The organism is Enterococcus sp. AZ011 (assembly GCF_050548355.1).
Classification (GTDB): domain Bacteria; phylum Bacillota; class Bacilli; order Lactobacillales; family Enterococcaceae; genus Enterococcus; species Enterococcus faecalis.
Genome location: NZ_CP172959.1, coordinates 1,562,056 through 1,677,398, shown reverse-complemented (window position 1 = coordinate 1,677,398; position 115,343 = coordinate 1,562,056). Strand labels below are relative to the sequence as shown.

The following is a 115,343-nucleotide window of genomic DNA, read 5'->3' as shown; positions in this document are numbered from 1 at the left end:
AATAACTACCTAAAGGGTCTTGCATGGAAATGTTTGTCACTCCTTAGTTTAATTGTTTTAAGTGTGCAATTGCTTCTTCAATTGTGTGACCAGTTGCTGTTTTACTTTCATTTTTTGCATCAAAAACAATGAAAATATTTTTGTCTGTGTCTAATTGAATACGGTATTGAATGTTTTTTACTTTGTAAGTCATAGTTATTCTCCTTTCATAAAGTACTCTAAAAAGGCGACGATAACTGATAACGAAATTCCATTGTTACTATAACACTGGAAAATTATTTTTGCAACAAATAACATTTTTTCTTTACCATTCCTTAGACTTCTTTGCTAGCTACTTCTTTACATTCTTTTTCAAGAAGCATAAAATAAATACATTACTAGTTTTTGAATAGGAGATCGATGTGAAAAAGAGAGTTGAGAAATTTAAACGATGGCCCTACCGCTATCTTCTGTATGGAATCGGGTTCATCTTATTAATTATTTTTAGTAATTTATATTTGCAATGGTGTCAGAATAACTTGTCTGCTGATTTAGCCTTCAAGTTTGCTTTTTCGTGGCATACGGAAAAGTTTTTCTTAGGTTGTTTTGTGCTAAGCGTTTTTTTACTTTTTTTATGTAGTTTGGCAGGTTCATTAGGAGTTGGCGCTCTTTTATATAGTGTCATAATAGGTGTTTTAGGATTTGCGGACTATCAAAAGATGTTTTATCGTGTCGAACCTATTTATCCAGACGACTTAAAAATGATCACAGAAGTTAGTTTATTAAAAGAAATGGTTGGTTTATGGCCGTTTATTTTTGTGGTTGCGTTAGGTTGTGTAGCACTTTTTTTCTTAGGAAAAGCCTTTTATAAAAGTTTCTTTTTATCGAAGAAAAAACAAACGATTCGTGTGTTAAGTCTTGTTCTTTCGATTGGTCTATTTTCATATATTGGTGATTTTAACAATCCGCAAAATTTGTTACGTAAAGCCTATAATAAAACCGCGTTATGGATTCCTTACAGCCAAAAAATGAATTACTACAATACAGGATTTATTGGTGGTTTTCTATATAATTTAAAAGTAGAGGCTATGGACCAACCAAAGGGTTATTCAAAAGAAGCTATTTCAGAAATTACTCAGAAATATCAAAAGTTGGCCGAGGCGAAAACAGTGCCGAGCAATGAGCAACCAAATATTGTGTTTGTCATGAGTGAAAGTTTTTCAAATCCAGATCATCTGAAAGGCTTGTCCATTATTGGTAATCCTTTAGCTGATTATCAGCAAATCGCTGATAAAACTTACAGCGGCCAGATGCTTTCACAAAACTACGGGGGCGGAACTGCGAATATTGAATTTGAAGCCTTAACAAGTTTTTCGATGGAATTAATGAATGCCCAAATGACTACACCTTATACAATGATGATTCCTAAGATGACGGAATTGCCTTCCATTGTTTCATTACTTAAGGAACAAAAGTACCAAACAACGGCTATTCATCCGTACAATACATCTATGTATAAACGAAAAGATGTGTATAAAATTTTAGGTTTTGATCAATTTATCAATGAAAAAACAATGAACTATACAGATAAACTAGAAAATAATCCTTACATTTCAGATCAAGCAGCATATCAGGAAGTGACGACACTGCTTAAAGAAAAAGAGCAACCGCAATTCATTCATTTAGTTACTATGCAAACACATATGCCCTATGAAAATAAATACACAACCTCCAATTATTTTTCTCAAGGAAACGGCAATCAAGTCGCGCTCAATAATTACTTGCAAGATATTGCCTACAGTAGCGAAGCTTTGAAAAATTTCCTACAAGAAATCGAAAAAATGCCCAAACGCACATTAGTCGTTTTTTGGGGAGATCACTTACCAAGTATTTATGATGAAAACATTCAAGCGTTGAATGAAGGGGCAGCCCTTCACCAGACCGAATTTCTAATGTATGATACGGCGAATCAGTTAACAGAAAAAAATCAGCATCAAGCAACTATTAGTCCATTTTATTTTGCTCCCTCACTGTTCCAACAAAGCGGCTTACCGCAATCGGGATTTTACGCTATGCTAAATGAGGTACAAGAACAATTGCCTGCTTTTGAAAAGGGGAATTACTATCTCGGTGGGGAATGGAAAAAAACAGTAGAAATGAATAAAAAGCAAGAACAACTATATGAGGAATACCGACTGATTCAATATGACATTGTTTCAGGGAAGCAATATAGTTTAGAAAATCAATTTTTTAGCTAAAAAAAACACACGAAATATTCGTGTGTTTTTTGATTTTTATTTTAAAGTTTTACGATAAACAATGACATAATAGCTGAAAGCTAACAGGCAAGCAAAACTTAAAAAGTAAAGCGGCAAGACCCAAATGGTACCATTGTGAAAGTAACTAATCAAATAGGTAAAGAAACTAACAAACAAGTAATAGACAAAACTAAAAATCCCACTGGCAGTACCAATCACAGATTCATAGCCTTTTAAGGCCATACTTAAGGCATTGGGCAAAGTAATATTAATCCCTAAGAAAAAGAGAAAAATAAACAAAATAAGACCAATGATTGATTCAAATTGTGTCATTATCAATAAACAGCAAGCCGCAAAGATACTTAGCAGCAAACCAGCAAAGGCAATTTTTTCCGCTGACCAATATCCTAGCAACCAATTGATAAGAACTGCAGCAAGAATACTAGACACAGCTAAAACTAAACCAAGAAAGCCATATTGGACACTGCTAAAGCCAAAGTGATTGATGAAAATAAACGGAGCTTCTGCATAGTAGCTAAACAATAAACCATTAATGCCCCCAATCAATAAGCCGTAGCACCAAACTTTCGAGTCGAAGGAAAGGCGTTTCGCCACGGACCAAAAAGGTGCTTTCGTTAAAGTATTTCCTAAGTGAAAGGTTTCTGGTAAACGATAAAAACTATAGAAAAGTAATAGAACAGCCATGACAATTAAGGTGCTAAAGACATGCTGATAGCCAAAATAGGTTTGAACAAGTCCGCCGACTAAGGGTCCGATGGCAGGAGATAGCGATAGGGCAGCGCTTGTTTGAGCAAAAATTTTCCCTCTTTGAAGATCGTTAAAGCTTTCCCGCATCATTGATTGGGTAATGACAGAACCAACGCTTGCACCAAATGCTTGAATTAAACGGAAGAATAACAGCCAAGGAAATGTCGGACTCAAAAAAAGGCCAATATTTCCAATTAAATAGCATAAAATTCCTAATAACATAGCTGGGCGACGTCCAATCGTATCGGATAAAATTCCCCAGAATAAAACGCCAACGGCAAAGGCAACAAAATAAATACTCATGGTTAATTGTGCTACGCTATCGTGAATGTTAAAAGCAGAACTAAGCGCTGGCAAAATGGGTGTGAAAATCGACTCGCTGATTTGTGGAAATCCCACAAGCAAAATAATAATTAGTAATGATGGGACGGTGTTTCGGGTGTTTTTCATGATTTTTCTCCTTAAAAGTTTAATCTAATCAAAAACACCCATTGTCTTTTACAACCGCCAAATTTAAAATAAGTAAAATAATGTCACCAACTTTCCTTGAAATTTTTTATTATACAAAGTCTAAATGAAGAAGCGCTTCTTCTTGACTAAATTCATAAGTGTAGCGACCGGATAAACCGGCAAGCTCACCTGATGCTTGAAATAGTTCACCTGGGCAGTCTAAAAGACCCTGTGTAAACGTCCCTTTTTCGCAAGCAGTAAAGGTGCCTTTTTTTCCTAAATAAGTTCCTTCGAAATGTAGGAAACCGACCACTTGAGCCACAGCTTCAAGCCCATCTGCCATTGAAGAGCCTTGATAAGTCATTAAGTATTCCACAGAAGCTGTCCCAGATAAGGCGCCTGACAATTGATAAATAGCGCTCGCTTGATTCACTGGGAAATTTTCATTAAGATTGTCAATCGGTTGTTCTTGCCAACTAGATACAGTAAATGATGCTTGCTCCATTGCTGTCCCTTCTTTCTTATTAATAAGAATAGGGTAGCGGGAAGCGCACTATTTGTCAACAATCCACCACTTTAACTCTTCATTTTTTGCACAAAAGAATGTAACGCTAAGCGGTTGATGTGATAAGCAGTTCCTTGTTTTTGAATAAAGCCGCGCTCTCGAAATTGTTTGAAGGTATAAATAAGATGGCGATAACTAACCCCTAAGTATTCGGCAATCTCAGTATGTTTTTCTTTATAAACATCTTCGTGATTAGCGGCAACCAATAGCAATTCCGCTAGCCGATAACTTAGTTCATAGGTCTGATTCGTTGTAAAGTGGTCCACCCGTTGGAGCATTTTTTTCCCTAGATAATGGCTGAGTTGCTGCATAAAAAGTACCTTGTTTTTTAAAACAGTTTCTGCGTAAGCTAAAGGTACAGCCAAACAACAGGTTTCACCTAAGGCGATAACGTCCTTGGTTATCGTTTCCGCTTGAACTAATGTTAAATCGCCAATTAAATCACCTGTCGTTAAAAACTGAACAATGGATTGGCGGCCATTGCGTTCTGTTTTTAAAATTTTCGCTTTTCCTTTGATTAAATAAAAAAGATAATTTAATGGCTCTGCTTGGTGATGAATGAATTCTTGATTTTCAAAATCGATAATAAAACTGTGTTTTAAATCAGTTTCATTAAAAAAGGGCGTATTTTTAGCTAATTCTTGTTTCGGTGATCGTTGGTAGGCTGTTTTAAGCATTTTTTCTCCTTATAATAGGAGATATCTCCTATTTGTTTCTTCTATTGTAGCACATAATAGACGTATCAAGAGTAGAGGAGTTTTTATAATGTGGAAGAAAAAAATTGTGCTATCGTTTCTTTTTTATTTAATTAGTGCATTGGGCATCAGTTTGACAATTCAAGCAGGCATCGGGGTTAGCAGTTTTAATGCGTTTAATGTGACCTTTGCAACACTTACTCATTTAAAAGTCGGGACGGTTACCACAGCTATCAATTTCGCTTTTTTAGGCACGTGTTGGTTGTTAGATCAGCAGCGTAAAATTCAGGACTATTTGATTATTTTGGTGGCGTTAATTGGCTTTGGTTTTGTCATTAATTTTTTCTTATATCAATTATTTGGTTCGCTTGTTTTTCAAAATTATTTGGTTAAAATTGTTCTATTTATTTTAGGGACAATCATAGCAGGAATCGGGACAGGACAGGTAGTTGCGCTAGGTGTTTTGCAATTTCCCATTGAAAAATTTTGTACACTTATTTCTGAAAGAACGCGCTATAGTTTTCAGTTTTATCGTTATTTAGTTGATATTTTTTGTGTCAGTTTAGCACTAGGATTGTCCATTGGTTATCATTCGCCGATTTTTGTTCGTGAAGGAACCGTGATTAGTCTTTTCTTACTTTCTTGGGTTATTAGTTGGTCGCGAAAGCGGGGGCAACAGCGTATTTTACGAATACAAATCAAGAAACTGGAATCCGAATGAAAGGATTTCAGTTTTTTTCAAATGAGCAGAACTTTTATTTGAAAAAAAGAGTGGAAAACGGTATACTAATTAAGTAATTATTCATAACATTGGTTCTCCAATCAATGTTAAATAGTTTTTTCATGAGGGAGTAACTGACAGTATTTATGCTGTGACAACATCACCAACTCCGAAAGCAATTTCTGGTGTTGTCTTAAACGGTGAGACTTATGTATGTTCGACGAAGTAGCATACACAAGTCTATTTTTTTTCATTTATTTTTGATGAAATGTAAAATAGTACTTGGAGGATGCTGCAAAAAATAGAGGAGGAAGAACATGTCAGAAGAAAAGAAAACACAATTGTCTGAAGCGTTTTACGCACAAGACGACACAGTTGTTTTGGAGAAAATGAACACAACAACTGATGGATTAAGTGCACAGGAGGCTCAAAAGCGTTTAGAAACGTACGGGGAAAATGTGCTAGATGAAGGGAAGAAAAAATCACTTGCCGTGAAATTTTTTGAGCAATTCAAAGATTTTATGATTATTGTTTTATTAGCGGCAGCGGTCATTTCAGCCGTCTTTTCCCATGATGTGGTAGACTCGATTATCATCTTAGTGGTTGTTATCTTGAACGCCATCTTTGGGGTCATCCAAGAAGCTAAAGCGGAACAAGCCATTGAAGCATTAAAAGAAATGTCTTCACCAAATGCGAATGTTCGCCGTGATGGACACGTCATTACTGTTAAAAGCGATGAATTAGTGCCAGGTGACATTGTTTTATTAGAAGCAGGGGATGTCGTTCCAGCTGATTTACGTTTATTAGAAGCGAATAGCTTAAAAATTGAAGAAGCAGCGTTAACCGGTGAATCTGTTCCAGTTGAAAAAGAAGTAACCATCTTAGAGGGAACCGATATTGGTATCGGTGACCGAATCAATATGGCTTATTCCAATAGTAATGTGACGTATGGACGTGGTCTTGGCGTTGTGGTTGGCACAGGAATGAATACAGAAGTCGGTAAAATTGCTGGCATGCTAGCAAGCGAACAAGAAACGGAAACGCCTTTAAAACAAAACTTAAACCAATTGGGTAAAATGTTAACAATTGCCATTTTAGTCATTGCAGCGGTGATGTTTGTGGTAGGAATGATGAATGGTCGTTCATGGATTGACATGTTATTAACGTCAATTTCGTTAGCTGTAGCGGCAATTCCAGAAGGATTACCAGCGATTGTCACGATTATTTTGGCTTTAGGTACCCAAAAAATGGCCAAGAAAAATGCGATTGTCCGTAAGTTACCAGCCGTTGAAACATTAGGAAGTACAGACATTATCTGTTCAGATAAAACAGGTACGTTAACCTTAAATCAAATGACCGTTGAAGCGTTGTATACAGATGGTCAAGTGTTATCTGCTTCCACAGAAATCCCTGCCGATAATATGGCTTTAAAAATCATGAACTTTACGAATGATACAAAAATCGCTCAAGATGGTTCATTAATTGGTGACCCAACAGAAACTGCCTTAGTACAATTTGGTTTAGATCATGCGTTTAACGTAACCGAAAAAGTAGCAGCTGAACCTCGTGTGGCAGAGATTCCTTTTGACTCTGATCGTAAATTAATGACTACTGTTCATGAATTAAAAACAGGTGGCTTCCTAGTTTCTGTCAAAGGTGCACCAGATGAATTATTGAAACGTTGTACGGAAATCTTATCAAATGGAGAAACAAGTCCATTAGATGAAACAAAACGTCAAGAAATTTTGAAAACAAACACCTCATTAGCGAAACAAGCCCTACGTGTTTTAGGAATGGCTTATAAATATGTTGAGACGATTCCAGCCGAAATGAGTTCTGAACTTGTGGAAAAAGATTTAACATTTGCTGGTTTAGTCGGTATGATTGACCCAGAAAGAAAAGAAGCTGCAGATGCTGTAAAAGTCGCGAAAGAAGCGGGTATTCGTCCAATTATGATTACGGGTGACCACCGTGATACAGCAGAAGCAATTGCGGCACGTTTAGGCATCATCAAAGAAGGTGACGACGATGCAGTCATTACAGGCGCTGAATTAAATGAATTGTCAGATGAAAAATTCGCACAAGTCGTGGGACACTACTCTGTCTATGCTCGTGTTTCACCAGAACACAAGGTTCGGATTGTTAAAGCGTGGCAACAAGAAGGAAAAGTGGTTGCGATGACTGGTGATGGCGTAAATGATGCCCCAGCCTTAAAAGCTGCTGACATCGGGATTGGTATGGGAATTACCGGAACAGAAGTATCAAAAGGTGCTTCAGATATGGTCCTTGCCGATGATAACTTTTCAACAATTATTGTGGCAGTAGAAGAAGGACGTAAAGTTTTCTCAAATATCCAAAAAACGATTCAATATTTACTTTCAGCTAACTTAGGGGAAGTATTAACCTTGTTTATTGCAACAATGCTCAATTGGGATACCTTGTTACCTGTTCACTTATTGTGGATTAACTTAGTAACGGATACTTTCCCAGCGATTGCGTTAGGTGTGGAACCAGCAGAACGTGATGTGATGAGCCATGAACCTCGTGGTAAAAAATCGAACTTCTTCTCTGGCGGCGTTTTAAGCAGTGTTGTTTACCAAGGGATTACGCAAGGGGCATTGACTTTGATTGTGTACAAAATGTCAATTATGTTCCCAGCACATACCGCAGCTAACACAAACTTATCGGCGCAAGCGTTGTATGATTTACAACACGGCGATGCTTTAACCATGGCCTTCGCTACTTTGGGATTAATTCAATTGTTCCATGCCTTTAATGTGAAGTCGATTTATCAATCAATTTTCAAAGTTGGCTTATTCCGCAACAAATCATTTAACTATGGGATTCTTGTTTCGTTCTTGCTATTAGCTGCAACGATTGTTATTCCAGGATTTAATGATTTATTCAGCGTCACACATTTAGATGCATATCAATGGGCAATTGTAGCAGGTACTTCTTTTGCTATCATCCCAATTGTGGAAATTGTGAAGTTCTTCCAACGTAAAGCAGGTAAAGGTGCTTAATAAATAAGAAAAGAAAATTGGCTGGTACTTAAACCAGTCAATTTTTCTTTATGTAAGGAGTGAAAGGGCTTGAAACGGAAAATTATTTTCGAAACACAACGACTTATTGTCAGAGAATGGCAGTCGGAAGATGAAGCGGAATTGAAAAAATTTTTGCAAGATGAAAATGTGATGTATGCCTATGAACACGCTTTTTCTGATGAAGAGGTTGCAAACTGGCTAAAGTGGAACTTACAGTCCTATCAAGAATACGGCTACGGCTTATGGGCGTTAGAGAAGAAACGAACAGGCGAAGTCATCGGCGAGTGTGGTCTCACCAATCAATTAGTAAAAGGTAAGAGCTATCCAGAAATTGGTTATCATTTATGTGTGAAAGAATGGCACAAAGGGTATGCGATTGAAGCTGCCGCAGCGACAAAGCAATACGCATTCGATGTATTAAATTTTCCAGAAGTTATTTCAACGATTCGTGATACGAACTTAGCCTCTATGAATGTCGCTATTCGAAACCAGATGCTTGTTAGGGATCGATACATTAAAACATACCATGGCAAAACGATGCCTCACTATGTTTTCTCTGTTAAGAATCAAAAGAATGAAGACTGAAAAAGTGCCACTTGTCAGATGGAATAGAAAAAGTGTAAAATGGAGTGAAAGAGAAAAGGGAAAAGAGGGATGGTTATGAGACCAAATTTAGGATTTTACGTTCAAACAATTAATGATATCGTTAAAACAACAGAAGACATTGGCGAAGTCATGAATCCATATTACGAAGAAGTTCGTCAAGCGATCGATAAGAATAAAGTGAATGATTTAACAGCCGAACGAATTGCAGAAATTCAAGCAAAATTTAAAGAAGGTACTGAAAAATATGAATTAATGCTCAAAAAAGTCGGAACATTAAAACCGACGCCACAAGTACTTGGCATTCACAAAAAATTTCAACATGCTTATACAGAATATGTAGCAGGATGCAATGAAATGATTTTAGCAACAGATCCAGAAACAGGTATTGATGCAGATTTATTTAATGCTTCAGAGGAAAAGCAGGATCAAGCAACGGATGAATTAACCTTTGCCATTACGCGGATGAGCAACATTCTTTTGAAAAAATAAAAAACTAATAAAAATAACTAACGAATTTAATATTTTTTTCATGTCTTTTTTATGGACAAAAGAGAAAGTGTATTGTATTATTAATTCATACCAACAACAACCTTTTTATTTTTCATTTTACTCTTATTGAGTAAATACTCCTTTTCCATCGGCAAAACTGCCGGTGGTTTTTTTTGTTATTTTTTTATTTAATAATAAAACAACCTTTGATTTTATTAAAATCAAAGGTTGTTTTAGCTTGTTAATTTTCAACATTTCGCACATAATCATCAAAGTATTGAATTAACTCTTTCTTGATTTGTTGATAATCTGCTTCAGAATAGTTCTTTTCTTCTAGCGTGCCATTAAAAAATGGCAAATTTAGTTCTTCTTTTAAACGTTCAATCACTTCTTCTTGCTTCATAAGGACCCCTTCTCAACGAATTGTTCTCTTCTATTATAGAACATTGTAGTCATCCGTCAATTGTTCAAAGGCAATTTTCATTTCCTCTAGACGTTCATTCAATTGATTGGTTTCATCTTCTTCATTGAAAAAATGTTGTTTTAATTCAAAATAAAAATTTTCGAAGGCTTGGAAAAAAGGCTCAGACTTGTTGTTTTCAAGAGCAGGAATACTTGTGTAGAGAACACGAGCGCTATGATAGTAAGTGAAAACCTCGTTAATATTTAATAAAATACGCGCTTCTTCTGGGCGTGGTCGACTTGTAACTAAGTCATGTAAAGATAAACTTTTTGTATGGGTTTCAGATAAATAAAATAAAAATAGTTCCAATTGCTCTTTTGTTGCAGACATGAAAACTCCTCCTCAAACAGTAGTAACATTTATTATAAATGAAAATGAAAGTGCTTGAAAAGCAATGCGCTCAGCAAAAATAATTATTTTAAGGGAAAACTATAGTTGTTGCTTTAGCATTCTTTTTAATCATGATAAACTGAGAGAAGTATAATAGGTCCTGACAGAGGAGGAAACAAATGAAAATTGTGATTATTGGTGCATCATTCGCAGGTATTTCCGCAGCAATTGCTTCAAGGAAAAAATATCCCCAAGCAGAAATTTCTTTAATTGACAAGCAAGCAACAGTGGGGTATTTATCTGGTGGCTTAAGTGCGTATTTTAATCATACCATCAATGAATTACACGAAGCACGTTACATAACGGAAGAGGAATTACGTCGTCAAAAGATTCAGTTGCTTTTAAATAGAGAAGTCGTGGCAATGGATGTTGAGAACCAATTGATTGCTTGGGCACAAAAGGAAGAGCAACAGTGGTATTCTTATGATAAATTGATTCTAGCGACAGGCGCAAGCCAGTTTTCCACGCAAATTCGTGGTAGTCAAACAGAAAAACTACTCAAATATAAATTTTTATCAGGTGCTTTAGCGGCTGTTCCATTACTGGAAAAAAGCCAGACAGTAGCTGTCATTGGTGCAGGACCCATTGGAATGGAAGCTATTGATTTTCTTGTGAAAATGAAGAAAACGGTCCATGTCTTTGAAAGCTTGGAAAATCTATTGCCTAAATATTTTGATAAAGAAATGGTCGCAGAAGTTCAAAAATCTTTGGAAAAACAAGCAGTAATTTTCCATTTTGAAGAAACGGTCCTAGGAATTGAAGAAACAGCAAATGGTATTGTTCTTGAAACAAGCGAGCAGGAAATTTCTTGTGACAGTGGGATTTTTGCTTTAAACTTACATCCTCAATTAGCCTATTTGGATAAAAAAATTCAACGAAATCTGGATCAGACAATCGCGGTGGATGCTTATTTACAAACTTCAGTGCCAAATGTTTTTGCCATCGGAGATTGCATTTCAGTTATGAATGAACCAGTCGCGGAAACTTTTTATGCTCCGTTAGTGAACAATGCGGTACGAACTGGCTTAGTAGTCGCCAACAATTTAGAAGAAAAAACACACCGATTCATTGGTTCTTTACGAACAATGGGAACAAAAGTGGGGGACTATTATCTTGCTAGTACAGGTCTAACTGAAACGGAAGGTTTATTTTTTCCGCAAACACTTGCTTCCGTAATTGTTAGACAGCCAGCGCCGCCTCTACAACATGGGACAGAAATTTTAGGCAAATTAATCTATGATAAAGTGACGCAACGGGTCCTTGGGGCACAGCTTTGTTCAAAAAACAATTGTTTAGAAAAAATAAATACGTTAGCATTAAGTATCCAAACAGGTCAGACACTGACAGACCTATTACAAAAAGATTATTTTTATCAACCTTCCTTAACCAATATTTATGATATTACAAATTTGATGGGTGCTTCGGCTTATTGGAGAGAGAACGATGAAAGTTGAGACGTTATTAGAAAAGAAAGCGATGCGACAATTATTAACGGTGCAACAAACCATCTTAGCAGGCGGCACCTGCTCAGTCTCTGATTTAACAGCATTCTTAGCGGTCACAAAAGCCTCCTTTGAAAAAGACTTAGAGGATTTACATTATTTTTTGAAACCTTTTGGACAGGATTGTCAGCTTACTTATGATGGCCAACAGCTATCAATCACCTTATCGGATTTTTTTTCGTTGAATCATTTAATTGAAGCATTTGTAAAAGAGTCTCTTAAATTTCAACTTTTAGATTATTTATATCGTAATAAAGAGTTTTCTATTGTTCAATTAACGACTAAATTTATGATTAGTGAGTCTTCTTTATTTCGAAAGATTAAGGAACTCAATCAATTGTTAGCCGCCTTTGATTTGCAAATAAAAAATGGACAACTACAGGGAGAAGAATTGCAGATTCGTTACTTTTACTTTCAGTTGTATTGGTATATTACTCCCTATGAAACACACCAGAAAAAAACGATGTCCCCGTTAAATAAACGGATAATTGAAGGGATTGAGACTGGCTTAGGTTTTACTTTTAATGAACATAATGCGTTAAAAGTTAGCCTTTGGTTGAGTATTACGAAAAAGCGCCTAGCGGTCACTTCAAAAAAATATCAACAATTGAGAAAGAAAATGATTGATTTTAAAGAAGATCCGTTATTTAAGCAAGTTCGACAATTGTTTTTCCGTTTTTCTAGTCGCTATTCATTAGAATTAGACGAAGGAGAAAGCATGATTCATTTTGTTTTTCTAATCACAATGTCGGTCTTACCAGAATCAGCTTTTGATGAATATTCCTTAATTCGGGGACGTCGTTCCGCTGTTTCTTTAGCTGATACGTTTATCTTGGAAAATGTGGTCTTGTATTATCGGCCCCATAAATTTGAACCTACTCTTGAGAAAACCATGGCTTACTATTTTTCACAAATTCATGGAAAACTGTATTTTTTTAAAGGAGAATTGGAAGTTTTTGATCGGGCCCATATCTGGGAAAAAGAACAGCAATTATCTAGTCGGGAATTAGCTTCTTTTTCAACAACGTTATTAGAAAAAGCTTTAGCTTGTTTTGATGAAACGTATCAACCAGGAGATAGTTTGCATGAACTTTCTCTGGTCAAATATTTAAGCGTGTTGGCATTAATTGAATTTAAAATGATTGGTGAAATAAAAATTGGAATTCATTTAGCAATGGATGCTCTTTATCAAGCGGCGTTAACACAAGTATTAATGCTTAGTCTTAAAAATATGAATGGCACACTGGTGGAGAGGTATCAGCCTGAACAAACATATGATTTAATTGTGACCAATTATCAGCAAACGAGCTATCAAGGAACACCGGAAGTCTATGTTTTGTCAGAATTAAGTTCGACCTATGATGTGCAACAATTAAAAAAGAAAATACGCACCTTGCGGGAGAAATAAACAAAAGGTTGGTGTGACGGAAATTGTCTGATCCTCGCACCAGCCTTTTTACAACTAAAAGTCGAAAATTAGGCTTTTTTAAACAAAAATGTTTCTTTTTATTGAAAAATTAGAGATAATAAAAGTATTATTGAAAGCGTTGTCTTTGTTGGTTTTAGTAGAAATCCTTTCAATTTTTTTAAAATAAAAAAAGTTTTTGACATGTTTAGTTATTCTTTTATTTGTAAGATAGGGACATAAAGAAAACGATTTCAAAAACGTTTAGGAGGAATTATCATGGCAGAAGAAAAATACATTATGGCGATTGATCAAGGAACGACTAGTTCTCGTGCAATTATTTTTGATAAAAAAGGAAACAAAATTGGTAGTTCACAAAAGGAATTTACTCAATATTTTCCTAATGCAGGCTGGGTGGAACATAATGCCAATGAAATTTGGAATTCTGTTCAATCCGTTATTGCAGGTTCTTTAATTGAGTCAGGAGTGAAACCTACAGATATTGCCGGAATTGGGATTACAAACCAACGGGAAACAACCGTTGTTTGGGACAAAGCAACTGGGTTACCCATTTATAACGCAATTGTTTGGCAATCACGCCAAACGACACCTATTGCTGATCAACTAAAAGAAGATGGCTACAGCGAAATGATTCATGAAAAAACTGGGTTAATCATTGATGCTTATTTCTCAGCAACGAAGGTTCGTTGGATCTTAGATCACGTAGAAGGTGCGCAAGAACGTGCAGAAAATGGAGAATTGATGTTTGGAACAATTGACACTTGGCTCGTTTGGAAATTAACGGGAGATACTCATGTCACTGATTATTCAAATGCAAGCCGGACGATGTTGTTTAATATCCATGATTTAGATTGGGATCAAGAAATTTTGGATCTTTTAAATATCCCACGAGTGATGTTACCGAAAGTCGTTTCGAACTCTGAAGTGTATGGATTAACAAAAAATTACCATTTTTACGGAAGTGAAGTTCCTATCGCTGGGATGGCTGGTGACCAACAAGCCGCCTTATTTGGTCAAATGGCCTTTGAACCTGGGATGGTTAAAAATACCTATGGAACAGGCTCATTTATTGTCATGAACACTGGCGAAGAACCTCAACTTTCTAAAAATAATCTGCTTACCACTATTGGCTATGGCATTAACGGCAAAGTATATTATGCCTTGGAAGGAAGTATCTTCGTGGCTGGTTCAGCGATTCAATGGTTACGAGATGGCTTAAAAATGTTGCAAACGGCTGCTGAATCTGAAGCAGTAGCCAAAGCGTCAACAGGGCACAATGAAGTTTATGTGGTTCCGGCATTCACTGGTTTGGGCGCACCATATTGGGATTCACAAGCGCGTGGGGCTGTCTTTGGATTAACACGCGGTACCACGAGAGAAGATTTTGTCAAAGCGACACTTCAAGCAGTTGCGTATCAAGTTCGTGACATTATTGACACGATGAAAGAAGATACAGGCATAGACATTCCTGTCTTAAAAGTAGACGGTGGAGCAGCAAACAATGATTTCTTGATGCAATTCCAAGCAGATATTTTAAACACTGCTGTTCAAAGAGCCCATAACTTAGAAACAACGGCCTTAGGCGCAGCTTTCTTGGCGGGCTTAGCGGTTGGCTTCTGGAAAGACTTAGAAGAAATCAAAGCATTCCAAGAAGAAGGACAACAATTTGAACCAATTATGGCGGAAGAAGAACGAGAAGATTTATATGAAGGTTGGCAACAAGCAGTAGCAGCTACCCAACAATTCAAACGTAAAAATAAGTAAATGGAAAAGGGGAATTTTCTATGACTTTCTCAATAGAAACACGCCGACAATCAATCGACGCTTTAAAAACACAACACTTAGATGTCTTAATTATTGGTGGTGGCATTACTGGCGCAGGGGTTGCCCTGCAAGCCAGTGCCGCTAAAATGAAGACAGGGTTAATTGAAATGCAGGATTTCGCAGAGGGCACCTCTTCACGATCAACCAAATTAGTTCATGGTGGTATCCGCTATTTGAAAACGTTTGACGTGGAGGTGGTAGCAGATACAGTGAAAGAACGAGCCGTCGTTCAATCCATTGCGCCACACATCCCTAAAGCGGATCCCATGTTATTGCCAATTTATGATGAGCCAAATGCAACATTTAATCTATTTTCTGTCAAAATAGCAATGGATTTATATGATCAGTTAGCTGATGTAACAGGTACCAAGTACGCCAACTATTTGTTAACAAAAGAAGAGGTTTTGGCACGTGAGCCACAACTAAAAAGTGAAGGTTTACAAGGTGGCGGTGTTTATTTAGATTACCGAAATAATGATGCTCGTTTAGTTATTGAAAATATTAAACAAGCAGTAGCTGACGGGGCGCATGCTGTGAGTCGGGTTCAAGCGGTGGGCTTTTTATACAATGATGAAGGGAAAATTACTGGTATTCAAGCTAAGGACCTACTAACTGACGAACAGTTCGAGATTCACGCAGATGTTGTGATTAATACTACTGGTCCTTGGTCAGATAAATTAAGAGGCTTAGACAAAAATGATTCATTTACACCACAAATGCGTCCAACTAAAGGGGTTCATTTAGTTGTCGACAAAAGCCGTTTAAATGTTCCTCAACCAACGTATTTTGATACAGGTAAACAAGATGGCCGCATGGTCTTCGTTGTTCCAAGAGAAGAAAAAACATATTTTGGGACGACGGATACAGATTACCATGGAGACTTTCAACATCCAACAGTAGAACAAAGTGATGTGGATTACCTATTGGAAGTAGTCAATAATCGTTATCCAGAGGTACAATTGACAATTAATGATATTGAAGCCAGCTGGGCTGGCTTACGACCTTTAATTTCTGCTAACGGTGGCTCAGATTATAATGGGGGAAACAATGGCAAACTTTCAGATAAAAGTATTGATGAAGTCATTGATGTCGTTGACAGATACCAAAAAAATCAAACAGATAAACGAGAAATTGAAGAAGTCCTAAACCATCTGGAAGACAGTTTGGTGGAAAATAAAGTCAATCCTTCAGCTGTCTCTCGAGGCAGCTCATTGGAAAGATCAGCGGATGGCTTGCTCACTTTGGCTGGTGGGAAATTAACAGATTATCGTAAAATGGCAGAAGGTGCGATGAAAATGATTCAAACCATCTTAGCAGAAGAATACCAGAAAGAATTCACCTTAATTGATTCTAAAAACTATCCAGTTTCAGGCGGAAAATTGAACCCTGCAACGGTAGACGAAGAATTAGAAGCGTTGGCAAAACATGGCGTGTCTAAAGGGTTAAGTGAAAAGGATGCACTATACTTAGCTCATTTATATGGCTCCAACGTACCAACTGTTTTTGAAATGATTGATGATGCCAAAGTAATTCCTGGTTTAACCTTAACAGAAACTGTCTCTTTAAACTATGCGATGGAAGAAGAAATGGCTTTAACACCCGTCGACTTTTTATTGCGACGGACCAACCACTTATTATTTATGCGTGATCGTTTGGACCAAGTGAAAGCGGGAGTCATTGAAGAAATGGCGCGGCATTATCAGTGGACAGCGGAAGAAAGAGCACGACACATTGAAACATTAGAAAAAGTAATTGAAGAATCAGATTTAAAAAATTTGAAAGTAGGGTGAAGAAAAAATGGGAACTTCGATGATGACACAATTATTCGGTGAATTTTTCGGAACGATGATTTTAGTTTTACTAGGGGATGGCGTCTGTGCCGCAGTTAACTTGAAGAAAAGCAAAGCCTTTGCTTCTGGTTGGGTCGTTATTGCTTTAGGTTGGGGCGCTGCTGTTACATTAGCTGTTTACATGTCTGGGTATATGAGTCCAGCGCATTTAAATCCTGCTGTAACAGTTGCGATGGCAATTACTGGAAACTTTGAATGGGGCATGGTTTTACCTTATATCGTAGCTCAAGTCCTAGGCGGTTTTATTGGTGGTTTAGTTGTCTGGTTAGCTTATTTACCCCATTGGAACATTACAGAAGACAAAGGTGCTATTTTAGGAACCTTCGCCACTGGTCCAGCTGTCCGTAACTATCCAGCCAATGTTTTAACAGAAATTATCGGCACATTTGTCTTGGTTTTTGGTTTACTAGCCTTTTCTCAAAACGACTTAGCGGCTGGCATTAACCCAATGCTTGTTGGGATTTTGGTCTTAGGACTAGGTCTATCATTAGGCGGACCTACAGGTTATGCAATTAACCCTGCACGTGATTTAGGACCTCGTTTAGCGCACCAAATTATTCCTGTGAAAACAAAAGGTGATTCTGATTGGGCTTATTCTTGGGTGCCAATTGTGGGACCTATCTTAGGGGCTTCATTAGCTGCAGTAATTTATTTATTCACTATTTAATAAAATGAAATGTAAATAGTTGTTTTAGACAATAAAAAACGCTTGTGAGAAGTAATCAATTCTTGCAAGTGTTTTTTGCTACATATTAAACAAAAAAAGATTCCCTTAGACATTTAGACAATTTGTCTAAATGCGGAACAGAACAATTTTCCTATATGATACAATAAAAGTGCACAAGTAATTGGGGGAGTAACATTTCATACTTATTTGTCAATTTTAAGCTGGACAATGTGTTCAGTAATATATACTAATTTAAAAAGGAGTGCATGATTTGAATGGGATAATGGTTTTGTTAGTGGGAACTGGGTACATTGGTTGGGTTATTTATAGAAATGGTCGTACGTATTTCCGTTATAAAAAAAATCTAAAAAAATATCAAACGACGCACCATCTAACGGATAGTGACCTAGAGATGTACCAAAGAATTATGGACGAATTAAAAAAACAAATTATTTATTTAAACGAACTAACGAATAAGTCACGAAATTTAAAAAAAATTGAACAAGTAGAACTGGGTGTTGCTTCCGCTAAGGGCATCTTTAAACACTTAGTGAAGTATCCAGAAGCAATTACTCATTTTAGTGATTTTTTATATCATAAGGTACCAGAGATTTTACGAGCATCAGAACGGTTTTTAAGCATTAAAGAAGATAAATTGTCAACAGAAGAAATAACACTTGCAACCAATGGTATCTTAAGTACCATACGAGTGTTGTCGGAAAGTATCACAGATGATTACGAAAAATTAGTCTCCGAAGCATCTGAGGAAATTGCCTTATCAAAAAAATTAGTGGAGAGAAAAAATGGCTAAACAAAAGAATTTTTATGATACATATGATGCACTTTTTCAAAAGCCAAAATGGTCGTTTTTTCCTGTCACAAGAACAGAAACAGCAAAGCAACTTCCTAACCCCAATAAAAAAGTGGTAAAACCACAGACGAAAAAAAAGAAAAAACAAAAAAAGAACAAAAAAATTATTTGGATAGGCATTGCTGTAGCGATTGGCTTTATAGTATATATTGATCTTGCGGAGAAAGATGATTATTGGGATTACTCCGCTTCATCAGAAGATGTTTATCCTTTAAAAGAAGCTGGACTTACCACAACTGGACCTGTTGATTTAGAAAAACCACTAAAAGTCACAATAGAAGAAAATAAACTTTTATTTAATCAAGGCTACCAAATAGAAATTATCGGCGATGCCGATATTGAAACCAGTGGCGGAAAGAACTTTTTAATTTTACCTTCTACAGAGGAGTATCCAGATACAAAATATCTAGGCAATATCAGTTTTTATGAAAAAAGAGACTATTATACATCGGCAGGTATGTACCTTTCTGGCAATCTTGTCAACAGTCTTTCTGATTATTTGGATACAAGTAAAGAGTTTATCAAAGCATACCCAATTGATAAAATTGCTGATGTACAAACCGGCTATATTTTAAAACGGAATCAAGGATATACAGACATCTCAAAATATTATCTCTTTAAAGATGGGACAGGATTTGAATTAGAAGTCTCTGTTGACCAATTGGAAAAGGTCAAAGATCCCAAAGACTATTCTTCTTTTGTAAAAACATACGCAAAAGAAGTCGCTTTTATAGAAAAAAGTTTTAAATTTGAGTCTACTGATGAGGAATCTCGATAGAGAAAATAGTTTTCAGCTTCAAGTAGCGCCTAGTAACATCTTTGTTGAAAAAATGTAAGAGCCTGAGACAAAAAACACTTTGGATTTTTGTCTCAGGCTTAAAAACTGATCAGCGGTGGAACCGTAGCACTTTAAGGACTGAAGTACGTTACTAGATTGTCTTTGAAGGTAACATAGAAAAGAACAGCAATATACAAGCGACCTACAAACTATTTTCTGTCAGACTAAAACTGGCAGAAGTGGTTTGTAGGTTGCTTGTTTTCATTATGGCTGGTGAGACAGGTTGGCGCTTGATGTTTGTTTTAATATTGCAAATCAAAAATGGTGATACTTATTTTACTGAAAATTAGTTCCCAATCTTCTCGGGTTAATTCTTCTTCTAAAATGTAAATTCGGTCTATTTCTTTTGGTAAATCAAATAAGGGATAGTCAGTAATCACAATATCACAACCAGAAAAATCGGTTCGTTCAAAAATAATATCCTCACTAAATGCTTGCTTGATTTTCATCATAATAAAGCTAGCAATGTAAAAATCGCGAGAATAGGCAACACCAATTTTAATTTTTTTGCGGGGACTATAGTGCTTATAAATTCGTAACAACAATTCACATGTCCAAATTGGGTTCTCCTGATCCTTAAATCTTAACTGATAAGAGGAATGCGCTGAAAAATTTTGATAAAAAGCATAAATTTCTTTCTGTAAATCTTTTTGATAAGTACTATTTTTATTGACTAAAAAATCTAGAATTGCGGTATTTGGTTGCTGTGAAATAAATAATTGGTTATAGATAATATTTTTAAATAAAATAAGTAAGAAGTAATGACGATCAAATTCACGCATTTTTGGAATTTGAAAAACTTCGCAAAAATTGGTTAATAAAGAATCAACGTAGAAATATTCTGGGCAAGAAATTTCATTTAGAGCAGCCAGTAAATCTTTGGCTCGTTTTGCTGAATCAAAATTATCAATGGCAATGGGTGCAATGATATCTACAACCCGCTGTTGATCTTCTGAAAAATTTGATTGGGAACAAAAAATAGTTTGTTTTGAGTCTGAGAAAAGCCTTAAATAAGGATGTTCTTCAAATTCTTTTTGGAGATCATCTTCACAAGTATATGGAAAGCGATATTTTGCGATGTGTAAAAGTAAATTTAATTTTAGTAGAGAAGCGTGTTCCAAGCGTTCAAGAATTTCTGGTTTAATATGTTGCGTCAGTATATCTTCAAAATAAGTAGAGGTATAACGTGGTAAGGCTAAGGTATTTAAAAAGATGGTCCAGTAGACATCAAGAAAAGCATATAGAACTTGAAATTCAGAACCTGTAATCACTTTACTCGCCGAGGGGGAAAAATGGACGGAAATTCCATACAAACCAAATAGTTTATTAATGTTATTTAACCGTTTGTAAATGTAAGATGAGCTAAAATTAGTTTCTTGACTCACTTTCCAGACAGAATTGTTTTCTTTTTTGATAATTGCTTGAAAAAGAATGAAGTCAGTAGAATGGACACAGTAATAATTAAATAATAAAAAATAGTGGGAAAGAAAATCATTGGAAGTCGTATGTAATGAAATTTTTCCGTGATGGATCTGAATCTCTAAGGTATTTTCAGGAAGGGTTGCTAAGTCTTCTTGAATTTCACGAAGATAAATTGATAAATTTTTAGTAGAAAGATCGAATTTTCGGGCAACACTAGATAAATCAAGGTTCGTTTGTTTTGCTAAGTATAAAAAGACAGCCAATTTTTTTTGTGTTTTCTTTGAAAGTAAAAATGTTTTTATGGCATCTTGTGTTTTGATGAGACTCACTCCTTAGTTATAACTTCTCTTTTATTATAATAGTTCGCCTAATAAATTGTAATAAAAAAGAACAATTCTCATTGGTTTATGAGAAAATAACAAGATATTCAGCAGGAAAACACCTGTGTCAGTCGACACAGGTGTTACGATGAGCAAAAAGAGCGGGTTCTTTTTTTATCAAATAATTTTCCAAAGTGACGTGATCAACTAAAGAATCAATCACCCCTTCTTTAGAAACTGAAAATCCTGCAGCCTGAATTGCTATTTGAATGGCTGCTTCAGTCGGATAACCTTTCGAAAGATAGGAGGCAAGCGCGCTGATAAAGCTGTCACTGGCACCAGTACTATCCACAGCTATATTTTCTGTTGCAGGGAAATAGTGGCACACTTGGGGTGTTTTTAATAACACGCCTTTTTTTCCTAAAGTAACAATGACATTTTTTACGCCCATTTCTAAGAAGTACGCCGCTTTCTCTTCTAATGTACCAGTATCTGGTTGAAGTTCCAATAATTCATCTTCATTGGGAATGAAAAAATCAACCTTTTCTAGTATATTCACTGGAATATGATGAATAGCAGCTGGTTTTAAAATAATCGGTACCCCTGAATGTTGGGCAATTTCACAAGCTTTCTCTACAGCAGACAAAGGAATTTCTGTTTGAATGAGACAAAAACTGGCATCCATAAATAGGTGTTTTTGCTGTGCGATTTTTTTAGGTGTAAGCGCTGTGTTTGCACCAGGTAAGATTGAAATCATGGAGTCGCCGCTTGTCTCAACATAAATATAAGCTTGACCAGTCTCAGTATCTTGAATACGTGTGATACCATCTGTCGTAACGTGGTATTTTTCTAATTCTTTATATAAGTAATTCGCATCTGTGTCTGAGCCTAAACAACCAATTAAGGTGGCCTGATGGCCCAGTTTGGTTAAGCCAACAGCTTGATTTAATCCTTTTCCGCCGGGGAATTTAGCATAGCTAGACAAAAAATTTGTTTTGCCGTTATGTGGTAAATTTGTTGAATACAGATAATTATCAACGTTTAAACTACCCACTACAATCATTTTGCTATGTGGATTAACACTAGACATGCCTAATGTATTTTTGTGATCTAGCACCAATTTTTCAGCCTCATTAATCAAGGCTGTTTTTTCTTTGCGTTTGTTAAGCAATAATAAGGCTAACTTGCTACCAAACGTCTCTGTATCTAATAAGACGGAAGAAATATGATCAGGTAAAAATGAACGATCAATTTTTCGCTTAATTGCGAGTAAAGAGTAATTATCGGGGGTTCGCAAACCGCTCTGCTTTAAAAGCTGTTCCAAAAAAACAGCCTGGGTATAGTCATCGGTAAGGATACCCGTAATCCCATCTGTGATAAGCTGATTACTGAAATCAGCAGGGATAGTAGTTAAAATATTTTCTTTACTAAAGGGTAAATTGACATCAAATAAGGCTTTTTTATAGCCTGCAATAATTGCTTCTTTATATTTTGGGTTAGTGACGAAATAACTAATTTTTTTATGGTTATTCTGTAATAATTCTCGGGTTAAAACATAACTAGCTTCTTCATAAAGCCTCGCTAGAGAAGGCAATTCGTTAGTTGAGTGATTGACGAAATAGTAAGGAATCGTTAATTCTTCTATAAATTTCGCGTATTGTTTACTGTTTTCATTGATTGGGTCCCAAATAATGCCACTGGCTTGTTTTAAAGTTGGCGAGGTAATATTTTTCAGTTCTTGTTCTAAACTACCGTGACTATTTAAAATCAAGCAGCTATAGCCATTTTCTTGAGCTTTATCAATAAAGCTCGTAACCCAAGCCTCAAAAGTTTCATGGCTATTTAATAATAACACGAAGGTTTTTGTAGTACTATTTGTGACGAGATTTGCTGAGTAAGGTGTGTAGTTGTAATCTCGAACGATTTTTAAGACACGCTCACGGGTTTCTTTACTAATAGTTTGATCTTTATTATTTATAATTTTGGATACAGTTGAAGCGGAAACGCCAGCTAATTTTGCAATATCTTTAATATTCATCATTTTCGTCCTTTCACTGAACTCTTTTTTATAGTAAGCATTCTAAAAGCAGAAAGTCAAGAAAAAGCCTAATTATTTATTATTTAGAAATTCTGCTTGACTTTTAATGAAAGCGCTGTTAATCTCAAACTAAGAAAACGTTTCCGGAAATGTTTTTCCTAAATGTGAATGGAGGAAGAAAAATGGATACAAAGAAAAGACCGATCATTATTGATACGGACCCAGGAATTGATGATGCTGTAGCTTTAGCGATTGCACTGAATCATCCTAACCTAGAAGTTCGCTTAATAACGACGGTTGCAGGGAATGTAGATGTAGAAAAAACAACAAATAATGCTTTGAAACTTGTCGATTTTTTTGGGAAAAAGGTTCCTGTAGCCAAGGGGTGTAATTGTCCGTTACTTATTCAATTGGAAGATTCTGCTGAGATTCATGGGGAGACTGGCATGGATGGCTTTGAGTTTCCGCAACCTATCTCTACGTGTTTAGATATTCATGCAGTGGAAGCTATGCGAAAAGAAATTCTGTCTAGTGATGTTCCTTTGACCATTGTTCCAATTGCTGCATTAACGAATATTGCTTTGTTACTGACCCTCTATCCAGAAGTCAAAGAAAATATTGCAGAAATCGTCATGATGGGTGGCTCATTAGCAAGGGGAAATACAAATACAAGTGCCGAATTTAATACGTATGTCGATCCACACGCTGCACAAATTGTTTTCCAATCAGGTGTCCCGCTAACAATGGTAGGATTAGATGTTACAAGTCAAGCTGTGTTAACGAATCATGAAGTAACAGCCATCAGAGCGCTTGGTAGAGTTGGGGAAATGTTTTATGCTCTTTTCCGTCATTATAGAGGCGGCAGTTTAACTACAGGTTTGAAAATGCATGATGTCTGTGCGATTGCCTATTTAACTTCACCAGAATTATTTGAGACAACTGAAACGTTCATTGAAGTTGCTTTGGAAGGTCCAGCTGCGGGAGCTACTGTTGCGGATTTAAAAATGAAGTATCATAAAAACACGAATGCCGTTGCCTGTATAGATGTAAATGTTGAGGCTTTTCAAAAATGGGTTGTCGAAAAAATGAAAGCGGTTAATTAACTGAAGGAGGATAAGTATGATTGAAAGTTTATTGGTGTTGGTCGTTTTAGTTGTTGTAGCCTATTTGATTGTAAAAAATTATCATCCCGCACTCAGCTTAATTATTGGTGCGCTTGTTCTACTTGCATGTGCATGGATGTTAGGACATCCCATTTATCCTGCAGGGGAAGGAACCGGTTTTGGATTATTTGATATTTTCTTGAAGTTTAAAGATACAATTATTGCACAAGTGAGTTCAGCAGGAATTGTAATTATGATTCTTTTTGGTTATTCAGGATATATGAATGCAATCGGGGCCAATCAGATGGCTGTCAACTTTTTGGTGAAACCATTAATGAAGATTAAACGTAAATCGTTATTTGTCCCTGTGGTCTTTTTAATTGGAAATTTAATGTCACTAGTAGTTCCTAGTGCATCAAGCTTAGCGATTATTTTAATGTCTATATTATATCCGATGCTAGCCAGCATGGGGATTTCATCATTAACTGCTGCAGGTGTGATTGCAATGACGGCAACTATCATGCCAACACCTTTAGGCGCGGATAACGTAATCGCCGCAAATACCCTTGGTTATGATGTGTTAAATTATGTTGTATGGAATGCCAAAATTTCGCTGCCATCGTTATTAATCATTGCGGTTGCACAGTACTTCTGGCAAAAATACTGCGATAAAAAAGAAGGTGAGGCTGCCTATGTTTCATTAAATGAAGAAGGCTTAAGCAAACAAAAAGAATTTGATGTTCCTAAATTTTATGCAATATTGCCAATATTACCGCTATTATTAATTGTTGGAGTGGGAATCGCAGGAATGTTTATTAAAGGAATAACGATGGATATTTTTGTTCTTACATTTATTTCTTTCTTCATCGCTGTATTAGTTGAGACTCTTCGCTTAAAATCTTTTAAAAAGGTTCAAGATACAGCTGTCGAGATGTTTAAAGGAATGGGGCAAGGGTTTAGTCAAGTTGTGATGCTTGTCGTAGGCGGTTCATTATTCACGTCTGCGATTCAAACATTAGGAATTATTGATAGTATTATGGCATCTGTCGAAGCATCAAGTTCAGCAGGAATTGTCACGACCTTAATTTTCAGCGGTGCAACGACCCTTTTTGGAATTTTAAGCGGTGGTGGACTGGCAATGTTTTATGCGGTTATCGAACTAATCCCTGGGATTGCCGAAAAAGCAGGGATTGATGGTATTTTAATTTCCTTGCCAATGCAGATGATCGCGAATTTAACTAGAACGATTTCTCCTGTAGCAGCAGTTGTCATGATTGTCGCATCAACAGTAGGAGTTAGTCCCATCAGAATTTTAAAACGGACGAGTGTACCGACCATCATTGGCATTATTAGTGTGATTGTCTTGTCGATTCTATTGTTACCTTATTAAGAGAATAAACAATGAAAATTAGAGTGGCTGATGAGAAAGAGTTACCGATGATTCTTCAATTTTTAACAGAAGTAAAGGCATTCATGGATGTTGTGGGCATTACACAGTGGACAAAGGACTACCCTTCTCAAGAAGATATCCAAGAAGACATTACAAAAAAACGGTTGTATTTGCTAATGCACGAAGAAATGATTTTTTCAATGGCAACGTTCTGTATGGAGCAGGAACAAGACTTTGTTTGGTTAAAGCGCTTTGCAACTTCGCCTAATTATATTGCCAAGGGTTATGGCAGTTTGTTGTTCCATGAATTGGAGAAACGAGCAGTCTGGGAAGGAAGACGTAAAATGTATGCTCAGACTAATCATACAAACCATAGAATGATTCGATTTTTCGAAAGTAAAGGGTTCACAAAAATTCATGAATCTTTACAAATGAATCGCTTAGACTTTGGCTCTTTTTATTTATACGTTAAAGAATTGGAGAACCAATCCATCGTTTAAAATAAGAAAACAGGAGTCAGATGCAAAAATTATTTAGCATCTGACTCCTGTTATTTTCCAAGGAAATAGTCAACTTAATTATACAAATAAAACACAAACACATTCGGGAACAGCAACATCTTTTTGAATCATTTCTAATAAGCCTGTTTCTTGGTTCCGACGATAAAGTGTTAAGTTATCAGAGTCTTGATTAGCGACAACGATGAAATCTTCAGAAGGATCTAAATCGAAATCTCTTGGAATATCGCCTTCTGTTGAAATTAATTGAATTCGTTCAATCGCTTCGCCGTTTTCTGAAACAGCATAGACAGCAATCGAGTTATGGCCACGGTTTGAAGCATAAAGGAAACGGCCATCAGAAGAAATACGAATTGCAGCACCACCATTAAACGCATCATAATCAGCAGGTAAAGTAGAAACTTTTTGTAATTCAGTGAAAGAACCATCTGTTTCATCATATGAAAGAACTGAAACAGTGCTATCTAATTCACCAAATAAATAAGCCAATGATTTTGTTGGGTGGAACACTAAATGACGTGGACCAGTCCCTGGCTCAGTCACGAATTGAGCGATTTCAGAAAGCTTTCCATCTAAGCTAACATTATACGTATACACACGATCGGTTCCTAGATCACAGACGACTAAGCGTTGATCAGGCGTCAAATCTGTGTAATGAACATGGGCATTGTTTTGGTTTTCATGAGGACCAGTTGGCTCTGTATGAATCACTTTGTCAGCATCTTCCAAAGAACCATCTTCTAAGATACGATACACGTGAACGATACCTTGGTGATAATTTGCTGCATAGACAAGTTGTCGGTTTTCGTCAACAGCTACATAACATGGCGGCGCACCTTCCTCAGTTACTTTATTCAATAAGTTAAAATGGTCCATTTCTGGTTGATAAGCGGCAGTGCCACCTTCACCGTCAACACTAGTGACGCTAAAAAGTTCGCCCTTTTGACTCAGAGCAAGATAGGTAGGACTCGTTTCTTCTAACAAAAGTGTCGCTTCTGTTAAACGACCTTGTGTCGTATCTAATGCAATTTTATAAATGCCTTGGCTGGCTCTTCGAGTATAGGTACCTAGTAAAATTTGTTCTAACATCACAATTCCTCCAATTTGTTTCAACACAATCACTTTTTATGAAAGTGCTTTTATATAATGTAGTATACCATAAGAAGTCTAAGAACAATAAAACTTTCTATCTGAGATGTTCGCATTTTAAAGTGGTTTGTGCTATTATGATGAGAGACTGTGATGACAGTCATTTTTTGATTTTTAGAGGGGTGACGAACATGTACGACAATACGGATAATAACGGGACCGTTCGTTGTTCATTTTGTGGGAAAACACAAGAAGAAGTAAAAAAAATTGTTGCTGGTCCGGGTGTCTATATTTGTAATGAATGTATTGATCTATGTAAAGAGATTATTGATGAAGAATTTTATGATGAAGCAGTCCGAGAATTAACGGATGTGCCAAAACCCCAAGAAATTTTAAATGTTTTAAATGAATATGTTATTGGACAAGAACGTGCAAAACGCACACTTTCTGTTGCTGTTTACAATCACTATAAACGTGTGAATCAATCAGAAACAGCTGCAACTCAAGATGACGTTGAATTGCAAAAAAGTAACATTTGTTTAATTGGACCAACAGGTTCAGGTAAAACTTTCTTGGCTCAAACGTTAGCAAAAACATTAAATGTACCTTTTGCAATCGCTGATGCGACCAGTTTAACAGAAGCAGGTTATGTAGGGGAAGATGTTGAAAACATCCTTTTAAAATTACTACAATCTGCTGACTATAATGTTGAACGTGCGGAAAAGGGCATTATCTATATTGATGAGATTGATAAAATTGCCCGTAAGAGTGAAAATGTTTCGATTACTCGAGATGTTTCAGGTGAGGGTGTTCAACAAGCCTTACTAAAAATTCTTGAAGGAACAGTTGCAAGTGTACCACCACAAGGGGGCCGCAAACATCCACATCAAGAATTTATCCAAATTGACACAACGAATGTTCTCTTCATCGTTGGTGGAGCATTTGATGGAATTGAAACCATTGTTAAAAACCGCTTAGGCGAAAAAACTATTGGTTTTGGTAAAACTAATTCTGCTTTAAATGAAGAAGAAAGCATCATGCAACATATTATTCCAGAAGATTTATTGAAATTTGGTTTAATTCCAGAATTTATTGGACGCTTACCTGTAATGGCTGCGCTTGATAAATTAACGAATGATGATTTGGTTCGAATTTTAACAGAACCGAAGAATGCCTTGGTGAAACAATATCAAAAATTATTGTCTCTTGATGACACTAAATTAGAATTTGAACCAGAAGCATTAAAAGCCATCGCAGCCAAAGCCATTGAACGTAATACAGGCGCACGCGGACTTCGTTCAATCATTGAAGAAATTATGATGGACGTAATGTTTGATGTTCCTTCAGATGAAAGCATTGAAAAAGTTATCATTACTAAAATGGCCGCTGAAGGTACCGGTAAACCAACAATTATTTATAACAAAAAAGATAAAGAAGCTGTATAAGATTGAAGCTGAAAACAGCTCTTTCGGCGGATCTCCGAAAGAGCTGTTTTTGTTAAGCTTTTGAATGAAAGACTGAATAGAAGAACGGAGGAAAACAATGAACGTACATAATGCAGAAATCGTGATTAGTGCGGTATCCCCTAAACAATATCCTGAATCTCAATTACCGGAGATTGCTTTAGCTGGACGTTCGAACGTTGGGAAATCATCTTTTATTAATACCTTGATTAATCGTAAAAATTTAGCAAGAACTTCAGGCAAACCTGGTAAAACGCAAACGCTAAATTTTTATTTAATTGAGGATGCCTTACACTTTGTGGATGTTCCTGGCTATGGTTATGCCAAAGTTTCTAAAACAGAACGTGCGAAGTGGGGAAAAATGATTGAAACGTATATCACGCAACGTGAGCAATTACGTGCAGTCGTTTCTTTAATTGATTTACGTCATCCGCCGACCCAAGATGATATCCAAATGTATGAATTTTTGAAATACTATGATTTGCCAGTTATTATTGTAGCAACTAAGGCAGACAAAATTCCGCGGGGCAAATGGAACAAACACGAGAGTGTCATCAAAAAAGCCTTGAATTTTGATAAACAAGATGACTTTATTATTTTCTCTTCTGAAACAAAAGAAGGAAAAGAAGCAGCTTGGACAGCAATTGAAAAATTTCTATAGAAAAAAACAAGCAAAATTACTCTTTTGCTTGTTTTTTTGCTTCTTCTTTTTTTACTTCTTGTCGTTGTTTTGCCAGTTCTTCAAGAGGTACTTCTTTCTTTAATGGATCAACGGCGAAAGAATCGAAGAGTTTATCTAAGTCATTGGAACGTTCAAATTTTAATCCCATTTACTAAGCCTCCATTCCTTTTTTTATAGTGTAGCACGTTTTTTTTCATTTGGATAGCAACAGAAATGTAAGAATTCGTCATAGGTGCACCTGGTGTAATTTCTCGTAACTAAGACTTGCCAAACATGAAAAAACAAGCTATTCTTTAGTAAGAATTAGTTAGAAAGAAGGCACTTTATGAAAAATCCGTTAATCGGCGGTGTTCGTTTTTATCAACGATTTATTTCTCCAGGATTGCCTGCACGTTGTCGCTATTACCCAACGTGTTCACAATATATGATTGATGCAATTCATACACATGGAAGTGTCAAAGGAACAACGATGGGGGTAGCACGGATTTTACGATGTCATCCTTTTGTTAAAGGCGGCATTGACTATGTTCCGTTGAAATTTCGCTTGACGAAAAATCCTGATGAGACCTATCATGGACCGTATACGTATCGAAGAAATAAGAAAACAGAAGTAGAAAAGGATGGATAAATATGGCAATTTTAGCATTTGATCTTGGCGGTTCTTCCGTGAAATACGGCGTTTGGACAGGCAAAGAATTAACAAATCAAGGGAGCTTTCCAACACCTGGCTCTTGGGAAGAAATGAAAGCGCATTTATATTCGGTTTATGCAGACAAAAGAAATGAGTCGATTAGTGGTGTTGCTTTTAGTTCACCTGGAGTAGTTGACGAAAAAAGTCAACAGATTTTAGGGATTTCCGCCATTCCATATATTCATCATTTTAACATTTATGAAGAATTAGAAGCGTTGTTTGGCTTACCAGTGACTATCGAAAATGATGCGAATTGTGCTGGTTTAGCTGAGATATATGAAGGCGCGGCGAAAGGGAAAAAAGAAGTGCTTTTTGTCGTTATTGGGACAGGAATTGGCGGAGCGATTTTTCGCAATGGTGAATTGTACAAAGGCGCTCATTTATATGGAGGCGAGTTTGGACTGAACTTTTTAAGTAATGGCCAAACATTCAGTGAAATTGGCACAGCTGTCAAAATGGCTCAGCGCTATTGTGAACGAATTGGAGTCGAAAAACAGGCGGTGACAGGAGAAGAAGTTTTTGAACTGGCACAACGAGGGGATGAGATTGCTCGCGAAGAAGTCAATAATTTTTATGATTATTTAACACAAGGATTATTCGGCTTACAGTTTTCTTATGATCCTGAAATGATTGTACTCGGAGGCGGTGTTTCTGCTAAAGAAGGCTTATTAGCAGAGATTAATCGCCGGATGCTAACGCATTTACAAACCTTTGAATTAAAAGATTTTGTTCCAGAAATCGTGACCTGCCATTATCAAAATGATGCCAACTTGATTGGCGCAGCCGCCAACTTTCAAGCAAAAACGAATTGGGAACTATAAAGAAACAGCCGATTGTTATTCTCTTCAATCGGCTGTTTCTTTATTTATTTGCCTTGTCATCAGTGTTTTCTTCTGCAGCAATCCGCGCTTGAACTTGTTGACGTAAAGCTTCTAGTTCTTTTTCTTTCTTTTCTAATTCAGCTAAATCTTCAGAAATTTCATGGGCTTCTTCTGCTGGCTTAGGTTGTAAAAAGACGTTTAAACCAATCGCTATAAAGGTCCCAATGAATGTATCCAACACACGTTCCATTGCATATTGAAAGGAATCGCTTTGCGGAATACTTAAAGAAATCATTAAAAGTGTCGCAGTTGCAGAAATGATCCCAGCATTGTTATTAATCCCATCAGAAACAACGATGACGATAATGACTAAAAGTGGTAGTAGCAGTAATTCTACTAAGTGTTGATTAGGAAAATAATCTTGTGCTAATACATAAAGCAAAGCTAAAAAGCCACCCAATGTGTTTCCAATAATGCGCGATTTTCCAAAAGACAAACTGGTATTTAAATCTTGTCTTAGCGAAAAAACAGCTGCTAAACAGGCAATCATAGGTGAGCCACGATGGAAAAATTGAAATAAAAGAATACACAGCATGACAGCAATTGCTGTTTTTAACGTTCGCATGCCTAAACGAAATCGACCCACTATCATAAATATTCGCTCCTAAATAACTTTTCTCTTTAATGATAACCGAAATAGAGGTAAAATTACTAGAGAAAAGTGAAGAATTATTATTTTTTAAGGGGAGTATGCATGAAAATTGGTTTACGAACAGTCAAGACAGCCATTAGCGCTGCATTAGCAATGATTATTGCGGAAAAACTGGGATTACTTTATGCCCCTTCGGCAGGGATTATTTCAGTTTTAAGTGTTACTAGCACGAAAAAAACATCTGTCATGACAGGAATTTATCGTTTGTTATCCTTAGCTTTAGCAACTATTTTAGCGTATATTTGTTTTACTTTTTTAGGTTTTACAGCGATTGCTTTTGGTATTTTTTTATTATTATTTATTCCAGCAGCCGTGTATTTTCAATTATCTGATGGGATTGTTGTGAGTTCCGTTTTGGTAACTCATTATTTAGTCGAAAAAAATCTTTCTTGGGCGATTATTGGAAATGAGTTTTTATTAATGAGTATTGGTGTGGGACTAGCGTTATTAGCTAATTCTTATATGCCTGATACAGAAAAACGTTTAAGAGAAGACCAAGAAGTCATTGAAACAATGTTTCGTAAAATTTTAAGGGAAATGGCGCTACATTTAAACAACGCTGCAGGAGAGCGAAATTTGGTCATGCATTGTGCAGATTTAAAAACCTTTATTCGTACAGGTGAGACGTGGGCCAAAAATCATGCCGAGAATCAATTGCTGTCTACCAATACGTACTATTTAGAGTACTTTGCGATGAGAAAAATGCAAAGTAATATTCTAAAAAACATGTTGGAATTATTAGAAGATATTACTGTTGATGCGCAACAAGTTCGCTATATTCAACAATTATTGGAATATACGGCAGAAACATTTGCAGAGAATAATGATGGACAAGAAATTATGAATCGAATTAAGACCGTTTATGAAACCTATCGCACAAAACCATTGCCGCAAACAAGAAGTGAATTTGAAAATCGGGCGCGACTCTTTCAGTTTTTACAATTGTTTCAGTCATTCATTCAAGTCAAAGCGGACTTTGCCAAATTACAACTAGATAAATAAACAAAAAAGAAACCTTTTTAAACGGAGGTTTCTTTTTTTGTTCTCTTAAAAATTCAGGCAAGTTCTTTAGTATTCATTGAGAATGTGTTAAACTAATGAGAAAGAAAAATAAAAGGAATGACCGCAATGGATAATGCTCAAGTGAAGAGAAAACATTTCCGTTTTCCAGCGTATGATGATGAACAGGGCGTAAAATTACCAACAGATAATGAACGTAACTTATTTCAAGATGATCTGATTGGTAAAGCAATGTCTGGTAGCAGAAGAACTGCAACATCTGCCGAAGATACTAGACAAAGCACACCATCCGTCCAACAACCAACAACGAATCAATCAACTACAAATAAACAAACACAACAATTAACGGCAGCACAACAAGAGCAATTAGCACGTCATCGTTCTAATTTGCCAGACTACACAAAACATGCTAGTAAAGCAACGAAAAATAAACAAGCAACGAAAAAAAATAATAGCCTTTTTGGGACGCCAAAAGGAAATGGCTGGACACAAACGTATAAAAAAAAAGAAGTCGTAGCGAAACCAAGTAGACCTGCCGCATCACCATTAGTGCAGAAAACGACACCTTCTTATTTTGTTCCTAAATATATCCCGGCTTCTGTGATTCCTGAGGAACAGGAACCTAGTTTTACTGAAGAAGAGTTGCTAAAAGCAATGAAAAAAGATCGGCGTTCATATGTGATTCTTGATGATGAACCAACGGCTTTTCAAGTGAAAGATACGGAAGAAGATCCAACGGTGCGGAAGTTTAATATTCCAACCTCAGAACCTGAGATTCCTTTAACTAGACGACAATATCAACAAATCAAACCAGACTTAGAACGTTTTGGCGAAGATGCGTTGGATTTACGTTCGCGTTCCCGTTTGAATGCCGCAAAGAAAAATGCTAAAAGTCAAACGGCTTATGGGAAAAAATTAGCTAAAGCGAATGCTCAAGTGGAGCCGGAAGCACCTGTGACAGAAGAAAAGAAAAAGGGTATCTTGGATAAACCATTAAGTGGGATGCTAGAAGATTCAAGTTCTGTATTAGAAAACAGTAAATATTTTAGTTAAGAGATGAAACTTGCATGTGGAATTGAAACATGTAAGTTTTTTATTCTGTTTTAATAGTTGATTATTTTTTTGTTTTATACGATAATGAATCTCGTATGATTGAAATTTTTTTTAAAAAAGGTATGTTTTATATAGTGACAGAGAAGAGGATTATAATGGGAAATCAAGAGAACAAATTATACCATTTTGTCGGAATCAAAGGTTCTGGCATGAGCTCATTAGCGTTGGTCTTACACCAAAAAGGCTACAACGTTCAAGGATCAGACGTAGAAGAGTATTTCTTTACACAACGGGATCTTGAAAAATCAGGTGTCCCTATTTTACCATTTAATGCAGATAATATTGATAAAGACATGATTGTTATTGCTGGAAATGCTTTTCCAGATACCCATGAGGAAATCGCCCGCGCCATCGAATTAGGCGCAGAAGTAATTCGTTACCACGATTTCATTGCTCGTTTTATCGAACCGTATACAAGCATTGCTGTAACAGGGTCACACGGGAAAACAAGTACGACTGGTTTGCTAGCACATGTATTAAGTGGTATCAATCCAACTAGTTATTTAATAGGGGATGGCACTGGCCACGGCGAACCAGATGCTGATTTCTTTGCATTTGAAGCGTGTGAATATCGCCGTCATTTCTTGGCTTATTCACCAGATTATGCGATTATGACGAATATCGATTTTGATCATCCAGATTACTACAAGAGCATTGAGGACGTTTTTTCAGCGTTCCAAACAATGGCTCATCAAGTCAAAAAAGGAATTTTTGCTTATGGTGATGATAAGTATCTTCGTCAGTTAGAATCAGAAGTGCCAGTTTATTATTATGGCGTCAGCGAAGAGGATGATATCCAAGCCCGAAATATTCAACGAACAACGGAAGGCTCATCTTTTGATGTTTATCACAAGGATGATTTTGTAGGTCATTTTGTCTTACCAGCATTTGGCCATCACAATATCATGAATGCGCTAGGTGTGATTGCTGTGGCTTATTTTGAAAAACTTGATATGCAAAAAGTTGCAGAAGAAATGCTAAGTTTTAAAGGTGTAAAACGTCGTTTTAGCGAGAAAAAAGTCAGTGACATGATTATTGTTGATGATTATGCGCACCATCCAGCTGAAATTAAAGCAACGATTGATGGCGCTCGTCAAAAATATCCTGACAAAGAAATTATTGCTGTCTTCCAGCCACATACATTTACACGAACAATTGCCTTAATGGATGAATTTGCTGAAGCACTGGATTTAGCAGATGAAGTATTCTTATGTAATATTTTTGGCTCTGCGCGTGAAACACAAGGCGAGGTACGCATTGAAGATTTAGGTGAAAAAATTCAAAAAGGTGGACAAGTAATTACCGAAGATAATGTGTCGCCTTTACTAGATTTTGAAAATGCAGTGGTTGTCTTTATGGGCGCTGGCGACGTTCAGAAATTTGAACAAGCCTACGAAACATTACTAAGTAACACAACTAGAAACGTTTTATAAGAGAACATAAATAAAATCGGGACAGGGGTATCTGGCTTCAAAAAATAAGAAGCTGCTCCTGTTCCGTTGTTTGTTTTTAGGATGCTAGCATGGCAGATAAGTTGGTTTTGTTTAAACATCCTTTAAAGACTACTTTTTAACTTGCCTTTTAAGTACATTTTGGTACAATTATCTTATCAATAACGGAGGTGTACTAATTTGAATATCGGAAAACCGAGAAAATTAGGCAAAACCATCGAAGATATCGAAGAGGGAGATTCGTTGTCCTTGACAGAGTCAATTGAAGACAAGGACTTATTACTTTACTTGGGCTTGACAAATGATGCGAATCCTTTATATATCCAACATGATTATGCCCAAAAAACAGAATATGAAAAACCAATCGTACCATCAATTATGCTGATGGGAATTATCACTAGTGCGATTTCAAAACATTTACCAGGACCAGGTTCACATGTTGTGAATTTCTCTGTGAACTTTGTGGAACCCGTTTTTCATTACGAAACATTGACTTTCCAATTAGAAGTAATCAAAGTCGACAAAATGAAAGATGTGATTACCATTTCAGTTGAGGCTGTTAATGAGCAAGAAAATCGCGTGTTAGATGCAGTGGTGATGGTTCAACCACCCCAAGTGACGATTGATGAACTAACAGAGAAAGAAGGGACTTTAACTTATGAATAATCAAGAGTATATCCAAACTGGCACAGGTTTGAATAAATTTTATGCCAAAATTTACGGATTTTTAGCGTTAGGAATTGGTATTAGCGCAATCATGGCTTATGCAATGACGACTGTCTTTTTACCTGTTCTAGCTACTTTATTCAAATCAAGCTTAGCTTTTTGGATGATTTGGCTTGTTGAAATTGGCTTAGTTTTATATCTAGGCGCAAAAGCACAGAAGAATCCAACCATTGCGATTGCAGGATTTGTTGCGTATGCATTATTAAATGGTGTCACTTTATCCGTGACGTTATTAATGTATACTGGTGGAACAGTGGCCGGCGCATTTTTAAGTGCAGCAGCTACCTTTGGCGCGATGTCATTAGTAGGTGTCTTTACGAAGAAAGACCTATCAGCAGTTGGTCATGCCGCTTATAGTGCCTTAATCGGAATCATCATTGCGATGTTGCTAAATATGTTCCTTTTACACAGTAGTGCTGTAGAATTCTTTATTTCCATTTTAATGGTCCTAATTTTCTCAGGGATTACTGCTTATGATAACCAACGTATACGCCAAGTCTATGCGCAAACAGGTGATCAAGTAGGTACTGGGATGGCCGTTTTCTTCGCATTACAATTATACCTTGACTTCATCAACTTATTCTTAGCTTTCTTAAGAATTTTTGGTAAAAACAACTAACATGAACGTAAAAGAGGTCGGGACAGAAGCGTTTAACTCCGAGAAATAAGAAGGAATTTCCGAAAATTGTTCTTTAATTTTTGGATAATTCCGGCTTATTTCCGAAGGAGTTGCTTCTGTTCCCGCCGTTTATCAGTTTTTGAGCGTGGAGCAAAAATCCAAAGTGATTTTTGTCCCACGCTCTTTTTTTTAACCCATTCCAATAGCGAAATTCAACAGTTTATCGGAGTATGTTGGATTTTCTAAATCGGTTTTCATTGTTTCGTTCAGTAGACTGAGTTGATCGGTAATGATGCCATCGACGCCATAAAAAATCATTCGTGTCATAACATCTTCATCATTTGCTGTCCAAGCATAAACCTTTTTCCCGTCATGATGAGCGGCATTTACAAAGTTACGATTCATTGTACTGTATTCCATAGTAAAAAAGTCAACTGGCATTTTAGGCGGTCCCACAATGTTGAAAGGAATAACGTAGCCTACATAAAAGCGTGGTTCTTCTTTCTTTAAGGCCATCGCCGTATCATAGGTCAAGGTATGAAGGATATGACCGTTTTCTAAAATATTTTCGCGGTATTGTTTGACAAAGCGCTGTACTAAATCAGGGCTATCCTGAGGCGTGGTTTTGATTTCAATTAATAAACGTTGTTTTAATTGATTGGCTTTGGCTAAATAATCATCAAAAGAAACCATTTTAGCAGTTTGACCATTTTCTGTGACATTCATGTTCGTTAATTCTTTAAGTGTTAATTGATTTGGTCGTTTATTAACACCCGTTAACGCCCGTAAATTAAAATCGTGCATGACAATAAATTGATGGTCTTTGGTTTCTTGAATATCCATTTCAACATAATCAGGTTTTGCCTTATTGGTCTCGATTAAAGAGTCCAAGGTGTTTTGAACGCCATTGTTACCATTAACACCACGATGGGAGATGGTAACCGGTTTTCGGTCAGGTGTATGACTTAAGTAATTCGTATTATAGGTGCCTACACCAATTCCGAAGATGATTGCAATCAAACAAAAAAGAACGACTCTGAAGGTGGTCCATTCTACCCGAACCTCTGATTTCGGGGTGAACCATTCTGGCGTGTCAGGCAAAATCCCTTCATCCTCCATATCATCAACAATAATGTAAAAAATAGCAACACTAGACAACACCAAGTTTAAGAGCATCATAACCTGAAGGAGTGTCATAGCGATGACAGCGCTAGGTAAAGACCACTCAGGTTTAAACGTTTCGACTGCGGTTTGACCTAAAAATATCAAGAAATAGCCAGCCGTAAAAATCCCTAAAACAGTTCCACCAATGATAATAAATTGTCCTAAGATCTGGAAAAAGCGCCGCTTTGTAATTTGCCAACTACGTTTTAAAGACTCACGAAAACCAACATCACGTAAAATCAACTCTGGAAGGGCAAAAGCAAGTCGAATCGCTAAATATAAGATAATCAGCTCTAACAGTACGAAACCAATAATAATAATGACGCGATTTGCAAAAATAAAATCTAAGATAAAGGCTGGAATCTTAATTCTTGTTAATAAATAAGAGCGGAAGGTTAACCCACTTAATGGTAAAATCAAAAAGAAATATGCTAGGAAAAACAGAAAGGTAATTCCTCGAACTTTTTTTATCTGAAGCAAGGTGCCGTGCAATAATTGCGTTAGAGTAATTGGTTGCTTTTTCTTAATAAAATAAACACTAAGCAATAAAAAGGTAAATTCAAAAAAGAGCGCCAGTAAAATTAACAGCCCAATTAGTAGAAAAGTCAAAAGGACATAGGGATGTTGCGTAGCAATTGCCCCTAAGTTATCGTAGGAAATATAATCAATCCCACCTTCTTTGAGTACCAATTTGGACAAACTTGTCAATAAAGGCAATAGAACGAATAACATAAATCCGTGCATCAAGAGCACATCGCGAAAATACGCCGTTGTCCCTTTAAGAAAATCTAGCGTATTCACAATACTATTTTTAAAATAACTAAACATCAAAAGTCCCCCAGTTTCTACCAAAATTCCATAATAAAAGGACTAAATCAAACTGACACAGGCAGAGTTTTGATTTAGTCCGTTCGCTTTTTTATTTATTTTACATTCCCAGTAAGCTAGTTAAAAATGTACCGCCATAAATTAACGCAAGACTATATAAATAGATAGAAGCAGGTTTTGCTAATAAAATAATCAGAGTAAATTTTTTCACAGACATTTTTGTTAAACCGGCCATTAAACAAAGCGCATCATCTGGTGCAATCGGGAAGAAAATTGCTAAAGCAAACAATCGTTCAAAACGTTTTTCATTGTCTAACCAACCGATATACTTGTTATATGTTTTATCACTGACAAGGCTCATAATGAATGGTTTCCCATAATTACGACCTAATAAGAAAATGATAATAGAGCCAAGTGCAATACCAACGTAATTATAGACGAAGCCCATTGTTGGCCCGAAAATCAAGACCCCTGCAGCACAGCTAACACCACCAGGAATAATCGGAATAACCACTTGAATAATCTGAATTAACATGAAAATAATCGGACCGAGAATGACAGATTGCCCTACTAGTCCTCTTAGTGCATTGATGTCCTTGAAGACACCTAATCGGATAAAATAGATGGTTGCAATTATGGTTGCAACAATGCCCAAAATGGAAATAATATTAACAATTTTTCTAGATAGGGTAACACTCACATTTCTCATCTCCTTTAGTTATACTCATCGTACTTTTAGTATATAACTTTTCATCAATAAAAAACATCGTTTGTTCTTTCTGCAAACGAACAAAGTTGTAAGATACGCATCATTTGATAAGTTTATTATACAAAAAAAGAGACAGAAAAGACATCCTACTTAAGACCCATTCTGCACTGATCTTTCGAAAGAGAGTAAAAGAAACGAAAGTGGCGCATCTTTTAGTAATATTATAGAGGGGCAAAGAGTGAAATTAAATTTGCATCCACGTCTTTAATGATTGCGTATCGTTGGCCCCAAGGTGCATTCCAAGGTTCTTTAAAAACAATGTAACCAGCTTGGCTCATTTTTTTCACGGTGTTATCAACTTCTGCGGCCGTTTCACAAAGAAAAGCAAGTTCGATTTTATCGCCTTGCTGACTAGGCGCAAACCCATAGACACCAGTAATCATTTGTAGTGAATTTAAAGAAATCCTGACGCCATTGTTTTGTAATTCTGTGTAATCGGGCGAAGCTTCTCCCAGCACGTTAAAACCTAGCGTTTGGTAAAAAGAGAGTGCTTGTGTCATATCGTTGACGATAATACCGACCATATCTAACTTCATCCTCATAACCTCCGATCTATGATAAAATAAGTGTAAGGGATTTTTTGGTAAAAACCAAACGATTTATAGCGAAAGTGCTTAAAAAATTAAAATGTAACAGTTTACAGCGAAGAATAAGAAGACTATAATTATGTTAACTAGTTTTAGGTGTACCTAAAAGTGAAATGTTTGAACAAGATAGATTGAGGGATGTTGGATGAAAGAAAAGAAAACGGAAAAAATGCTTAATTATGCAAATGGACCTAGTTTAGAAGAGATAAATAATACCGTCGAGGTACCTAAAAACGCAAGCTTTTGGCGAACTTTGTTAGCCTATAGCGGACCTGGCGCTTTAGTGGCTGTTGGTTATATGGATCCAGGAAATTGGATTACGTCAATTGCTGGCGGAGCGGAATATAAGTACACGTTACTTAGTGTGATTTTGCTTTCTAGTTTAGTTGCCATGTTACTACAAAGTATGGCTGCGCGCTTAGGAATCGTGACAGGAATGGATTTAGCCCAAGCGACTAGAGAGCATACAAGTAAACGAACGGGCGTTGCCTTGTGGGTGGTGACGGAGTTAGCCATAATGGCAACAGATATCGCTGAGGTAATTGGTGGTGCCGTTGCTTTGCAATTATTATTTGGTTTTCCATTATTAATTGGTGTGTTGATAACAACGTTTGATGTTTTATTACTTTTGCTACTGACAAAGTTAGGCTTTCGCAAAATCGAAGCAATTGTTTCTTGTTTAATTGCAGTTATCTTTTTTGTTTTTGCTTATGAAGTGGCATTAGCAGATCCAAATGTTGGTGAAGTATTACGAGGTTTTATTCCAGACACAAAAATAGCGACAGATAAATCCATGTTATTTTTAGCCTTGGGGATCGTTGGAGCGACAGTCATGCCTCATAACTTATATTTGCATTCTTCCATTGCGCAAGCACGGAAATTTGATCGTAACGATGATGCTGAGAAAGCCAAAGCAATTCGTTTCACTACTTGGGATTCAAATATTCAATTAACTGTCGCTTTTGTCGTAAATTGTTTGTTGTTAATTTTAGGAGGAGCATTATTTTATGGAACCAACAGTGAATTAGGTAAATTTGTTGATTTATTTGATGCTCTGAAAAATCCAGATATTGTTGGTAATATTGCTAGCCCAGTGTTAAGTATTCTTTTTGCAATTGCTTTACTGGCTTCGGGTCAAAATTCAACGATTACAGGTACGCTGTCAGGACAAATTGTAATGGAAGGCTTTATCCATTTAAAAATGCCGTTGTGGGCACGACGAGTGTTAACTCGTTTGTTAGCAATTGTGCCAGTCATTATCTGTGTCATTATTTATGGCGGTAGCGAAACGGCTGTTGAAGACTTGTTACTTTATACGCAAGTTTTCCTAAGTATTGCTTTGCCAGTGTCGATTATTCCTTTAACGATGTATACAAGTGATAAAAAATTAATGGGCCAATTTGCGAATCCAGCGTGGGTGAAATTTTTAGCTTGGATTATTGCTATTGCCTTGACGTTATTGAATTTATTTTTAATTTATGGCACATTAACTGGTTTAACGAATTAATAAAAACAAAGGCTGACTGGAAAAGTTGGCCTTTGTTTTTTCATAGAATTTGCGCGTAAGAAATGGTAGAATAGGAAAGATGAAATACAAGGAAGAGAGGCTTTCACGTGACAGATTATTTAAATGTAGGAAAAATTGTGAACACACAAGGAATCAAAGGGGAAGTTCGGGTCATTTCGAAAACGGATTTTCCAGAAGAACGTTATCAAAAAGGGGCAACGTTACTGCTATTTCAAGAGAAAAAAGCACCAATTGAATTGGTCGTGAAGTCCCACCGCAAGCATAAGAATTTTGACATTTTAAGCTTTGAAGGACATCCAAATATCAACGATGTTGAAAAATATCGTGACGGTATTTTAAAAGTTGAAAAAGACAATCTCGCTGAATTGGCAGAGGACGAATTTTATTATCACCAAATCATTGGTGCCACTGTTTATGATGAAACCGGTAGTGAACTGGGAAAAATTAAAGAAATTTTATCTCCTGGTGCGAATGATGTGTGGGTCGTCCAACGACCAAAGAAAAAAGATTTACTTTTACCGTATATTGAAGGCGTTGTTACAAAAGTCGATGTCGAAAATCAACGGATTGATGTGGACATTCCAGAAGGATTGATTGACGATGAGAATTGATGTATTAACTCTTTTTCCTAGAATGTTTGAAGGACCAATGGGGGAATCAATTATTGGGAAAGCTCGGGAAAAGCAGTTATTAGAATTGAATGTCTCTAATTTTCGCGATTTTTCAGATAACAAACACCAAACGGTCGATGATTATCCGTATGGCGGTGGCGCGGGGATGCTTTTAAAAGTACAACCGATCTATGATAACCTAAAAGCAATTGAAGAAGAGACAAACCAGCAACCAAAACGGGTCATCTTATTAGATCCAGCAGGAAAACCGTTTAATCAAAAAATGGCCGAGGAATTTTCACAAGAAGAACATTTAGTTTTTATTTGTGGACATTATGAAGGCTATGATGAGCGAATTCGCACGATGGTTACAGATGAAGTTTCATTGGGGGATTACGTTTTAACAGGGGGCGAATTAGGCGCAATGGTCATGATTGATGCGACAGTCCGTTTATTACCTGATGTCTTAGGTAACAATCTTTCTGCACAAACGGATTCACATTCCACTGGCCTATTAGAGCATCCACAATATACCAGACCTGCTATTTTCAACGATATGGAAGTCCCTGCCGTGCTAACGAATGGTAACCATAAATTAATTGCAGAATGGCAACTAAAAGAATCATTACGACGGACCTTTTTACGTCGACCTGACATGTTGGAATCAGTAGAAATGACGCCTGAAATGTTGAAGTTATTAGAGGAAATTAAACAAGAAGAGCAAAAATAAGGGAACTTTCAAGAAAATTCTCTTTACAGCTTATTTTGTCTGTGGTAAACTAATTTGGTGAGTGCAATGCGCTCTAACTATTACAATATTCCGCTGTGGCAGAAGTGACCATAAGAATATTTGGGAATAAGGAGAAGGATAAAATGAATCCATTAATTCAAGAATTAACACAAGAACAATTACGTACGGATATTCCTGCGTTCCGCCCTGGTGACACTGTTCGCGTTCATGCGAAAGTAGTCGAAGGTACTCGTGAACGTATCCAGTTATTCGAAGGTGTTGTAATTAAACGCCGTGGTGCTGGAATCAGCGAAACTTACACAGTACGTAAAGTTTCAAATGGTGTTGGTGTGGAACGTACATTCCCATTACACACACCACGTGTTGCTCAAATTGAAGTGGTTCGCTACGGTAAAGTACGTCGTGCAAAACTTTACTACTTACGCGCATTACACGGAAAAGCAGCTCGTATCAAAGAAATCCGTCGTTAATCTTTACTATTCGACAAACGAACACCCTCTTGCTCAGCAAGAGGGTGTTTTTGTGTGTAATTAAGTAGAAAATCAACATTGACTTTTTTTGAAGTCGCATAAGTGTGAAAAGTCCTTGTCTAACAAGGACTTTTTGCTTTTCTCAAGATCAAAATTTTGGACAATGATTCAAAAATTTCCTCAAATTGTCCTAGCTTTTCTCAATTTGATGATTAAGGTGGTCAAAAGAGTGTCAAATAGCAGAGAAAAATTGACGGCAGAAGTCATCCGAAAAATATCAAAATGTTGACCGAATTTTGCAGTTTTGAGCCAAGGCTTGCAAAAAAGAGCGGGCTTTTGAGAAAATACCAAAACAATTACCTTTTACGAAAAAGGGATTGTGTCACACTGTTCCAAATAGTTATTTAGAGGTACATTATGAAAAAGTAGATAGAAGGGGCATTCTGGAAAATATGAACGAGCTTTAATTACTTCTTAAAATTAGTCAATTTATCGAAGAAAATAGCATAAAAACATGTAGTCAATATCAAGAAAAATTAAACGAGTTTCCCAAAGAAGTTCCCAGTGTCTGGTTTATTATTCAAAGATATGGCTCTTGGAATAACTTATTAAGAAAAATTGATAGGAAAGAAAATCAACATTATCAATGGAATCACCATTCAGATGAAGAGCTTATTGACATCGCACGTTCATTTATCGAGAAAGAACAAATACGTTCACAAACTGCTTCATTAAAAGCGAAAGATTTAGTTTTGAAAAAGAATGGTTCCGTTTCACGTTTTTTTGTTCGAATTCTTGACATAGAATCGAAAAAAATCAATTAAAGAAACTGTACCATGAAAGTAAAAAAGAAAGAATCAAAAAAAGCGAAAATGGAACTTGCGTTAGAAGAAGTCTTGTGTGGCTTTCCGAGAAAAACAGCTATTGATTCAATTATAAAGAATAAGATGATTCAAGAAGATACAAGTGAATGCAAAAAAAAGGAAAGTTCCCAGATTATTAACGATATAGGGAGAAATATAGTGTATTTAAGGAATTTGAGTGACGGTAAATAGTTGATGAATATATACTTTTTTAGTAGAAGAAAACTACTAATAGGAGGTATAATATTGAAAAAGAGAATATGTATTACTACTGGGGTTGCAATGTTATTAGGATTATCACCGATATTAACAACAGGGGCTACAGTATACGCAAATGAAGAGAGTAACTATGTACAAGTAAATTCTACAACAAAAGAGTTAGAGCAACGGATGGAGGCGCTAGCCAATCAATACAAAGGAGTTTCTCTATTTGAAACCGAATTCAATAAAGAAAATATGACTCCTGTTCAATTAGAATTATATAACAAAGTTTTAGATCTACAATATGATATTGCTTTACAAAATGGAAGTACAAATGGGATGTCTAGAGAGCAATATAAACAATATCTATCAAACGCTATGCAAGGTTTTATAATACAACCTAGAAATGCTGGACATGGTTTGATTTCTGTTGACGTCTTAGGAACAGTTTTAGATACTGCGCTTAATGTTGTATTAATTATCGGAGGTTTTGGGTCAGTGTCTGCAATGGTTAAAGCATTGGGTCAAGAAGGTGCAAAGAAATTTGTAAAGAAAGAAATGATTCCAGTAATTATTAAAGAAAGCGAGAAGCTAGGAATAAAAGGCGCGAAAAACTATTTACAAGATAAAGCAGTTGGATTAATTATTAGTGCGATTCTAAGTCCTGGAAAGCAGGCTGCAAAATTATTAGATTCTATTGACAAAATACCCAATAATGGCTACATTGAATTAACTTAATAGAGTTTACGAAAGGATTGAAAAAGATGTACCTTGTAATAGGGTTAATCCTAATAATCTTTATAGTCTCAGTTTTTATCGCTACTATAGGGATTTTGAATGAAAAAATAAAGAATAAATTCTACTTATTTGTTAAATTTTCGTTTAATATTTCTATTGCTTGTATTTTTTTAGGTGGTATATCTTTTCTTTATGCTTACTTTGTTTTTGACGAGTTTAAAAATTTTAAAATTATCTTGATATCCATATTTTTATTTGCAATCTCTTACAAAGGTTATATGGATAAAAAAAATATTTTCCATGAAGATGTATGATACTAGACTTAATTAGTAAGAAGGAGACATATTGATGGTTCAACTAATTTCTATTATTCTTGCGTTTTTGATTATATACACTTTATTTAAAACAAGAGAAACAAGTAGTTCTTCAAGAAAATTAAGAATGTTAGTGTACACTTTTTTTGGGATAATTTTTCTATTAGGTTTAGTAAGTGTCGTACTAGGAACCTATGGGCTGCTGAATTCTTATAACATTAGTGGAAATTGGCGTATAAATATGTCCTCTATTTTAGTTGTGTTGGCTGGATTTTTACTAGTTGTACTTTCTTATGTTGGTATTTCAAAATTTAAAATGAATTGTTAGGTGAATTAAATGAAGAAAGTTATCTCTACCATTTTACTAGTAATCCTTTTTGTGGGATCAGGTTATGTGGTAAACGCTGCTCCTGAAATGAAGAGTTTGGCTAATTTCGAAACGAATGATCAACATTATGATTTACAAGGAATAGAGCATTCTTTTGCTAAAGTGTTGAACTTTAAAACAAATAGAAAAGATATTACAGCAAAAACGATACTAAAATTTGTATATCCAAAAAAGACAGACAAAGAATTTAATAATGCTTCTGTGTCTATTAAAGATTGCATTCGCTATGCCACTTCTATTGGGGTAAATATGGAATGGCTTGATGCAACGAAGAATGAACTTAATTTCAACCAAGTGAAGAGTGAGCTTGATAAAGATCATCCAGTATTACTATGTTATAAACCAAACAAAACCGATTGGATGGAACCTTATTTATTAGCTGTAGCGCATGGATACGTATACGTTGCTCCAGATGGTGAAAATATTAAAGAACCATTTATGAGTACAAGTATCTGGATGTCGAACTATATCTATCCTTCTAGCCTGACTACGTTGACGAATAAAAATAAGTTAACTGTTACGGATTTTTCAGTGAATAATACACCGCAAAAAGATTATACCTTTATAGGTATGATTATTCTTAAGTAAGAGAGGTTGAAAGGACCGTGAAAAAATACATTTTAGGGATAGGCTTGTTTTTAACAAGCCTTTTGTTTGGAATTAATGTTTCAGCAATGGATGGTGATAATACTCCACTGTTCATTCAAACAAAAGAAGTACCTTCAGAATTGAGGATGTATGCACAGCAAGATTGGCAATTTTATTTTGAGAACTTGTCTGTAGTGGAAAATACAGAACCTTTAAGTACAGATGATTTTTATTTGGGGCAGCCATTTACTTTAACTAATGAAACAGATACTCAAACAGCCTATTTTCCTATTATCGATAAAGAATCTGGGCTTATTCATGATTTATTAGAAGTTTCTTTAATGAACAATACGCCATCGCTAACGATTTCTAGTCAGTTTGTTGAGCTGTTAAATAGACTAACACCTACAGCAGAAGGTACCAGCTTTTCTTTGAACCTTGATAGCGAGAGCCACCAACTTCTGTCTGCAGAAGAACCAACTCGTGAACAAGCAGTTGATATTAAGCAATCGGTAGACAACTTTAATAGAAAGAAACGTTCTGTACCTGATGATACGGTTCCAGAGTATAATCGAAATATTATCCCTAATTGGATGATTACAGAAACGCAAGGATTAGAACCATGGTGTGCATTTTATACGTTATCTACAATGATTAATTCGATTGAAGGGAAAGCCATAACCAATGCAAAAACGCTCATCAAAAAAGCTTTTCGTACTGCCTCAGAAGCAGAATTAGTAGATGGGAAGTATATTACAAGTAAACCTTTTGCACATACCGTTCAAACTATGCAAAAGGAATATGGTTATACTTTGGATATAAAAAATAGTCGATTGACACCAGCGGAAGTTCAAACACAAATTGATAAAAAGGCTCCAGTGTATGTTCATTTAGACAACGTTACTCAGAATTATAATCCTGCAAAATCACATGGAGTTACTGTCATCGGTTATATTATAGCCAAAAATAATACGTTAGATTCTTATTACTACTTTTGGAATCCTTGGTGGCAAAAAGTGATGTTAACTAATCAAAAAGATATGAGTAACTGGAAATTAAATGATAATGTTTATTCATGGAAGTATTCTGGTATTAATTTTAGAAAAGAACCAATAAATTATGCAATGAAAGGTAAAATTGCTACTTTATTATCAAGAGCTACTTACTATCAAACTGGAGAAAAAATTCCTACTGATTTAAGAAATAAAGAGTACATTATCAAGGATGTAAAAAGCATTTCACAATCGAGTTCTAAGGTAGCTTATTATTTAGAGGGGATAAATAAGTGGGTATTAGAGCAGGATGTAAAAGAGTTTCCTACGCCACTGCTTAATAAAAAAGTAACTTTATTATCAAAAGCTAGTCAATATCAAACTGGAGAAGCAATTCCAACTAATGTAAGAAATAAACAATATACCGCTCTAAAAGTAAAACCTTTTAGACGCTCTAATTCAAAATTAGCCTATTTTCTTTCAGGAATTAACAAATGGGTATTAGAACAAGACATTCGGTAGTCATGCATGTCAGAAGTAATTCTCAATTTCAAAAGAGTGTGTTTTTTAGATAATAAAAATCAGTAAGAAAAATTTTAGTAATGGTTCTCCCCTAAGTAACTGTCTCTATTATATATTTAATTCAGTTTAATGTTTAAAAGGAACTGGCGAAGAACAAAAGAAAACACAATTCTAAGAAGTTTGCGTTCTTTTAAGATGGGATAAACGTTAAATAGGGATTTTGATAGCAAACTATCTTTAATATCGCTATAATTGTAACCAACAAAAAAAGAAAGTAGGGACTTAAACATGGAAATTACTTTTTCTAAAAAATCAAAGTTCTTCTGTTTGGCAATGACGTTACTTATGGCATTGAGTATATTTGCTAGTGCTGGTGCAAGTGTTTATGCTGCTACGAATGAAAATTTAGAGAGACAGCCATTGAATACTGTTGAACAAGAAAAATTCTCTAGAGAATTTGAAAACGATTGAAATTCCATTTTTGATAATGCAGTAACCTATGATGATTTAGGTAACGTCGAATCTTTAAATTTCAATGTTTTATATGCTAAATATGGTCATGCGGCTGAGTTAACTAAACTTGAAAATCAAGTAAAAGAAGATATTCAACAAACGCGATTTAAACGTGCAGATGCCAAGCAATGTGCTATCACAGCCATCCAAGATACTTTAGGAGTTTCTGCTATACAAGGTCTACTTAGTGGTGGTATTGTAGGTCTTCTACAAAGAAAAGCAGCCGCAGAAGTAGCTAAGTTGGTAGCAAAGTATGCTTTTAAAGGTCTTTTGCCTGCGGCAGCAGCAGCGTCACTAATTTGGAGTTTTGGAAGGTGTATGTGGTTTTAATGAAAAATAAAGATGTGGTTTTAGTGTTATATTCGTTCTTTGTAATATTACTAAGCTCTTGTATTTGGTTTTTAATTAAAGGAGAAGCCTTTCAAAAAGTACTATTAAATTCTTTTGCGATTTCTGTTGTAGGAACCATTATTTTTGTAATAGGACTTTATGTTAGTAAAATAAAAAAATAAATCACAATTAAGGTTCTGGTTGTTATTAATCTATCTCATGAAGCATTAGATGAATTAGTTCTAGAAGTACCTGTTGTACTAGTTAAAAATACTGTTATATCAAATTTTTTGTTTAAAAGAATCATTAAGTTGGTGCCTAACTATAAAATCAGATCAATTGACTAAAATCCAATAACATTGGGGGATACTCTGTAAATCGTGTGTCGCAGTACGTTAGTCTTGTAATAAATATTAATTAGGAGGGGTTTCTATGAAAAATATTTTACTTTCTATTCTAGGGGTATTATCTATCGTTGTTTCTTTGGCGTTTTCTTCTTATTCTGTCAACGCAGCTTCTAATGAGTGGTCGTGGCCACTGGGCAAACCATATGCGGGAAGATATGAAGAAGGACAACAATTCGGGAACACTGCATTTAACCGAGGAGGTACTTATTTCCATGATGGGTTTGACTTTGGTTCTGCTATTTATGGAAATGGCAGTGTGTATGCTGTGCATGATGGTAAAATTTTATATGCTGGTTGGGATCCTGTAGGTGGAGGCTCATTAGGTGCATTTATTGTACTACAAGCGGGAAACACAAATGTGATTTATCAAGAATTTAGCCGAAATGTTGGAGATATTAAAGTTAGCACTGGACAAACTGTTAAAAAAGGACAGCTGATAGGAAAGTTTACTTCTAGTCATTTACATTTAGGAATGACAAAAAAAGAATGGCGTTCTGCTCATTCTTCTTGGAATAAAGATGATGGCACTTGGTTTAACCCAATTCCTATACTTCAAGGAGGATCTACGCCTACGCCTCCAAATCCAGGACCAAAAAATTTCACAACAAATGTTCGTTACGGATTGCGGGTCCTCGGAGGTTCATGGTTACCAGAAGTAACCAACTTTAACAATACCAATGATGGTTTCGCAGGTTACCCTAATCGTCAACATGATATGCTTTATATAAAGGTAGATAAAGGGCAAATGAAATATCGTGTTCACACGGCTCAAAGCGGATGGTTGCCTTGGGTAAGTAAAGGGGATAAGAGCGATACAGTAAATGGAGCGGCAGGTATGCCTGGACAAGCAATTGATGGTGTTCAGCTAAACTATATAACTCCTAAGGGAGAAAAATTATCACAGGCTTACTATCGTTCACAAACTACGAAACGATCAGGCTGGTTAAAAGTAAGTGCAGATAATGGTTCTATTCCTGGACTAGACAGTTATGCAGGAATCTTTGGAGAACCGTTGGATCGCTTGCAAATAGGTATTTCACAGTCAAATCCATTTTAAATTTAGAAAATGACAGTAGGATTATGCATTTAATAAATTTTAAAGAGGTGAACGAGTATAAATAGAAATACAGTTACTATACTAAAAAAATCGTTTATTCTACCTTTACTTGGCTTATTCTTTATAGTTGGTACCAATGCTTTTGCTTCTGAAGATTACAACTTACTTGGAGTGAAAAATTATGATCAGTATGCCTTAGGAGCGCCTAGTGGGTGTGAGGGGGCTTCACTATTACAAGGCTTACAGTATAAAGGAAAAATTCCTGATTGGGACTTAATCAAATTTTTAAAAACAATTCCTATCTCTCCTAATGGAAATCCTTATGATGGATTTGTAGGTAGTCCTTTTGTTGAAAACTCATGGACTTACTCTGCTATCTATCCTGTGCCTTTAGTAAAATGGGGAAAAGTATATGGAGATGTACAAGATATGTCAGGTCATTCTTTAGATGAATTACTAGAGGAAGTGAAAAATAATAATCCAATTGTTGCTTGGGTGACGATAAAATTTCAACCGGCACGATGGGGAATATGGGATTTTGGTAAAGCGGTAAATAATAATCATGCAGTGACATTAGATGGCTACGATTTAAAAAATGGAACGGTTCACGTATCTGATCCGATTTCCGGTAAATATTGGATCAATAAAAATACCTTTGAAAGTATATATAATGAGAGGAATTTTGCAGTTGTAATTCGTTAAGTCCTATTTTTCAGTACTATATGGGAATAAATGAAAGCACCTTTAAAATTAAAGTCATACGAGAGTGTACAGAAAAGTTTTCCTTTCTGTACACTCTGTTGTTGTATTTTCTTATATGAGTATATTTAGTGTTTATAAAACATAACAAAAAAACAAAGGAGGAAAGTAAAACAAAAAAATCTCTCCAGTTTTTAATATAGTGAAATTAGTTTAATGGTTAAAACAATTGAAGGCAAGTTATTAATACTTATAGGCTCTGCTTTAAACTATTATATTAGATGTCATTAAAACAATTAAGAGATTTAAAAAGACAAAAACAAAAGAACAAACAGCAAAAATATTTTTTTATTTTTAGGTATTATTTCTAAATTTATATAAAGCTTAGTCTCTATAAACAGTTACCTTAGATTAGTTTTTTAGTTCAATGCATTTTTATATTCATTTGTAGATAAAAGTTAGATTTCTATATAAATGTACTTTGTAAAATATATTTTCAAGCAAGAGAAATTGAGGAGGAACCAAAATGGATTATGTAATACTTATTGGCAGTATTATTGCAGCGATTGGCTTGATTCTTTTAATGATGACAACAAGATTTGTTTGGGGGTGGAATTGGGGTTATCCTTACCGTACCACGAATAAACCTTTAGCAATTATTGGCTGGCTATTAATAATTATCGGAGTAGTGATAGTTCTTGTTAAAGCTAAATTGAATGGACAATTAGTATAAGTATGAAAAAGAACAAAAAAGGCTAAACTTATACAATACTTCGGTTACAAATATTATAATAGTACGTACAAAATCGTCACCACCTATGTACTAACTCCTGCAGAAGTTGTAACAAAAAGATGCACTTGGAAATGAGGTAGAGGGTAGTTATTCGTATAAGTATTCTGCCGACTTTGTAAAGTAAAATGGAGAACATCAGAAAATAAATTGGGAAGTTTCAGGTAAAGTTCCACAACCATTTGAAGCTAAGTCTTACATAAAAGCAGAGATAAGTAATAAAAGAGTGAATTATACTGTTTAAGTTTCTCAAACTAACGTGCCAAATAAAGTAGATACTAAACAAGTAAAATATACTAAGAATAGAGGACAAATTCATCCGTCGATGAACTTGCCCTCTATTCTTAGTGACTTTAAAAGTGTTATTCCCAATCCATTTCACCGGTTACAACTTTAGCACTCATTTCAAGGTTTCCTTCTGGTAATTTTGGATAATAGTTTTTCATTTTAGTGATAATTTCACTGCTTACTTTGCTCTCTTTCTCAGCTGTAATAAATTTTTCAATATACTCTTTCGTAAATTTAATATTTTGGGGCATAAATTGGTTTCCAGCTTCAAAATGACCAGGAATAACTGTTCTTAGTGATAAGGATTCTAATTCACTTAAATCATTTATCCATTGTAATTGACTGTCAATAGATTTAGTGTCAGCCATAAATAAGTGGCTACCAGTAGAAACTAAAATACCGCCTACCAATAGTTGATCGTTTTTATTATAAAGTGCTTGTTTTTTTATATCATTACCAAAGATTTCAAACTCTACGTCTTCTAAATTAATTGATTCCTTTATTTCATTTGGAATAATAATTTTGTCTGGTGCGTTCTCCTTTAATGTATCTGCCCATACGGATAATTTTGATTTATAAGTGTCTTTAATCCGTGAAATCGTAGAAGCTGTGGCTACTACATTTGCTTTAGGAAAAGATTTTTTTATTTGATTTGTTCCAAAGTAATAATCAGGATCACTATATGAAATATAAATTGTTTCAATATCAATATTGTTTGACTTTACAAGTTGGACAATTTTATCTGCGTCCTTTTTTGAAAATTGCGTATCTACTAAAAGTCCCTTACCGTTTTTTTCGATAATTGTTGCAGTAGAGCCAAACACGGGATCAGGATTCATTATTAAATAAGTAGCATCGATACCTTGTATTTTTTTGTACATTATATTTTCCTCCTCATTAGAAGTCTTAGTGCTTATGCTACTGTTATTATCTTTTCTCATATTATAATTTGAGCAAGAAGATAATAACAAAGAAGTAAGTCCAATAGAGAATAAAAGCAATCCTATTTTTTTCATAAAAAACCTCTTTCTTTTTCCTGATATTAATGTAACTGATTGTGTTACATTTGAATTATATTTAATTTTACTGTTTTGGTCAAGCAAAAAAGGCATGAAATAAAAATTGTTATTAGTGAAGTACACACATCAGCATATATTGAATTTTTTGTTGTACAAATTTATTTAGTTAACAATTATCAAGAAAGCAAATGCTTACAGATTGAATCCATTAGCATTTGGTCAATATAAGTAAGTACTCAAGTTGGGAAGGTGATTTATTTATATATAAGAATATGTAAATAAAGATATTGACAAATTAAAAAAAGGTTGATAAGATATCGTTGTTAAAACGTAATCATTACGATTTGTATTTTTTATCTGTAATGCACAATTGCGTGTTACGGTTTATTAGTGTATCAATAGTATGTTTTAAATATTCAAATCTGATTACAAATTAGGAAAGTATTTTAGAAACGTTTATAATTTAGGAGGTAATAAATATGGCTGTACCAGCGAGAAGAACATCGAAATCAAAAAAAAGATTGCGTCGAACACATGGAAAATTAATAAAACCTGAAATTTCGTTTGATGAGAATCTTGGTGATTATCGTAAAAGTCATCATGTATCTTTAAAAGGCTATTATGGTGGAAAAAAAGTGATGGATAAAAAATAGGAGGTAATAGTATTGAAGAAAATGAATATTATTTATCCGCCACTTGTGGAACAGAGCTTTAAATTTTATCAAGATTATGAACAAGAAAGATATGATAAGTCTGAATTATACAGAATAATGGTTATGAAGAATATTATTAATGAAAATGGCACTCCAACAGAAGAGGCTCTTAAAAAAGGATTAGTTAAAGACTTTTATGAAGAATATGATTTATCTTTTGAAGAATTTTTAAAATTGTACCCATTTTTTAAAAATTATGACCCTGATTATTTCCGGAAAATAGATGGTTTTTGGGAAGTTCCTGTTTGTTTAAAAGAAGAATTAATATTATTACTGAATGACAAAGATTGTGACTATGATGTACGGATTCAAATTCAACAATTTCTTGAAGAAAGGTGAGTAAAGACAAGATGTTCAGAAACAAATGGAAAAACAGTTCACTAATTCTTAATAAAAATGTATAGAAAGGGTCTGATGAAAAAAGGAGACATAATAGTTATTATCTTTTTAATAGCTATCTCTTTTTCTCCATATTTTATTTTTTTTCATAATAAGCCATTTAACTCCAAAAGTTTTGACGACACTAAATATGCTGTGGTCAAGATAGATGGGAAAGAGATTAAGCGTATAAATTTAGATGATTCAAAAGAATTTATCAAAACATATTATCCATCAAAAGGGCAATATAATACTATAGAAGTTAAAAATGGGCACGTTCGTGTAAAAAAAGATAATAGTCCAGATCAAATTGCGGTGAAAACAGGATGGATATCAGAACCAGGGCAAACTAGTATCTGTATTCCTCACAGATTCATTTTAGAAATTGTTCAACAATATTCTAAGGATTATTATATTTACTAAAATCCTTTTTTAGCATGTATGCTAAAAAAGGATTTGTTGGATTTATTTTAAAAAAGTAATTAAAGAAGAAAATCAAGTGAGTAAAATTATTATTCAGAATTTATAAAGCGTATAGTGAAGAAGTTGTTATAGATATGAAACAGAAAATAACTCCTAATTTTCCTACTTACGTCCTTTGATAACTAAATAAAAATTTATCAGGCCTTTCCGTGAGGAGTATGTTTTAGTTACGCCAAGACAAAAAAATAACTTTGAATGAATATATTTCTAAAACAACTTAACTATCAACTAACGCCAAGATTCGTAAACGCATTAATGATGCTTCCATAAGGCTCGCCATTATAAGCAGAAAATCAACATTGACTAAGACCAGAAATACTTCCTTTAGTGCTCCAAGTTGCTCTAATATAAGACACCAAATTGATAACCATTTGCTTGATAAAACTCTATTAATTGTGGCAATGCTTGTTTTGTTAATTCCTTATCTACTGAATCATGCATTAAGACTACTCTAATATTATAATCCGGATAAACCTCAAGTGAATGTTGATGGAAAGCGAGCATTTCTGCGACTGTAGTAGGCTGTCTGTCTAACGGCTCCGCATCCCCAACCATCGCATTCCAGTCAATCCAATGGATGCCAAGTTGTTTGAATAATTCATCAGATTTTTCTGTACCTCCCCATGACATATGACCTCCTGGGTATCGCCAGAGAGTTGTTTGAAATGTTTCGCCCAGTATTTTTTTTAGAGAGTTCTCCATGTCCGCTATTTCCGCTTGTATTTCTTCAGTGTTGACAATCCCGTTTGGATATAACGTTGCATAATCATGAGTTGAACTATGAAAGCCTATTGAATGCCCTTCTGCGACTTCGCGTTTCACTATGTTTTGATTTTCGGAAGTTAGGGTATTTCCTACAAGAAAAAAAGTTGCGTGGACGTTATACTTTTTTAATGTATCTAGGACTTGTGGGGTTATTTGATTATTAACGCCATCATCAAAGGTTAAGAATACTAATCTTTCACCTTTGTAAGGTTCTTCTCCAGTTATATATTTTCTGATTTTGTCTGCTGAATAAGCATATTTTTTTGATGAAATAGTCATGTATGTTGATTCCTTTTCTAACTTGGTCGGGGAATCTTTTTTTGCAGTTGAATTTTTAGTCGATGTCTGCGTAGTATCATCATTTTTACTTGTTATCTTGGGTTGAGTTAATAGGAACGTTTGAATGAAAACAAGAACAATGAGGATTAACCCACTAAATAATACATACCCGTTTATTTTGAATTTTCTTTTTTTATGTCGCATACTTTCACTCCTCTTTGGTTAATGAAAAAGTTAAAAAATACACCTCCACGTTATACAAAATTGAACGTCCTATTAGTTATAGACGAATTTGAGGACCAAAAAGTTTCATTTTTTTCAATTTAGTTAGTTGTTTATTTAATAAAAAATAAAAGGTTGCTAGAGGATGAAAGGAGTATAATTTATTTATCTAGAAGAGTAATCGGAATGAGAAAGGGCTGTGGAAATGGATTATCAACAGGTGTTGAAAAATGAAATTAAACAATATTTAGTGAGTAAAAACTGTGAGAAGACGTATTATCATTGTATGGAAGTTGGAGAGTATGCCTATCAACTCGGTGAAAAATATTTAACTAGTCCAGAAAAATTAAGTATTGCAGGATATTTACATGATATCTCTGCGGTTTATCCAAATAATCAGAGAATTAGTGTCGCACAAAAATATGGGATTGAATTAAACGAAACAGAAATGGCCTTTCCAATGATAATTCATCAAAAAATTTCTAAGTCTATTGCGAAAATGGATTTTGGTATTGAAGACAATGAAATTTTATCAGCTATTGAATGCCATACAACATTGAAGAAAAACTATTCGGACATAGATTTAGTTTTGTTTGTCGCTGATAAAATAAAGTGGGATCAAGAAGGTAAACCACCATACTTAGATGGTTTATTACAAGCTTTAAATTGTTCTTTAGAAAATGCCGCATATTTCTATATTGATTATATTTTGAAACACGATATTAAAGTTGTGCATCCTTGGTTATGGGATGCTTACAATCAACTTAATTTGATAATTAAATAACAAATAAACATAGCCGTTTTTAGTCGAGTTTTGCTGGTGAGAAAAGTGGAAAAGTAGTACAGTATTCTTGTCAGAAAGAAGGGATTCCCAATGAAAAAAATAATCTTGATAGGTCTTTTATTGAGTATTTTATCAGGATGTTCTTCCAACAAAAGTGGTGATAGCACTGCAAGCAAGCCGACAGCAACATCAGAAATGAAAGCACCTGTTACCGTTAACAACAGCCAAGCAAGTCAAATGAGCACGGAGTCAAAATCTAGTACGACTCAAAGTAATTCTTCTGCTTCTAGTAAAGCTGAAAATCAGTTGTGGTCTGCGCAAAAAAAGGCACAACTACAACAATTTATGGCTGATTGGGGGCAACGGATGAACCAAACGTATAAAGAATATACACCAGGAAATTCAATCAATTTTAATGGCGTCCAAGCGCCTGATGGTCTAGTAGGAAATGTTACTATGCAACCAGCGATTGGTCAGCATCCCATTTATTTAGAATGGTCTGAAAATGGACAAGTGAAGGATGGATATGCGTTAGTTGCTGTTTACTCTGATGCAGAAACGCAACCAGAAATGCAAAAGCATTTGTATTTATTCACCATCGTTAACAATCATCCCTTAGTTTTAGTGACGATGCAAAATCAAGGAGATCCTTATGGCTATCTGTATTTTGGAGCAACAGATAATGCAGAGTTGAGGGCTGGCTTTGAAAAAATTGTAGGTGCCCCGTCAATTACTAAAGAACAAATCCCAAATATTTCAGTCAATCCGTGGTCTTCAAAAGAGGAAGCGATTGATTTTTACGAAGGAATGTATAAAAACACGGCAAACGAAATTTCAACTCAAATTGACTGGCATAACTATCAGCGGGCAAATTGGCGCGAGGTAGAAACAAAAGGCGACACGTTGACATTACATTTTGCCAACGTGGGCGGTGCTGGGGGCTCATACACACAATTCACGAAAGTTGGTACGAATACTGTTGTTGTATCATTTGATGGCAATGCTGCTTATCCCGATAACCCAAGTAGCGTTTTACTCGTGAAAAACAGTGATTATAAAGTTTTAAGGACTTTGAATCAGTAATAGGGGAAATACGTCGTTTACTTAAACATAGGCAAAGGCAGGTTACTTATAAAAAGGTAAGCAGCCTGCCTTTGCCTATGTGCTATTTTTTTGGATAGAGGTGCTCAGAGTAGGGGATGTTTTTCTGGGAAGTTTTTATGCTAGATCTCTATTTGACTAGGCTCAAATAGATCTGAATCAATCGTTGAAGTGATATCTGTTTATATAAAGATAGGCTAAATTGTCATTTTTTTACGAATCGTCGTTCATGTTAAAATAAATGGAGAAATGTTTTAGTATTCATAGTAAGTATTTTATCGTAGAATAAAAGATATACTAACAATGGAGCGATGAAAATGCTAAAAGAAGAAAGATTAAATGCGATAGTCTCTCTAGTAGATCAAAAAGGGGCAATCAAAGTTACTGAAATTATGGAACGATTAAATGTTTCGGATATGACTGTTCGTAGAGATTTGACAGAATTAGAAGCAACGGGGCGTTTAAAACGAGTACATGGAGGAGCTAGCAGTTTAAATACATATCGTCCACATGAATTGTCTCATGCTGATAAACAAATTATTAATAGTGTTGAAAAAAAAGAAATTGTCCAAAAAGCATTAAGTTTAATTCACGAAGAAGAAACTATCTTCCTAGGACCAGGAACAACTATTGAACTTTTGGCCGAGGCAATGGAATTTAAACATTTAAGAGTAGTAACAAACTGTTTGCCTGTGTTTGAAACGTTAAGTAAAAAAAAGAATGCGTTGACCATTTATTTGGTTGGTGGAGAAATGCGACTTTTAACTAAATCTTTTTTTGGTGAAATCGCTAATAAAGCATTAGAAGAAATGCATTTCCATAAAGCATTTTTTAGTTGTAATGCGTTAAAAGATAATAAAATTATGACAGCCACTATTGAAGAAGGACAAACACAAGCTATTGCATTAGATAACTCAATAGAAAAATATTTGTTAATGGATACTTCTAAAGTAGAGAAACAGGATTTTTATTCTTTTTATCAATTAGAAGAAGTGACAGCGGTAGTTACAAATAAAGATAAATTTGACACATCTAAAGTATTGGAAAAAGTTGTCAGGGTGATCTACTAAAAAGAAGAGGTGCATCTGCACCTCTTCTTTTTAGTTCCCCTTATTGAGCTTTTTGAGCGTAAATAATATTTCGCTTCTTCATTTGTTTTGCATACCAAATGAAAATCAGTAGATAGGCGACTAGCGCCAGACATGCGTATAAAATAAATTCTAGTTGACCTTGTGATGCATTGCCGACTAAGTATCCTAAGAATTTTTCCATTGGCCCTTCCATGGTAGTATGTGAAATTAAAGTATTATTATTTAGACCCGCTGGGAAAGCACCAACTTTTTTTGCGGTTTCGGTAACGAACGGTGCAATTAGGGTACCAGACCATAAGAACAAAGGTAATTCGATTGCTCCAATGATAATCATTCGGATGAGTTTACCTCTTGTTACTACTAGTAGAGCAGGGGTTACACCCATTGCAATAATTCCGCCAAGTGGTAAAAGTTTGTTGCCAGGTAGGACAATGGCTTCTAATAGCATAATTGGAGCCAATACGTTAGCTGCTGCCCAGATTTCAGCACGACCAGCTAAGAAAGGCCAATCTAAACCAATATTAAGTGTACGCCCTTTTAATTTATTCGAAGCAAAATCAGTGATACCTTGTGATAAAGGCTCAACTGCAGCGATAAACCAAGTTCCAATTAAAGAGAATAGTTCCAAACAGACTGCAGCCGTAAAGGATAGAGAAAAAATTTGCGTGGGTGTTTGGCCAGCTAAAAGACCCACAAAAATCCCTAAGTAAATCCCGATGGCAAATTTTGATCCCCAAAAGCCAATTTTACTATTCAATTTGGCAGCGTCAAAATCGTATTTATCTAACCAAGGGAAAAGCTTATCAAAAATTTTATCAAAAACCATAATGATTGGGTTCATCATATAGTTCATATGCGTGGTAGTCATAGGATTGGTATCTGGGGCGTTAAGTAAATCGTTAAACGTTGGTTTCATTAAGTCAGAATTGATAATTTTTAAAACACCTATGAAAATAACTAAGATTGTTGCAATTATTAAGTTTGCGCCACAAAAAATAGCAAATAAACCAACAATTGATAGATGCCAAATGTCGAAAATATCCACATCTAATGTGTTTGTTTTATTTAGAATTAACATAATGACATTGACAATCACCATAATTAAAAGAAAGTAAAGGGTGTAAGGAGATCCCCAAGTGATGGTGGCTAAAGGTGCCCAACCAACATCAGTAATATTTAAAGAAATTCCTGTACGTTCTACGAAAGAGGCCATTGCATCTGAGAAAGCAGTAGTTAAAATTCCTATAATAGCACTGATACCAGTTAAAGCAATTCCTAGTTTAAGACCACCTTCTAATGCGCGAGTGGGTTTTACCTTAAAACAAAGGGCAATCAGTGTTAAAACAATAGTCATTAAAGGAGCAGCACCTAAATCAATTAAAGGTTTAAAAATTGTATTTGCTAGGTCAATAATCGTATTCATTTATTTTCTCCTTCATAAGCTAAGATAACAAAATTTTTATCTTAGTTTTGTTATTGTTGACAGTGAAGCGTAAGTAATTAGTCTGAAAAGGAAATCATTTGTTTAAAGAGTGAATGATACTTTCCATTTGTTGATAAACAGGTTCAGCCATTGCTGGAATTCGATAAAGAATTGCGCCTGCATCAACTACAGGAATCGTGATTGGGAAACCCAAATCTGTTTTGGCGATTTGGGCGAAAATATCATAGTGGGATAGCATCTCTTGATTGATATCTTTAATCATTACGGCATCGCAAGAAACTTGGTAGCCTCTTTTAGATAATTCTGTTTCTAATGCAGATTTGATTTGATGGCTAGAGTTTACCCCAGCCCCACATGCAGCTAAAATTTTAATCATGTTAAATCTCTCCTTTAAAATTTTTTTGTAAAAAACGATAAACTTCTTCTTTATCTTCACATTGAAAAAAAGCCAATAGTGATGAACGGTCTGTCGTGTTAATAAAATCCATGATAGTCGCTAAAAGACCCGTTTGTTCAATACCGTTTTCATTTAAAATCATGAAAAGAAAGGAAACAGAGAGCGTTTCATCTGGGATAATCATGTTATGAAATGATAAGGATTGTTTCAATTTAATCGGGATAATTCTTGTCGTGCGTACAAAGGTACTTTCGGTATGCGGAATGGCGATATTCGGTAGTGCAGGATCAATCGGTGTTAAACTTAAACCAGTCGGATAGTTGTGTTCTCGTTCCAATAAATTAGTTAGAAAATCAGGTGTAACTAATTTCTTTTTTAACAAGTCTAAATAAACTTCTTCAAAAACTTCTTCTTGTGTTTTTTTGTTTGAAATATAGGTAGTATCTAATGAAAAAATCGATGTTTTAATAACCATAGAACCCCTCGTTTCTTTAATATATTATTATTTATTTACAAGTATAATATAAAACGCTTTCAAAAAGATGTCAACACAATATTAAACAACAATAAACAAAAAAAGAAAATAAATGTTGAATAAAGTTCGATATTGTTTTATTATGTTTTCGAGAAGGGGATTTGAGTTTAAAGAAAGGGACAGAATTTTAATAGTAGATACACGAGGTAAGGAGGAAAACAAAATGCGTGTCATACTTGGTTCAGATTTAGATGGAATAAAATTAAAAGCAGAAATGAAACAATACTTATTGCAAGAAAAAGTTGAGGTAATCGATAAAAGTGAAAGTGCTTCGGAAGACTTTATAGAAGCAACGCTTGCTGTTGCTCATGAAGTTTTAAAGGATACTGAAAGTTTAGGAATCGTTTTTGATGGTTATGGGGCAGGTAGTTTTATGACTGCTGCTAAAATTAAAGGAATGATTGTCGCTGAGTTGTCAGATGAGCGTTCTGCATATATGGCGCGAGAACACAACAATGCTCGGATGATCACGGTGGGCGCAAAAATTGTTGGAACGGAACTAGCCAAAAACATAATAAAAGAATTCTTAACAGGTCATTATGCAGGCGGGCGTCATCAAATACGTGTAGATATGTTAAATAAAATGGCTTAACAAATAATAGAAAGGAAGTGTTTTTATGAAAATTGCCATTGGTTGTGATCATATTGTGACGGATACCAAAATAGCAGTTTCTGATTTTTTGAAAGCAAAGGGATATGAAATTTTAGATGTAGGCACGTATGATTTTACTCGAACTCACTATCCTATTTTCGGAAAAAAAGTGGGAGAAGCCGTAATGAGCAATCAGGCTGATTTGGGTATATGTATTTGCGGAACAGGCGTTGGAATTAACAATGCGGTTAACAAAGTGCCGGGTATCCGTTCTGCTTTAGTTCGCGATATGACTACAGCGTTGTATGCGAAAGAGGAATTGAACGCAAATGTTATTGGTTTCGGTGGGAAAATAACAGGAGAATTCTTGATCTGTGATATCGCTGCTGCCTTTATTGAAGCACACTATCATCCAACAGAAGACAACGAACAACTAATTGAAAAAATTAATCAAGTTGAAAAACAACATCCAGAACAACAAGATGCGCACTTTTTCGATGAATTTTTAGATAAATGGCAACGAGGAGTCTATCACGATTAGTACGTAATCAATGAGGGTTATTTGAGAAAGCGGTCTTAAATAATAATCATTGGTATTTGAGTTAAATTCCCCTTCATTAATTTTTATTGCTGTTTTAATGTGGCACTGTAAAGAGCATTATTAAGAAAAAGAAGTAACAAAGGAACAAATTGAAGGCTATACAGGTAACCATAAAAAGTACACGAGAAAAGAACTCGTGTACTTTTTATGGTTTCGCTGCTTGTTTTATTTTAGTAATTATTTTTCTATAAAAATAGTCCCAGAATTATTAAAATAATCCCGATAACTAAACTGCCGATGCCAGAAGCCGTACCATATTTTTTACCTAAATTTATATCAGTAGTATTTTTAGGAATCAAGTTTGAGAAAAAATAAAATTTTTTTACCAAGATTAGATATGCAACAAGTAAAAGTAATAATCCTAAGAGAAGATAACTAAGATTTTCAGCTAATAAATTTAGATGAGCTAATAACAATATCCCCAAAAAGAAGCCTACCAATCCATATTTCATCGTTTTTTCTTTTGCTGACATACAAATATCCCTACTTTACTTTTTAATTTATTAAGAGCATAAAACCATAGATTCGATATAAGTTCATTTTGTTGTATCCAAAAGAGCATGACCTGGAATGACCTATATAATTAGAAAATTGGAGTGATATATAGTTATTTTACCATAGCTTAAATGAGTTGATTAACTCCGAATAATGTACAACTATGTACACCTATTGTGGGTGGAATGTGTGTTGGGACTTTGCTAACCTAATAGTTGAAAAAATGAATCAATAAATTTAGAAAAGGGACTATTCAAAAGCAACTTTTTTGGGAATTGCTATATTATTTATTTTTTTAAGCGTAATCAACTAAATGTTTTTATGGATAAAGAAAGTCATTGTTCCTTGTCACCAAGCTACAACAGCCAAATTCATTAGAACTTTTTAGTGAATGACTTTAATTTTAGAAAGGTACTGTTGTTAAACATTCATGCTATCAAAGGGGTGTGAGGCGAACGAAGCAAATATTTTCATTTTATAAAAGTTGTATTATGGACTCTTAAAAAGAGGTGATTTAAAAAATTTTGAAGTGGAAATGTTAAGAAAGGAGAGAGGAAATGACTTATTTAGTTCTGGTCAGTCATGGCGATTTTGCTAGAGGGTTAAAAAATTCATTAGGGATGTTTGCTAGCGATGAGATAGAGACAGTCAGAGTGTTTGGCTTACAACCTGGTGAATCTACCGATAATTTTGGTAAGCGGTTTCTTTATGAAGTTGAAAAATTACCGCAGGAAACGAGGCTAATCGTTTTGGCTGATATTGTAGGCGGGAGTCCACTTGCTACTATTTGTAAAGTATTAGATAAGCAAAAAATGCTAGAAAATTCTCTGATTGTTGGAGGAGTAAATTTTCCAATGGCTTTAAATGCGCTTCTAATGAAAGAAACTAGTGAATTATCTGATTTGAAAAAAATGATAGTAGCAGATGCTTGTCATGGCATTAGAGAGTTAACTGTAACTGAAGACGATGTAACTGAAAACGATATAACTGAAGAGGATATCTAAAGGAGAAGATGAACATGTCAATTTCTTTTGTTCGAATCGATGATCGAATGATTCATGGCTTAATTACTTTACGTTGGACTAAAGAAATGCCTTGTGATGGCATTATAGCTGTGAATGACAAAGCAGCAAGTAACCCTATTTTAAAGGAAGCTTATAAAGCAGCTGCACAAGATAAAAAAACCTTTATTTGGACAATGGCGCATTTTTTTGATGTAAAGGATAAAGTATTAGCGTCTAAGTCAAAATACTTTTTGATTACAAAGAGCCCTTTGGATATGAAAAAAATTTTGGTGGATTGGCATTTTGTTCCAAGTGAAGTAAAAATGATTAATGTTGGACCGGGAAATGACCGCGAAGGGACAATTAAATTAGGGGATAACCAATCCTTTACAGCAGAAGAAGCAGCGGCTTTTGAAGAAATTGAAAAGGCTGGTTACAAAGTGGATTTTGCCTTGTTACCTGATCAACGAATTGGTTCTTGGGCGCATTTTAAAGCTAAATTTGGTTACTGATTCTAGAAGTTTTGAAAAGAGGAGAGTAGTATTATGACAATCAACTGGATACAAGCGGCTATTTTAGGCCTATTTGCTTGTCTGTGTTCAAATTCTTGTATGGCTGGACAAGCGGTGGGAAATTATACGATTGGGCGTCCTTTAGTCGGCGGATTAGTTTGTGGCATTATTTTAGGAGATTTAAAATTAGGAATCGCTTGTGGCGTAGCAATGCAATTAGTTTACATTGCTTTGGTCACACCTGGAGGCACAGTGTCTGCTGATGTGCGGGCAATTTCATATATCGGGATTCCTTTGGCGATGGTGGCGATTTCGACCAAAGGGTTAGATCCACTTGGCGGCTCTGCAGCCGACCTAGCTAAATCGGTCGGCACATTAGTTGGAACGATCGGAACGATATTATTTTATTCTGTTGCTGCGTTAAATTTAGTTTGGCAATCGTTTGGTTGGAAAGATATAAAAAAAGGCAAGCTTGATCATTTATATGCCATTAATTTTGGTTGGCCGTGGATTTCTCATCTACTTTTTTCCTTTTTGCCAACCGTGATTTTAACCTATTTTGGGGCTACGGCTGTTACAGCAATGAGAGATGCATTACCTATGGATGGTCTTGCAATGAAAACGCTTTTTACTGTAGGTGGCATGCTTCCGTGTGTGGGAATTGCAATTTTGTTACGTCAAATTGTTAATAAGAACATTGATTTTGTACCTTTTTTTGTAGGGTTCACATTAGCTGCTTCATTAAAACTCAATTTAGTCTCAATAACGATTATTGCGCTTCTTTTTGCTGTAATTTTTTATAAAATTGCTTTGATTAAAAACAATACTAAACTGGTTGATTCAACAGGAAGTCTGACGAATGATGATGAAGAGGAGGACATATGAGATGGAAGAGTTGAAAGCAAATAAATTAGACCAAAAAACGTTAAAGCATTCTTTTCATTTATGGTTTTGGGGAGCGTTAACTTGTTTTTCACAACAGCATATGCAAACCTTCGGCTATCTTTCTTCAATGCTTCCTATTATCAAAAAACTTTATCCAAAACATGAAGACCAAGTGAAAGCCATTCAAGCATATACAGCTTTTTTTAACACAAATCCAATGCTTGGAACGGTCATTGTTGGTGTGACTGCTAGTATGGAAGAGGCTAGAGCAAGTAAGAATGAAATTGATGGAGAAACCATTAATGATATGAGGGCAGGATTAATGGGGCCAATTGCAGGGATTGGTGATTCATTAGTTGATGGTACCTTAATTCCTATCTTGTTAGGAATTTCCTTAGGAATGTCCACGGGCGGTTCGCCAATTGGTGCCATATTTTATATTATTGTTTGGACGTTAATTTCCTATTTTGGCCAACGCTTTTTGTATTTTAGAGGCTATCATTTTGGCGATAAAGCAGTAAGTTTCTTAGTTGGGAAAGAAGGAGCCGCCGTTAGAGTTGCTATCGGAGTTATCGGTAGTATGGTTGTTGGTGGGGTCCTTGCATCTTGGGTAAATGTAACTACTTCTCTTAAATTAATAGGTGCTGACGGAAAAGTTTTCCTTAAACTGCAAGATAAAATTGACAGTATTTATCCAGGATTATTAACGATACTTGTTACCTTGTTTTGTTGGTGGTTAATGTCCAAAAAACATGTTTCCGCTATTTGGACGATGCTTATTTTAGTTGTTATTTCTCTCGTTGGCGTTTTATTAGGTGTTTTCAATCCAGGATTAACTTACTGAACAATCACCAAAAAGGACTCTAGCTGTTAGAGCAAACTGACTTTTGCATAAAACCGATGACGAAAAAGCTAATAAATTAAATTCTTACTCTCTAAGACACAGAAAAAATCTTGTGATTAAAATAAAAATATATAAAATAGAAGAAATTTAGAGACTAGCTTCTATTTTATATATTTTTTTGTTTTAGAAATTTAGTTGGTTTATTAGAATTTTAGGAAAAATTTTACGAAAAGTGTCGCAAAAATGGCTCCTAAAAACGGTGCAGTTCCGGGAACAATCAACCCATATTGCCAATCATTATTGGTTTTATTTTTGATTGGTAAAAGTTGATAGGCGATACGAGGACCTAAATCACGTGCTTGATTCATTGCGAATCCTGTAGTACCACCTAGCCCCATGCCGATTGCCCAAACAAGCAAGCCAACAGCAATGGGTAGTTGTGTTTCGTAGGAATGTGCAATCGCTAAAATAGATGTTAAAAAAATGAATGTTGCAAAAGTTTCAACAAAATAGTTTCTTGGTAAATTTCGTTGGTTCGGATTTGTAGAAAAAATATTACGAATGGCGATCGGATCGACACTATCGGCGGATAGCTTGAAATGATCAGCATACATAATATAAACAATGACGGCGCCACAAATGCCGCCTAACATTTCAGCGATGACATAGGGAATGAAGTAAGACCATGGAATCATTCCTAAAATAGCTTGAGCGAGGGCCATTGCTGGATTAATACAGACTCCGCCAAAGACGAACAGAACAACAGAGATTCCAAAAGCCCAAGTAGTGATTGCAAACATGTGACCAGAACCAGCGTATTTTGTTCGTTTTAGGACATCGTCGCAGTGAACACCTACCCCAAATACGATCATTAATGCAGTTCCCATAAATTCTGATAAGATATGATGAAACATAAGATAAAGCTCCTTTAATCAATAGTTTTATTATTTAATGTTTGGACGAGGCGATAGACTTCCTCAATTGTAAAATTATATTGTTTAGCAATTCGTTCACAATCTTGGTATTCAATAGACTCGTTCAATAGGCCATGATAATGATTTTTTTTAATATGGACCTTACCAAAAGGTGTTTCCAAGATTTTGAAAGAACGGTCCATCACACTACGTTCCATTGTTTGAAAACGCATACCAATTGTAGAAGTATGTTTAAAGAGTAGTTCTGTAAAATATTCTTTTTCCTCTGTTGTTGTTAAAACCGTTAATAGAATGGCACTTCGGTTTTTTTTCATATGAATGGGCGTGAAAAAAACATCTAGAGCACCATGCTCCAATAATAGATCCATTACGTAACCTAACTGTTCAGGTGTTTGATTGTCTATATTTGTTTCAATTTTTAAGACTTGGTCATGGTGTTCTGTCCTCTTTTTTTTACTATGTGTTTCAGTAAAGATTGATCCTCTGAGGGCATTGAATTTGCCGGTTTCTCGTTTGCCAAATCCGTAACCTATTTTTTCAATTAATCGTTGTTCTGGTGCGACAAATAGAGGACTAAGTTCTTTAAAAATAGCTAAGCCAGTCGGTGTGACAAGTTCAGTTTTTATCTCAAAGTCTTGTTGAATGATTAAATTTGTTTCTTTACGTAATTCCATCACCGCGGGAACTGGTATTGGCATGACTCCATGGGCAATTGTGATAGTACCACTTCCATCTGTAATTGGCGTTGAATAGACTTGTTCAATCTCTAACTGTTCCCATAGGATAAAAAAGCCAACGATGTCAACAATTGAATCAATTGCTCCGACTTCATGAAAATGAATAGTGTCAATTGTTTGTTGATGAACAGCAGCTTCAGCTTTTGCAATGTCATAGAAAACATTTTTACTATGTTTTTTTACAAAATTGGACAAGTCGCTTTTTTCAATTAATGTATAAATATCTTTTAAATTTCTAGAATGGCTATGATGATGTGCATGTTCTTTCGTTTCATGATGTTCATTTTCGTGGTGAGGAGAGAGACTGTGTTTTATACCGTAATCCTTTTTTCCATGTTGTAGGAGAACATCGAAATCTGTTCCGTAAATACAACTTTTAGCAATTCGTTGGGCTTGAATGGTGAACCCATCGATGGGAAGTTTTTTTAATTCGATTAACAGTTTGTTTAAATCCCCGCCTAAGTCAAGCAACAATCCATTTAACATATCACCACTAAGACCAGAAAATGGTTCTAAAAATAAGCTTTTCATAGTGAAGACTCCTTTATTTGATTAATCATACTTGCATTATAAGCGGCACCAAACCCGTTATCTATGTTGACTACACTAACGCCAGAGGAACAACTATTTAGCATTCCTAAAAGAGCAGTCAGTCCTTGGAAATTGCTGCCGTAGCCTATGCTAGTAGGGACGGCAATCACTGGCACGCTAACTAGTCCGCCTAGCACGGACACTAGTGCGCCTTCCATACCTGCAATCACAATAACCACCGAAGCCTGTTGAATCTCATCTAGGTGAGCGAACAAACGATGAATGCCAGAAACGCCTACATCATAGATACGTTTTATTTGATTCCCGAAAGTTTCTGCAGTGATTGCTGCTTCTTCAGCAACGGACATGTCTGACGTTCCAGCAGTAACTATCGCAATATAGTTTTTTGTTGTAGTCTCCATTTGGTTGATAACGAAACAACGTGCAAGTTCATAGTAGGTTCCATGAGGAAAGTTCGACTCTAAAGGCTGGGCTTTTTGTTGTGAAACGCGAGTAACTAAAATTGTATTGTTTTCTTTTCTTAAGCTATTGATAATTTTGATGAGTTGCTCAATTGTTTTCCCTTCCCCATAAACGACTTCTGGATAACCAGTTCTTTCTTTACGCTGCGTATCAATTTTTGCAAAGTCTAATTCGCAAAAGCCATTTAATTTGTTTGTTGCTTCTTCTAAAGATAATTTTCCCTCTTTAAAAGCTCCTAAAATTTCTTTCGGTTGCATAATACAACGCTCCTTATTCCTGATTTCTCAAGGATCATTATTCTACAATGACAGACAAGCCATCTCGAATCACAGTCACTTTTGCATTTAGACCTTCTCTTTCAAATGCTCGCTCTAACGCTTCATCAAACGTTTTTGCTATTTCCATATGCATCGAAGTGATAAGCTCAGGATCAACAAGATCTGAAACAAAAATTATATGATGATGAACTAAAATTCGCGCTAAAATTTGCGAAGTCCATTGATCTGGCACGGTTTCTAATCGTGGTGTATGGATGGCTGCTTCTAAAAATTCGTTTGGATTTTTAACATTGGCAATATTTTCATAAAAACCTTCACCACCGTGACCATCACGACATCCAGCGACCATAATAATGACACCGCCGTCTTTATTGGTTGCTTCTGCAGCGGTCATCCCTTTAACTGCTTGATAAATGTTTTGATCAAGTGGAAATCCGCCATTCGTTGAAACCGCAATGTCGCAAGGTATTTTTTTGACACGGGCAATTTCTTTTACAAAGTTACAACCAACTTTATGCGCTTCAACCATATCGCCTGCGAAGGAACCAATAATTTTTTTGTCACCATCTAAAACGACATTAACAATAAAAGCTAGATTCGCTTTAGCGGCAGCGTAGACCATGTCATTATGAATTGGATTATCCGTTAAATTTCCTGTCCGTGAGTTGGAGGAATCAATAAATTCTCCAGAATGGTTAGCCATGATGGTTTTATAAGAAGCAATTCCAGGTAAAACAGATTTACGTCCACCAGAAAATCCTGCAAAAAAGTGTGATTCAATAAATCCTTCGGCCAGCAGTAAATCTGCTTCTGCTGCAATGCGATTAATGATACAATCGCCCCCTGAAGGTAGTTGACCGATTTTGACCATTGAGGAATCATCAGTAGAGATATGCATAACGATTTCTTCATTCTCTACGATCTCTTTACCATATTTACTAATCAGTTCTTCTCGTGTAGAAGGGCGATGAAAGCCTGTAGCAACTAAAATCCGGATTCTAGCTGTTTTGTTCACTGAACGAATTCTACGCAAAATAATTGGGGTGATAATATGTGAAGGAACGGGACGTGTGTGATCGGAACTAATGAGGACAATGTCTGTTTTACCCTTAGCTAATTCTTCTAATGGAAGGCTTCCAATAGGATTGTCCAGCGATTTTTCGACTGTTTCTTTCTCAGTATATGGATTTGAAAAATGTTCAGCTTTTGATTCGAGAAGCCCAATAAAATTTTTATCGGGAATTCTTGCAGTAATCATTTTCTTGTCATAAGGTAGGTTAATTTCTACCATAGCAATCATCTCCTAAGTAATATTTTACGAGACTAAGTATAATGAAATTTAGGAATCACACAGTCCTTATTGTGGGTAACATTTGCTAACAAAAGGTTGGTGAGAGTGTTTATAATAGTTAACGAATCAAACAGAAACTTAGTCAAAGGAGTGACAATTATGGAGTCAGATTATCTTACAGCTTTCTTAGATAGAAAGAAGACACCGATTATCAAAAAAAAACGCCATACTTATCTCGCTTATCATGGATTGGAGGAAGCGTACACCTATGTATTAAAGAAAGGGGTCGTTAAGACGAGTATTATTTTAAAGGATGGACGAGAATTTAATCTGTCGTATATTGTGTCTCCTGACATTATTTCATTGTTACGTGATGAAGTATCAAATTATACATCTGCTCCTTTTAATATCCGCATTGAGTCGGAAGAGGCTAGCTTTTATCGGATACCAAGGACTGTATTTTGGGAATATGTTAGAGAAGATGCTGTTCTTCAAGATTATGTACGGGATTACTACCGTGCAAAATTATCGGAGAGTATTAGTTCCTTACAGAATATGACAATGAATGGTAAGAAAGGGGCTGTTTGTACTTTTATTTACCAATTAATTGATTTGTTTGGTGTACAGACAGAGGAAGGAATATTAATTGATTTTCAAGTAACTAATGAGGATATTGCGGGGTTTTGCGGGATTTCAACGAGAAATAGCGTAAACCGAATTATCCATGATTTAAAAGAGGAAAAAGTCATCGATATCAAAAAACAAAAAATTGTGATTTACGATCAAAGTTATTTAGCTGATTATATTGATCGATAAGATAGGAGTCTGACGAACATGCATATTCCAGAAAATTATTTAAGCCCACAAACTTGCGCAGTGATGGGCGCGATTATGGTACCTGTCTGGTACCGCGCTGTAAAAAAAGTTGACGTTCAAATTAAATTAAAAAAAGATACAGGGACCATGTTAGGGATTTCCTCCTCCTTGTCATTTTTAATAATGATGTTTAATTTGCCAGTACCTGGTGGAACAACTGCGCACGCTGTTGGGGCTGTTCTCATCGCATTATTGATGGGACCTTGGGCCGCGACGCTGTCTGTTTCGGTGGCTTTACTATTACAGGCTTGTTTATTTGGTGATGGTGGTATATTAGCTTTTGGTGCAAACGCCTTTTCTATGGCGTTTGTGATGCCATTCGTGGGATATGGAGTTTATAAGCTAGTTACGCGTGTAAAAAAATTTGAAACAATGGGTCTTTTCTTAGCTGGGTATCTTGGTGTAAATGTGGCGGCATTTTCTACTTCTGTATTATTAGGTATCCAACCCTTACTATTCCATGAAGCGAATGGTACGCCACTTTATAACCCATATGGTCTTTCTATAACTATACCAGCAATGATGAGTGTCCATCTGTTAGTAATAGGAATTGTTGAAGGTCTCTTCACCGTGTGTGTCTATAATTTTGTAAAAAGTGTGTCAAAAGATGCAATTTTTATCGAAGAAAAGAAGAAAAGGACTCCGTTGTTGCGATTAAAGAGACTGTTATTGGTTATGGTAATTTTATGTCCATTAGGTTTGATTGATCATGCCACTGCTTGGGGTGAATGGGATTTATCTGAATTAGTCAAGAATTTAAAACAGAACCATTTACCTGCAGTACAACCAAAAGGTATGGTGAATGGTTTTTCATTTCATGCACTTTTCAGTGATTACTTTATTCCAGGACTGCCATTAGCACTTGGATATATTTTAAGTGGCGTAACAGCCATAATCGTTTTTTTACTCATTTTTCGTTTATTTAATGGAAGAAGGCAAAGTTGATGCCTGAATGGATGAAAGAATCTTCCACGTCCCTTGAACCTAATAAAAAAGAAACCTTTATGCTTAAAAATCGAAAAGGAATCCTTTTTTTATTAAATAAATTTCAGGTGAGTGGGAAACGCAATAAGACTATTCTCAGTGATATACACCCAGCAATTCAACTGATCAGTACTTTTTTACTAATTGTTTTAATCAGCACAGCACAAAAAGTTCTTGTTTTGTGGCTCTTAGGCATCTACCTAGGCATGTTACTTTTAGTTGAAAAACCAACTATTCTACGAAACATTGTCAAAAAAGCTAGTATCCTCATTTTGATGCCGCTGATTATCTATTTACCGATCTTTTTTTTAGGTCAATTTAGTTTATTATTTATTGTTCATTTGTTTTTTTTAGCCATAGCGATTAGTCAATATATGGAAACAACCAACATGAATCAATTTATAGCAGCATTAAAAATCTTTCATTTTCCGAATATAATACTTTTACAATTAGATATTACGATTAAATATATCTTTTTCTTTGGAAATCTCTTAATCCAACTGCTTGCCGCTGTAGAAGCTAGAGCAGTTGGTGGGAATATCCAGTTGAGTACGGGTAGTAATTTAATCAGTCTTATTTCTTTAAAATCTTTTACGTATGGGAAAAAGTTGGACATGGTGATGGAAGCAAGAGGATATACTGGTCAATATTATCGAGTAAAGCAACCATTAAAAACGAAAGATTTTTTGGTTAGTATTGCCTATCTTTTATTTTTCGGGGGGTTGCTTTATTTAGGGAGGAACTAATATGTATCGAGTAAATCATTTGGTTTATCGCTATCAAACGAAGCCTGTTTTTTCGCCTTGTAATTTGGAAATAGCCAGAGGAGAATATCTGGTTTTGATGGGAGATAACGGCAGTGGCAAATCCACTTTTTTAAATTTGCTCGCAGGTTTTTTAAAACCTTCCGAGGGAACGATTTATTTTATGGAACAATCATTAACGGCCTGGAAAAAAGACCCTATTCATAAAAAGAAGTATTATGCTCATTTGGGTATATTATTTCAAGAGACGGACACACAATTATTTAATGCAACAGTTTATGACGAATTGGCATTTGGCCCTAGACAGCTCCAACTATCCGAGCATGAAACAGCAAAAAGAATTAATGATTGTTTGAATTTATTAAAAATTACCCATTTAAGCAATCAAGTGCCTTATCAATTATCGGGAGGAGAAAAGAAAAAAGTGGCTTTTGCTAGTCTGTTAGTAATGAATCCAGACGTGTATTTATTAGATGAGCCGTTTACTGGGTTGACAAAAGAATCGGAAAAATTATTTAAAAAGATAATAAAAAATCTGCATCAACTTGGTAAAACAATTATCCTTTCCACCCATGACTATTTGAGTATTTGCGAGGAAGCTGATTCCATTTTATTGTTTGATTCGGTTGTCACAAGGTACTCAAAGGAAGAGATAGAAGCCAATGCTAACTTGTTACAACATTTAAAACGGTATTAAGTGTACAAATATTGACAATAATTGATACTATGAATCGTGATTTTTTCTAATGTGGAGATGTCTATAATTAATTATGTAAAAGAAAATCAATAGGAGATGGTTTAAATGTCTGTCATGAAAACGAAAGAACAAAATTTAGTTCGCGAGTTACAAAAAATGGATAAGTTGGCTGTTGCATATTCAGGTGGAATTGATAGCTCTTACTTGCTAAAAAAAGCTTTGGACACTTTAGGTGCTGAAAATGTACTTGCGGTTGTTGTAAATTCAGAATTATTTTCTGATGATGAGTTTGATAAAGCGGTTGATTTAGCTAATGGGTTGGGAGCAAATGTGTTAGGCCTTGAAATGAGCGAATTAGCGGATGATAGAATTGTTGCAAATAACCCTAATAGCTGGTTCTACAGTAAAAAATTATTATATAAAACTATTCGTTCGGCTATTCAGAAAGAGGGATTTGATGTTCTGGCCGATGGGATGATTATGGATGATAATACTGACTTTCGTCCTGGATTAAGAGCAAGAGATCAAGAAGGGGTCATCAGTCCGCTACAACAAGCTAAATTATATAAAATTGAAATACGTCAACTTGCTAAAGACGCAGGTATTTCCAATTGGAGTAAAGTTGCCTCATGTAGCATTGCTTCAAGAATTCCTTATGGCATTAAGTTAACACGCTCAGCTATTGATCAAGTATTTGCTAGTGAAAAATATTTACGGGAAATAGGTTTTCCAATTGTCCGTGTCAGAGCACATCATGATTTAGCACGGATTGAAATTCCAGAAGACAAACTTTCTCTGTTATTAGAAAACAGAGAAAAAATTGCAGATTATCTTAAAAAACAAGGATTTAATTATGTAACTTTTGACTTAGAAGGATTTAAATCTGGCCGAATGAATGATATCCTCACAGAAACTGAAAAAAAAGTTTTTTGTGAATGTTAGACAGATAAGTTTATAAAATTGAGTCGGTGTAACGGAGTCAGGACAGGGGTATTCCGTTACAAAAACCAAGTTTTCTGCTCGATTAGGTCGGTTGTTTTCATTGATTACTCTGCCAGTAGTTTATTAACTTTTAAGCCTAGGAAAAATTCCCTTTGGATTTTTCCTAGGCTTTTTGTCTATTTAATCATTTGATATTTGCTAAAAAGAAATTAGCTGTAGAATTTTTTAAGATTACCAGTGATTGTTCAATTTGAGGAAAATAAATGGATTGTTTGGACTGGTTGATTAGTCGATTATTTTGGGGATTCGTGAGTGAAAGTATTTGCTGTGAATAGTTAAATAACTCAGTGTTTAGTGTGTCTGGCCTAACTGGCGTTAATTTTTTTAAGTAGTGTTGTGTTTTCATAAGTTCTAAAAGAAGCTCTTCCATAGCAGTTTGCATTTCCAACAGTTGATCATTTAGTTGTTTTTGTTGCATTAAGCTTTCAGCAGAGGCATCGTTACTATAAATAGGAGATTCAAGAACAATTTCTTGAATAGAATAGTTTACTCTACGTTGTACTCGATAAGCTAGTATCCAAGCATCACTTGGTAACGTGGTCTCTTCATTGATTAACGCTAGCAAAATAGAGCTGATCGTTTTTGACCAACTATTGATATTTTTACGTAATACTTGACTATGCCATGTTGGGAAAATAAAAAACATAACAAAAGCAATCAGCGCACCAATAATTACATCAAAAACTCTTGTATAGCCTGCAGAACTACCACCTAATGTGAAAGTTAACCAAGTGGTCACACTTAGCATTAGAAATGCTTGACTTAATTTACGGACGGTTTCATACAATATAACTAGCAAACAAGACAATAGCATTGGCCATAAAGGATTTAGGTTTGTTAAGTTAGCAATTAATTGAGACAAAAAAATGCCTAAACAACCACCTAAAATAGAACCAATAGTTCTTGAAGTGATTTTACCGAGTGTACCATGATAACCTGGCATAACCATTAAACAACCAGAAATAACTACCCAGAATTCGTGATTAGCTAAAGGCAAAGGGTACATGTAATTAAGAATAAGCGAACAAAAATGACACACTAAACCTGTTAAAGCTAAACGAATTGCGAATCTAGCAGAGCTGCCTTTGTAAGAATGAAGGATCTCTTTGGCTTCTGCAAGTCCTTCTTTTGTGGGTAAGAAAGATTTAAATGAGATTTTTTTAAAGGATTGTTCGTTTTGTATCAGAAGGATTGCTGATTTTATTTCGGTGTTTGCTGAAGCAAATTCTTGAAGAGGTAGGGTTAATTGTTCTCCTTTTAAAAAGAGTTGAATTGCTTTTAAAGCAGGAAGATTTTCAGCTGCATTGGTTGAATCTAACGAGCCTGCAATTGCATCTGCTTGTGAAACCAAGGGATAAATCCATGGTGTTTTTTGATGATTGACCCATGGCATCGTTTCAACAGATTCGCGTACTTTTATTCTGAAATGGACATAGCGTGCGGGTTTTCCTTGTGCTAATAAATATAATTGTTCATATAAATCGTCTACTAATTTTCGTGCTTCATTATTTTGCGGCTTAGAATAAAGACAATAGAACAAACAAAGGATGGACATACCTAAAATTATTGCACCCAGACCTTCAAAAGTTTGACCAATAGACAAATTGCCTTTTAATTGCGCACCAGCTAGTAAAGAAATGGTCCCAAAGAGACATCGAATATACAGACCAATACTAAAGTTTCTTACAATCCCTGAAAAATACAAACCAAGGACGAATAATAAAATAATGAATATACTTGACGACTGTAAAAGTATCCCCAGACTGGCACCAAGAAAAATCATTAAAATACCATCTATGGCACTTCTTTGTGGAGAGCTATGTCGTGGTAAGACACAAATTACAGTGCCCAAAAAGCTACCAACATTTACTAAAACAAAAGCGAAAGGAAAGACTATTGTTAGAACAGCACCAACAGCATTTGCAATAATGATACTAAGAACAAGAGCAAACCAGTTCTGTCTTGTATCAAAAGTTAGTATAGGGCGACTATACGCCCAAGATGATTCTAAGAAAACCTCAAAAAATTTTTTGATAGATAATTTCACAAAACATTCCTTCTTTAAAAATTTATTAGAAGCTAAAAAATTATTCCTCTGCTAGTATACACCTCTAAAATTTTTTTTCAAATTTGCTCTTTTTAAGAAAACTCACAATTATAGTCCAACATTAAGTTTAGCCATATATTTTTGTTGAATAAATTCTGTAAGCTCATGCCAACTTTCTTCATTTTCAATGGAATCTAAGTAGAAAATATCTTGATTAGAAGTAGCTTTTTCGAAGGAATCTGTGATGATGATATCCGCATTTGTGAAGTCTTCGGTAATAGAGATTGCGTTTGTATTATATAAGGAGGATAACCGTGTTTTAATAAAATAACTTGCATAAAAATCTTTGATAATTTGTAAATAGATTCTCACTTGTACTTTTTTTTCGGACACAGACAATGTGTAAAGCAGTTGACTGAGTAACTCTAAATGCGTTTCTTGGTGAACTAATTTTGCCACCGTTCGTTTTATTCGATTAAAGTATGCCACATCTGACGGAGTACAAATTTCTGGCTGCGGTAAATAAAGTGTTAAAAAAGTATAATAATTGCCCTCCGTTAAAAAGTACCAAGCATTAAAAATAGAAAGATAGTAAACGTATTGATAATCATGCTGATTTGTCAGTAAGTAGGCTACTTGCTTAAACAATTTTTTTGATAAGACACAATAAGGATGGTTAGATTCTATAAATAATTTTTCTATTTGTTTCGTTTGCTTTTCCGAAAAGATATAAGGGATAAAAATGCGAGATAAAAAATTAAAATATAAAATTTCAGTTTTTCTTGTTTCGCATTGAATGTCAGCGAAGGAGTGTTCAAGAAAAAATAAAGTCACATGACTGTATTGATTGATCAGAATAAAAAAAGAATGCAGGTTTTTAGACTGCGGCATCTTTAAGAAGTTTTGTGCACTTGTTCTAGTTTTAAATATCGCATATAAAATATAAAACGCTCTTTTCTTCATTCGGACATTTTTATAGGATCGTTCAAGAAGTTCATCGGGTAGACTTTTTTTTATTTCTTCAAGACTTATTTTAGAGAAAGGCCAAGCCAATTCTTGAAAGGAATCTTGTAGGAAAATGAAAGAAAACACTCGAATCGATAATTCATTGCCAGTTAATTGATAAATACCCTTAATACTAACGATTACTATATCAAAAATTTTAAAAAAGTTATTCAGTTGTTTCGTGATTTTTACCAGATAATGTTCAGAAATATATAAAACTTTAATTAATTCGTTTTTATCAATGGAAGAATGTGTGACTAATTGTACGCAATAATTAAATTGTACATTGTTTTTTAAAAGATTGAGTTTTAACGTGTAGGCGTATTCGACCGCGCTTTTTCGGTACGCTGGATTTACACAAACAATGCCATTATTGTTAGAGACAATAAAATGTTGGATTTGATAAGTATCCTCGAATTCGTGATTTATTTTTATCAGATTTTCCTTGACCGTTCTTTTTGAAATTTTTAAATTGGAAGAAATTTCATTTAATGACGTATGAGCTCGCTTCACTATATAAAATAAAATTTCTAGCTCATTCGTTAGGTAGGATGGAAACATGTTATGGACCTCCAAAAGTAAAATTTAGGTTCATTGTAGTCTACTTTCTTTAAATTTTTGTATTGATATGTTAACACAAGCGCAATAAGAAGCGGCCATCACAATTAATGTACAGCCTTATACATTAATTGTGTGTGGCAAAGCAATTTCAATGTTGATAAGCTAGCAGTAGTTAGAATAATTATTATTTAGTTTCTAATTCCAAAAAAGGTCAAGGTGAGTAAGCAATGAAAAAAATCAACGAACAATTAAAAATTAAAATGCCAACCTGCAAAAGAAAAAAAAGCATTGCTTATTTCTTTTACTCTTGTCTACTATTGGTAACGATTTCTTGTTTTTTGAGCGTGCATTTTCAAGAATGTGAGGCAGCTTCACTCTATCAAGCGGGAGGGATAGCCATTGATTTGAGAACTGATTTACCTTATGGAATGGAGATAAGCCATGACGATGGTGGTGGTCCTGATGGATCATTTGGAGGAAAATTACACGTAAAATTATCCGGAACAGTGGACACTTCTCATACACAAAAAATTACTGCTCTTGCTTTCGATACCGATGGGATGCAATATGGTCTGATGTTTCATTTGCCAGAAAATATAAGTGCAGATAATTTTAAAGCGGCTTATGACAAGGCTTATGCGGATAATCCAGAAAATTTTTATTCAATTAGTGGACAAAAAAATACACGAATATCAATCATCAACACAAAAGGAATGCGGACGTTTAACGGTTTTTCAGAAGATGGTTCACCAGGGTGGGGTGATCCCGAACAAGACTATAGTGGGATTGATACTGAGCATCAGGTGATGTTTTGTGAACGTGGAGATTCTATTGATTTGTCTCTTGGGAAAATTTATGACATTTGGAGTAATGAACCTGATAAAACTAAAATAACATTTGAGCTTCATTTTGATTTAGATGTGGCAACTTTGATGAAAGATGGCGACTCGAAGGATTATTCCCTCAATAAAAGTTTAACGAAACATCGCTTACCTGTATCAAATGTTTTGTCGGATGGTAATGAGAGTGATCAATTTTCGTTATCGGCAGATTTTTTTGGCCGGACGTATGAATTGGGTAGATTTTCAGATACAACGAATACAGTTAATCATAATATGGTAACGGCTAGTGCAGACATGTGGTTACGTGCGACAAGTTTAGCGGCAGCAGCAAAGCAAGATCCAAATAATTTGAATCATCAAATTATCACTGGAATCACCGGAAAAGTGGCTACTTGGTCTTCTTATATCTCGCCATGGGACAGCGGTGATAAAGACAATCCATTATCCAATTACAATACCCAAGACGCCTCTAAATATCCTGAAATACCTGAAAGCAAAACGATGTTACCAGGGGATTTTTTATCACCAAAGTTTACGATGAACCAAAGACAAGACAATCCGCTTAATTGGACAGATGGGTATGTTGCTCAACGGTTTGCGCGCGTAGTTAATTTTCATACTCACACAGTTGATCCTAAGGCCAATGTGAATGTCTCTTCACAACAACAAAACGGGTTAACGACTTATTTGCTTAGTGGCAAAGATGGTTGTGGGCTGCCGTTAGTCAATCCGCCAGGAACGGATTCTTCAGAGCCCACAGATAAAACATATATGCGCGTCACAACAGATCCATACCAAGTGCCAAGTTTAGAAAAGGCAGCTTTTGTTAAAGGTCAAACAACATTTCACCCGCAACAAAAGATACCAGTAGAACTAACCGTTAAGGCTCCGACAACTAGAAAAGTTCAGATTGAAGAAAAAATTTCAGGTGCTGCCCAAACTGATTTTCATAAAATTGGGGAGCAAGATTTAAAAAATTTACCAGTCACAGATGATTGCGTTAGTTTTAACTGTTTAGCAGATGCTTTACCAACTTCAGGAGATTACACATTAACGTTTAGAATTCTTGATGTTGATGATACATCTAAAAGCTACTCAAATGAGAAAAGTTTAACTGTACACATTGATCAAGCGCAAATTAAAGTTAAATCTCAAGATACGATTTATCAATATACTCAATGGCAACCAGAAAGTGAAGTGACTAGCCTACAAACACCAGATGGTAAAAAAGGTGATTTTCGAGACGTAAGTGTCACCATATATAAACTGGACGGAGAGCAAAAGGTCCCAGTAGATGCGGTGGATACAAAAGTGGTTGGTAAATATGAAATTGATTATAACTACCTAGGATTAGAGGCGCAGACTGCACTAGAAGTCATTCCCTCTTCAGCTCATATTGGTTCACATAACGGCAGCTTTTCTGTGGGGACGCCCTTCGATCCAAAACGTCTTTTTGATAGTGCAACAGATAATGATGGACAGTCCATTCCTTATAGTAAGATAACGATTCGCTATACGCCTAAGCAGGTAAACGATGAAGTAGCAGGCATCTATAGAATTACTTATGATATCTCTAAAATAGTAGGTTTTAGTAAAAGTATTACTGTTGATTGGACCTACTATTACTCTAATCGTCTAGACTTTTATCACTTATCTGAACAACTAATGCCTTTTGAGAACGTAAAATTTAATGGCCAAGATCAAACACAGACATTAAAAAGTTGTGAGATGAACATTGAAGATACGGGGGACCCTAATCGGACAACTGGCTGGCAGCTTGAAGTAGCCTATAATTTAAATGATCAGAAAACACAAGCGTGGAAAGACGCAGGGCTTGATCTCACGCTAAATCCAAAGTCAGTCGATTATGTAACAACTGAGCAAAATATCATGGTTAACGATGAGCAACAATTAGTAGTTGGCGTAAGTAACCAATCTATCAAAAATAAAAAAGTTTTGACGAAATTACAATTATTGCCCACATTAACTATTTCAAAAGTCACACCTGCTGATAAATATGAAGCTCAGTTAATTTGGAACTTAGAAGCAACACCGTAAGGGAAGAGGGAATAGCTGTGAAATGGTTTATCTATGATTTATTGTTTGTTGCCTTTATTCTCGGTTTGCCAATTCAAGCACAAGCTGAAGACAAGACAACTGACGCACAAGCTGACACAAAAGTCATGGTAATAGTGAAAGAGAGTGAGGATATTGTTCCGCATCCCAATGAGCTTATACCGCAGACTAACGATATGCCAACTTCACGAGGACAACCTAATTTTTTACCAAAAACAAACGAGATTACGTCTCAAGAGACGCTTTTAGGAATCGTGGTACTCGGAAGTACATTAATCGTTGGACTTTATAAAGAAAAGAGGAAAAATAATGAATAAAAAAATAATTGGTTTAACTGTCACTTTAGGAACGGGGATTTTTTTAATTGGACAACAAACTGTGAATGCAGCTGATAATGCCACTACTACAGCGAATGTGTCGGTTTTGGGTGGCGGATTAACCATTACACCATTAGCACAAATTAACTTTGGGACGGTGACAAAAGACGGCCAAGATCATACGCAACCAGATCAAAGCAAGTCGCAACTTATCATTAATGATAATCGTGGGACAACGAATACAGGTTGGTATCTGACAGCGAATTTAGAAGATAAAGGAAAAGGTGTCACTGGATTAGACGGAATGACACTTCATTTAGACACTAAAAAACCTGACGGATCTTCTGAAAAAGGTACCTTTACGGGCGTTGATTTAACCACAGATGCTTCAACCATTATTTCGCTAGATAAAAGTGATATCCGTTTATCAGACACTGTCACGACAGCCGATTTAAATGCAACGTTAAATATACCTAAAAGTATTGCTGCAAATACCTACTCTGGGACCATCGTCTGGAATGCCATCGATGGAGCACCCGCCTAAGAATTTAACATAAAACGATGTAAGAAAACGAGGCAGATAAATTGAAAAGAATTTTAAAGATACTTTTTATATTGACTATTCTCTGTTTAGGTGGAGCGATGCGTGCCTGGGCAGAGCCGTCTAATACCAATAGTTCAGCAACAATTGACAATGCGAATGCATATACAGTCACACCCGTTTTCGGAGCAACTCAAAATAACAAAACCAGTAATTTTTTTGATATGACATTAACTCCGAAACAAAAAGATACATTCAAATTAACGATAACCAATACTACGCCGAACCCTCAAAAATTTAAAGTTCAGGTAAATACAGCAACAACAAATAGTAATGGGATAGTTGACTATACAAAAAGTAGCTTTGAAAAAGATCCATCGATGAGTTTGGTACTTAGTGATTTGATTAGTCCCAATAGGAAAGACATTAGTGTTCCCGGTAAACAATCACAAACGATTGATTTTCAAATAACGATGCCAGAAAAGTTATTCTCAGGAATTTTATTAGGTGGAGTGACGATTCGACCTGTAGAGATAGCTGGGGACCAAAGCAAGGGTGGGATTCAAAATGTTTATATGCATACGATTGCTATTCGGGTGAATGAAACAGCAGAGACCATACCTGCAAAATTGGAAAGTGGTTCTGTTAAAATTGGGCAAATGAACCGCCACAATACTGTTTCGATGGAAATTAAAAATCCACAGCGGAAGTTATTGTCAAAAGTCGAAGGAGATTTTTTTGTTAAAGAAAAAGGAACAAACAAAACGATCATTCACGAAAAGAAAAATAATCTTAGTTTTGCACCAAACACAAGGTTTGACCTACCTATTTTACTGAAAGATTCGTTTAAACCTGGACACTATACCTATACCATTAAGTTGAAAAACCATGAGGGGAACTGGACGTTCTCAAAAGATTTCACGATAAACAAGAAGCAAGCTGATCAGTATAATAAGCGTTCTGTTGATCATAAAGCCAAAAACCTTCACTGGCTTAAGTACCTCATGGCCTTTTTAATTCTAGTTATTTTAGGTACCGTCTGCTATATCTTGGGAAAAAAGAAGGGAAAAATGAGGTTGTAAAACCTGCCTTTAAAATAGTTGACAATTATGCAGAAAAAATCATGCCAGTATGAATTATCTATGACATAAGGGAAGAATAGCTGTCTAGCAAGGATAAATTGTCAAATTAGCGTTAATTTACGCAAGTCATTGGTGTTCCTTATTTTGGAAAGTAGTATTATACTATTATTGTTCAATGATTCACAATAGAAACAAGGAGGAAAGAACCATGTATAAAGCAATTGTCGCAGCAAAAGGAAAAACAACAAAAATTGTTGAAAAAGAATCGCGTCCATTGAAAGATAATGAAGCGCGGTTGAAAATGGAAGTCTGTGGTGTCTGTCATACGGATTTACACGTTAAGAATGCAGATTTTGGCGATGTTAGTGGTTGTACCTTAGGTCACGAAGGAATTGGGATTGTGACGGAGGTTGGAAAAGACGTTACTAGTTTAAAGATTGGTGATCGTGCATCTGTTGCATGGTTTTATGAAGGCTGCGGGCATTGCGAATATTGTACTTCTGGTCGAGAAACGCTTTGTCGTTCAGTAAAAAATGCTGGATATACAGTTGATGGTGCCATGGCCGAAGAATGCATCGTCACAGACGGTTATGCAGTGAAAGTGCCAGAAAATTTAGCATCAGAGCCAGCTTCCTCTATTACTTGTGCAGGGGTAACAACCTACAAAGCGATAAAAGAATCTGGGATTCGTCCAGGTCAATGGCTAATGATTTCAGGATTAGGTGGTCTAGGTAATCTAGCTTTACAATATGCCAAGCATGTCTTTAATGCCAAAGTAGTAGCTGTTGATGTGAATGATGATCAGTTAGTTTTTGCGAAAGAAATGGGTGCTGATCTTTTAATTAATCCAGTTAAAGATCCTGATTTTGCTGCACAACTTCAAAAAGAAATTGGTGGTGTCCATGCAGCAGTAGTCACTGCGGTAGCTAAATCAGCATTTAATGGCGCAGTCGATGCAGTCCGTGCGGGAGGAACGGTTGTCGCCGTTGGATTGCCTGTTGAGACAATGGATTTATCTATTCCACGTCTTGTTCTTGATGGCATTCACGTAGTCGGATCGTTAGTTGGAACCCGTCAAGATTTAAGAGAAGCTTTCCAATTCGGTGCAGAAGGAAAAGTTGTTCCTGTTTGTCAAACACGTCAACCAGAAGAAATTAATGCTATTTTTGAAGAAATGGAACAAGGAAAAATTCGCGGGCGCATGGTCATTGATTTTCGCAGTTAATTTAGTTTTTTAGTGATTCGTTGATTTAATCTGAAAACCATGAAAGGATGGATGGAATGTTTGCGAATCTTACTCTCCGTGAGAGACGACTGCTTAAACAAGCACAAGTGGGAGCCACAATTAGCTTTATTCTTTTGTTTGTACCAATTCTGACAATCAGTCTTTTGCATACTAGTGACTTATTAGCAAAATGGATAGGTATAGTTGGGGTAATTATGGTTTTACCATTGTTGTATTTTGCGTGGCAGATTTTAAAGATAGCCTATAAAGATCAAAAAGATAATCCAACGCCTCCTTTGTGGGTTCCGAAAGTTTATGGGATTGGGCTTTCGATCAATCCCTATCACCGGTTTGGAAAGTTAATTTTTATATTGCTAGCGGTACTGATAGTTGGCATCATCATTAGTTTGCTTTTCACACCAGCAAGTCAAATCAATCACTAAAAAACGAGTAATCAACACCCTCTTGCTGAGCAGGAGGGTGTTTAATATTTTTAAATAGACTAAATTTGAGCAACAGGTATTAGATTTTTGAAAAAAGTCTTTCTTTTTCTGATGTGGATATTTTTGCAATAAAATCATCATTATAAGTGAATTAACAGGTTTATCAAGGGTTAATACTTGTTAATGGTGGCTGCTATAATTAACCGTTGACAAACACAAAAAAACCATCATACGATAATTATGTTATTAAAAAAGTGAAAAATTGGTAGTTAATAAATGAAAACGCATTCATCAGGAAATTGTGATTCTGTACTAAAATTTTTATATAAGATGAAAATGGATTGTTTTCATTTAATAATTTATTGAAAGGATGTGTTTATGAAGGGGTTACTGAAACTGACTTTCTAACAGTCTCAGTAAACTAAGAAAATCGTTATGACTTTTCATCTGGATAAAACTTTGTTGGGTTTTGGATTTTGTGAGTAATTGTGTCGGAACTATTCTATGGGGAGCAATTTTAAGGAGGAAAAAATGAACAAAGAGTATCAGGGTAAAAAAATTTACGGTAAAAAGCACTGGTTGACATTTTTATTAGTGAGTTCGTCTGTATTGGCGTTCCATTCGCTTGTTACGATGGATTCTCAAGTGGTTGATGCGCAAGAGCAAACAGCAAAAGAAGACGTAGCTGATTCAGCAACGTCAGTCGGAGCAATTGTGTCGATTGAAAAAGCGGAGAAAAACTTTGTCATTACGTATGCTTCTGGAAAAAAAGCACAAATTAGTATTTTAAACGACCATCTTTTTCGCTATCATCTAGATCCAACTGGTAAATTTGAAGAATATCCAACGCCAAATGATCCAAAGCATGTTGCGAAAATTACGGCTAAAACAATGGCCGACTATGGCACACAAGCCTTTGAGCAAACGAACGTCACAGATTCAGGAAACCAATTTATTCTAGAAAATAATGGTTTAAAAATTATGTTCGAAAAAGAAAGCGCTTTAATGGAAGTTCTAGACAAGAAAAAGAATCAAGTCATTTTAGAAGAAACCGCTCCGCTATCCTTTAAAAATGATAAAGCTACACAAACGTTAAAACAAAGTAGTCAAGAAAATTATTTTGGCGGAGGAACTCAAAATGGTCGATTTACGCATAAAGGAACAGCTATCCAGATTGTCAATACGAACAATTGGGTAGATGGCGGAGTAGCATCGCCTAACCCATTTTATTGGTCAACTGCAGGGTATGGCGTTGTTCGAAATACATGGAAACCTGGCAACTATGATTTTGGAAGTCATGATCCACAAACAACCACAACAACGCACGAAGGAACAGATTTTGATGCTTTTTATTTCTTTAATGATTCCTCAGCAGGTATTTTAAAAGATTACTATGAATTAACCGGGAAACCAGCTTTGATGCCAGAATACGGGTTCTATGAAGCACATTTAAACGCGTATAATCGGGACTATTGGGTGAAAGTAGCAGAAGGAACCGCGGGAGCAGTTAAGTTTGAAGATGGTAATTTTTACAAAGAATACCAACCAGGCGATCTAGGAAACTTAAATGGCACGCTAGAATCTTTAAATGGAGAAAAAGAGAATTATCAATTTTCTGCACGCGCAGTTATTGATCGATATAAGAAAAACGATATGCCGTTAGGGTGGTTCTTGCCAAATGACGGCTACGGTGCTGGCTATGGCCAAACAGATTCATTGGACGGCGATGTACAAAACTTAAAAGAATTTACAGAGTATGCTCAAGCCAATGGTGTTGAAGTGGGGCTGTGGACTCAATCTAATCTCCATCCAGCGGATCCTAAAAATCCTAAAAAAGGAGAACGGGATATTGCGAAAGAAGTTAGTGTCGCTGGTGTTAAAGCTCTCAAAACTGACGTGGCGTGGGTCGGGTATGGGTATTCCTTTGGCTTAAATGGTGTAGAAGATGCCGCGAATGTTTTTGTAAAAGAAACAGACGGCGCAGTTCGTCCGATGATTGTTTCATTAGATGGTTGGGCCGGAACCCAACGGCACGCTGGTATTTGGACAGGCGATCAAACGGGTGGTCAATGGGAATATATTCGCTTCCATATCCCAACATATATCGGGACTTCGTTGTCTGGACAACCAAATGTCGGTTCAGATATGGATGGAATTTTTGGTGGAAAAAATAAAGAGGTCAACATACGTGATTTCCAATGGAAAACTTTTACACCAGTGCAGCTAAATATGGACGGCTGGGGCTCCAATCCAAAAACGCCATTTGCTTTTGATCAAGAAGCCACAGATTTGAACCGAGCGTATCTAAAATTAAAATCAATGATGATGCCTTATAACTACAGTATTGCCAAGGAATCAGTTGATGGACTACCAATGGTACGGGCCATGGCTTTAGAATTTCCTAATGAAGGAACAGCATATACAAAAGATTCTCAATACCAATATATGTGGGGACCCAATTTACTCGTTGCCCCAATTTATAATGGCAATCAAGATGAGGCAGGAAATTCAATCCGTGATGGAATCTACTTACCAGATGAAAAACAAGTCTGGGTTGACTTATTTACAGGCGAAAAATATCAAGGTGGCCGTGTCTTAAATGGAGTAAAAACACCGCTGTGGAAGGTGCCCGTTTTCGTCAAAGATGGCAGTATTATCCCAATGACGAATCCAAACAACAATCCAAAGGAAATCCAACGAGATCAACGATCTTTCTTGATTTATCCAAATGGCACCACTTCTTTTAATATGTATGAAGATGACGGAATTTCAACTAGTTATGAAGCTGGGCAATCAGCTACGACTAAAATAAATAGTCAAGGCCCTAAATCAAACGAAAAAGGGGATCTGACCGTTACTATCGAACCGACAAAAGGAAGTTATAAAGGCTTTGTTGATGAACGAAGCACCACGCTTGATTTGTTAGCTTCAGAAGCGCCCGAAAGCGTAACAGCAATGGTGGGGGGAACAGAAGTAACCTTGAAACAAGCAGCTAATAAAGAAGAATTTTTAGCTGGCACAAATCTATATTATTTTGATAAAGAATTCCAAGTGAATCAGTATCTTTCTGAAGCTTCAGGAGAAAAACTGAACCAATCAGCGTTATCAGTAAAACTAGCGAAACAATCTGTGACCGCCAAAGATGTTCAAATAACTGTCAAAGGTTTCATTAATAAAGGAACGGTTGACGGAGGAAATACAACGGTCGATGACCAGTTAACTATTCCGGCAAATGTCGCAATTAATGAAGAAAAAACAACGCCATCTTCTTTGACTCTTCAATGGGATCAAGTAACTGAGGCAACAAGCTATGAAGTAGAGCGTGACGGGACTGTTTTCGGAAATATTCAAACGAATACAGCAACATTTGATGGATTTTCCTTCCTAAGCGAACATACTTTTCGAGTTCGAGCTGTTGGAAAAAACGGGGTCTCTGAATGGAGTGAACCGATTAAAGGAAAAACACAAGATGATCCCTATAAAGAAACAATTAATCAAGTCAAAGCAACAAGTAATTTACCAGAACAACCAGGCGCAGAATTGAAGAAATTAACAGATAAAGATTTGAGTACAGGTTGGCATACGAACTGGTCAACCGGCATCGCTAATCCAAGTGATGGAAATTTCTTGTCTTTAAAATTTGATCTTGGTGCGGAGTATCAAATGGATAAAATTGAATACTTGCCAAGAGACAATGCCGGCAACGGAAATATTTTGCAGCTCCAGTATCGGACGTCGAAAGATGGAGCTAATTGGACAGAGTTTTCAGAACCTATTAACTGGAAGCAAGATGCTTTGACAAAAACCATTGAAACGAAGGACCAAGCGTATCGTTTTGTTGAAATGAAGGTATTAAAATCGGTGGGTAATTTTGGCTCTGGTCGTGAGATGCTCTTTTACAAACAACCAGGAACAGAAGGAATCTTACATGGAGACATTACTAATGATGGAACGATTGATGAAAATGATGCAATGAGTTATCGAAACTATACAGGCTTAGAATCGGTGGACAGTGACTTTAATGGCTATGTTGAAAAAGGCGATTTAAATAAAAATGGGGTAATTGATGCTTATGATATCAGTTATGTTTTACGACAATTAGATGGTGGGATTGAGATACCTGATGTCGAAGAAATTGCGGGCGGTTTATCCCTTGCTGTGGTTAATGAAAATGGCAAGGATACCTATCTTCCTGGCGATACATTAACCTTTACACTTAAAGGTCAAGACTTAAAAAACATTAATGCGTTAAGCACAAAAATGTCCTTTGATTCTAGCAAATTTGAACTTGTCGGTCAGCCTGCAACCACGAATAATACAAAACAAATGGAAAATTATTCTAAATATCGGAAACATTCAAATGGTGTGGAGAATCTATATTTAGTTCTTAGTAATCAAGGAAATAAACAATTGTTAAATGGTTCAATGGACTTAGTTACCTTTAAAGTTAAAGTAAAAGAAACAACTCGCGTAAAACATGCGACAACTGTTGAGCAGCCATTACAATTTGATATGAGTCAAGGCTTATTAGTAGGCCAAGGATTCCAACAAGCCACACTTTCAGATTTTTCTGTAACAGTGAAGCCCACAGAGCTAGTAGATAAAGAGTTATTACAAGCGCTAATTACGCTAAATCAAGCACGTGTCGAAAAAGAATATACGCCTGAAACTTGGGCAATTTTTAAACCAGTCTTAGATGAGGCAGTAGCTGTTCTAGCCAATGAACAAGCCACACAGACAGACGTTTCTGCTGCTGTGGAAAACCTAGAAAAGGCTGCAAGTCAGTTGGAAAAAATGCCTGATGTAGCGAATAAAGCTGATTTAGAAAAAGCAATTCAAGAGGGGCTGGCGAAGAAACCAAGTGATGGGCAAGAATTCACCGAAGAAACTAAAAAAGTTCTCGAAGACTCATTAGCAGCAGCTCAAAAAGTATTTGCTCAAGAAAAAGTTACCCAAGAAGAAATAGACCAAGCGACTAAAACATTGCGTGAAGCAATTGCACAATTAAAAGAACAACCCGTCGCCGTTGATAAGGAAACCTTAAAAGAGAAAATCGCTCAAGCTCGAGGAAGAAAGCCGGAAGAAGGATACCAATTTACAAAAGAAACAGAAAAACAATTGCAAGAAGCAATTCAAGCGGCTGAAGCAATCGTAGCGAAAGAAACGGCGACAAAAGAAGAAGTCTCTGAGGCTCTAAACGCATTGGAAACTGCAATGGCTCAATTAAAAGAAGTACCCCTTGTAAATAAAGACCAATTACAAGAAGTAGTCAAACGAGCGCAGCAAGTCACTCCAAGTGAAGGGCACCAATTTACTGCCTCCTCGTTACAAGATTTACAAAAAGCGCTTTTAGCAGCTAAAAACACATTGGAAAACCCAGCAGCTAATCAAAAAATGATTGATGAAGCGGTTGCTGAATTAACTAGTGCCATCGATGGGTTACAAGAAGAAGCGTTAGTTACAGATAAAAAAGCCTTAGAGGCAATGATAGCCAAAGCAAAAGCAATCAAACCATCTGCCGGAAAAGAATTTACCAGCGAGTCTAAAGCGCGCTTAACTGAAGCAATTGACCAAGCGGAAGGGATTTTAGCTGATAAAAATGCTCGGCAAGAACAAATTGATACTGCTGAAAAAAATGTAAAAACTGCTTTGGATAGTTTAGAGGAACAAGTCCTTCAAACGGATAAAACAAAGTTGAAAGAACTGCTTCAAAAAGCAGAAACCTTGAAACCTAAAGCAGGAAAACAATTTACAAAAGCATCGCAAGAAGCTTTAGCTGAAGCAATTAAACAAGCAAAAGCACTTGTTGAGGACCCAAATGCGACGCAAGAAGCTGTGGACAAATGTTTAAGTATTTTAGCACAAGCCATTGAAGCAATGGCAGAAGAGCCAATCAGTAGCAACTCTACAGGCAACAATGGAAATCATGGCACGGTTAGCGGGACTGGTGGCGTAACCAGTCCAGGAAAGGGCACAGCAGCAGGTGGAACGACAACGAAAACCACCACTTCTGGTACTTTGCCAAAAGCAAATGAAGTTGTTTCGCCAATCTGGTCAATTAGTGGTTTTCTATTGATAGTAAGTATTGGTTTAGGAAAATTATTCTTCAAAAATAAAAAAGACCAAAATTAGCGTATCATTAACTTACAAGGCGCATTTGTACAAAAACAGTGTGCAAATGCGCGAGTATGTAATAGGAGAGGATTTTTACGAATGAAAAGAAAGAAAATCAAGAATCAACTACTTGTTTTAACAAGTATTCTCGTTCTTCTGAGTTTGGAAGTCGCTCCAGTTGTTACGTTGGCTGCAGAATTACCAAGTAGCTCGCTACAAACAGCTCTGTCCTCGGAAACGACAATTACTTCGGAAGAAAAAGTAATTGAAACAACCGAAACAACCGAAACAACTGTTGCTACATCGACAACGTCCACTAGTAGTTCGTCATCTGAATCAAATAGTTCTACCGATACGACTACCGAATCAACGAGTCATTCAACGGCAGAAACGACAACCACAAATACTAGTTCTGAAACAAAAAAAGAACCTACAGAGTCAACGGTATCATCAGAAATCACGCAGCCTGTTGAACAATCGCAACCAACACAAGTTCAACCACCACAAGTTCCTGTGACCAAGCAAGAACCCGAAGAACCTATTCAAGTTCCTGAAGCCACCAATAACGTTGTTGAAGAAAATCAGGCTGTATCGTTAAATCCGTCCCTCAAAGTAGATGAAATAGCTTCTTCAAATTTAAAAGGCTACGAACTTCCACTGTTGTCGTCTTTTGGCGAAAAGAAACGGGCAGTTGTGGTGGCTGAAGCATTAAGACACGTTGGGAAAACAAAAAAAGAATTTAATTTGACGGAGCAAGCATTGACCAGTAGTTTCCTTGCCCAAAAAATTTACCAACAATTATTTAAAATAGACATTGGCAGTACACCGCAAGAACAAATAACATTTGGTAAAGTTCGTTCTATAGAGGAGGCAGAACCTGGTGATCTGATTTTTTGGCAAACAGCTGAAGGAAAAACGCTTCAAAATGGTGTTTATCTTGGCCAAGGAAAATATTTAATTGCCGCAGCGGAAGCGGATTCTAAAGAGGAACCAGAAGTAATTGGTCAGTTAGAGAATATCTATACTGCCAAACAACAACCAGACTCAAAAGAGGAAAAACGCTTGGTAGTGACTAATCCTTTTAAGGAGTTCACATTAACGGAGTATGGCAAAGAAGTTTTAGCAACATATGGTGCGTCATTTGAAATGCAGAAGTCAGAACAAACCACAGCGTTTATTAAAAAAATTGGTGAGACAGCCAGAGAACTTGGCGAAAAATACGATGTTTTTGCATCAGTGATGATAGCTCAGGCTATTTTAGAAAGTGGCTCTGGCGAAAGTCAACTAGCCAAAGAACCTTATTATAATCTCTTTGGCGTGAGAGGTTCGTTCCAAGGAAATAGTGTTAGCTTTTCAACAAAAGAGGCTGATCAGAGGGGCCAACTTTATACAATTTCCGCTGGGTTTCGCGATTACGGTGGCTATAATGACTCACTGCAAGATTATGTTCAATTACTCCGACAAGGGATTGACGGAAATCAAGATTTTTATAAACCAGCGTGGCGTTCGGAAGCCAAAAACTACCTTCAAGCAACGCGTTTTTTAACAGGTAAATATGCAACAGACAAGCAATACGATAATAAATTAAATTCGTTAATTGCGGTTTATAACTTAACGCAATTTGATTTACCAAAAACAGTGGACGGTTTGATTATCCAATCTAAAAATAAGCTGTCGGAAGCGGAACAGCAACAAATGCATTTTCCAGTCTATGATGGGATCAATTATAATCGAAGTGGTAGCTATCCCGTGGGCCAGTGTACGTGGTATGTCTATAATCGTTTCAAACAGTTGGGCACTTCTGTGGATGAATTTATGGGAAATGGCAGTGACTGGGGAAGAAAAGGACGTGCATTAGGCTATCAAGTTAGTTCATTGCCTAAAGCTGGTCGTGCGATTAGTTTCCAACCAGGAGTTGCTGGCGCAGATAATCAATATGGACATGTTGCTTTTGTTGAAGCGGTCACTTCTGATGGAATCATTATTTCTGAAAGCAATGTCATCAATGATCAAACGATTTCGTATCGTGTCTTACCTAATGTAATTGCTTATAGTAGTGGCGTGACCTACATTGGCGCTTAAGCGACTCATTCAACAGGAAGAAGTGTGGATGTTTAAGTAAAAAATTAGCACAATGATCCATGTGTGAACTAACAAATTAAATTAACCAGAATCGACCAATGAATTGATTTTGTCATGTATAAAATGACAAGAACAGTTTGGCGGTTGATTCTTTGTTTTTCATCAACGAAGAGACAATAGTCCTCATGATTCGTTAGAAAAAGATGAATAGTCCAAAGTACTCTTTCTTGATGCTTTGTTATTTTATGTTTTTGTTTGCAGGAAACTACTGAAATCGCTATACTAAATTTATGTGAATATACTAACAGACAATCAATTTTTTATCTCTTTTATTGGTGTATAAATTGATTGAACATTATAATCATTTGTCTTTTGTTGTGTAATTTTATATCTTCTTGAGAAAGGGATGAGTGAACAAATGGCTATTTATATATTAGAAGACCAAATTATTCAAGCAAAAGCGTTAGAAGCATTGTTAACAAATATCCTACATTCAAGAAATATTTATAATGAAACAATCCATTTATTTTCACGTTCAGATGAATTATTACAAGTGGCACACCAGGACGCCCAACTAAATATCTTTTTCCTAGATATTCAAATGAACAATCATATCCAGGCAGGATTTGAGGTTGCTAAAGAAATCAGAAAAACAGACAGTGAAAGTCTGATTGTATTTATTTCTACTCACACAGAATTAGTTTTAACTTCCTACAAATATATGGTTTCAGCTCTTCAATTTATTCAAAAGAACGTGGATTTTCTAGATTTCCAAAAAGAGGTCGAAACATGTGTCGATGCATATATTCAACAAAAAGAAAATATAAAGACAAAAAGTGAATATATTATCATTAACTTAAAAGCGTCTTCTATAAAAATGGATATTAATGATATTTATTTCTTTCAAACGGAATACGATCATCGTGTATCAATGGTTGGTAAAAATTTTAAAAGAGAATTTTATGGAACGTTATCAAAAATTGAACAACTGCATCCAGATTTGATTAGAGTCCATCAATCAATCATCATCAATAAAAAATATGCGTCAAAATTAAATTATAAAACGCATCTTTTAACTATGAGAGACGGAACAGAAGTACCAGTCTCAAGAAGATATTATACTCAGGTCAAGGCACTATTTCTTACTTAGGGAGGGATAATGACTAATTAAGGAATTATCTATCTATTAGTCGCTATATTCGTTATAATTTAGTGCAATACTTGAAGAGGAGGGCGATATGCTAATCGATTGGATTCTAAAAAATATTATGGATATGGATCAGGAAGATCAATCAGGAAAAACACAATGGACAAAGTATTATCTAACCGTTTATTTTTCTGGCTTATTTAATTTTCTGATGATTCTGATTTTATCAGTTTTATTTGGGACGTTAAGCGAAACCTTTATTGTATACGTCGTACTGATTTTTTTACGGCCTGTCGCAGGTGGCTGGCATGCAAAAACTAAATGGCTCTGTCGTCTAGAAAGCATTGTTATCTATGTCGCCATACCATTTGTATTGAAAAATTCTTCTGTGAGCTTACCGTTTATTTATAAAATTCTATTGATTTGCCTCTTAGTCGTATTATTTTATTGGTATGCGCCACAAGGAACAGCAATTGAACCTGTTCAGCCATCTGATTTAAACGTGCTCAAAAAGCAAAGCCTTATAAGGGTGTGTTTACTTATTTTATGTAGTCTGTTTGTCAAAGAAAAGATTGCTTCAGTAATACTCTACGGTCTCGTCATCCAAGGTCTGATGATACTCCCTGTAACAAAAAATTTAATTGAAGGAAGTGTTTTTATGAAATTTGGTAAAAAAATAATTAAAAATGTTATTGAAAAAAGAGTTGCAAAAGTCAGTGATGGTGTGGGAACTAAGCCTAGATTAAATCAAAATTCGCCCAATATATTTGGACAATGGATGGGACAAACTGAAAAACCTAAAAAGAATATTGAAAAATGATTTTGTCGTTATTAGCTACTAACGTTTTGCTGGCATCTAGCTTTATCGTTTTTGTCTTTTTACGAGTAACATTGATCAAGATTGAATGTAAAATACCGTTACTTTCATTGCTTATTGTCATTAATCTTTGTTCGTTTGCGGCATTAATGTTGGGCTACTCTTGGTTGATTTATGCGCTGACAGTCGTTATTTTTACAGGATTTTTACTCATTCACAAAAAGAGGTTCTCAATTTTTAAAGCGATATTTTTATCCGTTTTTACATTGCTTATGGTTTCGTTTATCAATTACACGGAGCAAACGATTTTAAGTGTTTTTTTTCAACAGATTTATCAAAATAAATTATTATGGATTGCCTCAAATGTTCTTCTGTTGCTTATAAATATCTGGATTGCTTTAAAAATTCCCAATAGTGTTTTTTTAAGATTAAATCGTGTGTTAGAAAATAGTCGAATTTTTTTTGGTTGTTTACTTTTATTGTTGATTCTGTTGTTACTTTTTGTGTTTTTGATTTCGCCAGAGATTTCACCTGACTTTATGCGAGGATTTGTCACGGTAAATAGTTCTAAATTGGAGTTATTAATAAGTGTAGGTTTATTTTTAATTCTGATTGGCTTAGTCATTGAAGCTTATTTGGAAGAACAACGTATCAACACTCAATTATTGAATAATTTAACGATTTATACTGAAAAAATAGAATCCATTAACGAAGAGCTAGCGATGTTTCGTCATGATTATAAAAATTTATTGTATAGTTTACAAATTGCTATTTCATACGAAGATATTCTGGAAATCAAAAGAATTTATGAAGAAACGATTGCACCAACCAAAAAAATTATTGATAATGAAGAATTTGAACTTATGAAGTTAAATCGTTTGAAAAATATGGAACTTAAGGCACTCATAAGTATGAAAATTAATACCGCAAAGCAAGCAAAACTAAAAGTGATTGTTGATGTGCCAGAAGTATTTATTCTCGATACATCAATCGACTTAGTGGTTGTGATTCGTTTGTTGGCTATTCTATTAGATAACGCGATTGAAAACAGTGCAAAATCAGAATTGAAAATGTTCGCTATCTCAATTTTCAATAAAAATGAAACACAAGAGTTTGTGATAACAAATAGTGTCCAAGCCGAATTTGATTTTAGGGTTATGAAGAAAACCAAATTTAGTTCTAAAAGTAACCCAGAAGAGCACGGTTGGGGATTGTTATATGTAAAAGAAATTGTTGATTTTTCAGATCAATTTGACTTGCAAACGTCCTTCAATGAAGGATCGGTTACTCAACATTTAATTATTGAAAAAAATCATAACAGTAAAAAAGTTGTTAACGAATGAATTTGTTAACAACTTTTTTGCTATGGTATTGAGTTATGAGGGGCAATACAGGGAAAAATGTCGGCTGATTAAGGAATTTAGATAGTGCCGGTTAGGTAGTTGTCTATAATGAAAATAGCAACAAATATTTACGCAGGGAAAGGGGCGGTCGTTTAACGGGAAAAATTAGGGAGGATAAAGCAATACTTTTGTTGGGAAAAGAAATAAAAGGAAACTGGGGAAGGAGTTAATTGTTTGATGAAGGGAAATAAAATTTTATACATTTTAGGTACAGGCATCTTTGTTGGAAGTTCATGTCTATTTTCTTCACTTTTTGTAGCAGCAGAAGAACAAGTTTATTCAGAAAGTGAAGTTTCAACAGTTTTATCGAAGTTGGAAAAGGAGGCAATTTCTGAGGCAGCTGCTGAACAATATACGGTTGTAGATCGAAAAGAAGATGCGTGGGGTATGAAGCATCTTAAGTTAGAAAAGCAAACGGAAGGCGTTACTGTTGATTCAGATAATGTGATTATTCATTTAGATAAAAACGGTGCAGTAACAAGTGTTACAGGAAATCCAGTTGATCAAGTAGTGAAAATTCAATCGGTTGATGCAATCGGTGAAGAAGGAGTTAAAAAAATTATTGCTTCTGATAATCCAGAAACTAAAGATATTGTCTTTTTAGCTATTGACAAACGTGTAAATAATGAAGGGCAATTATTTTATAAAGTCAGAGTAACTTCTTCACCAACTGGTGACCCCGTATCATTGGTTTATAAAGTGAACGCTACAGATGGAACAATTATGGAAAAACAAGATTTAACGGAACATGTCGGTAGTGAAGTAACGTTAAAAAACTCTTTTCAAGTAACGTTTAATGTACCAGTTGAAAAAAGCAATACGGGAATTGCTTTACACGGAACGGATAACACAGGGGTTTACCATGCAGTAGTTGATGGCAAAAATAATTATTCTATTATTCAAGCGCCATCACTAGCGACATTAAATCAGAATGCTGTTGACGCCTATACACATGGAAAATTTGTGAAAACATATTATGAAGATCATTTCCAACGACACAGTATTGATGATCGAGGGATGCCCATCTTGTCAGTTGTTGATGAACAACATCCAGATGCTTATGACAATGCTTTTTGGGATGGAAAAGCAATGCGTTATGGTGAAACAAGTACACCAACAGGAAAAACGTATGCTTCCTCTTTAGATGTAGTTGGTCATGAAATGACACATGGTGTGACGGAACATACTGCCGGTTTAGAATATTTAGGACAATCAGGTGCGTTGAATGAATCTTATTCTGATTTGATGGGTTATATTATTTCGGGTGCATCTAATCCAGAAATTGGTGCGGATACTCAGAGTGTTGACCGAAAAACAGGTATTCGAAATTTACAAACACCAAGTAAACACGGACAACCAGAAACCATGGCTCAATACGACGATCGAGCACGGTATAAAGGAACGCCTTATTATGATCAAGGCGGTGTTCATTATAATAGTGGAATTATTAATCGGATTGGTTACACCATTATCCAGAACTTAGGCATTGAAAAAGCACAGACTATTTTCTACAGCTCATTAGTAAATTACTTAACACCTAAAGCACAATTCAGTGATGCTCGTGATGCGATGCTTGCTGCTGCAAAAGTTCAATATGGCGATGAAGCAGCTTCAGTGGTGTCAGCAGCCTTTAACTCTGCTGGAATCGGAGCTAAAGAAGACATTCAGGTAAACCAACCAAGTGAATCTGTTCTAGTCAATGAATAAAAAAAATTCCCCAATTAAATAAAAATGGATAAGGAGTGGCATAATCTTATGAAAAAGTTCTCCATACGAAAAATTAGTGCTGGTTTTTTGTTTCTGATTTTAGTAACTTTGATCGCCGGTTTTAGCTTGTCTGCAAATGCAGAAGAGTATATCGTTCCTGCCGAAAGTCATTCACGACAAAAAAGATCGTTACTGGACCCTGAGGACAGAAGACAAGAAGTGGCAGATACAACCGAAGCGCCTTTTGCGTCAATCGGAAGAATCATTTCCCCTGCCAGTAAACCAGGCTATATTTCTTTAGGAACAGGCTTTGTTGTTGGAACTAATACAATTGTCACCAATAATCATGTGGCTGAAAGTTTTAAGAATGCCAAAGTATTAAATCCGAATGCCAAAGATGATGCTTGGTTTTATCCAGGTCGAGATGGCAGTGCGACACCATTTGGCAAATTCAAAGTGATTGATGTAGCTTTTTCCCCGAATGCGGATATTGCGGTCGTGACTGTCGGCAAACAAAACGATCGTCCTGATGGCCCAGAGTTGGGAGAAATTTTAACGCCATTTGTTTTGAAAAAGTTTGAATCTTCAGATACCCATGTCACAATATCAGGCTATCCAGGTGAGAAAAACCACACGCAATGGTCTCATGAAAATAATTTGTTTACATCTAACTTTACAGACTTAGAAAATCCATTACTATTTTATGATATCGATACAACCGGTGGTCAATCTGGTTCACCAATCTATAATGCTCAGTTTGAAGTAGTTGGTGTTCATTCCAATGGTGGCATTAAGCAAACAGGAAATCATGGTCAAAGACTAAATGAAGTGAATTATAACTTTATTGTTAATCGAGTGAATGAAGAAGAAAATAAACGTTTATCCGCTGTGCCAGCAGCGTAAAGAACCATAAAAATACTCGGAATTTCCAGAATCACGGGAAATTTCGAGTATTTTTGTTTTTTAAGATAGTGTAAGTTACGATAAAAGTACCTTGTAATTATCGGTTAAAAGCATATAATAGTGCTGAAAAGAAGGCAAATAATCCGATTAAGTTAGTATTTCTAAACCATCATAACTCGTAATGATTTCATGCTTTTGAGATAAAGCCGCCATCTCCGCATAAGACAAGCCGCCATTGTGAGAAAAATGGTTGGCAACGTAAATCGTTTTATCTGTGACGAGTTTTCTTTCTTTTAATTCTGCAATTAATTTTAAATTTTCTTCCCAATTCATATGACTATTGCCAGTTTCGTTTGTTTGACTAGTACAATCTAAAGAAACAATACTAAGAAGTAAGTGGCTCTTTTCAAGATATTCAAACATTTCTGACGTAAAGTAACCTGTATCATGGGTGGATAAAAAAGCATCTTTACCATCGTCTATAACGAAAATAAAACAATCTTCACTGAAATTTCCATGTTGTGCAGGAAGGGGATAAATCGTATAGTTCGCAATAGTAAAACATTTGTAGGGCTGAATAACCTGATAATGTAATCGGGTATCGTCTTGACGACCTTCTAAATCAAAGGCGCGCTGATAAAACGTCTTAACTGCTTCATTTCCGTAAACAGTTAAACGATTGGGAATATCTAATGCATAACCAGACATTCGATAAGCCAAATCCTCGCCGTAAAAATGATCGGAATGCCAATGAGAGATTAGTAAAGAGTCAAAGTCTGCAAAACACAAGTCGTACTGCAACAGGTGTAAATAAGAATCCCCTGGAAAATCAATCAGCAGGACATCATCAATAATTAATTGAGTTTGTGTACGAATTTCTCGTCCTTTTTTCTCTCGAGCGTACTTACATAATTTACAATTACAAAAAATTCCTGGAATCCGTTCTGCTGCACCCGTACCTAAATAGTTGATTTTCATTGGGAGTACCTAACCTTTCTTTGACATTCTTCATACTTAGTAGATAACGCTGAACCTTAAAGTAAATGGGCATGGAAACTGAAACATTTGTTGTGTCCATCTTACCTTTTTTAGAGAAGAATTGAAATGGAATTTCTTAAGTAAATATGCGTAAAATAGAAAAAGCTAGACGCCTTTTTTGATAAGCTGAATTTACTGCGAATGCTCGTACTATTTCCGAAAAAAAGTTTTACCAAAGGCACTTTCATATCCATCTGCTATTAGTTATAGAAAAATAACAAGATGGACATAGCTTATTAGAGCAAAAATAACTACGCTATTGATAAAGAGTGAGGCGTGTTTTGAACAGGTTGCGTGGGGAAATGAATTTGAATAAAAGGGATGACAAAAGATGACTATTGAAAAATTAGAATATTTTTATACCATTGCAAAATATAATAGTATTTCCAAAGCAGCCTCTGAACTCCATGTTAGTAAATCAACCTTAAGTGCGTCATTAAAAGATTTGGAAAGTGAATTGGGCCATTTACTTTTTGACCGTAACGGGAATTCTTTGACGTTAAATTCCTATGGTGATAAAATCGTCCAATCTGTATATATCATTTTAAACGAGGCCAAGAAAATGAAACTTAATTTGCATGAAATGATTGAGAATCCAGTGATGCGTTTAGGTTTTGGAAATACGTCCTTGATGTATAAAGTGACAGAAAACGAGGATCAACTGAATCGTTTTTGGGAATGTTACCATGGTTCATCGTTTGAGTTATTGAATAAATTGGAGAATCATGAGTTGGATTTTGTGATTACTTCTGCAGATGTGAATAGTCCAGTTTTAAAGAAAGAACAATTAATTGAACTAGAAATGTATCTTTGTGTTTCAAGAGAAATTAAACAAGAAATTGAGGAAGAAGGCTTCACCTGTTTGACCAACTATCCATTTCTATTTTTGCCTCATCACTTAGATCATTTAGAAGCTACCAAGAGTGTGCTAGAAATGTTGCAATTAACAAGTCCGCTTGTTTGTTGCTACGATACGTTGATGCTTACTCGTCTCATTGAAAAAAGTAAAGGAGTTTATGCGGTGATCTCTCTTCGGAAAGAACAACTGCAGGAAATTGATTCTAAACTCTTCTTTTTACCGATTGAACGAAAACAAAAATTTTATTTATACCGAAATGTTTCCAGTTCGGTTTTTGTCCAACCTGGTCAAATCAAGGCAACTTTACAAAAGTTGCTAGAGACTTAGCCATTAAAATTACTTTGGAATAGTTACCCAAAATAGCTTTATTCGCTTAGATTTACTTCTGCTGCGGATAAGGCTATTTTTGTTGTTCATTGTTTAAAAGAGATGCTCAATTATGGGACTGTTCGATATTTCTGAACGGAATGTTCAATTATTTAATAACTTAAGAATCGATAAATCGTATCTATTACGGTTCAATTTAAAGGGGTTCTGGTGTATAGTTTGGCTATCTAAAGATTTACTTTTTTAAGTATAAAATAACTAAATGGCAAGGAATATAAAGAACTGTTGATACGTGAGTACTTGCGATAACTGTGTCGTTAGAAGTTTAAGTGTCATTGTTGCTTTTCCTGTTTTATGTAGTTGCTAGAAAGGACTGTTTTTATGATCGATAGAAAAAAAGTTATTTTGTATACTTGTTGCATGAGTTTGTTTGTAGTGACCATGGATGTTACGGTTGTCAATGTGGCGTTACCATCCATTCAAAGTGATTTTCACACGAATCTGTCTACATTACAGTGGGTAACAGATGGCTACACTTTAATGGTAGCATCCTTATTATTGTTGTCTGGGTCTACAGCAGACCGAATTGGCCGTAAACGAGTCCTTCAATTGGGCTTAGCCTGTTTTGGTTTAGCGTCTTTCCTATGTGGGATTTCGCAAACCCCAGGGCAATTGATTGCGTTTCGCATGTTGCAAGGGATTGGTGGTTCTATGTTAAATCCGGTAGCAATGTCTATTATTACACAGGTATTTACCGAAAAGTTAGAAAGAGCGAAAGCAATTGGCTTGTGGGGCTCTGTTACAGGGATTTCCTTAGGCATGGGCCCGATTATTGGCGGACTAATTGTTTCTTATTTTAGCTGGCGGTATGTCTTTTTTGTAAATGTACCGATCATTGCTGCGGCAATTATCCTTACACAAAAGTTTGTACCTGAGTCAAAAGTAGAGAAAACGGCGAAAAATGATTTTGTTGGTCAAGCATTGATGATTCTTTTTCTATTTAGTTCTATCTATTCCATTATCGGACTACCTAGAAAAGGGCTTTTCGCGCCAGATATTTTAAGTACTGGGATAATCGGCTGTTTAGCCATTGTCATTTTCTTTATTTATGAATATAACATTGACAATCCGTTAATCAACCCGCGTTTCTTTTTATCTATTCCATTTACATCGGCTTCTTTTTTAGCTATTTTTGGCTTTATCATATATAACGGCTATTTATTTTTAAACACGCTATATTTGCAAGAGATGAGAGGCTTCAGCCCGTTGGAAGCTGGCTTATCAACCATTCCTTTGGCTTTTGTTAGTTTTCTTGTTGCACCGAGAGCCGGCGAAATGTTAGGGAGAATAGGGACGAAACGTCCTATTATGCTTTGTGGTATTTCAATGTTGGCTGTTAGCTTTTTACAATTATTTGTAACTAAAACAACGCCTATGATTATTTTATTTGTTATTTATATCTTTTTAGGCATTGGGTTTGGGATGTTAAATTCACCGATTACCATTACAGCGATTGAAGGAATGCCACTTTCTCAGTCAGGAACGGCAGCAGCCATTGCGGTGGCATGTAAGCAAATTGGCAATTCTTTAGGTGTTGCGCTACCAAGTCTTTTAATTACAAAGCCTATTACTAGTTCGCTTACTCGAACACCTTTTACAAACGTATGGCTTTTATTTGGATGCTGCGCCATTGCGATTATCTTTTTAAGTTATTTATCCAATTCTCCGCTAGCGAAAAAGTCATTGCGCAGAGTTAGGTTTTATTTTTAACAAATCAAGATTTTTTTGAAGGGAAAGGAAGACAAACTTAGATGAAAAAAATAAATAACCGATTAGGACTCTTTTTATTTTTTGTTTTACTCTTTTGGGCAAAAACGATTCTGGCGTATTACCTAGATTTCTCATTGGGCGTTAAGGGCAGTCTCCAGCGAGAAATTTTATGGTTCAATCCAGTTGCTACTACGCTGTTATTATTTGGTTTTAGTTTGTATTTTAAAAAGCATAAAACATTTATGCTTAGCTTAACTCTTTTAAATGTTTTAAATACATTAATTTTATATTTGAATATTATTTTTTATCGTGAATTCACTGACTTTATTACCATCCAATCTGTTTTTGGCTTTTCAAAAGTTTCAGAAGGAATTTCTGGTGATTTACTTGCCTTAATGAGGGTCCACGATGTCTTTTATTGGCTAGATACTTTAGTGCTGCTCGTTTTGGTATTTTACTCTTTTAAACAGCGACGGAATCATCAAGTCTTTATGACTAAACCTATCAACAGAAGATTGGCGATCTCAATTAGTTGTTTAAGTGTCTCGCTCTTTTCGGTTAACTTATTTTTAAGCGAAACCGATCGTCCTCAATTGCTTCAAAGAATTTTTGATCGTAATTATATTGTAAAATATCTTGGCTTGGATGCATTCACAGCCATCGATGGTGTCAAAACAGCCATGTCAAATGAGGTAAGAGCAGAAGCTAGTTCAAACGAATTACCTGAAATCATGAAATTTACCAAGCAAAACAATTTACCGCTTAATCCGCAGTATGCCGGGATTGCCAAAGGGAAAAATGTATTTGTGATTCATTTAGAAAGTTTTCAACAATTTTTGATTAATATGAAAGTCCAAGGCCAAGAGGTTACACCGTTTTTAAATCAGCTCTATCAAAACAAAGCGACAATCAGTTTTGATAATTTCTTTCATGAAGTAGGGCAAGGAAAAACGAGTGATGCGGAGAACATGTTAGAAACAGGAACATTCGGGCTCCCGCAAGGCTCTCTTTTTACACAATTAGGATCAGACAATACTTTCGAAGCGGCTCCCGCTGTTTTAGGACAAAAAGGCTATACAACCGCTGTTTTCCATGGAAATGTGGGGAGTTTTTGGAATCGAGACCATGTGTATAAAAACTTAGGATATCAATACTTTTTTGATCGGTCATATTTTTCAAAAGATGACAAAATGCTAGGTTACGGTATTTTAGATAAACAATTGTTGCGTGAATCAGCTAGTGAGCTTGAGCATTTACAGCAGCCATTCTATGCGAAGTTTTTAACTGTGACCAATCATACCCCTTATTATACGGATGACCAAAACTTTCCGTTTCCTAAATTGAACACAGGCAATTCGATTGTGGATGATTATGTTCGAACAGCGCACTATTTGGATCAATCGCTAGAACAATTTTTCCATTACTTGCAAACAACAAGTTTATACAATCATTCTATTTTTGTTATTTATGGTGATCACTTCGGTATTTCAGATGCAAACAACAAGGACTTATGTAAAGCCTTCAACCGCGATCCAAAAACGTGGACAAACTATGACAATGCGCAATTGCAAAGAGTACCTTTGATGTTTTACATGCCAGGCTATACGCAAGGGAAAATCATGCACGAATATGGTGGAGAAATTGACGTTTTACCGACACTGTACCATCTTTTAGGTGTCGATGATAAAAATTATATCCATTTTGGCACGGACCTTTTATCTCCTCAATATAAACAAGTGGTTCCTTTTAGAAATGGCGATTTTGTAACGCCTCAATTTTCTTATCTAGGTGGGGAAATCTACAATAATCAAGGAAAAAAATTAGACCAAGTTCCAGCAGATTTAAAAGCAGAAGTCACGAAAGATAACGATTGGGTGAAAAAATCGTTAAGTTTATCTGACAAATTAAATCAGGAAAACCTTTTACGTTTTTATAAACCACAAGGATTCCAAGAAGTGCAACCAAAGGACTACAACTATGATGTGGCTTTTGAAAAAAACAAAGTCTTAGAAGTAGAAAAACAAAAAAATGCACAGTCAACCAGCTTGTTTAGTCAAAATGGCAATCAAACGACAGTCCAAAATTATCCGACTACGCCATAGATCATTTAAGAAGGATAACTTTTGTAAGGGAAAAAGGATCTTGTATGAAGTGAAGAAGGTCAGGACAGAACCGTTTATTTTCGAAGGAATTGGTTCTGTTCCCGCCATTTATCAGGTTTTGAGCCTGGAACAAAAATCCAAAGTGATTTTTGTCCCAGGCTCTTTCGCTCTTTTATTGAGTAAGAAGTCAGTTTAGAATTTATATTAAGTTTCGCTGTACATTTTAAAATTACCATCAACAGAAAATACAACAGGCGGATTTCTAGATAAAAAAATTAGTAAAACAAGTATTAAATAAATAGTATTTTTGAGGATAAAGTAAGAGAAATGTTGTTTTTTTAATAGTTGTTAACGGAAAACAAAATTATTTTATAGCCATAAAATATATTTTTATTATAATTATATTATAAAATAATGAGCATATGATTTGCAGATAAGTTTTTCAGGGCCTATTCTGAATAGGAACTTAGCTATAAAAATAAAAGAGGAGAGTGGTTTTGATGAGAAAAAATCAGAAGATTGTGCCAATTGTGACAGCTTCAGACGAAAATTATGCTCCTTATTTGAATGTAATGATGACAACTGTTTTAGAAAATTGTCATGCGGAGAGACCTGTTCATTTTTATGTGATTGATGATGGGCTGTCGCTATCTAGCAAAAAAGCACTCCAAGAAACGGTTAGTAGTAACTCACAAAATGCGACTGTTGAATTTCTAACAGCAGACAAAGAAGTCTATCAAAATTTTTTAGTGAGTGATCATATTACAACGACCGCATACTTACGCATTTCTTTACCGTCACTTTTACAAAAATATAGCTATAAAAAGGTTCTTTATTTAGATGCAGATACGCTTGTTTTAGATGATATTGTCCAGTTGTATGATACGCCATTAGTGAACCAAACGATTGGCGCGGTTATTGATCCTGGTCAAGCATATGCCTTGAAACGTTTGGGCATCCATTCCTCCGATTATTATTTTAATTCAGGAGTTATGATTATTGATATTGACCGATGGAACGAGAAAGCAATCACGCAAAAAACAATTCAGTATCTAGAAGAAAATGGGGACCGCATAGTTTATCATGACCAAGATGCTTTAAACGCCGTTCTTTATGAAGATTGGCTAGCTTTAGAACCAAGATGGAATATGCAGACGTCTTTAGTTTTTAATCGTCATGAAGCGCCTAATGAAGCCTATCAAAAATTATATACAGCGGGAAATCAAGAGCCAGCGATTATTCATTTTACTGGACACGATAAACCCTGGAATACGTTAGAAAATCATCCTTATACAGCTCTTTATCTAAACAAATTAAAGAAAGTAGGTGCAAGAAATGGAAAATAGAAAAGAATTAGCGATTGTCTCCTGTTGCAATACCAACTTTGTACCGCATCTTGCTGCTATGTTTGTTTCAATTTTAGAAAATAGTCCTTCAGCGGCAGCTGTTCATTTTTATGTGATTGATGACAATATCAATTTTGAAAGCAAGCAACTACTGTATTTTACGATTAAACATACCCAAATCAATGCAGAGTTAACATTTTTAAAAATCAACCCCCATTTTTTCAAAAATGTTGTAACCAGTGAACGAATTCCCAAAACAGCTTACTACAGGATTGCTATTCCAGAGCTGTTTAGAGGAAGCCAGATCGAACGGCTGTTGTATATGGATTGTGACATGATTGCCTTAGATGATGTCGCAAAATTATGGACAGTTGATTTAGGTGAAAATATCATCGCCGCTGTTGAAGATGCAGGGTTCCATCAACGTTTGGAAAAAATGGCGATTCCTGCAGAATCTATGTGTTATTTTAACTCAGGCTTGTTGCTAATCGATGTTAAAAAATGGTTGAATTTAGATGTAACTACTAAAGTCTTAAGATTTATTGAAGAAAATCCAGATAAATTACGTTTCCATGATCAAGATGCATTGAATGCGGTTTTACACGACCGTTGGACCCTGTTGCATCCTAAGTGGAACGCCCAAGGTTATATTCTGTCAAAAGCGAAAAAACATCCAACTATTTATGGAGAAAAACAATATGAAGAAACGAGAAGAGCACCATCCATTATCCACTTTACTGGCCATGTCAAACCTTGGACGAAAGAATTTCAGTGGTATACCAAGCGTTATTATGATCAATATGCGAATAGGACGGCCTTTCGTTGTGTCAACACATTCAATCAATATTTATCTTATACGAAAATTAGCAGAAGGATTGAATATGCTCAATAATGAATATTGTCATGGATTTCGTAAAATCAGTTACTTGTTAGTTGTTGCCAGAACCAAACAATAGAAACGAAGAAGTCGGGATAGAACTGTTTTTCAGATTTTGAGTATGAGACAAAAATCTAAAGTGATTTTTGTCTCATACTCTTTTTTGTCTATTTAAAATAAAGCCAGCAACTGGTATCATATTTAAGGATGGTTTTTTATAAAAAAATGATTTCTTTAGGAAAAAAATATTACAATAAAGAAAAATAAAAAAATGTAAACGTTGTCATTTCAAGGTTATAGCGGTATGAAGATATTTATTAATACTTTTTATTGACAAAATAAAAAAAACCACCGTACTATTGGTTTGTGGTTATAACCAGTTAGGGTAAAGGAGAAAGTTATGGAAAATGCCTTTAAAAACAAAGCTTTGTATCATCAACTTGTTGATTTGCTGCAGGAACGAATCGAAACATGCATGATTCCTCATGACAAGTTGCCCTCTGAACGTGAATTGACTGCACAATATGGAGTGAGTCGGACGACGGTCCGGTTAGCGCTACAAGAACTAGAAAATAGAGGTTCCATCTATCGTCGTCATGGCAAAGGAACATTTGTTTCAGATATAAAAAAAGAGGCCGCTGATTTAGCTGGCGCATATAGTTTTACAGAACAAATGAAAGGGCTGGGTCGAAAACCACATACCCGTATATTATCCTTCGAAAAATTGGAAGCGGATAAATTTATTTGTCAGCATTTGAATCTTTCGTTAGGAGAGGCAGTTTTTAAATTAAGTCGGTTGCGGATTGCTGATAACGAGCCATTAATGGTTGAAGACACATACTTGCCTGTGAAATTTTTCTTATCACTCACGGATCAATTACTACGTAGCAAACCATTATATGATCTATTTTCGGAAGATTTTAAGCAAACCGTTCGTTTAGCTGATGAAGAATTATACGCTAGCATTGCTTCAAAAGAAGATGCCAAATTATTGATGATTCCAGAAGGAGCGCCAGTCCTTCATTTAGCACGCCAGACATATAACATGAAAAATGAAATTATTGAATTTACGTTGAGTGTGGCGCGAGCAGATCAATTTCATTATCAGATACGCCATATTCGGAATAGTTAGGAGAGTTAAGTATGTTTACAGCAGAAAAAGAAGAACTAGAACAACTAGGAGCGGAAATCACGACACGTGAAATTCGTCAGCAACCTGAGCTTTGGCAAGAAACCGTGACACTTTATCATGAAAATCAAACAGCTTTGGAAAACTTTTTAAAAGAAGTCCAAGCCAAAGCGCAAGGAAAACGCACAAGAGTAATTTTTACAGGAGCAGGGACTTCGCAATATGTCGGTGATACGGTTGTACCTTATCTCCGAGCACACGGCGACACACAAGCCTTTTCATTCGAAAGTATTGGGACAACGGATATTGTGGCCAAACCAGAAGATTATCTGATTAAAGACGAACCAACATTGTTAGTTTCGTTTGCAAGAAGTGGAAATAGTCCTGAAAGTTTAGCGGCAGTTGAAGTAGCTAATCAAGTGGTTGAAACAATTCATCATTTAGCGATTACTTGTGCCGAAGAAGGACAACTGGCACAAATAAGCCAAAAAGAAGAAAATAGCTTTTTATTCTTAATGCCAACACGTTCCAATGATGGTGGTTTTGCGATGACTGGTAGCTTTTCTTGCATGACTTTGGGTACATTACTACTCTTTGATCAAACAGCTTTTGAGCAAAAACAAGATTATGTAAACGCTCTAATTAAATTAGGTGAAGAAGTGCTATCCCGTGAAGAAGAATTAAATGAAATTGTTAACCTTGATTTTGAACGAATTGTTTATGTTGGTTCTGGAAGTTTAGCTGGTTTGACAAGAGAAGCGCAATTAAAAATCTTAGAACTAACAGCCGGCAAAGTTGCCACAATTTTTGACTCTTCTATGGGCTTCCGTCATGGACCAAAATCATTTATTAATGAAAAAACAATAATGTTTGGTTTTGTTAATAATACACCATACACAAGAGATTATGACTTGGATATCTTAGAAGAAGTTCACGGTGACGAAATTGCGGCGGGTGTTTTTGCGATTGCTCAACCCGGCAAACGTAATTTCTCAGGTTCAACTATTGAATATTCCGCAGAAACTGCTCTATTACCTGATGGCTATTTAGCATTAGCAGATATTATGGTAGCCCAAACAGTCGCACTTTTAACATCTATTAAAGTTGGAAATAAACCGGATACCCCTTCACCGACAGGTACAGTGAATCGTGTGGTTAAAGGCGTAACGATTTATGACTATAAATAATACAACATTTGGAGGAGGAACTATGCTTACGTTAACAGCTGGAAAAAAAGCGGCAATGGATCGTTTGTCAACCCAAGAAGGAATCATTAGCGCGTTGGCCATTGATCAACGAGGTGCCTTGAAAAAAATGATCAAAGCACTAGATGTAGAGCCAACTGATGCACAAATTGAAACGTTTAAAGAATTAGTCTCGAAAGAATTGACACCTTATGCGTCTGCCATTTTATTGGATCCAGAATATGGATTGCCTGCTGCAAAAGCACGCGATACCGAGGCTGGATTGTTACTCGCTTATGAAAAAACGGGCTATGATGCAACAACTCCGGGACGATTGCCTGATTTACTAGCAGATTGGTCTGTTTTACGCTTGAAAGAAGAAGGCGCAGATGCGATTAAATTTTTACTATACTATGATGTGGATGAGGATCCAGAAATCAATCATCAAAAACATGTATTTATTGAACGCTTAGGGAGTGAATGTGCAGAAGAAGACCTACCATTTTACTTAGAATTAGTTTCTTACGATGCACAAATAGCAGATGCGACTTCTTTAGAATATGCAAAAGTTAAACCGCATAAAGTGAATGAAATGATGAAAGAATTTTCTAAACCCCAATATAAAGTAGATGTATTGAAAGTGGAAGTTCCAGTTAATATGAATTTTGTAGAAGGTTTTGCGCCGGCTGAAACAGCGTATACAAAAGAGGAAGCGGCGAATTATTTCTTAGAACAAAGTCAAGCCACTGATTTACCATTTATCTTTTTAAGTGCCGGTGTCTCAACAGAGCTATTCCAAGAAACACTACGTTTCGCTAAAGAAGCTGGTTCAACATTTAATGGTGTTTTATGTGGCCGTGCTACGTGGAAAAATGGCGTGAAACCTTTCGTTGAAGCAGGAGAAACTGCGGCTTGTGATTGGTTAAAAACAGAAGGCCGAGAAAACATTGAAAGTTTAAATGAAGTCATCGCAGCAACCGCCAGCTCTTGGCATGCGAAAGTTCAAGTAAACGAAGGGTAATTGGGAGGCATAGCTGTGATAGTAACAGTAACAATGAATCCGTCAATTGACATCTCCTACCTATTAGATCATCTAAAGCTTGATACCGTTAATCGGACCAGTCAGGTGACCAAAACCCCTGGTGGCAAAGGACTAAATGTCACTCGCGTTATTCATGATTTAGGTGGAGATGTTATCGCTACCGGCGTTCTTGGTGGTTTTCATGGGGCGTTTATTGCAAACGAGTTAAAGAAAGCAGACATCCCCCAAGCATTTACGTCAATCAAAGAAGAAACACGTGATTCGATTGCGATTTTGCACGAGGGGAATCAAACTGAAATTTTAGAAGCTGGACCGACTGTTTCCCCAGAAGAAATCAGTAACTTCCTTGAAAATTTCGATCAATTAATTAAGCAAGCAGAAATTGTCACAATTTCTGGTAGTTTAGCGAAAGGATTACCGTCAAATTTTTATCAAGAATTAGTTCAAAAAGCTCAAGCACAAGAGGTTAAAGTGCTACTAGATACTTCTGGTGATAGTTTAAGGCAAGTTCTTCAAGGACCATGGAAACCGTATTTAATTAAACCTAATTTAGAGGAACTAGAAGGATTGCTAGAGCAAGATTTTTCAGAAAATCCATTAGCAGCTGTACAAACATCTTTAACAAAACCGATGTTTGCTGGAATTGAATGGATTGTCGTATCTTTAGGAAAAGATGGTGCAATTGCCAAACATCACGATCAATTCTATCGTGTAAAAATTCCAACGATTCACGCTAAAAATCCTGTTGGTTCAGGAGATGCAACCATTGCTGGTCTTGCATATGGACTAGCGAAGGATGCCCCAGCGGCCGAACTGCTAAAATGGGGCATGGCGGCTGGAATGGCTAATGCCCAAGAAAGAACGACTGGGCATGTAGACGTAGAGAACGTGAAGAAACATCTTATGAACATCCAAGTAGTTGAAATTGCTAAATAAAGAGCTTTCTTTATTTAGCAATTATCCAGTAATTGAAAGCGTTTACTAGAAAGGGTGGCAATGTGGACAGATTTGAAATTAAAGAGGAGTTTCTTTTAAATGGTCAACCATTTAAAATTTTATCAGGCGCCATTCATTATTTTCGTGTAGATCCCTCAGATTGGTATCATTCACTTTATAACTTGAAAGCTTTAGGCTTCAATACAGTTGAGACCTATGTGCCATGGAATTTACATGAACCGCAAAAAGGAACATTTCATTTTGAGGGAATATTAGATTTGGAGCGCTTTTTAAAATTAGCACAAGAACTTGGACTATATGCGATTGTGCGGCCGTCTCCTTATATTTGTGCAGAATGGGAGTTTGGTGGTTTTCCAGCTTGGCTATTAAATGAACCAGGACGGATGCGTTCGAATAATCCAACCTATCTGAAGCATGTTGCGGAATATTATGATGTTTTAATGGAAAAAATTGTTCCGCATCAACTTGCTAACGGTGGCAATATTTTAATGATTCAAATCGAAAACGAATATGGTTCATTTGGCGAAGAAAAAGCGTATTTACGGGCGATTCGCGATTTGATGATTGCACGTGGCGTGACAGCACCATTTTTTACTTCTGACGGGCCATGGCGCGCAACATTGCGGGCAGGCAGCATGATTGAAGATGATATTTTAGTAACTGGGAATTTTGGCTCAAAAGCCAAAGAAAATTTCGGTATGATGCAAGCCTTTTTTGAAGAACATGGTAAAAAATGGCCGTTAATGTGTATGGAATTTTGGGATGGCTGGTTTAATCGTTGGAAAGAGCCAATTATTAAACGAGATCCGCAAGAATTGGCTGAATCAGTTAGAGAAGCATTAGCATTAGGCAGTATCAACTTATATATGTTTCATGGCGGCACCAATTTTGGGTTTATGAATGGCTGCTCCGCACGAGGAACCATTGATTTACCACAAATCACTTCCTATGATTATGATGCGCCACTTGATGAACAAGGGAACCCAACCGAAAAGTATTTTGCGTTACAAAAAATGCTTCACGAAGAGTACCCTGCGTTACCACAAGCTGAGCCATTAGTAAAAGAATCTTTTGCGCAAACAGCAATTCCTTTAACCAACAAAGTGAGTTTGTTTGCGACTTTAGAAACGATTAGTCAGCCAGTGGTCAGCGTTTATCCGCAAACCATGGAACAATTAGGACAAAATACCGGCTATCTTCTTTACCGAACAAGCATTGAAAAAGATGCTGCAGAAGAGAAGCTAAGAGTGATTGACGGTCGTGATCGTCTGCAACTATTTGTCAATCAGATACATCAAGCAACGCAATATCAAACGGAAATCGGCGAAGATATTTACGTTACACTGCCGCAAGAGAATAATCAAATCGATGTTTTAATGGAAAATATGGGTCGTGTCAATTACGGGCATAAACTATTTGCAGATACTCAGAAAAAAGGGATTCGAACGGGTGTCATGGCAGATTTACATTTTATGACGCAATGGCAACAATATTGTTTACCTATGACAAGCTGTGAACAGGTAGACTATTCAAGAGAATGGCAACCTGATCAACCAAGCTTTTACCAGTATCATATGGAGTTAGCAGAAGTGAAAGATACATTTATTGATGTTTCTAAATTCGGCAAAGGAATTGTTTTTGTTAACCAAACCAATCTTGGTCGTTTCTGGAATGTTGGTCCGACGCTTTCCTTATATATTCCTAAAGGATTATTAAAAGAAGGGCAAAATGAGATCGTCATTTTTGAAACGGAAGGAACGTACCAACCAGAAATTCAGTTAGTAAAAGAACCACTATATAAAGAAATGAAAGAGGGATTACAATGAGTATTATTGGCGTAAGAATTGATGGACGTTTGATTCATGGACAAGTGGCAAATTTATGGGCGACAAAATTGAATATTTCCAGAATTATGGTCGTTGATGATGAGGTTGCAGGGAATGCCATTGAAAAAAGTGGCTTGAAATTAGCAACACCAGCCGGCGTGAAACTAAGCGTGTTACCAGTTGAAAAAGCTGCTCAAAATATTTTAGCAGGAAAATACGACTCACAACGTTTACTAATTGTGGTACGGAAACCAGATCGTTTATTAAAACTAGTAGAACTTGGGGTGCCGATTAAAGAAATCAATGTTGGGAACATGTCTCAAACAAACGAAACACGGTCGATTACTAAGTCAATCAATGTGGTCGATCAAGATATTGAGGTTTTTAAAGAGTTAAATGCTAAAGGTGTCCATCTGATTGCTCAAATGGTGCCAAGTGACAAAGCGGAAGACTTTATGAGTTTGATAACAAAATAGGAGGGAACAAAAAATGAATATCTTATGGTGGCAGATCTTATTATTAACATTATACGCAGGATACCAAATTTTAGATGAATTACAAATTTATTCTTCATTAAGTGCGCCAGTGTTTGCAGGTCTTTTTGCAGGATTAGTGATGGGGGATATTAAAGCAGGACTTATTATTGGTGGAAGTATGCAATTAACTGTATTAGGAGTTGGGACTTTCGGGGGTGCCTCCAAAATTGATGCTAACTCAGGTACGATTCTTGCCACAGCATTTTCTGTGTCTTTAGGAATGAACCCTGAACAAGCAATCGCTGCTATTGCAGTACCAGTTGCTAGTTTAATGATTCAATTAGACATTTTGGCTCGTTTTGCGAATACCTACTTTGCACATCGGATTGATAAAATGGTCGAAGATATGAACTACAAAGGAATTGAACGTAACTTCTTAATGGGTGCCTTACCTTGGTCTCTTTCTCGAATGATTCCAGTCTTCTTAGCACTTGCTTTTGGTGGTGGTTTAGTACAAAAAGTTGTATCTGTCCTAAATGGCGATTTGAAATGGTTAGGTGATGGCTTGTCTGTTGCTGGGGCGGTCTTACCAGCGGTCGGTTTTGCAATTTTACTACGTTACTTACCAGTGAAAAAACATTTCCCTTATTTAATTCTTGGTTTCACTGTAACTGCTTTACTAGGAACAATCTTTACAAACATGCAACTTTTAGGAACATCTGTTGCGAGCGTTGTGAAAGACTTCAGTGGTGTATTTAACGCACTACCAATGTTAGCAGTCGCTTTAATTGGTTTCGCTTTAGCCGCAATTAGCTACAAAAATGGCCAAATGATTCCGAGTGGGCCAGCAGCCAAAAAAGAACATGCAGCGAATGATTCAGACGAAGGAGAGATTGAAGATGACGAAATCTAATTATAAATTGACGAAAGAAGATTTTAAACAAATTAATCGCAGAAGCTTGTTTACTTTCCAATTAGGTTGGAACTACGAAAGAATGCAAGGATCAGGTTACTTGTATACGATTTTACCACAATTGCGTAAAATTTATGGGGATGATACGCCTGAATTAAAAGAAGTAATGAAAACACACACGCAATTTTTCAATACTTCAAACTTCTTTAATACAATTATTACAGGGATCGATTTGGCCATTGAAGAAAAAGAAGGCATTGCTGGAAAACAAACAGTTTCAGGTTTGAAAACTGGTTTAATGGGACCGTTTGCAGCAATTGGGGATTCAATTTTCGCCGCTTTAATTCCAACTATTTTTGGGGCGCTAGCTGCCAACATGGCGATTAATGGTAACCCAACTGGTATCTTTATCTGGATTGTTGCTCAAATTGCCGTGATGGTCTTCCGTTGGAAACAATTGGAATTTGCGTATCGCGAAGGA

107 protein-coding genes (1 of these 107 running past the window's edge) are annotated in these 115,343 nt (G+C 35.8%); 80 read left to right on the top strand and 27 right to left on the bottom strand.

Features of this window, described 5'->3' with window-relative positions; genetic code table 11:
- Positions 1-43 precede the first annotated feature (43 nt).
- Positions 44-193, bottom strand: coding sequence for a hypothetical protein (locus tag IGL36_RS08115; protein WP_002357118.1), 150 nt, complete (start codon positions 191-193; stop codon positions 44-46).
- A 208-nt stretch (positions 194-401) separates the two neighbouring features.
- Between IGL36_RS08115 and IGL36_RS08110 the strand changes: the two genes are divergently transcribed.
- The gene (locus tag IGL36_RS08110; RefSeq protein WP_002371992.1) at positions 402-2,237 is read left to right on the top strand and encodes an LTA synthase family protein; all 1,836 of its coding nucleotides are present in this window, start codon (positions 402-404) and stop codon (positions 2,235-2,237) included.
- Positions 2,238-2,273: 36 nt separating this feature from the next.
- On the opposite strand, the gene IGL36_RS08105 is transcribed toward IGL36_RS08110, so the two are convergent.
- From IGL36_RS08105 to yeiL, 3 genes are all read right to left on the bottom strand, one after another.
- A complete protein-coding gene (locus IGL36_RS08105) occupies positions 2,274-3,455 on the bottom strand; it encodes a multidrug effflux MFS transporter (RefSeq protein ID WP_002362039.1) in 1,182 nt (393 codons plus the stop codon).
- Positions 3,456-3,564: 109 nt separating this feature from the next.
- Complete coding sequence (locus IGL36_RS08100; protein ID WP_002371990.1) at positions 3,565-3,960, bottom strand: DUF3224 domain-containing protein; 396 nt, start codon at positions 3,958-3,960, stop codon at positions 3,565-3,567.
- Positions 3,961-4,031: 71 nt separating this feature from the next.
- Positions 4,032-4,697, bottom strand: coding sequence for a transcriptional regulator YeiL (gene yeiL / locus IGL36_RS08095; protein WP_002362037.1), 666 nt, complete (start codon positions 4,695-4,697; stop codon positions 4,032-4,034).
- Positions 4,698-4,785: 88 nt separating this feature from the next.
- On the opposite strand from yeiL, the gene IGL36_RS08090 reads away from it, so the two are divergent.
- The 4 genes from IGL36_RS08090 (at position 4,786) to IGL36_RS08075 (ending at position 9,575) form a co-directional block, all read left to right on the top strand.
- Positions 4,786-5,436: a YczE/YyaS/YitT family protein gene (locus tag IGL36_RS08090; protein WP_002391316.1), complete on the top strand. Its 651-nt coding sequence runs from the start codon at positions 4,786-4,788 to the stop codon at positions 5,434-5,436.
- Positions 5,437-5,753: 317 nt separating this feature from the next.
- Entirely contained in the window at positions 5,754-8,459 is a 2,706-nt protein-coding gene (locus IGL36_RS08085) for a cation-translocating P-type ATPase (RefSeq protein ID WP_002377094.1), read from the top strand.
- Between the two features lie 69 nt (positions 8,460-8,528).
- Positions 8,529-9,065: a GNAT family N-acetyltransferase gene (locus IGL36_RS08080; protein WP_002398454.1), complete on the top strand. Its 537-nt coding sequence runs from the start codon at positions 8,529-8,531 to the stop codon at positions 9,063-9,065.
- Between the two features lie 69 nt (positions 9,066-9,134).
- Positions 9,135-9,575 (top strand): hypothetical protein, encoded by a 441-nt coding sequence (locus IGL36_RS08075; RefSeq protein WP_002385841.1) that lies wholly within the window; start codon positions 9,135-9,137, stop codon positions 9,573-9,575.
- Between the two features lie 241 nt (positions 9,576-9,816).
- Here the strand turns inward: IGL36_RS08075 and IGL36_RS08070 are convergent, their stop codons facing one another.
- Together IGL36_RS08070 and IGL36_RS08065 are read right to left on the bottom strand one after the other, a co-directional pair.
- Entirely contained in the window at positions 9,817-9,978 is a 162-nt protein-coding gene (locus IGL36_RS08070; RefSeq protein WP_002357133.1) for a hypothetical protein, read from the bottom strand.
- Positions 9,979-10,011: 33 nt separating this feature from the next.
- The gene (locus IGL36_RS08065; protein ID WP_430609050.1) at positions 10,012-10,368 is read right to left on the bottom strand and encodes a hypothetical protein; all 357 of its coding nucleotides are present in this window, start codon (positions 10,366-10,368) and stop codon (positions 10,012-10,014) included.
- Positions 10,369-10,547: 179 nt separating this feature from the next.
- On the opposite strand from IGL36_RS08065, the gene IGL36_RS08060 reads away from it, so the two are divergent.
- The 7 genes from IGL36_RS08060 to IGL36_RS08030 all read left to right on the top strand — a co-directional run bounded on the left by IGL36_RS08060 (position 10,548) and on the right by IGL36_RS08030 (position 19,346).
- Positions 10,548-11,882, top strand: a complete 1,335-nt coding sequence (locus IGL36_RS08060; RefSeq protein ID WP_002398453.1) for an FAD-dependent oxidoreductase — start codon at positions 10,548-10,550, stop codon at positions 11,880-11,882.
- Positions 11,872-13,338: a helix-turn-helix domain-containing protein gene (locus tag IGL36_RS08055; RefSeq protein WP_002385844.1), complete on the top strand. Its 1,467-nt coding sequence runs from the start codon at positions 11,872-11,874 to the stop codon at positions 13,336-13,338. Before IGL36_RS08060 ends, IGL36_RS08055 begins: the two co-directional genes overlap by 11 nt.
- Positions 13,339-13,614: 276 nt before the next feature.
- Positions 13,615-15,120 (top strand): glycerol kinase GlpK, encoded by a 1,506-nt coding sequence (glpK, locus tag IGL36_RS08050; RefSeq protein ID WP_002357138.1) that lies wholly within the window; start codon positions 13,615-13,617, stop codon positions 15,118-15,120.
- Positions 15,121-15,140: 20 nt separating this feature from the next.
- Positions 15,141-16,970 (top strand): type 1 glycerol-3-phosphate oxidase, encoded by a 1,830-nt coding sequence (gene glpO / locus IGL36_RS08045; protein WP_002398451.1) that lies wholly within the window; start codon positions 15,141-15,143, stop codon positions 16,968-16,970.
- A gap of 7 nt (positions 16,971-16,977) precedes the next feature.
- On the top strand, positions 16,978-17,697 hold the full coding sequence (locus tag IGL36_RS08040) for an MIP/aquaporin family protein (RefSeq protein ID WP_002357140.1): 720 nt from the start codon (positions 16,978-16,980) through the stop codon (positions 17,695-17,697).
- A 283-nt stretch (positions 17,698-17,980) separates the two neighbouring features.
- A complete protein-coding gene (locus IGL36_RS08035) occupies positions 17,981-18,508 on the top strand; it encodes a 5-bromo-4-chloroindolyl phosphate hydrolysis family protein (protein ID WP_002393600.1) in 528 nt (175 codons plus the stop codon).
- The gene (locus IGL36_RS08030; protein ID WP_002398450.1) at positions 18,501-19,346 is read left to right on the top strand and encodes a hypothetical protein; all 846 of its coding nucleotides are present in this window, start codon (positions 18,501-18,503) and stop codon (positions 19,344-19,346) included. The genes IGL36_RS08035 and IGL36_RS08030 overlap by 8 nt, the downstream gene beginning before the upstream one ends.
- Before the next feature lie 302 nt (positions 19,347-19,648).
- Here IGL36_RS08030 and IGL36_RS08025 read toward each other — a convergent pair whose 3' ends face one another.
- Positions 19,649-21,157: a helix-turn-helix domain-containing protein gene (locus IGL36_RS08025; protein ID WP_002398449.1), complete on the bottom strand. Its 1,509-nt coding sequence runs from the start codon at positions 21,155-21,157 to the stop codon at positions 19,649-19,651.
- A gap of 118 nt (positions 21,158-21,275) precedes the next feature.
- The gene (locus IGL36_RS08020; protein WP_002398447.1) at positions 21,276-23,189 is read right to left on the bottom strand and encodes a PfkB family carbohydrate kinase; all 1,914 of its coding nucleotides are present in this window, start codon (positions 23,187-23,189) and stop codon (positions 21,276-21,278) included.
- A gap of 146 nt (positions 23,190-23,335) precedes the next feature.
- Between IGL36_RS08020 and rihC the strand changes: the two genes are divergently transcribed.
- From rihC to IGL36_RS08005, 3 genes are read left to right on the top strand one after another with little or no spacing between them, the layout of a single operon-like run.
- The gene (rihC, locus tag IGL36_RS08015; protein WP_002398446.1) at positions 23,336-24,289 is read left to right on the top strand and encodes a ribonucleoside hydrolase RihC; all 954 of its coding nucleotides are present in this window, start codon (positions 23,336-23,338) and stop codon (positions 24,287-24,289) included.
- Between the two features lie 16 nt (positions 24,290-24,305).
- On the top strand, positions 24,306-25,679 hold the full coding sequence (gene dcuC, locus IGL36_RS08010; RefSeq protein WP_002360057.1) for a C4-dicarboxylate transporter DcuC: 1,374 nt from the start codon (positions 24,306-24,308) through the stop codon (positions 25,677-25,679).
- Positions 25,680-25,690: 11 nt separating this feature from the next.
- On the top strand, positions 25,691-26,179 hold the full coding sequence (locus tag IGL36_RS08005; protein ID WP_002357151.1) for a GNAT family N-acetyltransferase: 489 nt from the start codon (positions 25,691-25,693) through the stop codon (positions 26,177-26,179).
- Between the two features lie 78 nt (positions 26,180-26,257).
- Here the strand turns inward: IGL36_RS08005 and IGL36_RS08000 are convergent, their stop codons facing one another.
- Positions 26,258-27,286, bottom strand: a complete 1,029-nt coding sequence (locus tag IGL36_RS08000) for a lactonase family protein (RefSeq protein ID WP_002357153.1) — start codon at positions 27,284-27,286, stop codon at positions 26,258-26,260.
- Between the two features lie 191 nt (positions 27,287-27,477).
- Here IGL36_RS08000 and clpX point away from each other — a divergent pair, with 191 nt between their 5' ends.
- Positions 27,478-28,731 (top strand): ATP-dependent Clp protease ATP-binding subunit ClpX, encoded by a 1,254-nt coding sequence (clpX, locus tag IGL36_RS07995; RefSeq protein ID WP_002357154.1) that lies wholly within the window; start codon positions 27,478-27,480, stop codon positions 28,729-28,731.
- Positions 28,732-28,828: 97 nt separating this feature from the next.
- Positions 28,829-29,410 (top strand): ribosome biogenesis GTP-binding protein YihA/YsxC, encoded by a 582-nt coding sequence (yihA, locus tag IGL36_RS07990; RefSeq protein WP_002357155.1) that lies wholly within the window; start codon positions 28,829-28,831, stop codon positions 29,408-29,410.
- A gap of 16 nt (positions 29,411-29,426) precedes the next feature.
- Here yihA and IGL36_RS07985 read toward each other — a convergent pair whose 3' ends face one another.
- A complete protein-coding gene (locus IGL36_RS07985) occupies positions 29,427-29,579 on the bottom strand; it encodes an SPJ_0845 family protein (RefSeq protein ID WP_002357156.1) in 153 nt (50 codons plus the stop codon).
- A gap of 177 nt (positions 29,580-29,756) precedes the next feature.
- Between IGL36_RS07985 and yidD the strand changes: the two genes are divergently transcribed.
- Both yidD and IGL36_RS07975 read left to right on the top strand, forming a co-directional pair.
- On the top strand, positions 29,757-30,059 hold the full coding sequence (gene yidD / locus IGL36_RS07980) for a membrane protein insertion efficiency factor YidD (RefSeq protein ID WP_002357157.1): 303 nt from the start codon (positions 29,757-29,759) through the stop codon (positions 30,057-30,059).
- 2 nt (positions 30,060-30,061) lie between these two features.
- Positions 30,062-30,943, top strand: coding sequence for an ROK family protein (locus IGL36_RS07975; RefSeq protein WP_002360061.1), 882 nt, complete (start codon positions 30,062-30,064; stop codon positions 30,941-30,943).
- Positions 30,944-30,983: 40 nt separating this feature from the next.
- On the opposite strand, the gene IGL36_RS07970 is transcribed toward IGL36_RS07975, so the two are convergent.
- Entirely contained in the window at positions 30,984-31,595 is a 612-nt protein-coding gene (locus IGL36_RS07970; protein ID WP_002365791.1) for an FUSC family protein, read from the bottom strand.
- A 102-nt stretch (positions 31,596-31,697) separates the two neighbouring features.
- Here IGL36_RS07970 and IGL36_RS07965 point away from each other — a divergent pair, with 102 nt between their 5' ends.
- The 5 genes from IGL36_RS07965 (at position 31,698) to IGL36_RS07945 (ending at position 36,584) form a co-directional block, all read left to right on the top strand.
- Complete coding sequence (locus tag IGL36_RS07965; RefSeq protein WP_002360063.1) at positions 31,698-32,657, top strand: aromatic acid exporter family protein; 960 nt, start codon at positions 31,698-31,700, stop codon at positions 32,655-32,657.
- Between the two features lie 117 nt (positions 32,658-32,774).
- On the top strand, positions 32,775-33,728 hold the full coding sequence (locus IGL36_RS07960; protein ID WP_002360064.1) for a hypothetical protein: 954 nt from the start codon (positions 32,775-32,777) through the stop codon (positions 33,726-33,728).
- A 155-nt stretch (positions 33,729-33,883) separates the two neighbouring features.
- Positions 33,884-35,221 (top strand): UDP-N-acetylmuramate--L-alanine ligase, encoded by a 1,338-nt coding sequence (murC, locus tag IGL36_RS07955; protein WP_002357163.1) that lies wholly within the window; start codon positions 33,884-33,886, stop codon positions 35,219-35,221.
- 198 nt (positions 35,222-35,419) lie between these two features.
- On the top strand, positions 35,420-35,905 hold the full coding sequence (locus IGL36_RS07950) for a MaoC/PaaZ C-terminal domain-containing protein (protein WP_002357164.1): 486 nt from the start codon (positions 35,420-35,422) through the stop codon (positions 35,903-35,905).
- Complete coding sequence (locus IGL36_RS07945; RefSeq protein ID WP_002362019.1) at positions 35,898-36,584, top strand: Bax inhibitor-1/YccA family protein; 687 nt, start codon at positions 35,898-35,900, stop codon at positions 36,582-36,584. Before IGL36_RS07950 ends, IGL36_RS07945 begins: the two co-directional genes overlap by 8 nt.
- Positions 36,585-36,773: 189 nt before the next feature.
- On the opposite strand, the gene IGL36_RS07940 is transcribed toward IGL36_RS07945, so the two are convergent.
- The 3 genes from IGL36_RS07940 to IGL36_RS07930 all read right to left on the bottom strand — a co-directional run bounded on the left by IGL36_RS07940 (position 36,774) and on the right by IGL36_RS07930 (position 39,881).
- The gene (locus IGL36_RS07940; protein WP_002398444.1) at positions 36,774-38,576 is read right to left on the bottom strand and encodes a glycerophosphoryl diester phosphodiesterase membrane domain-containing protein; all 1,803 of its coding nucleotides are present in this window, start codon (positions 38,574-38,576) and stop codon (positions 36,774-36,776) included.
- Positions 38,577-38,676: 100 nt separating this feature from the next.
- Positions 38,677-39,285, bottom strand: coding sequence for a TVP38/TMEM64 family protein (locus IGL36_RS07935; protein WP_002383106.1), 609 nt, complete (start codon positions 39,283-39,285; stop codon positions 38,677-38,679).
- A 221-nt stretch (positions 39,286-39,506) separates the two neighbouring features.
- Complete coding sequence (locus IGL36_RS07930) at positions 39,507-39,881, bottom strand: VOC family protein (protein ID WP_002381774.1); 375 nt, start codon at positions 39,879-39,881, stop codon at positions 39,507-39,509.
- A 196-nt stretch (positions 39,882-40,077) separates the two neighbouring features.
- Here IGL36_RS07930 and IGL36_RS07925 point away from each other — a divergent pair, with 196 nt between their 5' ends.
- From IGL36_RS07925 to IGL36_RS07865, 13 genes are all read left to right on the top strand, one after another.
- On the top strand, positions 40,078-41,439 hold the full coding sequence (locus tag IGL36_RS07925) for an Nramp family divalent metal transporter (protein WP_002360069.1): 1,362 nt from the start codon (positions 40,078-40,080) through the stop codon (positions 41,437-41,439).
- A 107-nt stretch (positions 41,440-41,546) separates the two neighbouring features.
- Positions 41,547-42,071 (top strand): ribosome maturation factor RimM, encoded by a 525-nt coding sequence (gene rimM / locus IGL36_RS07920; RefSeq protein WP_002362017.1) that lies wholly within the window; start codon positions 41,547-41,549, stop codon positions 42,069-42,071.
- Complete coding sequence (gene trmD / locus IGL36_RS07915; RefSeq protein WP_002381776.1) at positions 42,061-42,801, top strand: tRNA (guanosine(37)-N1)-methyltransferase TrmD; 741 nt, start codon at positions 42,061-42,063, stop codon at positions 42,799-42,801. Before rimM ends, trmD begins: the two co-directional genes overlap by 11 nt.
- A gap of 143 nt (positions 42,802-42,944) precedes the next feature.
- Entirely contained in the window at positions 42,945-43,292 is a 348-nt protein-coding gene (rplS, locus tag IGL36_RS07910; RefSeq protein ID WP_002357176.1) for a 50S ribosomal protein L19, read from the top strand.
- An 836-nt stretch (positions 43,293-44,128) separates the two neighbouring features.
- Positions 44,129-44,347, top strand: coding sequence for a hypothetical protein (locus IGL36_RS07905; RefSeq protein ID WP_002371972.1), 219 nt, complete (start codon positions 44,129-44,131; stop codon positions 44,345-44,347).
- A 54-nt stretch (positions 44,348-44,401) separates the two neighbouring features.
- A complete protein-coding gene (locus tag IGL36_RS07900) occupies positions 44,402-45,094 on the top strand; it encodes a hypothetical protein (protein ID WP_002391270.1) in 693 nt (230 codons plus the stop codon).
- 651 nt (positions 45,095-45,745) lie between these two features.
- Complete coding sequence (locus tag IGL36_RS07895; protein ID WP_002371966.1) at positions 45,746-46,384, top strand: C47 family peptidase; 639 nt, start codon at positions 45,746-45,748, stop codon at positions 46,382-46,384.
- Positions 46,385-46,401: 17 nt separating this feature from the next.
- Entirely contained in the window at positions 46,402-47,898 is a 1,497-nt protein-coding gene (locus tag IGL36_RS07890) for a C47 family peptidase (RefSeq protein WP_002398405.1), read from the top strand.
- 288 nt (positions 47,899-48,186) lie between these two features.
- Complete coding sequence (locus IGL36_RS07885; protein WP_002371963.1) at positions 48,187-48,369, top strand: hypothetical protein; 183 nt, start codon at positions 48,187-48,189, stop codon at positions 48,367-48,369.
- 356 nt (positions 48,370-48,725) lie between these two features.
- A complete protein-coding gene (locus IGL36_RS07880) occupies positions 48,726-48,923 on the top strand; it encodes a hypothetical protein (RefSeq protein ID WP_002371962.1) in 198 nt (65 codons plus the stop codon).
- A 250-nt stretch (positions 48,924-49,173) separates the two neighbouring features.
- Positions 49,174-50,205: a M23 family metallopeptidase gene (locus IGL36_RS07875; RefSeq protein WP_002391269.1), complete on the top strand. Its 1,032-nt coding sequence runs from the start codon at positions 49,174-49,176 to the stop codon at positions 50,203-50,205.
- A 171-nt stretch (positions 50,206-50,376) separates the two neighbouring features.
- Positions 50,377-50,907, top strand: a complete 531-nt coding sequence (locus tag IGL36_RS07870) for a C39 family peptidase (RefSeq protein ID WP_002371960.1) — start codon at positions 50,377-50,379, stop codon at positions 50,905-50,907.
- 523 nt (positions 50,908-51,430) lie between these two features.
- The gene (locus tag IGL36_RS07865) at positions 51,431-51,637 is read left to right on the top strand and encodes a hypothetical protein (RefSeq protein ID WP_002371958.1); all 207 of its coding nucleotides are present in this window, start codon (positions 51,431-51,433) and stop codon (positions 51,635-51,637) included.
- Between the two features lie 419 nt (positions 51,638-52,056).
- Here IGL36_RS07865 and IGL36_RS07860 read toward each other — a convergent pair whose 3' ends face one another.
- Entirely contained in the window at positions 52,057-52,998 is a 942-nt protein-coding gene (locus IGL36_RS07860; protein ID WP_023628279.1) for an MBL fold hydrolase, read from the bottom strand.
- Positions 52,999-53,480: 482 nt separating this feature from the next.
- Between IGL36_RS07860 and rpmF the strand changes: the two genes are divergently transcribed.
- From rpmF to IGL36_RS07845, 3 genes are read left to right on the top strand one after another with little or no spacing between them, the layout of a single operon-like run.
- Complete coding sequence (gene rpmF / locus IGL36_RS07855; RefSeq protein WP_002371955.1) at positions 53,481-53,654, top strand: 50S ribosomal protein L32; 174 nt, start codon at positions 53,481-53,483, stop codon at positions 53,652-53,654.
- A 21-nt stretch (positions 53,655-53,675) separates the two neighbouring features.
- On the top strand, positions 53,676-54,053 hold the full coding sequence (locus IGL36_RS07850) for a hypothetical protein (RefSeq protein WP_002394546.1): 378 nt from the start codon (positions 53,676-53,678) through the stop codon (positions 54,051-54,053).
- 57 nt (positions 54,054-54,110) lie between these two features.
- Positions 54,111-54,515, top strand: a complete 405-nt coding sequence (locus IGL36_RS07845) for a NusG domain II-containing protein (RefSeq protein WP_002398403.1) — start codon at positions 54,111-54,113, stop codon at positions 54,513-54,515.
- A 402-nt stretch (positions 54,516-54,917) separates the two neighbouring features.
- On the opposite strand, the gene IGL36_RS07840 is transcribed toward IGL36_RS07845, so the two are convergent.
- Complete coding sequence (locus IGL36_RS07840; protein WP_002398402.1) at positions 54,918-55,823, bottom strand: polysaccharide deacetylase family protein; 906 nt, start codon at positions 55,821-55,823, stop codon at positions 54,918-54,920.
- Positions 55,824-56,046: 223 nt separating this feature from the next.
- Between IGL36_RS07840 and yqeK the strand changes: the two genes are divergently transcribed.
- From yqeK to IGL36_RS07825, 3 genes are all read left to right on the top strand, one after another.
- Positions 56,047-56,625, top strand: coding sequence for a bis(5'-nucleosyl)-tetraphosphatase (symmetrical) YqeK (yqeK, locus tag IGL36_RS07835; protein WP_002398399.1), 579 nt, complete (start codon positions 56,047-56,049; stop codon positions 56,623-56,625).
- A 90-nt stretch (positions 56,626-56,715) separates the two neighbouring features.
- The gene (locus tag IGL36_RS07830; RefSeq protein WP_002357179.1) at positions 56,716-57,708 is read left to right on the top strand and encodes a DUF4767 domain-containing protein; all 993 of its coding nucleotides are present in this window, start codon (positions 56,716-56,718) and stop codon (positions 57,706-57,708) included.
- Between the two features lie 335 nt (positions 57,709-58,043).
- A complete protein-coding gene (locus IGL36_RS07825) occupies positions 58,044-58,796 on the top strand; it encodes a DeoR/GlpR family DNA-binding transcription regulator (protein WP_010717028.1) in 753 nt (250 codons plus the stop codon).
- 40 nt (positions 58,797-58,836) lie between these two features.
- On the opposite strand, the gene IGL36_RS07820 is transcribed toward IGL36_RS07825, so the two are convergent.
- The 3 genes from IGL36_RS07820 to IGL36_RS07810 all read right to left on the bottom strand — a co-directional run bounded on the left by IGL36_RS07820 (position 58,837) and on the right by IGL36_RS07810 (position 61,133).
- The gene (locus IGL36_RS07820; protein WP_002357183.1) at positions 58,837-60,240 is read right to left on the bottom strand and encodes a PTS galactitol transporter subunit IIC; all 1,404 of its coding nucleotides are present in this window, start codon (positions 60,238-60,240) and stop codon (positions 58,837-58,839) included.
- A gap of 94 nt (positions 60,241-60,334) precedes the next feature.
- Positions 60,335-60,637, bottom strand: a complete 303-nt coding sequence (locus tag IGL36_RS07815) for a PTS fructose transporter subunit IIB (RefSeq protein ID WP_002357185.1) — start codon at positions 60,635-60,637, stop codon at positions 60,335-60,337.
- Between the two features lies 1 nt (position 60,638).
- Complete coding sequence (locus IGL36_RS07810; RefSeq protein WP_002357187.1) at positions 60,639-61,133, bottom strand: PTS sugar transporter subunit IIA; 495 nt, start codon at positions 61,131-61,133, stop codon at positions 60,639-60,641.
- A gap of 223 nt (positions 61,134-61,356) precedes the next feature.
- On the opposite strand from IGL36_RS07810, the gene lacA reads away from it, so the two are divergent.
- Both lacA and lacB read left to right on the top strand, forming a co-directional pair.
- On the top strand, positions 61,357-61,785 hold the full coding sequence (lacA, locus tag IGL36_RS07805) for a galactose-6-phosphate isomerase subunit LacA (protein ID WP_002357188.1): 429 nt from the start codon (positions 61,357-61,359) through the stop codon (positions 61,783-61,785).
- Between the two features lie 25 nt (positions 61,786-61,810).
- Positions 61,811-62,326: a galactose-6-phosphate isomerase subunit LacB gene (gene lacB, locus IGL36_RS07800; protein WP_002374591.1), complete on the top strand. Its 516-nt coding sequence runs from the start codon at positions 61,811-61,813 to the stop codon at positions 62,324-62,326.
- A gap of 245 nt (positions 62,327-62,571) precedes the next feature.
- Here lacB and IGL36_RS07795 read toward each other — a convergent pair whose 3' ends face one another.
- Positions 62,572-62,859 carry a hypothetical protein gene (locus tag IGL36_RS07795; protein WP_002362004.1) on the bottom strand — a complete coding sequence of 96 codons (288 nt, stop codon included), beginning with the start codon at positions 62,857-62,859 and terminating at the stop codon, positions 62,572-62,574.
- Positions 62,860-63,438: 579 nt separating this feature from the next.
- On the opposite strand from IGL36_RS07795, the gene IGL36_RS07790 reads away from it, so the two are divergent.
- From IGL36_RS07790 to IGL36_RS07775, 4 genes are read left to right on the top strand one after another with little or no spacing between them, the layout of a single operon-like run.
- Positions 63,439-63,885, top strand: coding sequence for a PTS sugar transporter subunit IIA (locus IGL36_RS07790; protein WP_002379545.1), 447 nt, complete (start codon positions 63,439-63,441; stop codon positions 63,883-63,885).
- Between the two features lie 14 nt (positions 63,886-63,899).
- Complete coding sequence (locus IGL36_RS07785; protein WP_002357192.1) at positions 63,900-64,397, top strand: PTS system mannose/fructose/N-acetylgalactosamine-transporter subunit IIB; 498 nt, start codon at positions 63,900-63,902, stop codon at positions 64,395-64,397.
- Positions 64,398-64,430: 33 nt separating this feature from the next.
- Entirely contained in the window at positions 64,431-65,282 is an 852-nt protein-coding gene (locus IGL36_RS07780; RefSeq protein ID WP_002398397.1) for a PTS mannose/fructose/sorbose/N-acetylgalactosamine transporter subunit IIC, read from the top strand.
- Positions 65,257-66,126, top strand: a complete 870-nt coding sequence (locus IGL36_RS07775; RefSeq protein ID WP_002394543.1) for a PTS system mannose/fructose/sorbose family transporter subunit IID — start codon at positions 65,257-65,259, stop codon at positions 66,124-66,126. The genes IGL36_RS07780 and IGL36_RS07775 overlap by 26 nt, the downstream gene beginning before the upstream one ends.
- Before the next feature lie 203 nt (positions 66,127-66,329).
- On the opposite strand, the gene larD is transcribed toward IGL36_RS07775, so the two are convergent.
- Genes larD through larA form a run of 4 tightly spaced genes read right to left on the bottom strand, consistent with a single transcriptional unit; the run spans position 66,330 to position 70,381 of the window.
- On the bottom strand, positions 66,330-67,040 hold the full coding sequence (gene larD, locus IGL36_RS07770; protein ID WP_002357197.1) for a D/L-lactic acid transporter LarD: 711 nt from the start codon (positions 67,038-67,040) through the stop codon (positions 66,330-66,332).
- A gap of 14 nt (positions 67,041-67,054) precedes the next feature.
- Positions 67,055-68,329 (bottom strand): nickel pincer cofactor biosynthesis protein LarC, encoded by a 1,275-nt coding sequence (gene larC, locus IGL36_RS07765; protein ID WP_002379544.1) that lies wholly within the window; start codon positions 68,327-68,329, stop codon positions 67,055-67,057.
- A complete protein-coding gene (gene larB, locus IGL36_RS07760; RefSeq protein WP_002379543.1) occupies positions 68,326-69,069 on the bottom strand; it encodes a nickel pincer cofactor biosynthesis protein LarB in 744 nt (247 codons plus the stop codon). Before larB ends, larC begins: the two co-directional genes overlap by 4 nt.
- A gap of 37 nt (positions 69,070-69,106) precedes the next feature.
- Positions 69,107-70,381 (bottom strand): nickel-dependent lactate racemase, encoded by a 1,275-nt coding sequence (gene larA, locus IGL36_RS07755; protein ID WP_010717027.1) that lies wholly within the window; start codon positions 70,379-70,381, stop codon positions 69,107-69,109.
- Between the two features lie 159 nt (positions 70,382-70,540).
- On the opposite strand from larA, the gene IGL36_RS07750 reads away from it, so the two are divergent.
- From IGL36_RS07750 to larE, 5 genes are all read left to right on the top strand, one after another.
- Entirely contained in the window at positions 70,541-71,197 is a 657-nt protein-coding gene (locus tag IGL36_RS07750) for a Crp/Fnr family transcriptional regulator (RefSeq protein ID WP_002361998.1), read from the top strand.
- A gap of 18 nt (positions 71,198-71,215) precedes the next feature.
- Positions 71,216-72,202, top strand: a complete 987-nt coding sequence (gene cbiM / locus IGL36_RS07745) for a cobalt transporter CbiM (RefSeq protein ID WP_002361997.1) — start codon at positions 71,216-71,218, stop codon at positions 72,200-72,202.
- Positions 72,202-72,987 carry an energy-coupling factor transporter transmembrane component T family protein gene (locus IGL36_RS07740; RefSeq protein WP_002398393.1) on the top strand — a complete coding sequence of 262 codons (786 nt, stop codon included), beginning with the start codon at positions 72,202-72,204 and terminating at the stop codon, positions 72,985-72,987. The genes cbiM and IGL36_RS07740 overlap by 1 nt, the downstream gene beginning before the upstream one ends.
- A 1-nt stretch (position 72,988) precedes the next feature.
- Positions 72,989-73,702: an ABC transporter ATP-binding protein gene (locus tag IGL36_RS07735; RefSeq protein WP_002397407.1), complete on the top strand. Its 714-nt coding sequence runs from the start codon at positions 72,989-72,991 to the stop codon at positions 73,700-73,702.
- A 105-nt stretch (positions 73,703-73,807) separates the two neighbouring features.
- Positions 73,808-74,644: an ATP-dependent sacrificial sulfur transferase LarE gene (larE, locus tag IGL36_RS07730; protein ID WP_002374609.1), complete on the top strand. Its 837-nt coding sequence runs from the start codon at positions 73,808-73,810 to the stop codon at positions 74,642-74,644.
- A 184-nt stretch (positions 74,645-74,828) separates the two neighbouring features.
- Here larE and IGL36_RS07725 read toward each other — a convergent pair whose 3' ends face one another.
- Positions 74,829-76,751 (bottom strand): FUSC family protein, encoded by a 1,923-nt coding sequence (locus tag IGL36_RS07725; RefSeq protein ID WP_159154325.1) that lies wholly within the window; start codon positions 76,749-76,751, stop codon positions 74,829-74,831.
- A 108-nt stretch (positions 76,752-76,859) separates the two neighbouring features.
- On the bottom strand, positions 76,860-78,317 hold the full coding sequence (locus IGL36_RS07720; RefSeq protein WP_002398390.1) for a helix-turn-helix domain-containing protein: 1,458 nt from the start codon (positions 78,315-78,317) through the stop codon (positions 76,860-76,862).
- 227 nt (positions 78,318-78,544) lie between these two features.
- Between IGL36_RS07720 and IGL36_RS07715 the strand changes: the two genes are divergently transcribed.
- The 13 genes from IGL36_RS07715 (at position 78,545) to sprE (ending at position 99,016) form a co-directional block, all read left to right on the top strand.
- Complete coding sequence (locus tag IGL36_RS07715; protein ID WP_002398389.1) at positions 78,545-81,217, top strand: bacterial Ig-like domain-containing protein; 2,673 nt, start codon at positions 78,545-78,547, stop codon at positions 81,215-81,217.
- Entirely contained in the window at positions 81,193-81,552 is a 360-nt protein-coding gene (locus IGL36_RS07710; protein ID WP_002398387.1) for a hypothetical protein, read from the top strand. The genes IGL36_RS07715 and IGL36_RS07710 overlap by 25 nt, the downstream gene beginning before the upstream one ends.
- Positions 81,545-82,096, top strand: coding sequence for a hypothetical protein (locus IGL36_RS07705; protein ID WP_002398386.1), 552 nt, complete (start codon positions 81,545-81,547; stop codon positions 82,094-82,096). The genes IGL36_RS07710 and IGL36_RS07705 overlap by 8 nt, the downstream gene beginning before the upstream one ends.
- A gap of 98 nt (positions 82,097-82,194) precedes the next feature.
- Positions 82,195-83,175, top strand: a complete 981-nt coding sequence (locus IGL36_RS07700) for a DUF916 and DUF3324 domain-containing protein (RefSeq protein ID WP_002425764.1) — start codon at positions 82,195-82,197, stop codon at positions 83,173-83,175.
- Between the two features lie 208 nt (positions 83,176-83,383).
- Positions 83,384-84,400, top strand: coding sequence for an alcohol dehydrogenase AdhP (gene adhP, locus IGL36_RS07695; RefSeq protein WP_002377174.1), 1,017 nt, complete (start codon positions 83,384-83,386; stop codon positions 84,398-84,400).
- 47 nt (positions 84,401-84,447) lie between these two features.
- On the top strand, positions 84,448-84,843 hold the full coding sequence (locus IGL36_RS07690) for a hypothetical protein (RefSeq protein WP_002398383.1): 396 nt from the start codon (positions 84,448-84,450) through the stop codon (positions 84,841-84,843).
- 504 nt (positions 84,844-85,347) lie between these two features.
- The gene (locus IGL36_RS07685) at positions 85,348-90,975 is read left to right on the top strand and encodes a TIM-barrel domain-containing protein (RefSeq protein WP_002398382.1); all 5,628 of its coding nucleotides are present in this window, start codon (positions 85,348-85,350) and stop codon (positions 90,973-90,975) included.
- A gap of 81 nt (positions 90,976-91,056) precedes the next feature.
- Entirely contained in the window at positions 91,057-93,039 is a 1,983-nt protein-coding gene (locus IGL36_RS07680) for an amidase domain-containing protein (protein WP_002425767.1), read from the top strand.
- Between the two features lie 418 nt (positions 93,040-93,457).
- A complete protein-coding gene (gene fsrA / locus IGL36_RS07675) occupies positions 93,458-94,189 on the top strand; it encodes a response regulator FsrA (protein ID WP_078126945.1) in 732 nt (243 codons plus the stop codon).
- An 88-nt stretch (positions 94,190-94,277) separates the two neighbouring features.
- The gene (locus IGL36_RS07670; protein ID WP_002377181.1) at positions 94,278-95,006 is read left to right on the top strand and encodes an accessory gene regulator AgrB; all 729 of its coding nucleotides are present in this window, start codon (positions 94,278-94,280) and stop codon (positions 95,004-95,006) included.
- Positions 95,003-96,346, top strand: a complete 1,344-nt coding sequence (gene fsrC, locus IGL36_RS07665) for a sensor histidine kinase FsrC (protein WP_002394531.1) — start codon at positions 95,003-95,005, stop codon at positions 96,344-96,346. Before IGL36_RS07670 ends, fsrC begins: the two co-directional genes overlap by 4 nt.
- A 234-nt stretch (positions 96,347-96,580) precedes the next feature.
- The gene (gene gelE, locus IGL36_RS07660) at positions 96,581-98,113 is read left to right on the top strand and encodes a M4 family metallopeptidase coccolysin (RefSeq protein ID WP_002371937.1); all 1,533 of its coding nucleotides are present in this window, start codon (positions 96,581-96,583) and stop codon (positions 98,111-98,113) included.
- A gap of 48 nt (positions 98,114-98,161) precedes the next feature.
- The gene (sprE, locus tag IGL36_RS07655; protein ID WP_024041544.1) at positions 98,162-99,016 is read left to right on the top strand and encodes a serine proteinase SprE; all 855 of its coding nucleotides are present in this window, start codon (positions 98,162-98,164) and stop codon (positions 99,014-99,016) included.
- A 147-nt stretch (positions 99,017-99,163) separates the two neighbouring features.
- On the opposite strand, the gene IGL36_RS07650 is transcribed toward sprE, so the two are convergent.
- Positions 99,164-99,994: an MBL fold metallo-hydrolase gene (locus tag IGL36_RS07650; RefSeq protein ID WP_002369253.1), complete on the bottom strand. Its 831-nt coding sequence runs from the start codon at positions 99,992-99,994 to the stop codon at positions 99,164-99,166.
- Between the two features lie 391 nt (positions 99,995-100,385).
- Between IGL36_RS07650 and IGL36_RS07645 the strand changes: the two genes are divergently transcribed.
- The 13 genes from IGL36_RS07645 to IGL36_RS07585 all read left to right on the top strand — a co-directional run.
- The gene (locus IGL36_RS07645; RefSeq protein ID WP_002398379.1) at positions 100,386-101,240 is read left to right on the top strand and encodes a LysR family transcriptional regulator; all 855 of its coding nucleotides are present in this window, start codon (positions 100,386-100,388) and stop codon (positions 101,238-101,240) included.
- A gap of 381 nt (positions 101,241-101,621) precedes the next feature.
- A complete protein-coding gene (locus tag IGL36_RS07640) occupies positions 101,622-103,010 on the top strand; it encodes an MFS transporter (RefSeq protein WP_265342276.1) in 1,389 nt (462 codons plus the stop codon).
- A 41-nt stretch (positions 103,011-103,051) separates the two neighbouring features.
- A complete protein-coding gene (locus IGL36_RS07635; protein WP_002398377.1) occupies positions 103,052-105,112 on the top strand; it encodes an LTA synthase family protein in 2,061 nt (686 codons plus the stop codon).
- 500 nt (positions 105,113-105,612) lie between these two features.
- Positions 105,613-106,458: a glycosyltransferase family 8 protein gene (locus IGL36_RS07630; RefSeq protein ID WP_002398375.1), complete on the top strand. Its 846-nt coding sequence runs from the start codon at positions 105,613-105,615 to the stop codon at positions 106,456-106,458.
- Positions 106,448-107,350 (top strand): glycosyltransferase family 8 protein, encoded by a 903-nt coding sequence (locus IGL36_RS07625; protein WP_002382420.1) that lies wholly within the window; start codon positions 106,448-106,450, stop codon positions 107,348-107,350. Before IGL36_RS07630 ends, IGL36_RS07625 begins: the two co-directional genes overlap by 11 nt.
- 385 nt (positions 107,351-107,735) lie before the next feature.
- A complete protein-coding gene (locus IGL36_RS07620; protein WP_002360115.1) occupies positions 107,736-108,467 on the top strand; it encodes a GntR family transcriptional regulator in 732 nt (243 codons plus the stop codon).
- A gap of 11 nt (positions 108,468-108,478) precedes the next feature.
- A complete protein-coding gene (gene agaS / locus IGL36_RS07615; protein WP_002398374.1) occupies positions 108,479-109,651 on the top strand; it encodes an SIS domain-containing protein in 1,173 nt (390 codons plus the stop codon).
- Positions 109,652-109,673: 22 nt separating this feature from the next.
- Positions 109,674-110,669: a tagatose-bisphosphate aldolase gene (gene lacD, locus IGL36_RS07610; protein ID WP_002357245.1), complete on the top strand. Its 996-nt coding sequence runs from the start codon at positions 109,674-109,676 to the stop codon at positions 110,667-110,669.
- Positions 110,670-110,684: 15 nt separating this feature from the next.
- Positions 110,685-111,626, top strand: coding sequence for a hexose kinase (locus tag IGL36_RS07605; protein ID WP_010717016.1), 942 nt, complete (start codon positions 110,685-110,687; stop codon positions 111,624-111,626).
- Positions 111,627-111,658: 32 nt separating this feature from the next.
- Positions 111,659-113,473 (top strand): glycoside hydrolase family 35 protein, encoded by a 1,815-nt coding sequence (locus tag IGL36_RS07600; RefSeq protein WP_002398372.1) that lies wholly within the window; start codon positions 111,659-111,661, stop codon positions 113,471-113,473.
- The gene (locus tag IGL36_RS07595) at positions 113,470-113,949 is read left to right on the top strand and encodes a PTS system mannose/fructose/N-acetylgalactosamine-transporter subunit IIB (RefSeq protein ID WP_002361968.1); all 480 of its coding nucleotides are present in this window, start codon (positions 113,470-113,472) and stop codon (positions 113,947-113,949) included. Before IGL36_RS07600 ends, IGL36_RS07595 begins: the two co-directional genes overlap by 4 nt.
- Before the next feature lie 13 nt (positions 113,950-113,962).
- Positions 113,963-114,862 (top strand): PTS mannose/fructose/sorbose/N-acetylgalactosamine transporter subunit IIC, encoded by a 900-nt coding sequence (locus IGL36_RS07590; RefSeq protein WP_002357253.1) that lies wholly within the window; start codon positions 113,963-113,965, stop codon positions 114,860-114,862.
- Positions 114,849-115,343, top strand: the 5' portion of a protein-coding gene (locus IGL36_RS07585; protein WP_002357254.1) for a PTS system mannose/fructose/sorbose family transporter subunit IID. It continues 315 nt past the right edge of the window; 495 of the gene's 810 nt are visible here — the first part of the coding sequence; its start codon is at positions 114,849-114,851; its stop codon lies off the right edge, out of view. The genes IGL36_RS07590 and IGL36_RS07585 overlap by 14 nt, the downstream gene beginning before the upstream one ends.

Excerpts from the sequence above, each read along its gene's own strand:
- IGL36_RS08115 (WP_002357118.1), bottom strand. The coding sequence starts at position 193 with ATGACTTACAAAGTAAAAAACATTCAATACCGTATTCAATTAGACACA.
- IGL36_RS08105 (WP_002362039.1), bottom strand. The coding sequence starts at position 3,455 with ATGAAAAACACCCGAAACACCGTCCCATCATTACTAATTATTATTTTG.
- IGL36_RS08100 (WP_002371990.1), bottom strand. The coding sequence starts at position 3,960 with ATGGAGCAAGCATCATTTACTGTATCTAGTTGGCAAGAACAACCGATT.
- yeiL (WP_002362037.1), bottom strand. The coding sequence starts at position 4,697 with ATGCTTAAAACAGCCTACCAACGATCACCGAAACAAGAATTAGCTAAA.
- IGL36_RS08090 (WP_002391316.1), top strand. The coding sequence starts at position 4,786 with ATGTGGAAGAAAAAAATTGTGCTATCGTTTCTTTTTTATTTAATTAGT.
- IGL36_RS08085 (WP_002377094.1), top strand. The coding sequence starts at position 5,754 with ATGTCAGAAGAAAAGAAAACACAATTGTCTGAAGCGTTTTACGCACAA.
- IGL36_RS08075 (WP_002385841.1), top strand. The coding sequence starts at position 9,135 with ATGGTTATGAGACCAAATTTAGGATTTTACGTTCAAACAATTAATGAT.
- IGL36_RS08070 (WP_002357133.1), bottom strand. The coding sequence starts at position 9,978 with ATGAAGCAAGAAGAAGTGATTGAACGTTTAAAAGAAGAACTAAATTTG.
- IGL36_RS08065 (WP_430609050.1), bottom strand. The coding sequence starts at position 10,368 with ATGTCTGCAACAAAAGAGCAATTGGAACTATTTTTATTTTATTTATCT.
- IGL36_RS08060 (WP_002398453.1), top strand. The coding sequence starts at position 10,548 with ATGAAAATTGTGATTATTGGTGCATCATTCGCAGGTATTTCCGCAGCA.
- IGL36_RS08055 (WP_002385844.1), top strand. The coding sequence starts at position 11,872 with ATGAAAGTTGAGACGTTATTAGAAAAGAAAGCGATGCGACAATTATTA.
- glpK (WP_002357138.1), top strand. The coding sequence starts at position 13,615 with ATGGCAGAAGAAAAATACATTATGGCGATTGATCAAGGAACGACTAGT.
- glpO (WP_002398451.1), top strand. The coding sequence starts at position 15,141 with ATGACTTTCTCAATAGAAACACGCCGACAATCAATCGACGCTTTAAAA.
- IGL36_RS08040 (WP_002357140.1), top strand. The coding sequence starts at position 16,978 with ATGGGAACTTCGATGATGACACAATTATTCGGTGAATTTTTCGGAACG.
- IGL36_RS08035 (WP_002393600.1), top strand. The coding sequence starts at position 17,981 with ATGGTTTTGTTAGTGGGAACTGGGTACATTGGTTGGGTTATTTATAGA.
- IGL36_RS08030 (WP_002398450.1), top strand. The coding sequence starts at position 18,501 with ATGGCTAAACAAAAGAATTTTTATGATACATATGATGCACTTTTTCAA.
- IGL36_RS08020 (WP_002398447.1), bottom strand. The coding sequence starts at position 23,189 with ATGATGAATATTAAAGATATTGCAAAATTAGCTGGCGTTTCCGCTTCA.
- rihC (WP_002398446.1), top strand. The coding sequence starts at position 23,336 with ATGTTTTTCCTAAATGTGAATGGAGGAAGAAAAATGGATACAAAGAAA.
- dcuC (WP_002360057.1), top strand. The coding sequence starts at position 24,306 with ATGATTGAAAGTTTATTGGTGTTGGTCGTTTTAGTTGTTGTAGCCTAT.
- IGL36_RS08005 (WP_002357151.1), top strand. The coding sequence starts at position 25,691 with ATGAAAATTAGAGTGGCTGATGAGAAAGAGTTACCGATGATTCTTCAA.
- IGL36_RS08000 (WP_002357153.1), bottom strand. The coding sequence starts at position 27,286 with ATGTTAGAACAAATTTTACTAGGTACCTATACTCGAAGAGCCAGCCAA.
- clpX (WP_002357154.1), top strand. The coding sequence starts at position 27,478 with ATGTACGACAATACGGATAATAACGGGACCGTTCGTTGTTCATTTTGT.
- yihA (WP_002357155.1), top strand. The coding sequence starts at position 28,829 with ATGAACGTACATAATGCAGAAATCGTGATTAGTGCGGTATCCCCTAAA.
- IGL36_RS07985 (WP_002357156.1), bottom strand. The coding sequence starts at position 29,579 with ATGGGATTAAAATTTGAACGTTCCAATGACTTAGATAAACTCTTCGAT.
- yidD (WP_002357157.1), top strand. The coding sequence starts at position 29,757 with ATGAAAAATCCGTTAATCGGCGGTGTTCGTTTTTATCAACGATTTATT.
- IGL36_RS07975 (WP_002360061.1), top strand. The coding sequence starts at position 30,062 with ATGGCAATTTTAGCATTTGATCTTGGCGGTTCTTCCGTGAAATACGGC.
- IGL36_RS07970 (WP_002365791.1), bottom strand. The coding sequence starts at position 31,595 with ATGATAGTGGGTCGATTTCGTTTAGGCATGCGAACGTTAAAAACAGCA.
- IGL36_RS07965 (WP_002360063.1), top strand. The coding sequence starts at position 31,698 with ATGAAAATTGGTTTACGAACAGTCAAGACAGCCATTAGCGCTGCATTA.
- IGL36_RS07960 (WP_002360064.1), top strand. The coding sequence starts at position 32,775 with ATGACCGCAATGGATAATGCTCAAGTGAAGAGAAAACATTTCCGTTTT.
- murC (WP_002357163.1), top strand. The coding sequence starts at position 33,884 with ATGGGAAATCAAGAGAACAAATTATACCATTTTGTCGGAATCAAAGGT.
- IGL36_RS07945 (WP_002362019.1), top strand. The coding sequence starts at position 35,898 with ATGAATAATCAAGAGTATATCCAAACTGGCACAGGTTTGAATAAATTT.
- IGL36_RS07940 (WP_002398444.1), bottom strand. The coding sequence starts at position 38,576 with ATGTTTAGTTATTTTAAAAATAGTATTGTGAATACGCTAGATTTTCTT.
- IGL36_RS07935 (WP_002383106.1), bottom strand. The coding sequence starts at position 39,285 with ATGAGAAATGTGAGTGTTACCCTATCTAGAAAAATTGTTAATATTATT.
- IGL36_RS07930 (WP_002381774.1), bottom strand. The coding sequence starts at position 39,881 with ATGAAGTTAGATATGGTCGGTATTATCGTCAACGATATGACACAAGCA.
- IGL36_RS07925 (WP_002360069.1), top strand. The coding sequence starts at position 40,078 with ATGAAAGAAAAGAAAACGGAAAAAATGCTTAATTATGCAAATGGACCT.
- trmD (WP_002381776.1), top strand. The coding sequence starts at position 42,061 with ATGAGAATTGATGTATTAACTCTTTTTCCTAGAATGTTTGAAGGACCA.
- rplS (WP_002357176.1), top strand. The coding sequence starts at position 42,945 with ATGAATCCATTAATTCAAGAATTAACACAAGAACAATTACGTACGGAT.
- IGL36_RS07905 (WP_002371972.1), top strand. The coding sequence starts at position 44,129 with ATGAAAGTAAAAAAGAAAGAATCAAAAAAAGCGAAAATGGAACTTGCG.
- IGL36_RS07895 (WP_002371966.1), top strand. The coding sequence starts at position 45,746 with ATGAAGAAAGTTATCTCTACCATTTTACTAGTAATCCTTTTTGTGGGA.
- IGL36_RS07885 (WP_002371963.1), top strand. The coding sequence starts at position 48,187 with ATGGAAATTACTTTTTCTAAAAAATCAAAGTTCTTCTGTTTGGCAATG.
- IGL36_RS07875 (WP_002391269.1), top strand. The coding sequence starts at position 49,174 with ATGAAAAATATTTTACTTTCTATTCTAGGGGTATTATCTATCGTTGTT.
- IGL36_RS07865 (WP_002371958.1), top strand. The coding sequence starts at position 51,431 with ATGGATTATGTAATACTTATTGGCAGTATTATTGCAGCGATTGGCTTG.
- IGL36_RS07860 (WP_023628279.1), bottom strand. The coding sequence starts at position 52,998 with ATGAAAAAAATAGGATTGCTTTTATTCTCTATTGGACTTACTTCTTTG.
- rpmF (WP_002371955.1), top strand. The coding sequence starts at position 53,481 with ATGGCTGTACCAGCGAGAAGAACATCGAAATCAAAAAAAAGATTGCGT.
- IGL36_RS07850 (WP_002394546.1), top strand. The coding sequence starts at position 53,676 with ATGAATATTATTTATCCGCCACTTGTGGAACAGAGCTTTAAATTTTAT.
- IGL36_RS07845 (WP_002398403.1), top strand. The coding sequence starts at position 54,111 with ATGTATAGAAAGGGTCTGATGAAAAAAGGAGACATAATAGTTATTATC.
- IGL36_RS07840 (WP_002398402.1), bottom strand. The coding sequence starts at position 55,823 with ATGCGACATAAAAAAAGAAAATTCAAAATAAACGGGTATGTATTATTT.
- yqeK (WP_002398399.1), top strand. The coding sequence starts at position 56,047 with ATGGATTATCAACAGGTGTTGAAAAATGAAATTAAACAATATTTAGTG.
- IGL36_RS07830 (WP_002357179.1), top strand. The coding sequence starts at position 56,716 with ATGAAAAAAATAATCTTGATAGGTCTTTTATTGAGTATTTTATCAGGA.
- IGL36_RS07825 (WP_010717028.1), top strand. The coding sequence starts at position 58,044 with ATGCTAAAAGAAGAAAGATTAAATGCGATAGTCTCTCTAGTAGATCAA.
- IGL36_RS07820 (WP_002357183.1), bottom strand. The coding sequence starts at position 60,240 with ATGAATACGATTATTGACCTAGCAAATACAATTTTTAAACCTTTAATT.
- IGL36_RS07815 (WP_002357185.1), bottom strand. The coding sequence starts at position 60,637 with ATGATTAAAATTTTAGCTGCATGTGGGGCTGGGGTAAACTCTAGCCAT.
- IGL36_RS07810 (WP_002357187.1), bottom strand. The coding sequence starts at position 61,133 with ATGGTTATTAAAACATCGATTTTTTCATTAGATACTACCTATATTTCA.
- lacA (WP_002357188.1), top strand. The coding sequence starts at position 61,357 with ATGCGTGTCATACTTGGTTCAGATTTAGATGGAATAAAATTAAAAGCA.
- lacB (WP_002374591.1), top strand. The coding sequence starts at position 61,811 with ATGAAAATTGCCATTGGTTGTGATCATATTGTGACGGATACCAAAATA.
- IGL36_RS07795 (WP_002362004.1), bottom strand. The coding sequence starts at position 62,859 with ATGTCAGCAAAAGAAAAAACGATGAAATATGGATTGGTAGGCTTCTTT.
- IGL36_RS07790 (WP_002379545.1), top strand. The coding sequence starts at position 63,439 with ATGACTTATTTAGTTCTGGTCAGTCATGGCGATTTTGCTAGAGGGTTA.
- IGL36_RS07785 (WP_002357192.1), top strand. The coding sequence starts at position 63,900 with ATGTCAATTTCTTTTGTTCGAATCGATGATCGAATGATTCATGGCTTA.
- IGL36_RS07780 (WP_002398397.1), top strand. The coding sequence starts at position 64,431 with ATGACAATCAACTGGATACAAGCGGCTATTTTAGGCCTATTTGCTTGT.
- IGL36_RS07775 (WP_002394543.1), top strand. The coding sequence starts at position 65,257 with ATGATGATGAAGAGGAGGACATATGAGATGGAAGAGTTGAAAGCAAAT.
- larD (WP_002357197.1), bottom strand. The coding sequence starts at position 67,040 with ATGTTTCATCATATCTTATCAGAATTTATGGGAACTGCATTAATGATC.
- larC (WP_002379544.1), bottom strand. The coding sequence starts at position 68,329 with ATGAAAAGCTTATTTTTAGAACCATTTTCTGGTCTTAGTGGTGATATG.
- larB (WP_002379543.1), bottom strand. The coding sequence starts at position 69,069 with ATGCAACCGAAAGAAATTTTAGGAGCTTTTAAAGAGGGAAAATTATCT.
- larA (WP_010717027.1), bottom strand. The coding sequence starts at position 70,381 with ATGGTAGAAATTAACCTACCTTATGACAAGAAAATGATTACTGCAAGA.
- IGL36_RS07750 (WP_002361998.1), top strand. The coding sequence starts at position 70,541 with ATGGAGTCAGATTATCTTACAGCTTTCTTAGATAGAAAGAAGACACCG.
- cbiM (WP_002361997.1), top strand. The coding sequence starts at position 71,216 with ATGCATATTCCAGAAAATTATTTAAGCCCACAAACTTGCGCAGTGATG.
- IGL36_RS07740 (WP_002398393.1), top strand. The coding sequence starts at position 72,202 with ATGCCTGAATGGATGAAAGAATCTTCCACGTCCCTTGAACCTAATAAA.
- IGL36_RS07735 (WP_002397407.1), top strand. The coding sequence starts at position 72,989 with ATGTATCGAGTAAATCATTTGGTTTATCGCTATCAAACGAAGCCTGTT.
- larE (WP_002374609.1), top strand. The coding sequence starts at position 73,808 with ATGTCTGTCATGAAAACGAAAGAACAAAATTTAGTTCGCGAGTTACAA.
- IGL36_RS07720 (WP_002398390.1), bottom strand. The coding sequence starts at position 78,317 with ATGTTTCCATCCTACCTAACGAATGAGCTAGAAATTTTATTTTATATA.
- IGL36_RS07715 (WP_002398389.1), top strand. The coding sequence starts at position 78,545 with ATGAAAAAAATCAACGAACAATTAAAAATTAAAATGCCAACCTGCAAA.
- IGL36_RS07705 (WP_002398386.1), top strand. The coding sequence starts at position 81,545 with ATGAATAAAAAAATAATTGGTTTAACTGTCACTTTAGGAACGGGGATT.
- IGL36_RS07700 (WP_002425764.1), top strand. The coding sequence starts at position 82,195 with ATGCGTGCCTGGGCAGAGCCGTCTAATACCAATAGTTCAGCAACAATT.
- adhP (WP_002377174.1), top strand. The coding sequence starts at position 83,384 with ATGTATAAAGCAATTGTCGCAGCAAAAGGAAAAACAACAAAAATTGTT.
- IGL36_RS07690 (WP_002398383.1), top strand. The coding sequence starts at position 84,448 with ATGGATGGAATGTTTGCGAATCTTACTCTCCGTGAGAGACGACTGCTT.
- IGL36_RS07685 (WP_002398382.1), top strand. The coding sequence starts at position 85,348 with ATGGGGAGCAATTTTAAGGAGGAAAAAATGAACAAAGAGTATCAGGGT.
- IGL36_RS07680 (WP_002425767.1), top strand. The coding sequence starts at position 91,057 with ATGAAAAGAAAGAAAATCAAGAATCAACTACTTGTTTTAACAAGTATT.
- fsrA (WP_078126945.1), top strand. The coding sequence starts at position 93,458 with ATGGCTATTTATATATTAGAAGACCAAATTATTCAAGCAAAAGCGTTA.
- IGL36_RS07670 (WP_002377181.1), top strand. The coding sequence starts at position 94,278 with ATGCTAATCGATTGGATTCTAAAAAATATTATGGATATGGATCAGGAA.
- fsrC (WP_002394531.1), top strand. The coding sequence starts at position 95,003 with ATGATTTTGTCGTTATTAGCTACTAACGTTTTGCTGGCATCTAGCTTT.
- sprE (WP_024041544.1), top strand. The coding sequence starts at position 98,162 with ATGAAAAAGTTCTCCATACGAAAAATTAGTGCTGGTTTTTTGTTTCTG.
- IGL36_RS07650 (WP_002369253.1), bottom strand. The coding sequence starts at position 99,994 with ATGAAAATCAACTATTTAGGTACGGGTGCAGCAGAACGGATTCCAGGA.
- IGL36_RS07645 (WP_002398379.1), top strand. The coding sequence starts at position 100,386 with ATGACTATTGAAAAATTAGAATATTTTTATACCATTGCAAAATATAAT.
- IGL36_RS07640 (WP_265342276.1), top strand. The coding sequence starts at position 101,622 with ATGATCGATAGAAAAAAAGTTATTTTGTATACTTGTTGCATGAGTTTG.
- IGL36_RS07635 (WP_002398377.1), top strand. The coding sequence starts at position 103,052 with ATGAAAAAAATAAATAACCGATTAGGACTCTTTTTATTTTTTGTTTTA.
- IGL36_RS07630 (WP_002398375.1), top strand. The coding sequence starts at position 105,613 with ATGAGAAAAAATCAGAAGATTGTGCCAATTGTGACAGCTTCAGACGAA.
- IGL36_RS07625 (WP_002382420.1), top strand. The coding sequence starts at position 106,448 with ATGGAAAATAGAAAAGAATTAGCGATTGTCTCCTGTTGCAATACCAAC.
- IGL36_RS07620 (WP_002360115.1), top strand. The coding sequence starts at position 107,736 with ATGGAAAATGCCTTTAAAAACAAAGCTTTGTATCATCAACTTGTTGAT.
- agaS (WP_002398374.1), top strand. The coding sequence starts at position 108,479 with ATGTTTACAGCAGAAAAAGAAGAACTAGAACAACTAGGAGCGGAAATC.
- lacD (WP_002357245.1), top strand. The coding sequence starts at position 109,674 with ATGCTTACGTTAACAGCTGGAAAAAAAGCGGCAATGGATCGTTTGTCA.
- IGL36_RS07595 (WP_002361968.1), top strand. The coding sequence starts at position 113,470 with ATGAGTATTATTGGCGTAAGAATTGATGGACGTTTGATTCATGGACAA.
- IGL36_RS07590 (WP_002357253.1), top strand. The coding sequence starts at position 113,963 with ATGAATATCTTATGGTGGCAGATCTTATTATTAACATTATACGCAGGA.